The organism is Chryseobacterium sp. 7 (assembly GCF_003663845.1).
Lineage (GTDB): Bacteria > Bacteroidota > Bacteroidia > Flavobacteriales > Weeksellaceae > Chryseobacterium.
Window position 1 is genome coordinate 4,383,026 of sequence record NZ_RCCA01000001.1, and the last position, 115,343, is coordinate 4,498,368.

Annotated in this window: 99 protein-coding genes, 1 tRNA gene, 1 pseudogene and 1 riboswitch (2 of these 102 running past the window's edge); of the genes and pseudogenes, 38 read left to right on the forward strand and 63 right to left on the reverse strand. The window is 36.4% G+C overall.

Annotated features, from left to right (window positions below):
* The 9 genes and pseudogenes from CLU97_RS20090 to CLU97_RS20130 form a co-directional block, all read right to left on the reverse strand.
* A protein-coding gene (locus CLU97_RS20090) for a glycosyltransferase (RefSeq protein WP_121489498.1) crosses the window boundary here: on the reverse strand, positions 1–1,045 show its 5' portion. 89 nt of this gene lie to the left of the window's left edge; the window shows 1,045 of its 1,134 coding nt (coding positions 1–1,045); it begins with the start codon at positions 1,043–1,045; its stop codon lies beyond the left edge, outside the window.
* A 100-nt stretch (positions 1,046–1,145) separates the two neighbouring features.
* Entirely contained in the window at positions 1,146–1,634 is a 489-nt protein-coding gene (locus CLU97_RS20095) for a hypothetical protein (protein WP_121489499.1), read from the reverse strand.
* 110 nt (positions 1,635–1,744) lie between these two features.
* A complete protein-coding gene (locus CLU97_RS20100) occupies positions 1,745–2,881 on the reverse strand; it encodes a hypothetical protein (RefSeq protein ID WP_121489500.1) in 1,137 nt (378 codons plus the stop codon).
* A gap of 20 nt (positions 2,882–2,901) precedes the next feature.
* Complete coding sequence (locus CLU97_RS20105; RefSeq protein WP_121489501.1) at positions 2,902–3,687, reverse strand: (Fe-S)-binding protein; 786 nt, start codon at positions 3,685–3,687, stop codon at positions 2,902–2,904.
* 2 nt (positions 3,688–3,689) lie between these two features.
* Positions 3,690–4,367: a DUF4276 family protein gene (locus CLU97_RS20110; RefSeq protein WP_121489502.1), complete on the reverse strand. Its 678-nt coding sequence runs from the start codon at positions 4,365–4,367 to the stop codon at positions 3,690–3,692.
* Positions 4,364–5,461, reverse strand: a complete 1,098-nt coding sequence (locus CLU97_RS20115) for an AAA family ATPase (RefSeq protein ID WP_121489503.1) — start codon at positions 5,459–5,461, stop codon at positions 4,364–4,366. Before CLU97_RS20115 ends, CLU97_RS20110 begins: the two co-directional genes overlap by 4 nt.
* Positions 5,454–6,788 (reverse strand): (Fe-S)-binding protein, encoded by a 1,335-nt coding sequence (locus CLU97_RS20120; RefSeq protein ID WP_121489504.1) that lies wholly within the window; start codon positions 6,786–6,788, stop codon positions 5,454–5,456. The genes CLU97_RS20115 and CLU97_RS20120 overlap by 8 nt, the downstream gene beginning before the upstream one ends.
* Positions 6,789–6,796: 8 nt before the next feature.
* Positions 6,797–7,747, reverse strand: a complete 951-nt coding sequence (locus CLU97_RS20125; protein WP_121489505.1) for an MlaD family protein — start codon at positions 7,745–7,747, stop codon at positions 6,797–6,799.
* Positions 7,748–7,877: 130 nt separating this feature from the next.
* Positions 7,878–10,030 (reverse strand): annotated as a pseudogene (locus CLU97_RS20130) (SurA N-terminal domain-containing protein).
* Between the two features lie 260 nt (positions 10,031–10,290).
* Between CLU97_RS20130 and lon the strand changes: the two are divergent.
* Both lon and CLU97_RS20140 read left to right on the forward strand, forming a co-directional pair.
* Positions 10,291–12,696, forward strand: coding sequence for an endopeptidase La (gene lon / locus CLU97_RS20135; protein ID WP_121489506.1), 2,406 nt, complete (start codon positions 10,291–10,293; stop codon positions 12,694–12,696).
* Between the two features lie 204 nt (positions 12,697–12,900).
* Positions 12,901–14,013, forward strand: coding sequence for an AI-2E family transporter (locus CLU97_RS20140; RefSeq protein ID WP_121489507.1), 1,113 nt, complete (start codon positions 12,901–12,903; stop codon positions 14,011–14,013).
* 115 nt (positions 14,014–14,128) lie between these two features.
* On the opposite strand, the gene CLU97_RS20145 is transcribed toward CLU97_RS20140, so the two are convergent.
* Complete coding sequence (locus CLU97_RS20145) at positions 14,129–14,383, reverse strand: bacteriocin-like protein (RefSeq protein ID WP_121489508.1); 255 nt, start codon at positions 14,381–14,383, stop codon at positions 14,129–14,131.
* A 153-nt stretch (positions 14,384–14,536) separates the two neighbouring features.
* Between CLU97_RS20145 and CLU97_RS20150 the strand changes: the two genes are divergently transcribed.
* Positions 14,537–14,914, forward strand: a complete 378-nt coding sequence (locus tag CLU97_RS20150; RefSeq protein ID WP_121489509.1) for a DoxX family protein — start codon at positions 14,537–14,539, stop codon at positions 14,912–14,914.
* 112 nt (positions 14,915–15,026) lie between these two features.
* On the opposite strand, the gene CLU97_RS20155 is transcribed toward CLU97_RS20150, so the two are convergent.
* Complete coding sequence (locus tag CLU97_RS20155; protein WP_121489510.1) at positions 15,027–16,385, reverse strand: acyl-CoA dehydrogenase family protein; 1,359 nt, start codon at positions 16,383–16,385, stop codon at positions 15,027–15,029.
* Between the two features lie 208 nt (positions 16,386–16,593).
* On the opposite strand from CLU97_RS20155, the gene CLU97_RS20160 reads away from it, so the two are divergent.
* The 9 genes from CLU97_RS20160 (at position 16,594) to CLU97_RS20200 (ending at position 25,253) form a co-directional block, all read left to right on the forward strand.
* Positions 16,594–17,505: a DUF4349 domain-containing protein gene (locus CLU97_RS20160; protein WP_121489511.1), complete on the forward strand. Its 912-nt coding sequence runs from the start codon at positions 16,594–16,596 to the stop codon at positions 17,503–17,505.
* Between the two features lie 156 nt (positions 17,506–17,661).
* Positions 17,662–18,186: a hypothetical protein gene (locus CLU97_RS20165; RefSeq protein WP_121489512.1), complete on the forward strand. Its 525-nt coding sequence runs from the start codon at positions 17,662–17,664 to the stop codon at positions 18,184–18,186.
* A gap of 207 nt (positions 18,187–18,393) precedes the next feature.
* Positions 18,394–20,034 carry a glucose-6-phosphate isomerase gene (gene pgi / locus CLU97_RS20170; RefSeq protein WP_121489513.1) on the forward strand — a complete coding sequence of 547 codons (1,641 nt, stop codon included), beginning with the start codon at positions 18,394–18,396 and terminating at the stop codon, positions 20,032–20,034.
* A gap of 47 nt (positions 20,035–20,081) precedes the next feature.
* On the forward strand, positions 20,082–20,966 hold the full coding sequence (locus CLU97_RS20175; RefSeq protein ID WP_121489514.1) for a bifunctional 5,10-methylenetetrahydrofolate dehydrogenase/5,10-methenyltetrahydrofolate cyclohydrolase: 885 nt from the start codon (positions 20,082–20,084) through the stop codon (positions 20,964–20,966).
* Positions 20,967–20,973: 7 nt separating this feature from the next.
* On the forward strand, positions 20,974–21,603 hold the full coding sequence (locus tag CLU97_RS20180) for a 7-carboxy-7-deazaguanine synthase QueE (protein ID WP_105703506.1): 630 nt from the start codon (positions 20,974–20,976) through the stop codon (positions 21,601–21,603).
* A gap of 42 nt (positions 21,604–21,645) precedes the next feature.
* On the forward strand, positions 21,646–23,016 hold the full coding sequence (locus tag CLU97_RS20185; RefSeq protein WP_121489515.1) for an exopolysaccharide biosynthesis polyprenyl glycosylphosphotransferase: 1,371 nt from the start codon (positions 21,646–21,648) through the stop codon (positions 23,014–23,016).
* A gap of 74 nt (positions 23,017–23,090) precedes the next feature.
* Entirely contained in the window at positions 23,091–23,843 is a 753-nt protein-coding gene (locus tag CLU97_RS20190) for an MlaE family ABC transporter permease (RefSeq protein WP_121489516.1), read from the forward strand.
* Positions 23,843–24,658 (forward strand): ABC transporter ATP-binding protein, encoded by an 816-nt coding sequence (locus CLU97_RS20195; RefSeq protein ID WP_121489517.1) that lies wholly within the window; start codon positions 23,843–23,845, stop codon positions 24,656–24,658. Before CLU97_RS20190 ends, CLU97_RS20195 begins: the two co-directional genes overlap by 1 nt.
* Entirely contained in the window at positions 24,642–25,253 is a 612-nt protein-coding gene (locus CLU97_RS20200) for an outer membrane beta-barrel protein (protein ID WP_121489518.1), read from the forward strand. Before CLU97_RS20195 ends, CLU97_RS20200 begins: the two co-directional genes overlap by 17 nt.
* Positions 25,254–25,288: 35 nt before the next feature.
* Here the strand turns inward: CLU97_RS20200 and CLU97_RS20205 are convergent, their stop codons facing one another.
* Together CLU97_RS20205 and CLU97_RS20210 are read right to left on the reverse strand one after the other, a co-directional pair.
* On the reverse strand, positions 25,289–25,600 hold the full coding sequence (locus CLU97_RS20205; RefSeq protein ID WP_121489519.1) for a hypothetical protein: 312 nt from the start codon (positions 25,598–25,600) through the stop codon (positions 25,289–25,291).
* Positions 25,601–25,685: 85 nt separating this feature from the next.
* Positions 25,686–26,492, reverse strand: coding sequence for a M48 family metallopeptidase (locus CLU97_RS20210; protein ID WP_121489520.1), 807 nt, complete (start codon positions 26,490–26,492; stop codon positions 25,686–25,688).
* A gap of 105 nt (positions 26,493–26,597) precedes the next feature.
* Between CLU97_RS20210 and CLU97_RS20215 the strand changes: the two genes are divergently transcribed.
* Positions 26,598–27,146 (forward strand): DUF4251 domain-containing protein, encoded by a 549-nt coding sequence (locus CLU97_RS20215; protein ID WP_121489521.1) that lies wholly within the window; start codon positions 26,598–26,600, stop codon positions 27,144–27,146.
* Here CLU97_RS20215 and meaB read toward each other — a convergent pair.
* A complete protein-coding gene (gene meaB / locus CLU97_RS20220; RefSeq protein WP_121489801.1) occupies positions 27,143–28,135 on the reverse strand; it encodes a methylmalonyl Co-A mutase-associated GTPase MeaB in 993 nt (330 codons plus the stop codon). The two genes, CLU97_RS20215 and meaB, sit on opposite strands and share 4 nt — an antisense overlap.
* A gap of 199 nt (positions 28,136–28,334) precedes the next feature.
* On the opposite strand from meaB, the gene CLU97_RS20225 reads away from it, so the two are divergent.
* Positions 28,335–28,628, forward strand: coding sequence for a c-type cytochrome (locus CLU97_RS20225; protein ID WP_105703514.1), 294 nt, complete (start codon positions 28,335–28,337; stop codon positions 28,626–28,628).
* Between the two features lie 19 nt (positions 28,629–28,647).
* Complete coding sequence (locus CLU97_RS20230; protein WP_121489522.1) at positions 28,648–28,935, forward strand: c-type cytochrome; 288 nt, start codon at positions 28,648–28,650, stop codon at positions 28,933–28,935.
* 157 nt (positions 28,936–29,092) lie between these two features.
* Here CLU97_RS20230 and CLU97_RS20235 read toward each other — a convergent pair whose 3' ends face one another.
* The 16 genes from CLU97_RS20235 to CLU97_RS20310 form a co-directional block, all read right to left on the reverse strand.
* The gene (locus tag CLU97_RS20235) at positions 29,093–29,599 is read right to left on the reverse strand and encodes a tetratricopeptide repeat protein (RefSeq protein ID WP_121489802.1); all 507 of its coding nucleotides are present in this window, start codon (positions 29,597–29,599) and stop codon (positions 29,093–29,095) included.
* On the reverse strand, positions 29,586–30,284 hold the full coding sequence (gene prfH, locus CLU97_RS20240) for a peptide chain release factor H (RefSeq protein WP_121489523.1): 699 nt from the start codon (positions 30,282–30,284) through the stop codon (positions 29,586–29,588). The genes CLU97_RS20235 and prfH overlap by 14 nt, the downstream gene beginning before the upstream one ends.
* Before the next feature lie 3 nt (positions 30,285–30,287).
* Positions 30,288–30,833, reverse strand: a complete 546-nt coding sequence (locus CLU97_RS20245; protein WP_121489524.1) for a nucleotidyltransferase domain-containing protein — start codon at positions 30,831–30,833, stop codon at positions 30,288–30,290.
* Positions 30,834–30,908: 75 nt separating this feature from the next.
* Complete coding sequence (locus CLU97_RS20250; RefSeq protein WP_121489525.1) at positions 30,909–32,300, reverse strand: RtcB family protein; 1,392 nt, start codon at positions 32,298–32,300, stop codon at positions 30,909–30,911.
* A 27-nt stretch (positions 32,301–32,327) separates the two neighbouring features.
* Positions 32,328–33,065, reverse strand: a complete 738-nt coding sequence (locus tag CLU97_RS20255) for a hypothetical protein (RefSeq protein WP_121489526.1) — start codon at positions 33,063–33,065, stop codon at positions 32,328–32,330.
* A gap of 410 nt (positions 33,066–33,475) precedes the next feature.
* Entirely contained in the window at positions 33,476–34,462 is a 987-nt protein-coding gene (locus CLU97_RS20260; RefSeq protein ID WP_121489527.1) for a M28 family peptidase, read from the reverse strand.
* Between the two features lie 42 nt (positions 34,463–34,504).
* On the reverse strand, positions 34,505–36,625 hold the full coding sequence (gene scpA, locus CLU97_RS20265) for a methylmalonyl-CoA mutase (RefSeq protein WP_121489528.1): 2,121 nt from the start codon (positions 36,623–36,625) through the stop codon (positions 34,505–34,507).
* A 150-nt stretch (positions 36,626–36,775) separates the two neighbouring features.
* Positions 36,776–37,993 (reverse strand): IS4 family transposase, encoded by a 1,218-nt coding sequence (locus CLU97_RS20270; protein WP_121486166.1) that lies wholly within the window; start codon positions 37,991–37,993, stop codon positions 36,776–36,778.
* A gap of 179 nt (positions 37,994–38,172) precedes the next feature.
* Complete coding sequence (locus CLU97_RS20275) at positions 38,173–41,238, reverse strand: reprolysin-like metallopeptidase (protein WP_121489529.1); 3,066 nt, start codon at positions 41,236–41,238, stop codon at positions 38,173–38,175.
* A gap of 137 nt (positions 41,239–41,375) precedes the next feature.
* Positions 41,376–43,478: a prolyl oligopeptidase family serine peptidase gene (locus CLU97_RS20280; protein ID WP_121489530.1), complete on the reverse strand. Its 2,103-nt coding sequence runs from the start codon at positions 43,476–43,478 to the stop codon at positions 41,376–41,378.
* Between the two features lie 95 nt (positions 43,479–43,573).
* Positions 43,574–44,251, reverse strand: a complete 678-nt coding sequence (locus CLU97_RS20285; protein ID WP_121489531.1) for a hypothetical protein — start codon at positions 44,249–44,251, stop codon at positions 43,574–43,576.
* Positions 44,252–44,328: 77 nt separating this feature from the next.
* Positions 44,329–45,414, reverse strand: a complete 1,086-nt coding sequence (gene prfA / locus CLU97_RS20290; protein WP_047428803.1) for a peptide chain release factor 1 — start codon at positions 45,412–45,414, stop codon at positions 44,329–44,331.
* Between the two features lie 148 nt (positions 45,415–45,562).
* Positions 45,563–46,861: an APC family permease gene (locus CLU97_RS20295; RefSeq protein ID WP_121489532.1), complete on the reverse strand. Its 1,299-nt coding sequence runs from the start codon at positions 46,859–46,861 to the stop codon at positions 45,563–45,565.
* A gap of 7 nt (positions 46,862–46,868) precedes the next feature.
* On the reverse strand, positions 46,869–49,292 hold the full coding sequence (locus CLU97_RS20300; RefSeq protein WP_121489533.1) for a TonB-dependent receptor plug domain-containing protein: 2,424 nt from the start codon (positions 49,290–49,292) through the stop codon (positions 46,869–46,871).
* Between the two features lie 92 nt (positions 49,293–49,384).
* Positions 49,385–49,490, reverse strand: a riboswitch (SAM riboswitch).
* A gap of 253 nt (positions 49,491–49,743) precedes the next feature.
* Positions 49,744–52,581, reverse strand: coding sequence for an alpha-amylase family glycosyl hydrolase (locus CLU97_RS20305; protein WP_121489534.1), 2,838 nt, complete (start codon positions 52,579–52,581; stop codon positions 49,744–49,746).
* 175 nt (positions 52,582–52,756) lie between these two features.
* Positions 52,757–54,835 (reverse strand): T9SS type A sorting domain-containing protein, encoded by a 2,079-nt coding sequence (locus CLU97_RS20310; RefSeq protein WP_121489535.1) that lies wholly within the window; start codon positions 54,833–54,835, stop codon positions 52,757–52,759.
* Between the two features lie 154 nt (positions 54,836–54,989).
* Here CLU97_RS20310 and CLU97_RS20315 point away from each other — a divergent pair, with 154 nt between their 5' ends.
* Entirely contained in the window at positions 54,990–55,862 is an 873-nt protein-coding gene (locus CLU97_RS20315) for a helix-turn-helix transcriptional regulator (RefSeq protein WP_183084619.1), read from the forward strand.
* A 93-nt stretch (positions 55,863–55,955) separates the two neighbouring features.
* Here CLU97_RS20315 and CLU97_RS20320 read toward each other — a convergent pair whose 3' ends face one another.
* The gene (locus tag CLU97_RS20320) at positions 55,956–56,240 is read right to left on the reverse strand and encodes a hypothetical protein (protein WP_171006268.1); all 285 of its coding nucleotides are present in this window, start codon (positions 56,238–56,240) and stop codon (positions 55,956–55,958) included.
* A gap of 93 nt (positions 56,241–56,333) precedes the next feature.
* Positions 56,334–57,941: a fumarate hydratase gene (locus tag CLU97_RS20325; RefSeq protein ID WP_121489537.1), complete on the reverse strand. Its 1,608-nt coding sequence runs from the start codon at positions 57,939–57,941 to the stop codon at positions 56,334–56,336.
* A 164-nt stretch (positions 57,942–58,105) separates the two neighbouring features.
* Between CLU97_RS20325 and CLU97_RS20330 the strand changes: the two genes are divergently transcribed.
* The gene (locus CLU97_RS20330) at positions 58,106–58,555 is read left to right on the forward strand and encodes a hypothetical protein (RefSeq protein ID WP_121489538.1); all 450 of its coding nucleotides are present in this window, start codon (positions 58,106–58,108) and stop codon (positions 58,553–58,555) included.
* A 1-nt stretch (position 58,556) separates the two neighbouring features.
* Positions 58,557–59,951, forward strand: coding sequence for a class II fumarate hydratase (gene fumC, locus CLU97_RS20335; RefSeq protein ID WP_121489539.1), 1,395 nt, complete (start codon positions 58,557–58,559; stop codon positions 59,949–59,951).
* Positions 59,952–60,031: 80 nt separating this feature from the next.
* On the opposite strand, the gene CLU97_RS20340 is transcribed toward fumC, so the two are convergent.
* From CLU97_RS20340 to CLU97_RS20375, 8 genes are all read right to left on the reverse strand, one after another.
* Positions 60,032–61,075, reverse strand: coding sequence for a porin family protein (locus CLU97_RS20340; RefSeq protein ID WP_121489540.1), 1,044 nt, complete (start codon positions 61,073–61,075; stop codon positions 60,032–60,034).
* Between the two features lie 29 nt (positions 61,076–61,104).
* Positions 61,105–61,716 (reverse strand): hypothetical protein, encoded by a 612-nt coding sequence (locus CLU97_RS20345; RefSeq protein ID WP_121489541.1) that lies wholly within the window; start codon positions 61,714–61,716, stop codon positions 61,105–61,107.
* On the reverse strand, positions 61,697–62,263 hold the full coding sequence (locus tag CLU97_RS20350; RefSeq protein ID WP_121489542.1) for an RNA polymerase sigma factor: 567 nt from the start codon (positions 62,261–62,263) through the stop codon (positions 61,697–61,699). The genes CLU97_RS20345 and CLU97_RS20350 overlap by 20 nt, the downstream gene beginning before the upstream one ends.
* A gap of 116 nt (positions 62,264–62,379) precedes the next feature.
* Positions 62,380–63,318: a Dyp-type peroxidase gene (locus tag CLU97_RS20355; protein ID WP_121489543.1), complete on the reverse strand. Its 939-nt coding sequence runs from the start codon at positions 63,316–63,318 to the stop codon at positions 62,380–62,382.
* A 20-nt stretch (positions 63,319–63,338) separates the two neighbouring features.
* Complete coding sequence (locus CLU97_RS20360) at positions 63,339–64,055, reverse strand: ABC transporter ATP-binding protein (RefSeq protein ID WP_121489544.1); 717 nt, start codon at positions 64,053–64,055, stop codon at positions 63,339–63,341.
* A 3-nt stretch (positions 64,056–64,058) separates the two neighbouring features.
* On the reverse strand, positions 64,059–65,525 hold the full coding sequence (locus CLU97_RS20365; RefSeq protein WP_121489545.1) for a DUF5687 family protein: 1,467 nt from the start codon (positions 65,523–65,525) through the stop codon (positions 64,059–64,061).
* Between the two features lie 75 nt (positions 65,526–65,600).
* Positions 65,601–67,250: a DNA repair protein RecN gene (locus CLU97_RS20370; protein WP_121489546.1), complete on the reverse strand. Its 1,650-nt coding sequence runs from the start codon at positions 67,248–67,250 to the stop codon at positions 65,601–65,603.
* Between the two features lie 116 nt (positions 67,251–67,366).
* A complete protein-coding gene (locus tag CLU97_RS20375; protein ID WP_121489547.1) occupies positions 67,367–68,272 on the reverse strand; it encodes a DUF4835 family protein in 906 nt (301 codons plus the stop codon).
* Positions 68,273–68,529: 257 nt separating this feature from the next.
* Here CLU97_RS20375 and CLU97_RS20380 point away from each other — a divergent pair, with 257 nt between their 5' ends.
* Positions 68,530–71,298 carry a T9SS type A sorting domain-containing protein gene (locus CLU97_RS20380; protein WP_121489548.1) on the forward strand — a complete coding sequence of 923 codons (2,769 nt, stop codon included), beginning with the start codon at positions 68,530–68,532 and terminating at the stop codon, positions 71,296–71,298.
* Between the two features lie 96 nt (positions 71,299–71,394).
* Here CLU97_RS20380 and coaBC read toward each other — a convergent pair whose 3' ends face one another.
* The 4 genes from coaBC to CLU97_RS20400 all read right to left on the reverse strand — a co-directional run bounded on the left by coaBC (position 71,395) and on the right by CLU97_RS20400 (position 74,815).
* Positions 71,395–72,597 carry a bifunctional phosphopantothenoylcysteine decarboxylase/phosphopantothenate--cysteine ligase CoaBC gene (gene coaBC / locus CLU97_RS20385; protein WP_121489549.1) on the reverse strand — a complete coding sequence of 401 codons (1,203 nt, stop codon included), beginning with the start codon at positions 72,595–72,597 and terminating at the stop codon, positions 71,395–71,397.
* Between the two features lie 123 nt (positions 72,598–72,720).
* Positions 72,721–73,044 (reverse strand): DNA-directed RNA polymerase subunit omega, encoded by a 324-nt coding sequence (locus CLU97_RS20390; protein WP_034681463.1) that lies wholly within the window; start codon positions 73,042–73,044, stop codon positions 72,721–72,723.
* Positions 73,045–73,086: 42 nt separating this feature from the next.
* Complete coding sequence (locus CLU97_RS20395) at positions 73,087–74,082, reverse strand: outer membrane protein assembly factor BamD (RefSeq protein WP_121489550.1); 996 nt, start codon at positions 74,080–74,082, stop codon at positions 73,087–73,089.
* Between the two features lie 103 nt (positions 74,083–74,185).
* Positions 74,186–74,815 carry a TetR/AcrR family transcriptional regulator gene (locus tag CLU97_RS20400; RefSeq protein ID WP_053327537.1) on the reverse strand — a complete coding sequence of 210 codons (630 nt, stop codon included), beginning with the start codon at positions 74,813–74,815 and terminating at the stop codon, positions 74,186–74,188.
* A gap of 96 nt (positions 74,816–74,911) precedes the next feature.
* On the opposite strand from CLU97_RS20400, the gene CLU97_RS20405 reads away from it, so the two are divergent.
* The 4 genes from CLU97_RS20405 to CLU97_RS20420 all read left to right on the forward strand — a co-directional run bounded on the left by CLU97_RS20405 (position 74,912) and on the right by CLU97_RS20420 (position 77,590).
* The gene (locus CLU97_RS20405) at positions 74,912–75,535 is read left to right on the forward strand and encodes a TatD family hydrolase (protein WP_121489551.1); all 624 of its coding nucleotides are present in this window, start codon (positions 74,912–74,914) and stop codon (positions 75,533–75,535) included.
* Positions 75,528–76,253, forward strand: a complete 726-nt coding sequence (locus CLU97_RS20410; RefSeq protein ID WP_105703917.1) for a ThiF family adenylyltransferase — start codon at positions 75,528–75,530, stop codon at positions 76,251–76,253. The genes CLU97_RS20405 and CLU97_RS20410 overlap by 8 nt, the downstream gene beginning before the upstream one ends.
* 99 nt (positions 76,254–76,352) lie before the next feature.
* Entirely contained in the window at positions 76,353–76,724 is a 372-nt protein-coding gene (gene rnpA / locus CLU97_RS20415; RefSeq protein WP_121489552.1) for a ribonuclease P protein component, read from the forward strand.
* Between the two features lie 257 nt (positions 76,725–76,981).
* Positions 76,982–77,590 (forward strand): DUF4126 domain-containing protein, encoded by a 609-nt coding sequence (locus CLU97_RS20420; protein ID WP_121489553.1) that lies wholly within the window; start codon positions 76,982–76,984, stop codon positions 77,588–77,590.
* A gap of 39 nt (positions 77,591–77,629) precedes the next feature.
* Here CLU97_RS20420 and CLU97_RS20425 read toward each other — a convergent pair whose 3' ends face one another.
* The 13 genes from CLU97_RS20425 to CLU97_RS20485 form a co-directional block, all read right to left on the reverse strand.
* Positions 77,630–79,606 carry a hypothetical protein gene (locus tag CLU97_RS20425; RefSeq protein WP_121489554.1) on the reverse strand — a complete coding sequence of 659 codons (1,977 nt, stop codon included), beginning with the start codon at positions 79,604–79,606 and terminating at the stop codon, positions 77,630–77,632.
* Between the two features lies 1 nt (position 79,607).
* Complete coding sequence (locus CLU97_RS20430; RefSeq protein WP_121489803.1) at positions 79,608–80,159, reverse strand: LptE family protein; 552 nt, start codon at positions 80,157–80,159, stop codon at positions 79,608–79,610.
* Positions 80,149–80,853, reverse strand: coding sequence for a hypothetical protein (locus CLU97_RS20435; protein WP_147436526.1), 705 nt, complete (start codon positions 80,851–80,853; stop codon positions 80,149–80,151). The genes CLU97_RS20430 and CLU97_RS20435 overlap by 11 nt, the downstream gene beginning before the upstream one ends.
* A 7-nt stretch (positions 80,854–80,860) precedes the next feature.
* Positions 80,861–82,150, reverse strand: a complete 1,290-nt coding sequence (locus tag CLU97_RS20440; RefSeq protein ID WP_121489556.1) for a sigma-54 interaction domain-containing protein — start codon at positions 82,148–82,150, stop codon at positions 80,861–80,863.
* A 36-nt stretch (positions 82,151–82,186) separates the two neighbouring features.
* Positions 82,187–82,984 carry a tetratricopeptide repeat protein gene (locus CLU97_RS20445; RefSeq protein ID WP_121489557.1) on the reverse strand — a complete coding sequence of 266 codons (798 nt, stop codon included), beginning with the start codon at positions 82,982–82,984 and terminating at the stop codon, positions 82,187–82,189.
* Positions 82,956–83,474, reverse strand: coding sequence for a hypothetical protein (locus tag CLU97_RS20450; protein ID WP_147436527.1), 519 nt, complete (start codon positions 83,472–83,474; stop codon positions 82,956–82,958). Before CLU97_RS20450 ends, CLU97_RS20445 begins: the two co-directional genes overlap by 29 nt.
* Positions 83,475–83,480: 6 nt before the next feature.
* Positions 83,481–84,917, reverse strand: coding sequence for a tRNA (N6-isopentenyl adenosine(37)-C2)-methylthiotransferase MiaB (gene miaB, locus CLU97_RS20455; protein ID WP_121489559.1), 1,437 nt, complete (start codon positions 84,915–84,917; stop codon positions 83,481–83,483).
* A gap of 131 nt (positions 84,918–85,048) precedes the next feature.
* On the reverse strand, positions 85,049–85,471 hold the full coding sequence (locus CLU97_RS20460) for an energy transducer TonB (protein ID WP_121489560.1): 423 nt from the start codon (positions 85,469–85,471) through the stop codon (positions 85,049–85,051).
* 4 nt (positions 85,472–85,475) lie between these two features.
* Positions 85,476–85,958, reverse strand: a complete 483-nt coding sequence (locus CLU97_RS20465; protein WP_228437823.1) for a hypothetical protein — start codon at positions 85,956–85,958, stop codon at positions 85,476–85,478.
* Positions 85,959–86,094: 136 nt separating this feature from the next.
* Positions 86,095–87,828, reverse strand: coding sequence for a thiamine pyrophosphate-dependent enzyme (locus tag CLU97_RS20470; RefSeq protein ID WP_121489562.1), 1,734 nt, complete (start codon positions 87,826–87,828; stop codon positions 86,095–86,097).
* Between the two features lie 259 nt (positions 87,829–88,087).
* Complete coding sequence (gene lysA / locus CLU97_RS20475) at positions 88,088–89,290, reverse strand: diaminopimelate decarboxylase (RefSeq protein WP_183084620.1); 1,203 nt, start codon at positions 89,288–89,290, stop codon at positions 88,088–88,090.
* 260 nt (positions 89,291–89,550) lie between these two features.
* On the reverse strand, positions 89,551–90,774 hold the full coding sequence (locus CLU97_RS20480; RefSeq protein WP_121489564.1) for a PolC-type DNA polymerase III: 1,224 nt from the start codon (positions 90,772–90,774) through the stop codon (positions 89,551–89,553).
* 151 nt (positions 90,775–90,925) lie between these two features.
* Positions 90,926–92,452 (reverse strand): helicase HerA-like domain-containing protein, encoded by a 1,527-nt coding sequence (locus tag CLU97_RS20485; RefSeq protein ID WP_121489565.1) that lies wholly within the window; start codon positions 92,450–92,452, stop codon positions 90,926–90,928.
* Between the two features lie 333 nt (positions 92,453–92,785).
* Here CLU97_RS20485 and CLU97_RS20490 point away from each other — a divergent pair, with 333 nt between their 5' ends.
* Positions 92,786–94,195, forward strand: a complete 1,410-nt coding sequence (locus CLU97_RS20490; RefSeq protein WP_121489566.1) for an MBL fold metallo-hydrolase — start codon at positions 92,786–92,788, stop codon at positions 94,193–94,195.
* 19 nt (positions 94,196–94,214) lie between these two features.
* The gene (locus CLU97_RS20495; protein WP_121489567.1) at positions 94,215–94,514 is read left to right on the forward strand and encodes a thioredoxin family protein; all 300 of its coding nucleotides are present in this window, start codon (positions 94,215–94,217) and stop codon (positions 94,512–94,514) included.
* Between the two features lie 130 nt (positions 94,515–94,644).
* On the opposite strand, the gene CLU97_RS20500 is transcribed toward CLU97_RS20495, so the two are convergent.
* Positions 94,645–95,397: a nitrilase-related carbon-nitrogen hydrolase gene (locus tag CLU97_RS20500; RefSeq protein ID WP_121489568.1), complete on the reverse strand. Its 753-nt coding sequence runs from the start codon at positions 95,395–95,397 to the stop codon at positions 94,645–94,647.
* A 222-nt stretch (positions 95,398–95,619) separates the two neighbouring features.
* Here CLU97_RS20500 and CLU97_RS20505 point away from each other — a divergent pair, with 222 nt between their 5' ends.
* The 3 genes from CLU97_RS20505 (at position 95,620) to CLU97_RS20515 (ending at position 97,814) form a co-directional block, all read left to right on the forward strand.
* Positions 95,620–96,060: a DUF6646 family protein gene (locus CLU97_RS20505; RefSeq protein WP_121489569.1), complete on the forward strand. Its 441-nt coding sequence runs from the start codon at positions 95,620–95,622 to the stop codon at positions 96,058–96,060.
* A 106-nt stretch (positions 96,061–96,166) separates the two neighbouring features.
* Positions 96,167–97,657 carry an RIP metalloprotease RseP gene (rseP, locus tag CLU97_RS20510; protein WP_121489570.1) on the forward strand — a complete coding sequence of 497 codons (1,491 nt, stop codon included), beginning with the start codon at positions 96,167–96,169 and terminating at the stop codon, positions 97,655–97,657.
* An 80-nt stretch (positions 97,658–97,737) separates the two neighbouring features.
* A tRNA-Asn gene (locus CLU97_RS20515) sits at positions 97,738–97,814 on the forward strand.
* A gap of 92 nt (positions 97,815–97,906) precedes the next feature.
* On the opposite strand, the gene CLU97_RS20520 is transcribed toward CLU97_RS20515, so the two are convergent.
* A complete protein-coding gene (locus tag CLU97_RS20520; RefSeq protein ID WP_121489571.1) occupies positions 97,907–98,431 on the reverse strand; it encodes an antirestriction protein ArdA in 525 nt (174 codons plus the stop codon).
* A 2,531-nt stretch (positions 98,432–100,962) separates the two neighbouring features.
* Here CLU97_RS20520 and CLU97_RS20530 point away from each other — a divergent pair.
* From CLU97_RS20530 to CLU97_RS20570, 10 genes are all read left to right on the forward strand, one after another.
* Entirely contained in the window at positions 100,963–101,952 is a 990-nt protein-coding gene (locus tag CLU97_RS20530) for a hypothetical protein (RefSeq protein ID WP_121489573.1), read from the forward strand.
* Positions 101,953–102,333: 381 nt separating this feature from the next.
* Positions 102,334–102,735 (forward strand): hypothetical protein, encoded by a 402-nt coding sequence (locus CLU97_RS20535; RefSeq protein WP_121489574.1) that lies wholly within the window; start codon positions 102,334–102,336, stop codon positions 102,733–102,735.
* A 258-nt stretch (positions 102,736–102,993) separates the two neighbouring features.
* Positions 102,994–103,800 (forward strand): hypothetical protein, encoded by an 807-nt coding sequence (locus CLU97_RS20540; protein WP_228437825.1) that lies wholly within the window; start codon positions 102,994–102,996, stop codon positions 103,798–103,800.
* A 10-nt stretch (positions 103,801–103,810) separates the two neighbouring features.
* Positions 103,811–103,975, forward strand: a complete 165-nt coding sequence (locus tag CLU97_RS23815) for a hypothetical protein (protein WP_183084621.1) — start codon at positions 103,811–103,813, stop codon at positions 103,973–103,975.
* Positions 103,976–104,055: 80 nt separating this feature from the next.
* Positions 104,056–104,247: a hypothetical protein gene (locus CLU97_RS20545; protein ID WP_121489575.1), complete on the forward strand. Its 192-nt coding sequence runs from the start codon at positions 104,056–104,058 to the stop codon at positions 104,245–104,247.
* 274 nt (positions 104,248–104,521) lie between these two features.
* The gene (locus CLU97_RS20550; RefSeq protein WP_121489576.1) at positions 104,522–106,057 is read left to right on the forward strand and encodes a T9SS type A sorting domain-containing protein; all 1,536 of its coding nucleotides are present in this window, start codon (positions 104,522–104,524) and stop codon (positions 106,055–106,057) included.
* A 5-nt stretch (positions 106,058–106,062) separates the two neighbouring features.
* A complete protein-coding gene (locus CLU97_RS20555; RefSeq protein WP_121489577.1) occupies positions 106,063–108,861 on the forward strand; it encodes a hypothetical protein in 2,799 nt (932 codons plus the stop codon).
* Between the two features lie 5 nt (positions 108,862–108,866).
* Entirely contained in the window at positions 108,867–109,730 is an 864-nt protein-coding gene (locus tag CLU97_RS20560; RefSeq protein WP_147436528.1) for a DUF6443 domain-containing protein, read from the forward strand.
* Complete coding sequence (locus CLU97_RS20565; RefSeq protein ID WP_121489579.1) at positions 109,727–112,417, forward strand: RHS repeat-associated core domain-containing protein; 2,691 nt, start codon at positions 109,727–109,729, stop codon at positions 112,415–112,417. Before CLU97_RS20560 ends, CLU97_RS20565 begins: the two co-directional genes overlap by 4 nt.
* A gap of 1 nt (position 112,418) precedes the next feature.
* On the forward strand, positions 112,419–112,835 hold the full coding sequence (locus CLU97_RS20570) for a hypothetical protein (protein WP_147436529.1): 417 nt from the start codon (positions 112,419–112,421) through the stop codon (positions 112,833–112,835).
* 431 nt (positions 112,836–113,266) lie between these two features.
* Here the strand turns inward: CLU97_RS20570 and CLU97_RS20575 are convergent, their stop codons facing one another.
* The 4 genes from CLU97_RS20575 to CLU97_RS20590 form a co-directional block, all read right to left on the reverse strand.
* On the reverse strand, positions 113,267–113,608 hold the full coding sequence (locus CLU97_RS20575; protein WP_121489581.1) for a hypothetical protein: 342 nt from the start codon (positions 113,606–113,608) through the stop codon (positions 113,267–113,269).
* 55 nt (positions 113,609–113,663) lie between these two features.
* On the reverse strand, positions 113,664–114,020 hold the full coding sequence (locus CLU97_RS24425) for a primase-like DNA-binding domain-containing protein (RefSeq protein ID WP_121489582.1): 357 nt from the start codon (positions 114,018–114,020) through the stop codon (positions 113,664–113,666).
* Positions 113,987–115,060, reverse strand: a complete 1,074-nt coding sequence (locus CLU97_RS20585; protein WP_121489583.1) for a phage/plasmid primase, P4 family — start codon at positions 115,058–115,060, stop codon at positions 113,987–113,989. Before CLU97_RS20585 ends, CLU97_RS24425 begins: the two co-directional genes overlap by 34 nt.
* 255 nt (positions 115,061–115,315) lie before the next feature.
* Positions 115,316–115,343: the 3' end of a hypothetical protein gene (locus tag CLU97_RS20590; protein WP_147436530.1), read on the reverse strand. Its footprint extends 311 nt past the window's final position; 28 of the gene's 339 nt are visible here — the last part of the coding sequence; the start codon falls outside the window, past its right edge; its stop codon occupies positions 115,316–115,318.

A 115,343-nucleotide genomic window follows, 5' to 3' on the forward strand; every position in this document is an offset into this window, starting at 1 on the left:
TAAGAGCATGAGAATGGTATAAATCCGGATTCCGGATATAATTAATAATCAATTCTGAAATATCTTCAGCATTACGAGGATCTACAAGATTTCCAAACGAGAGTTTCCCCATATGTTTCCGTATACCTTTCAAATTTGAATAAATCATCGGTTTCCCTGCTCCCATAAAATAAAACAGCTTTATCGGCAGAGAATGATTGTTTTCAAAATTAATTTCCCGAAGATCAAAACATAAATCTGCCTCTGCAAAAGCTTCCGTGAACTGCTCAAAAATAGTTGATTTCCTGATCTCAATATCATCAAAAAGATATTCCTTCAATAACGATGAAAAATAGAGTTCATCACTTTCGTCAACAGCAGATCCGATAATGAGGATTTTAAAATGTAATTCAGGAAGTTTCTGACGAACCTTATCTACTGCATTGAAAAAGTTTCCAATTCCTTTATCTTTAGAAATCTGTCCTGTATAGCAAAGGGTTATTGTATTGGGATCGAGTTCCTTAATGCTTTCCTTGATATAAACAGGATCAGGATAATAAGGAAGAATCATCTGTTTCTTTAATCCGAAAAAATAGGCTAACGGAAATTTTTTGGTCGTTTCTCCAAAAATAAAATGAGTACTCAAAAAGCCGGCATACAACTGAATTAAAGAAAATTTAGCTGCCTGAAAAATTTTAGCAGGAAAACGATAATGCTGAAGCATCGACATGGAAGGATACCATTCAGTAACATCATAGATACAGCTTATTTTGTTATTCTTTACAAATTCCTTTACTGCCACTACAGCCAGAGGTTCTGAGCATATAATAACCAGAGGGTTAAAGTTGTCGCAGACTTTTCGGAAAGCCTCCATTTTCTTTTCAATGCTTTCTTCAAGAATAGCATAAGATTCTATTTCAATTTCATCAATAATACCTTTATAATCAGCATACAAACTGCATATTTTCACTTCATACCCATTATCTCCAAGAGCTTTTGCCTGATGATAAAAAATCCGGTCATCATTATAGCTGTGGGATGTGGTTAAAAATAGTACTTTAGGCATTAATTTTTACTCGAATCTATGCAAAGATACATTAAAACAAAAAAGTGAGAAACACGTTCTCACTTTATGATTATTTGGCTCTGTATAAGCTACACAGCAATTATTTTACTGAAGCGGCCCAACTCTTCTCCAAAGGAAGAAGGAAGTGGCTTAAAAAGTCCAGATAAGTATTTTTTGAAAAGTCAAAAACCTGGATGTCGTTTGAAAGTTCTCCGCTTCTTAATTTTGTTTTAAAATCAATTAACTTTAGAGTTTTCACTTCACCGTTTTCCACAAAACTTGCTTTCATTCTGTCAAAAAGCCCTAATTGATATTCCTCATCAATTTCTCTCATCACTTTTCCCAGAGCATCAATACTGCATCCTGAAGCCATTTCTTTTTCTTCATCTACACACACTACGATGAACTGATTCTTTTCAATTTTAAATGAAGAAGAAAGTGGTTTTCCGTGAGCAGCCCATGTAGCAAGGAAATCAAAAAGTTTTTCGGTAATGGCTTTTGCTTCTTTTGTTTCAAAAGGCCTTGAAGCCGGATATATAATGACTCTGTAGTCGTTGGTTTCTACAATATTAGATTCTTCGATTTTCATAATGTAAATATTTATTTTTCAGGAATTTAAGCAACATTATTCAAATCCTGCTATTGAAAAGAATAGAAGTTGAATAATGATTTTAAACTCTTATCATCTTAAATACAAAATTACGCAATTTTCCCGAGTTTAAGATCATTGTATTTTTTGCTCAAAACAAAGATCATCATAACGAAAAGCGGAAAAATAAACGGGAAGAAAAATCTTAAAGCTGCCGACTGCGGGAAGAAAAAGAATTTGATATAAACATTCACCAGAAAAAGAACCGAAATCATTCTTATCCATGCATCTTTAGAACGCCAGAAAATAACGCCAATTATGATGGCTACAGATAAAGTTACTTTTTTAAAGTAAATAATTTTGATGTAAATAATACTCAGATACTGCTTTAAACTAACGTCTATAGAATGATTGGAAATAAAAGGTCTCCTGTCAATGAAGGTATCATAAAAGACATCTTTCCATCCGGGATAATGATAATATTTAATGATAGCCAGGTACATGATCAAAAGTACTGATCCCTGTGCGATATAGGAAAAATCAATTTTCTTTTCCTGAAAGTAACGGAAAAAGAAAACAGCAACAATATAGGTAAGGGTAAATGTAATATAATCCGGCCGTATAAAAGTAATAGCGAACAGAAGTACAAACATTGCCCATTTATCCCAATTTTTTATTAACCCGATAATAAAGATCAGCATAAACTGAAAAATAAACATATCCGGTGTAGAAACCCTTGACATGTAGGTCATTGGCGGAAAGACCATGGCGGCAACCGTAAGTGCTATTGCAAGCCAATAATTTTTCGGAAACAGGAGCTTTAGAATATAAAATAATAACAGCCCTGTAAAGAAGTAAGATATAAGACTGGTGAATAGTACCGCCATGGGTGCTGTAAATCCGAGCTTATAAAAAAGCGTTATCACAAGAATATACCCTACTTTGATTTGAAAATAGGGTAATTGTTCTGTAAAAGACTGTGTATTTTTTACGAAATACTGCCTTGGAATATCCCATTGCTTTATTCCGATAATGTCTGTATAGTGTGCTGCAGGAGCTTCTTTTTTTATTTCCTCATAGGTAAGGGTCCGGACTTTATCCGGTGAGTCCGGAAACTCGGAAGTATACATGCTTCCCATATAGCCCGGCATATCCCAATCATATACTCTGTTTTGATAATTCCAGAATGTAAGAAGTGCAAGTATCGAAATTATCAACAAAAAGGAGAGTCTCCATTTCAGCTTCATAAACCTGTATAAGATTACAATTATAAATCTTCTGCTTCAGCAAGAAGTTCAACGATATCTTTTACGGCTACTTCTGTATTTTTGTTAAAGTGTTTCACACCATCCGTCATCATGGTATTACAGAAAGGACATCCTGTGGCAATTACCTTAGGCTCGAAGGATAAAGCTTCTTCTGTTCTTTCGATATTGATGTCTTTCTTTCCTTTTTCCGGCTCTTTAAACATCTGTGCACCTCCTGCTCCACAGCAAAGTCCGTTGGTTTTGCAACGCTTCATTTCTACAAGCTCTGCATCCAGCTTCTCCAATAATAGTCTTGGAGCTTCATATTCATCATTGGCACGTCCCAGATAACAAGGATCATGGAAGGTAATTTTTTTCCCTTTGAAAGCTCCTCCTTCTATTTTCAGTCTTCCTTCTTCCATTAAGGTTTTAAGGAACTGAGTGTGGTGTACAACGTCAAAGTGCCCTCCTAAGCTTGGATATTCATTTTTCAGGGTATTGAAACAGTGTGGACAGGCGGTTACGATTTTCTTTACTTCGTAAGCGTTCAGCACTTCAATATTGGTAAGCGCCATCATCTGGAATACGAATTCGTTTCCTGCTCTTTTTGCAGGATCTCCGGTACAGCTTTCTTCCTGTCCTAAAACTGCAAATTCAACGCCTATTTTATTTAATATTTTGCAAAATGCTTTTGTAATTTTTTTAGCACGGTCATCAAAACTTCCCGCACATCCAACCCAAAATAAAACTTCCGGGGCTTTTCCTTCGGCAGCATATTCTGCCATTGTTTTTATATTGAAATCCATTTTTAATCTTGATTATTATTTACTTTTTCAATTAAAATAGCAATCCAACTGCTGAATCTCGGGCATTTTTCTAATATTTTGTCAATTCCTATTTCTTCTGCAATTAAATTTCCTTCTGCTATTTTATCATATTTTTGTCTATGTTTTTCTAAAATATTAATAATTCTTTTTGAAGGAGCAGTTTCACTTCCGGTATTAATTTCTTCCGGATTATTATAATTTTTAATTATTTCACACAATTCATCAGCCATTCTTTGATTATCAAACCAATTTTCAAATCCTTCCGAGCTGCTGAATAATAAAGCTTCAAATTCATGTTTCTGAATATATGGAACAAATCTTTCATCATCTATATCAGAAACAATACCTTTATAAAGCAAATCAATCTTAAGGTCAACATGTCCGCCTTTTTTCGCTTCACTAAAGTTTGGAAAATTTGTTGGAATTTTAAAAAAATCAACAAATGTTGAAACAATAACATCTGATTCAGAATTTAAAATTCTTTTAATATCATTTTTTAAATGTTCATAATTTACAAAACCTCCTTTATGTCCTTTACTAGTTTGAATCATTATAGCTCTTACATCGAAAACACCATGCAAAAGAAAATATTTTTTTAAAGACTTTTCAACAAATTCTTTTTCTGTCTGACCTTCGACAATAATATACAATCTTCTCATGGCTGCCCTTTAATAACATTTTTCTGCCATAGATCACCAATGGTATAATCAGAAAGCCATCCTTTCAATTCAGAAGAATCAAGTCTCATAAAAACAGATTCATTTTCAACTCTATCTACAGTTATTATTTCCTCGGGTTCAAAATTGTCAACAAAATTTACTGATTGTGTTGAAATTATTATCTGGGAAGTAGAGGAAGCTTTTCTTATTAGGGATGCTAATTTATTTATTGCAAAAGGATGTAATCCTAATTCAGGTTCATCAATAATGATAACTTCAGGTAACTCTGGTTGCATGAGCAGGGTAGCCAATGCAATGAACCTTAATGTTCCATCTGAAAAATGAGAAGCATTAAAGTAAGTCTCTGGTTGATTTACCTCTTTCCACTCTAACTTAATACTATTCTCATTTAATCTATCAGGATGTAAATCAAACCTTTCAAAATAAGGAGCAATAGAGTGTATTGTCTTTTGTATTCTGTTAAAACTTTTAGGATGCTTCTGTAGCAAATAATATAGAAAAGCAGCCAAGTTATTACCGTCTTCTCTTAAATATTTATTATCATCAATCTGTGCAGGAGTTCTTAAAGGCGAACTTTCAGCAGTATCATGAAAATGAAAAATTTTCATAGAATCAAGATAATTACTAATAAATTTATTCCTAAATGTTGACGATTTTTTTATTATACTCTCTCTAATATCGGTAACAAAGAAATAATTTTGTTTATCATCACTCCAGTCAATGACATTAAACCCGCTTCCCTCAGTATCAATAACAAAACTATTAAAAATATCAGGAACTAAATCAAAATAATAAACATTGTTAGAATTTGCAGTTACATCTTTAATAAAAGAGATTTTACCATAAATATTACTGGTAATCTTTCTTCCAAAATATAATAAATTGTCAGCTCCACCCTGCTTTGCTACATAATTCTGCAGCCTTTGTTCATAAATATTATTGACTAGTTTAAAAAAAGAAAGAAAGTTAGATTTTCCAACACCATTAGAGCCAATCAGTACATTGATTGGCTTCAACTCTAAATCTAAATTCTTAATAGATTTATATCCTTGTATTTTTATTCTATTAATCATTAGCCCAGTTCAGACGGTCAGCCTGGTTATACTGCCAAGGAGCTGCGTTGTTTTCCACATTAGTCATCATCAGATTCAGTTCCTGAGGCGCAGCAGACTGTTCCATTACCAGGAATCTTCTCATTTCAAAAATAATGGAAAGCGGGTCAAGCAATACCGGACAGGCATCTGTACATGCATTACATGTAGTACAAGCCCAAAGTTCTTCTTTCGTAATATAGTCGTTCAGCAGTTTTTTGCCGTCATCAACAAATTTTCCGTTTTGATCAATATTTCTTCCTACTTCTTCTAATCGGTCTCTCGTTTTCATCAAAATCAATCTCGGAGAAAGTTTTTTACCGGTAATATTGGCTGGACAAACGGAAGTACAACGTCCGCATTCTGTACATGAATAGGCATTTAGCAACTGTACCTGGTTCAGATCAAAGATATCTTCGGCACCGAATTTAGAAGGGACATCCGCTTCAGCACCTTCCGCCGGAGCTGCATAAGGATCTGCGTTAGGATCCATCATCAATTTGATTTCCTTCGTTACAGATTCAAGATTATTGAATTTTCCTTTTTTATCAAGATTTGCATACCATGTACTTGGAAACGCAAGAATAATATGCAGGTGTTTTGAATAATAAAGATAGTTCATGAAGAAAAGAATGCCTACAAAGTGAAACCACCAGGCAGCTTTCTCTGTGAACATCAAAAATCCGTTATCAAAACTGAAAATTTCCAAGAACGGAACCAATGTCATTTCACTGATCGGGAAGCTTCCGTGTATCGGTAAAACTCCTCTCGACTGTAAAATAAAATCTGAGGCATTCATTTTAAAGAAAGCCATCATCAGGGCAAATTCAATAATAAGGATCCAGTTGGCATCTTCTTTTGGCCAACCGAAAAGCTCTTTCATTGTTAATCTTTTAACCCCATAAAAGTTTCTTCTGATGAAAAATATAACCACTCCTATTACTACAAGAAGCGCCAGAACTTCCAATGTTGCTGTAAAAAAGCTGTAGAATCCGTGTCCGAAAACCGAAGCCAGGAAACGGTGTGTACCAAACAGTCCATCAACAATTATTTCGATGAGTTCTATATTAATGATGACAAAACCAACATAAACAAAAATGTGCAAAATTCCTGCTACAGGACGCGCAGTCATTTTACTCTGTCCCATAGCAACTCGTGCCATGGTGCTCCAGCGCTCAGATTTTCTGTCGTTTCTGTTGATTTCGCGGCCTAATCTGATATTTCTATAGATCTTCTGCAGGCTTTTTGCAAAGAGCCCAAATCCTGCCACCAATAAAATCAGGAAAATAATGTTATCAATGTACTGCATAAGGTGTATTAGTCTTTGTTATTTTTACCGAAAACCGAGAAGTTGATATATCTCTTCGGGTTCGCTTTCATATCTTCGATTAATGAATTCAAGTTAGTAGAAGCCGAATTCAGGTTGTTATACAGCTGATCGTCTTTCATAATTTTACCTAAACTTCCTTCTCCTCTGTCAATACCTCCGATTACCTGATTTAATTTGCCTACGGTAGCATCTAAATTGGCAATGGTAGAATTCAATTGCTTCGTATCAATGCTCTGAGCTAAATTTCCATATTTATCCAAAGTTACTTTTCCGCTCTGCATTGTAAGACTTGCATCATCTAATACTTTCTGTAGTTTAGGGTCATTGTGTCCTACAAGATTGTTTACACTTCCTGCTGTAGTTTGCAATGCTCCTACTGTTTTATTAAGATTGGATAACAAAGCTTTTATTTCAGCTCTGTTTTGAGCATCTACAAGGAGATTGGCATTCGCCATTAAAGAGTCTACTCTGTGTAAAACTACCTGCAGCTGATCTTTTACCGGACCTACCTGAGAAGAAAGACTTCCCAGAGTTCCCAGTTTGAAAGCTCCTTTCAGGGTATCACCGTCTTTTGCAGTGGGACCTCCATACATAAGGTTTACTCTCATTTCTTTACCAGACATTAATCCCGGTTCAAAAATTTCTAATGATGAATTTTTTGAGAATTCGAATTTGTTATCAACTGTAATTTTTACGACAAAACTAATTTTCCCGTCTTTTGCGGTCAGAGGAATGATTTTGTCCACCTGTCCTACTTTCAAACCGTTAATAGAAACAGCCGAAGACTGCGCAAGGCCTTCCACGTTGTCATATTTTGCGTAAAATATATTATCGGTAGTAAAAAGGCTTTTCCCTTTCATAAACTGAAACAACACCACAAAGCCTACAATAGCTAGAAGTGTGATCACACCAGCTTTTAATTCTTTACTGAACTTCACTTGCTAATTTTTTTCTAATAAGCAAATATAGTACATTTTAAATAAATCTTTTCCTTTATTGTTCTGCGTTAAATACAAAAAAAAGCGACAAAAAATTTTGCCGCTTTTTATATCATATGAAATGAATTTCTTATTGTTGCTGATGTCCCAGCTTGTTCCAGATCTCGATTCTGTAATCTTCGATATCTGCATTGTCCTGAAGACTCTTCATCCAAGCCTGTCCGAACATTCCTGAACTTCTCTGAGTAAGAGATTCTGTAAACTGCTTAAGATCTCCAGGCTGTTTGTTTACGGTTTCTGATTTTTTGATCAAAACATAAACTCCCGTTCCTCCTTCAACAGGGTTAGAAAGCTTACCTTTTGCAACACCAAATGCAGCACCGGCCACTTTAGGTTCCATTGCACCAGCTACCGAAGGATTCAGTAGATTTACCTGAGCAGACTGTTTTTGAGCTGCAAATAGTTTAGCTACCTGATCTAAGTTTGAAGCTTTTGCGGCAGTAATTTTATCAGAGATTTGTTTTGCAGCCAATTTATTTTTAACTACAACTTCTATCTGATCTCTTACAGATTCAGGATCTGCAAGACCTGCTTCCTGTTTTCCGTTTAGATATACTACAATTTTATCACCTGTTCCTTCTACAGTAAATAATTCAGTATCTCCTTTTGTTCTTTTCTTATCAAAAGCCCAAGTAAGGATTTCCGGATCTTTTTCAGTACCTAAGCCCTGAAGCTGACCTTCAAATCTTTTGGCTGCTTTCGGATTAGTGAACTGGTAATTTCCTTTCTTAGCAATATTCACGAAATCGTTGAAAGATTTCCCCTGAACCTGCTGAATGAATTTTCTTGATTTTTTATCTGTTTCAGCCTCAGTAGCATCTGAAGGTTTGATTGCTTTCACAAGGTTAGCAACTTTATACCCCATAGATCCTGATTTCTTATCTTCAATATTGATGATATGATAACCGAACTGTGTTTCTACTACTCCTGTAGCTCCTTTTGGATTATTTGCAAGGTAAGTAAGGAACTCAGGAACAAAAGGTGTTTCCGGAGTTGTCCATCCTAAGCTACCTCCTTGTGCTGCAGAATTCGGATCGCTGGAAAGCTTAAGGAATTCTGTGAATTTAGCAGGAGTTGCTTTTACAATAGCTCCAATAGAGTCTGCTAATTTCTTAGCCTGCTCTTTAGTTCTTGTTACACCTTGACCAGCAGGACTTCCTTTGAATGCAATAAGAATATGTCTAGACAATGTAGAATCTGAAGCTCTTTTACCTACCAATTTAGATACTACATAAAGGTCTTGCTCTTTGTAAGGACCAAAAGTTTGACCTACTGCCGCAGCTGTGATTTGATCTTTGATCGTTGGAGGCAATTGTGTAGGATTCACATATTGTGGGTTGAATGGCGCATCAGAGTTTGCCGTTACAAACATAGAATCGTTTTTCGTATTCTGGAAGTTTTCTGTACCTCCGCTCGCATCTGTACCTCCCGAATATAATTTTGTAATTTCTTTCAGAGCGGCTGCATCATCTGCTGCACTAGGTTTTGACGGAAAATATACGATACCGATATTTCTGCTTGGCTCAGCTTTGAACATTACAGGGTGCTGCTTGATGTAGTCAGCAAGATCTTGTGTAGTCACATTGATCTTTGTTTTCTGAAGATACGCTGCATAATCTACTTTCACAAAGTCGATATCTGCAAGCTGATCTCTCTGCTTCATCAATTCTTCGGCTTCTTTCTTACCGGTAGTGATACCCGCTGAAATATTGGTAAACACCTGTCTTGCCATAAGTCTGTACTCAATAGTCTTTTTAGTTTTCAACCATTGGTTATATCCTTCAGGATTGGTGTTTTTTAATGTTTCAATTTCTTTTTTAAGCTCTTGAGTTTTAAAATTACCTTTCTCATCAAAGAACTGTTGATTCTGAGCAAACATCTGATCATACTGGATCTGATTCCAGAAATAATCATCATTCATTTCAAAGCCCAGTTTCTCAAACTGTTGTTTGATAAGTTTAGATTGTACAAGTAACTGCCAAGCCTGCTCTTCAAGACCGTTTTTCGGACGCCCTTGCTGATCAGCCTGTTGCTGCAACACGAAAAGCTGATCATTGAACTCTTCGCGGGTGATTTTCTCACCATTTACTTTTCCTAAAACGTCAGGATTCTTACCAAAAACCTTGTCGATACTATCTGGGTTCACCAGGAACGCCAAAAGCGCTAAGGCTATTACTCCATTAAAAGCCAAGGCTTACTCCTAATCTGTCCTAAAATTGCCATTTTATAAATTATAGTTTTTTATCAGTTTGCGAAAATACACATTTTTAAGAAATTACAGAAACAGAACTGCTTTATTTTGATTTTTAATGCAAAGATTATCTAAAAAAGGAAATTTTGACCGTATTTTTAAGTAAAAAACAAATGGCATAAGTATTGTGCATTTTTAGAATATTATAATATGCCACACGTTTTCAGCGCATATTATAAAAAATCCTTTTAACGATAAAAAACGAAAATGACAATTTGTCATTCGATTGACTATGACAGAATTTGAAGATATTAGTTTAGAAGAAATGATCAGCGATGGATTTGATATCGTAGCTGAAGAAATCAATCTTTCCGACTTCGCAGAGACTGATAAAAATTCCGAACAGAAAATATTCCCGATACTTCCCGTAAGAAATATGGTTATGTTCCCGAATGTGGTAATTCCTATTACTGCAGGAAGAAAAACCTCTATACAGCTTCTTGAGGAAGCGCAGAAAAACGGTGATTTTATTGGAATTGTAAGCCAGAAAAATTCGGATCTGGAACAACCTTCCGAAAAAGACATTTATTCTACCGGAACCCTGGCAAAGATCATTAAGATCATTAAGCTTCCGGAAGGCAATATTACGGCTATCACTAAAGGTTTTCACCGATTTAAGATCAAAAAAATCGTTGATAAACAACCTTATTTCAAAGCAGAAATTTCAAAATTAAAAGATACACGTCCTAAAAATCAGGATGAGTATGAAGCTTTGCTGGAAAACATCAAGGATCTTGCTTTAAAAATTATTGAACTGGATCCTAATATTCCTAATGCCGCAAATTTTGCGATCAAAAATATTAACAATAATGATGATCTCCTGAATTTCATCTGTACAAATGCTAATTTTTCTTCTATTGCAAAGCAAAAGCTTCTTGAAGAGAAAAGTCTGATGATAAGAGCCAATCAATGCTATGAAATGATGCATGAGGATTTCAGAAAACTGGAACTGAGAAATCAGATTCATCAGAAAACTTCCAAAGATCTTGACAAACAACAGAGAGAGTATTTTCTGAATCAGCAGATCAGAACCATTCAGGAAGAACTGGGAGGCGGACCTGAGAGTGATGTTGAAGATCTGATAGCAAAAGCTAAGGCTAAAAAATGGAGTAAGGAAGTAGAAGAACATTTCCAGAAGGAAATTGGCAGACTTCAACGCCAGAATCCTAATTCTCCGGATTATAATGTACAGAGAAATTATCTGGATTTCTTTACGGATCTTCCTTGGGAAACGTATACAAAAGATATTTTTGATATCGCTAAGGCGGAAAAAGTGCTTGATAAGGCTCACTTCGGATTGGAAGATATCAAAAAAAGAATTCTGGAGCACATGGCTGTTTTAAAATTAAAAAACAACATGAAATCTCCTATTCTGTTATTGGTAGGACCTCCGGGAGTTGGTAAAACATCTTTAGGAAAGTCTATTGCAGATGCTTTAGGAAGAAAATATGTAAGATTATCATTGGGTGGTCTTCATGATGAGAGCGAAATCCGCGGACATAGAAAAACGTATATCGGAGCTATGGCAGGGCGAATTTTGCAGTCGATTAAAAAATCAGGCACTTCAAATCCGGTAATCGTTCTTGATGAGATTGATAAAATAGGACAAGGTCTACATGGGGATCCAAGCTCAGCATTATTAGAAGTTCTTGACCCTGAACAAAATAAGTCTTTTTATGACAACTTCCTTGAGATGGGTTACGACCTTTCAAAAGTAATGTTCATTGCTACGGCTAACTCTCTTTCAACAATACAGACTCCTCTTTTAGATAGAACGGAGATTATTCAGATTGCGGGTTATACTTTGGAGGAAAAAATTGAGATTGCCAAAAGACATTTAATCAAGAAGCAACAGGAAGAAAATGGCTTAGATGCCAAATCATTCAAACTTGGAAATGCAGAACTTAAGCATATTGTAGAAGCACACACTTCAGAAAGCGGTGTAAGAACACTGGAGAAAAGAATTGCTGCCGTTGCAAGATGGGTAGCGCTTCAAACTGCTTTGGTAAAAGAATATGATCCAAAAATCTCTGTGGAAAAAGTTGATGAAATTCTTGGAGTTCCAAGACCGAAAAGCTTATCTGAAATCACCGGAGTTCCGGGTGTGGTAACAGGTCTTGCGTGGACAAGTGTAGGTGGAGATATTCTTTATATTGAAAGTATCCTAAGCAATGGAAAAGGTTCTTTAACCATGACCGGAAACCTTGGAACGGTAATGAAAGAATCCGCTACTATTGCTCTTGAATATATTAAAGCCAAGCATGATGAGCTGGGAATTCCTCAGGAAGAACTTGACAAGAAAAATATTCACGTTCACGTTCCTGAAGGGGCAACTCCTAAAGACGGCCCATCTGCGGGTATTGCAATGCTTACATCTATGGTTTCTTCTTTCAAAAACAAGAAGATAAAACCTCACCTTGCGATGACGGGAGAAATTACTTTAAGAGGAAAAGTACTTCCTGTAGGGGGGATTAAAGAAAAACTTCTTGCGGCAACAAGAGCAGGAATTAAAGATGTAATCCTTTGTGAAGCTAACAGAAAAGACGTAGAGGAAATAAAAAAAGATTATTTAAAAGATCTTAAAGTACACTACGTAAACAGAATGGAAGAGGTAATTGATATAGCCATTGAAAAATAAAAAACTTACAACATATTAACTTCTCAATAAGGAAACACGTTCTGATATTCAGGGCGTGTTTCTGTTTTATTACAAAAAGCTTAGCTTTTCTTATCAGGTGGAATAAAATTTGCTGAATACAAGATAATTCCGAAGGATTGAATAAAAATTTTTCAATTCAGAAGGGTTTTCTTATTTTTATTCCACACCGCATATTTTTAGATTATGAATTTTCTTAGACTTCCTTTCCTTGTCAAGCTTACGCTTGTGGTGATTTCCATTATTGGTCTTGGCTATCTTTTGGCATTAGGACAGACTATTTTAGCTCCGTTTTTTCTTGCTTTCCTGATGGCTATGCTGTTTTTGCCGGCTGCCACTTTTATGGAACGAAGATTAAGATTCCCAAGATCCATGTCTACAATGACTTCCGTATTTATTATGCTGATTATTTTAGGGGGTATTATTTATTTCTTTACCCATCAGCTCTCTGATTTCAGTAAGGATCTTCCTCACCTTAAGGAACAGTTTACAACGGTTTTCAATGGTTTGCAGCATTGGGTTTCTAAAACCTTTAATGTAAAAGTGGATGAACAGGTAGATTATATCAACCAGGGACTGAATAAACTTTTGTCTTCTTCAGGAATGATTTTAGGTTTTACGTTCGGGATTTTTTCAACAGGATTTGGATTTATTGTGTTTTTCATCCTGTTTTTTATCTTTATTTTAAATTACAGAAGGCTTTTAAATAATTTCATCGTTACCGTTTTCAACGAAAGACATAAAGCCAGTGTACAGGAAGCAGTAAATGAGATCAGAATGATGACCAAGAAATATATCTTCGGTCTGTTTCTTCAGGTGGTTATCGTATCTATCCTTACTTCAACTCTTCTTACCATTTTAGGGGTAAAATATGCTATTCTTTTAGGAGTTTTAACGGGATTATTAAACGTTATTCCGTATCTGGGAATTTTTATTTCTCTTTTAATTTCCTGTTTTATAGCATTTGCTACTTCTACTCCGTCCACTTGTATTTATGTTGCGTTGGGATATATTGCCATTCATGCTGTAGATGGTAATATTGTATTGCCATTTGTGGTAGGCTCAAAAGTGAAGATCAATGCTTTATTTTCCTTTATCGGGATTCTTTTAGGGGAACATCTATGGGGAATTGCAGGAATGTTCCTGTGTATTCCGGCCATTGCGATTATAAAAATTATTTGTGAAAGAGTGGAAGATCTGAAACCTTGGGGAAGATTGCTCGGGGAAGAGCAGAAACCTAACAAGAAGAAGAAAAGCTATAAGATTTCCAAGAATATTACGCTGAAGGAAATGGACTAAAATATGAGTAATAGGTAATGAGTAATAATTGACTTACTCCTAATCTTGAATGTTTAAATCTTAAACTTTAAATAAAAAAGACTGCCTTTTTAAAGACAGTCTTTTTTTATTTTATTTATGGAAGAGCGCACAAAGGACTCATTCCATTCGGACAGGTTTCTGTGCACAGGATATAAGTTTGACTATCCGGGCAGTATCCATAATCCGGCGTTGGTGTGGTTCCTCCACCGCCACCTCCTCCTAAGCAAGGATCATCTGGTGGAATTTTACATGGACAGCCAATGGGTCCAATATCACATTTCCCAACACCTCCGCCTCCTTGAATTTCTCTTAGATCTGTACGGTTTAATTTTTTAAGATTTTTCAACATAATATTATTAGTTTAATTTGCAAATCAAATATAAAGAATAAAATTATCCAAAAACTAACATTAACCGATCATTAACACTAATTGTTTATTTTCTATAAAAACTTCGCACATAAATCCCAATTTTATTTTACATTTGATATAAAATCATCAATCATGAAAGTAATAAAATTCATTGTATGTCTACTTTTCGGACTTATGTTTATTAACGCCGGATTAAACAAGTTCTTCAACTATATGCCTATGGAAAAACCGACTCCTGAGCAGATGAAACTTTTCGCAGCTTTCGGAGAAATCAGCTGGCTGATGCCTTTAGTAGGGATTGTAGAAGTCATTGGCGGATTATTATTCATCTTTCCAAAAACAAGAGCGTTGGGAGCCATTGTTATTTTACCTGTGATGGTAGGAATTGTGACACACGTATTCACTATGGACAAATCTCCAATGGGAATGGGCATTGCCGGAGTGATGTTCCTGATTAATCTTTGGATGATTATTGACAACAAGGAAAAATACAAACATTTAGTGTCGTAAGGCTATTTTAGTTTATAGATGATAGGTTGCAGGTTTTATAGTGTTCCATTAAAATTTATGGTTGTTAATACACTATGACCTATAACCTATCATCTACTACCTTCTACCTCTTCTATACAAAAGCGCTGAAACCTGTAATCGATCTTCCTACGATGAGCGAGTTTATTTCTTTTGTTCCTTCGTAAGAATAAATAGCTTCTGCATCAGCAACAAATCTGGCTACATCGTACTCCAGCAGAATTCCGTTTCCTCCCAGTACTTCTCTTGCTCTGGAAACAATATCTCTTGTTCTGAGAGTACAGAAAACCTTAGCTAAAGAAGCATGCTCATCTTTTAAAATTCCTTCATCCTGCATTTCAGACAATCTGAAAACCATTGTTTGCATGGCAGTAAGGTTGGACAGCATTTCTACCAAATGCCCCTGAATCATCTGGAATGAAGCAATAGGCCTTCCAAACTGTTCTCTTTTTCGGGTATAATCCAGAGCACTTTCGTAAGCTCCACGTGCGCAGCCTGTAGCCATCCATGCTACTCCTGCTCTGGTCATTCTCAGTACTTTTCCTGTATCTTTAAAGGAGTTGGCATTCTGCAAACGGTTTTCTTCAGTTACAAGACAGTCTTTCAAGGTAATTAATCCATTCTGGACAATTCTTAAAGCCATTTTTCCTTTGATCTTTTCTACAGAATATCCAGGATTATCTTTTTCTACAATAAATCCTTTCACTTCTCCACTATCCAGATCTCTTGCCCAGATAATTATTAAATCAGCAAATGTTGCATTCCCAATCCATTTTTTCTGACCGTTAAGAACCCAGCCTTCCTGTGTTTTTTTACAGGTAACGGTAAGTCCGCCTGCAGCTCCTGAGCCTACTTCCGGCTCGGTAAGACCAAAAGCCCCTATTTTTTCAAATTTCTGCATTTGTGGAAGCCATTTCTGCTTCTGCTCTTCTGATCCACAGATATAAATAGAACCCATTGCAAGTCCGGATTGCACTCCAAAGAAAGTAGCAATGGAAGCATCTATTCTTGCCATTTCCATCGCAATAACCCCTTCCATCAGGAAAGGCATTCCAGGACAGCCATACCCTTCATAAGTAACACCGCAAATATCCAGTTTCTGGAATTTCGGGATCAGTTCAAAAGGGAATTCGTCCCTGAGCCAGTAGTGATTGACCAGAGGCTTTACTTCTTTTTCCATGAATGCTCTTACTTTAAGCTGAATTTCCCGTTGTTCAGGGGTCAGAGTATGGTAGATATCATAGAAGTCTCCGTCAATAGGGGGAAGTTCCTTTTTTTTCTTTTCGGGATCAAGCATTTTCATAAGCCCGGTAAGCTGTTTATCATCCAGTTTTGAAAAATTATGCATCAGTTTGGGCAGGTCTACTTTTTGAGAAATAGCACTTAACTGATCGAAATTTATGGATGTGAATAATCCTATTGCGTTTCTGATTTTGGAAAAAGTATTTGACATAGTGATAGATTGTAGTTTTGGTTTGTAAAAGATATGCAAAAATTGCTCCGAAAGCAAAGCTCACAGGTCAAACCCGTTTTACAAAATACTCAATTTCAACAAATTAAAAGATCATATTTTATTTACAAGCTTTTTACTTTTGATTTTCAAGCGTTACAAAAGATCCTGACTGAACTTTGACTTCAGGAAAACAACAAAAATAAACGCTATGAAAACTACTTACATTACATTATCTCTATCTGCTGTTCTTTTATTAGGAATTTATTCATGTAAAAAGGGAGAAGTCTCCTCTAAAGAACTTGAAGCTTATGCTGCAACAGACTCTGCAGCAGTGATTCTATCAGATAGCATCTCCTCCGTTGCAGATATGAAAGTAAAAGACAAACAGTTCATCAAAACTGCGGATGTGAATATGGAAGTAAAAGATGTATATAATGCAACTATTGCCATTGAAAAATCTGTACAGGATCTTGGAGGATTTGTGACCAACAGCAATCTTCAAAGCAACGTGGTTTCTGAAAACACTTATAACACTTCTAATGAAGAAGCAATGCTGGTAAAAAAATATCAGACAGAGAACAGAATGCAGGTACGTATTCCTACGGAAAAGCTTGGGGAATTATTAACAGCTATCAATACGAACAAATTATTTCTTAATTCAAGATCTATCAATGCGGAAGATGTAACAGCTAACATCAAATATTCTGAACTGGAAGGAAAAAGAAATCAAAAAACTTCTGATAATATCAATAAACTGAAAACAAATAAAGATAAAGTAAAGCTGGACGATGAGAACATGTCTGAAGGAAATCTTCAAAAACTTTCCAGCATAAACATGACAGATAACCTGAAATACAGCACCATAGATATCTACATCAAAGAACCTCAATTGCGTATTGCAGAAATTGCTGTTACCAATACAACAAGCATTGACAATAAATATAAATACAATTTCATCTATGATGCTAAAGATGGATTTGTGTACGGCTTCTATCTGATTCAGAGAATTATAGTAGCTCTCATCAATGTATGGCCCCTTGTATTAATTGCTGCAATAATCATCTATTTTTTAAGAAAAAGAAAAATTTTAAAACCTGAACATTCAAAAATCCAGGAATAAAAAGCTATCCTAACCAATTGGTTATCATCATAATTTTAGATTTTACAGCCTCCCGTTTTTCGGGAGGTTTTTATTTTTTGAAAAAAAACTGTAACGATTGCAACTCCTACTTTACCTACTGTTTAAAAGGATAGAAAATCAAAAAAAAGTAATACTATGAAAAATTTAATACAACTTGGATTCGCAGTGTTATTATCACTGAATTCTCTAACAGCAAATGCTCAAAGCAAAAACATAAAAGATAACAGCCTGCTTTGGGAAGTTTCACCTTCACAGCATACCATTTATTATATATCTTATGCTTTATTGGTAGTAGTATCATCTTATTACCTGTTCGGATTCTATAAATTTTACAAGCAGACGGAACTTTATACAGGAAACACCAAAAACAGCCTTTGGAAGATCTACCATGAACTGCGCCTGAATATGGAGCGATATCAGTCTTTTGGGTTCTTATTACTTCCTCACTTTTTAGTAACAATAGGACTGGCGATTTATAATATGATGGAAAAACATGGAAAATCATTAACAGAACTAACATTTCCTCAACAACTGGGATTAATCATCACTGTGCTTATTGGAACTCTGGGTGTGATAATAAGTATTGTTCTCTGGACAAAATACATCTATGGAAAAAGTGCCAAACAACTGGAAAATATTCTGAATGAAATGGACGAATAAGCTCTCAAATTCTCATCACAAAACACTTTTTATACAACCTCAGATGAACTCTGGGGTTTTGTTTTTTAAAAAAATGTTATTTATCGTCTTCAAATTTATCTGAGGTTTTATTTTTCCGTAAATTTGCAAATCAGAAATAAATGATTATGGATTGTCAGTTATTTTTAATCCGATCCATCATTTTCTGAAAGATAAAAATTCTGTAATATGCTATCAAAAATAAATCCAACACAAACTAACAGCTGGAAAGCACTTGACGAACACTTCGGGGGAAACGATTTTGATCTTAGAACCCTTTTTCAATATAATCCGAACCGTTTTAAAGAGTTTTCCATTCAAAAGGACAACTACCTTTTTGATTATTCTAAAAACTTAATTGATTCCAGAACAAAGGATCTTTTACTACAATTGGCTGAGGAAAGCCAGCTAAAAGATGCTATTTCTAAAATGTTTTCCGGAGATAAAATCAATGAAACAGAAGGAAGAGCTGTGCTACACACTGCATTAAGAGATTTTTCTGACCGTGAGATCCTTGTGGACGGAGAAAACATCAAGCCACAGATCAAAAGAGTTCTTGAGCATATGAAGTCCTTTTCTGAAAAAGTGATTTCAGGAGTGCACAAAGGTTTCAGTGGAAAAGAAATTACGGATGTAGTGAACATCGGAATTGGAGGATCAGATTTGGGTCCTGTAATGGTTTGTTCTGCTTTAAAGCATTTTAAAACAAGATTAAACGCTCACTTTGTGTCCAATGTGGACGGAAATCATATCGCAGAAGTAGTGAAGAATTTAAATCCCGAAACTACTTTATTCATCATTGCTTCCAAGACATTTACCACTCAGGAAACAATGACGAATGCCAATTCAGCTAAAGACTGGTTCCTGAAAGCAGGAAAACAGGAAGATGTAGCAAAACATTTTGTTGCCTTATCTACTAATATTGAAGAAGTTAAGAAGTTTGGAATTGCAGAAGAAAATATTTTCGAGTTCTGGGACTGGGTAGGCGGAAGATACTCTCTTTGGAGTGCTATCGGACTAAGTATTGTTCTTTCTGTAGGATATGAAAACTTTGAACAGCTTCTAAAAGGAGCTTTTGATACAGATCAGCATTTCCAGACCGCAGATTTTTCGGAAAATATTCCTGTATTAATGGGACTTTTGGGAATCTGGTACCGTAATTTCTATGCGGCTACTACTTACGCAATCTTGCCTTATTCTCAATATCTGGACAGATTTGCAGCTTATCTTCAGCAGGGAGATATGGAAAGTAACGGAAAATGCGTAGACAGAAACGGAGAATTTGTAGAATATGAAACAGGACCTATTATTTGGGGAGAGCCCGGGACAAATGGTCAGCACGCATTCTATCAATTGATCCACCAGGGAACAGAATTGATCCCGGCAGACTTTATTGCCTATACAAAGAGTCCAAACAAAGTTTCGGATCACCAGGATAAATTATTAGCGAACTTTTTTGCTCAGACTGAAGCGCTTGCCTTCGGAAAGCTGGAAGAAGAAGTGGAAGAGGAACTTAGAAATTCCGGTAAATCTGATGAGGAAATTGACCGATTACTTAACTTCAAAGTCTTCCACGGAAACACACCAACTAACTCAATATTATTCAAAGAATTAACTCCTTTTTCATTAGGTCAGCTAATTGCTTTATATGAACACAAAATTTTTGTTCAGGGAGTAATCTGGAATATTTTCAGCTTTGACCAGTTTGGAGTGGAATTAGGAAAAGTATTAGCCAATAAAATCCTTCCTGAATTGGAGAACAGTGAGGCAATAAGCTCTCATGACAGTTCTACTAATGGATTGATTAATTACTATAAAGAAAATAAATAGTAAGTAAAAAGAAAGTAAAAGTAAATCTATAAAGTAAAAAAGTAAAAATGGCAGAAATTCTTGACGGACTTAAAGTATCCAAGGAAATTAAAGCAGAGATCAAGGTTGAAGTAGAAAAGATTCTCGCAAGCAAAAGAAGAGCTCCGCATTTGGTAGCTATTCTTGTAGGAAACAATGGAGCTAGCAAGGCTTATGTAAATGCTAAAGTGAAAGACTGTGAGGAAGTAGGATTTCAATCAAGCTTGATCAAATTCCCAAGCACGGTTTCAGAATCTGAATTATTGGAAAAAATTGATGAGCTTAATAAGTCTAAAGCAGTAGATGGATTTATCGTTCAGCTGCCTTTACCAGACCAGATTGATCAGGAAAAAATCATCAATGCTATTGATCCAAGAAAAGATGTGGATGGTTTCCACCCTGAAAACTTCGGAAAAATGGCTCTTGAGATGGATACTTTCTTACCGGCAACTCCTTTCGGTATTTTAACATTATTAGAAAGATATAATATTGAAACCAAAGGAAAAGACTGTGTAATCATCGGAAGAAGTAAAATTGTAGGAAGACCAATGAGCATCCTGATGGGAAGAAAAGATTTCCCTGGAAACTCTACCGTTACCCTTACGCACTCATACACGAAAGACATCGAAGAATATACGAGAAAAGCAGATATTGTAATTACTGCTTTAGGAGATCCTCATTTCTTAAAAGGAGATATGATTAAAGCAGGAGCAGTAATCGTAGACGTGGGTATTACAAGAGTAGATAATGACTCTCCAAAAGGATATTACCTTGCAGGTGACGTAGATTTTGACAGCTGTGCAGAAAAAGCAAGCTGGATTACCCCCGTACCTGGAGGAGTAGGACCAATGACAAGAGCAATGTTGATGAAAAACACCATCATTGCTTACAAAACTTCGGTCTATAACGACTAATTTTAAAATGAATAAAGAAGAAGATATTTTATTAAAAGAAGGTAAAATGCTCCCTGTAATGGAGCATTTTTACACTTTACAGGGAGAAGGAGCACACACCGGAAAAGCCGCTTATTTTATCAGGCTGGGAGGGTGTGATGTAGGCTGTCACTGGTGTGATGTAAAAGAAAGCTGGGATCCCGAACTCCATCCTCTAATGAATACAGTAGAAATTGCAGAAATGGCTGCAAAACATTGTAAAACAATCGTTCTAACAGGAGGTGAACCTTTGATGTGGAACCTAGACATCCTGACTTCAAGACTGAAGGAGCTTGGATGTACCGTACATATTGAAACTTCAGGAGCCTATCCTATGAGCGGACAATTAGACTGGATCACCCTTTCACCAAAGAAAACAGGACTGCCTAAAGAAGAAATTTATCAAAAAGCCCATGAGCTTAAAGTGATTATCTTCAATCAGCATGACTTTACTTTTGCACAGGAACAGGCAGCAAAAGTTTCTGAAAACTGCAAGCTTTATCTTCAAAGCGAATGGAGCAAGAGGGATAATATGTATCCTCAGATCACAGATTTCATTCTTGCACATCCGGAATGGCAGGCTTCCGTTCAGACTCATAAATATCTGAATATCCCGTAAAAAAACGTAAATTAGCTGGTCTTACCGTTAGAACACTGATAGATGCAGAGAATTCGATACTCTAGATACCTGAAATCGATCATTATGTTGCTTGACCTCATGGTTATTGCATCTATCTTCATATTCTTTTTTATAAGCAGAAACGAAGGTTTAAAATATGATAAAGAAACCTGGTATCAGAATATTTTTTCTCTGATTCTGTTGTTTTTGTTCTGGGTGCTTCTAAGCGGTAGGACAAAAATCTACAATATTCCGAGGAACCTTACTTATACGCTGTTTCTTGAACGCCTTTTAATCCATTTCCTCTTTTTTATACTTGGCGTACTGCTTATAGGAAAGGTAAGTAACAATGTTTTTTTCAATTCGGATATCTATTGGCTTTCGCTGTATCTGTTTATTTTTATTTTTCTGGAAAAATCACTGATCTATTTCGCAATCAAATATTTACGATCACTTGGAGCCAATTACAGAAATGTAATGTTTTTAGGAGACCAACAGTCTACTGAGATTCTGAAGAATATATTCTTAGATCGTAAAGATTATGGATACAGGATATTTGAATACGATAGCTCTTTCATTAACATTAATGAACTTGTTGCCTTCTGGAAGAAAAACGGGATTCATACTTTATTCCTATCCATGGAAAATTCATATGATGAGAGGCTTGAAAATGAGATTTTCAAATTGGCAGAAGACAATAAGATCCATATTTCACTGATTCCAAGTATCACACAAAGCGATTTTTTCCTGTATGATCTTGGCTATATACAAACCCAGCCGGTACTTAACCAGGCAAGATATTCGTTAGATTATTATTCTAATTTCCTGATGAAAAGGACGTTTGATATTTTCTTTTCTGTTATTATATTGGTTTTTATCTGCTCATGGGTATTCCCGATTATTGCCATTTTAATCAAGACCACCTCCAAAGGGCCTGTATTTTTCCTTCAGAAAAGATATGGCTTCCATGAAGAAGTGTTCCATTGTTTAAAATTCAGAACAATGGTTGTGAATGATGAGTCTACCACGAAAACCACATCAGTAAATGATTCCAGAATTACCAAAGTAGGCAAATTCTTAAGAAAAACCAGCCTTGATGAGCTTCCGCAATTCATTAACGTATTGAAAGGAGAAATGTCTGTAGTAGGGCCACGTCCTCATATGCTTTCCGTAGATAATTATTATAAACCAAAAATCGGAAGATATAGCTTAAGAAGTATGGCAAGCCCTGGCATCACAGGATTAGCACAGGTAAACGGATTGCGTGGTGACTTCGGTGATGTGGAAGTAGAAATGAAAAAAAGAGTTCTGGCAGATGCATTCTATGTAAGAAACTGGAGCTTTGTACTGGATCTGGTTATTATTTTGAAAACCGTTTTGCTTGTTATAGGCGGAGACAAAAATGCCAAATAATTTTAACACAAAACCAGGCTTTAGTCTTCTACCTGACTCTAGCCCAATTCAATAAAAAAGTCTAATTTAGCAGTATGTTAAAAAAGTTTTTCACAGCCATAGGGGAATATATGATCCTCTTAGGGAAATCCCTGCAGAAACCTCAGAAAATGAGAGTGTTCTGGAAGCTGTTTATGAGAGAAATTAATGATTTGGGAGTAAATTCTTTCGGACTTGTAGTCTTCACTTCTATCTTTGTGGGGGCTGTAGTCGCCATTCAGATGTTCAATAACTTTGATGCTTCTTCCTTTCCCATTCCCCCTTCATTTGTAGGATATGCTACGAAAGCGGTTCTTGTATTGGAATTTGCCCCCACCATTATCAGTTTGATTCTGGCAGGTAAGGTAGGTTCCTATATTGCATCCAGTATTGGAACAATGAGGGTTTCGGAACAGATCGATGCATTGGATATCATGGGAGTCAACTCACCCAATTTCCTGATATTTCCAAAAATTATCGCCTGTATGCTTTTTAATCCTCTTCTTATTGCCATCAGTATTGTATTTGGTATTGGCGGAGGGTATATTGCCGGGATTTTAACAGGAAACTGGACAGAAAACGACTATATTGTGGGGATTCAAATGTATATGCCTAATTTATTTATTTACTATGCATTTACCAAAACAATCGTCTTTGCTTTTATCATTGCTACTGTACCGTCTTATTTCGGATACAATGTAAAAGGAGGATCGCTGGAAGTAGGTAGAGCCAGTACACAGGCCGTAGTATGGACCATGGTGTTCATTATTATCTCTGAATTAATTTTAACCCAATTAATATTAAGCTAATGATTGAGGTAAAAGATCTTAAGAAAAGTTTTGGAGATGTTGAAGTACTTAAGGGAATTTCAACTTCATTTGATAAAGGAAAAGTAAACTTAATCATTGGGCAGAGTGGTTCCGGAAAAACAGTTTTTTTAAAAAGTTTATTGAATGTTTATATGCCTTCATCAGGAGAAATCCTGTTTGATGGAAGAGATGTAAATACGATGAACCGGGAAGAAAAACAACATCTTCGTTCAGAAATCGGAACGGTATTCCAGGGAAGTGCACTATTTGATTCCTTAACTGTGGAAGAAAATATCATGTTCCCTCTCGACATGTTTACCAATCTTACTTACAGAGAAAAAAAGAAAAGAGTTTTTGAAGTAATAGGTAGAGTACATCTTGATAAAGCTGAAAGAAAATATCCTTCAGAAATTTCAGGAGGTATGCAGAAAAGGGTTGCCATTGCGAGGGCTATTGTAAACAATCCTAAGTATCTGTTCTGTGACGAGCCGAATTCCGGGCTGGATCCTTACACCTCTAAGATTATTGATGATCTTCTTTACGAAATCACAAAAGAATATAATACAACTACCATCATCAACACACACGATATGAACTCTGTAATGACGATTGGTGAGAAAATTGTATACCTGCGACTGGGAATTAAAGAATGGGAAGGTAACAAAGACATTCTGATTACTGCAGGCAATAAAAATCTGATTGATTTCGTTTATTCTTCAGAACTGTTTAAAGAGCTGAGAGAATATTTACTTGAGAATAATAAAACGATTGAAACTACAAATACAAAAATAGACGATAATGAAAAAGGCACTTAGTATAGCGTTATTAGGATTTTCAATGTGGGCTTCTGCACAGATTTCACTGGCAGGTAAAGCCAATTTAATTTTCCCGACAGGCTCACCTTCATGGTCCAATATTAAAGGAACAGTAAATGATGCTATTGATGGAAAGGGTAAAAATAATGTAGGTTTCAACGTGGGACTTTCATTAAAAGTGGGGCTTCCTACTTCATTGTTTGTGATGCCGGAGATCTATTATACTCATTTCAAAAACGAGTTCACTACAGAGAATACGACTTTTGATGTTAAAAGCAACCGTATAGATGTTCCTGTTCTTTTAGGATATAACCTTTTAGGAAATATGCTGGGAGTTTTTGTAGGACCTGTAGGAAGTTTCAACCTAAACAAAGACAATACTTACAACGATTTCAAGGAAAATGCTAAGAATAATTTTACAGTAGGATATCAGTTTGGTGCTCAGCTGGAAATCAAAAAGTTTCTTGTCAATGCAAGATATGAAGGCGCTTTCAGTAAAGACGAAAGAAATTTCATCAACAAAGTTTCTGGTTCGGAAATCAGATATGATAACAGACCTAATCTGTTTATGGTAGGTTTAGGATATAAATTCTAATGAATTATTGAAAATAACAACTTAAACCCTCAAATTTAAATTTGAGGGTTTTTATTTTGTTCTTCAAGCTCAGCCTGTCGTTTTGCAATTTCTGCAGCCTGTTTTTCAAGCTCTTCTTTATCTTTCTGCAGCTGTTTGAATTCTTTTTTCTTCTGGTCTGCCTTCATTGCGCTTCCTTTGCTTACATATCCTACCATTCCTCCAATGATAAGTCCTATCCCGACACCTGCCATCATACCCATAATATGAGACATTGTAATTTTCTCAACGGTAAAATCAGTTGTAAGATAGAATAGTAATGCAGAAACAGCTAAAAGTATAAGTCCGGTAATTGATAAACTCTTCATAATATTGTGTTAGGTGGTTATATAAAAAAGCCTTATCAAATTTACTAAAAATTTAATAAGGCTTTAGTTGAGATTAAAATTCTAATTATATTTTTCCTCCCGCAGCCTTATAATATTCTAAAGCTTTCGGTAAATCTTTGTTGATATCTGAGATTCTTGTTTCCGGATTCGGGTGGGTAGATAAGAATTCAGGTTGTCTTGCTCCTGAAGATGCTGCTTCCATTCTGTTCCAGAAAGGAATTGCCGCTCTCGGATCATATCCTGCCATAGACATCAGGTAAAGCCCCATTTCATCAGCTTCGGATTCCTGACCTCTTCCGTATTTCAATAAAGCAACCTGCGAACCAATAGGATATACCTTCTGGAAAACACTTGCCCATTGTGAATTTGAAATTGTTCCTCCAAGGATAGCACCTCCATACTGAGCTACCATTGCCTGAGAAATTCTTTCGTTACCGTGGCCTGCCAATGCGTGGGAAACTTCATGCCCCAATACTACAGCAAGTCCGTTATCGTCCTTTGTTATCGGCAATATTCCTGTATAAACGGCTACTTTACCGCCAGGCATACACCATGCATTCAGTTCAGTACTTTGCAGAAGATTAAATTCCCAGTTGTAGCTGGCTAGATCTGCTGATCTTCCTATACTCTGATAATATCTTTCTGCTGCACTTTTAATTCTGTTTCCTACATTTACCACTCTCTTTGCATCTGCTGTACCGGTAATCACCTTACCTTTGGACAATGTCGTCTTGTATTCCTGCGAAGACATTGTTAAAATTTCCGAATTATTGGCCAGCTGTAAAGAAGACCTCCCAGTAATGGGGTTTGTAGTACAGGCTGCAGCCAACAGAGCAATAGCTCCCATTCCAAATAGATGTGTAACTTTCATAGTTTGAGTGTTAATAATTCAACCTTAACAATTTTTATTCCAAAATATTTCAGAAAGAATATATTTGCATACATTTTGCTGTTTAAATTTAATAATTATATCATTATGAAAAAGTATATTTCTTTACTGATGATTTTTGGATTCCTGTTCTTTTTCCAAAGCTGTGCTTCGCAGGGTTCTTCAGATCCGAAAACGGTAGATGCTTTGGTGAATTCTCAGGAGTTTACTTTCCATGCAGAAAGAGCCAATCCTACGAATTATGACGTTATAAATGTCTTAAATTCAATGCCTAATGCCACTGCTACCAGAATACTGAACCTGAATGGGGATTATACCATTGACGTAACTAAAAATACGTTGGATGTAGTGCTTCCTTACTTCGGAAGGCTGTTTAATCCTACTTATGGAAATACCAGTGACAATAGCTATAGATTTACTTCTAAAGATTTTACCGTAAGTAAAACTCAGAATAAAAAAGGAAACTGGACTTTAAAGTTCAAACCTAAAGATGTAAGAACCGTGGATGAAATGAACATCGAGATCTTTAAAAATGGAAAGGCTTTCGTTTCTATGAGAAGTAACGACAGACAGCCAATTACTTATGACGGATATGTTTCAAAAACGGAGGTAAAGCAGGAAAAAGAGAAACCTTAATCCCTGTTTTCATTAGATAAGAATTTCTCAACAAATAATTTTGCTTCAGTACTTGGATTGGAAACCATAGCTGAAGCATTTTTTTTATGCATGTGATAAGCTTCTTCTACCGCATCACTCTTTTTCATCAGAGACAGAATATATTCCTGAACCCAATATTCAAAACGTTTCTCAGCCTGCTGGATGCGTACTTCTTCAAAACGTCCGGATTTCTTTTTCAGATCAATAAATTCAAAGATGGTATCATAAACTTCCTGTAATCCCTCGTTAAAAAGGGCTGAACCTAATAAAACAGGAATTTTCCAGCCTTTTTCTTTGGGTGGAATAAAGTCTAAGGCTCTTTTTAATTCCAGCCTTGTATTTTTTGCTTTCTGGAGATTGTCCTGATCTACTTTATTAATGAAAATAAGGTCTACCATTTCCATGATTCCTCGTTTTATTCCCTGAAGTTCATCTCCGCCTCCTATGATTTTAAGAAAAAGGAAAATATCAGTAATATCGGCTACTAAAACCTCTGATTGTCCTACACCAACGGTTTCTATTAAAATATAATCGTAGCCTGCAGCTTCACAGATCATCATGGTTTCAAAGGTCGTATTGGCTACTCCGCCCAAAAATCCTGAACTTGGGGAAGGACGTATGAATGCATTTTCTTCTTTGGCGAGTTCTTCCATTCTGGTTTTATCTCCCAAAATACTTCCTTTATTGATTGCAGAACTCGGATCTATAGCTAAAACTGCTACTTTCTTTCCCTGAGCTATAACCAACCGTCCGAAATTTTCTATGAAAGTGGATTTTCCGGCTCCGGGAACTCCCGTTACACCTACCCTCACAGAATTTCCGGTAAGAGGCATGATCTTCTTCAGAAGTTCTTCTGCCTGTATTCTGTGCTCTGCTTTTTTACTTTCAACCAATGTAATAGCTTTTGCAATCAGGCGTTTGTTTCCTGACTGTATTCCGTCTATTAGCTCTTCTGTGGAAAATTTCATTAATTCAAAATTAATAATTAAAATGGGAATGGTCAATACTTCGATCATAATGATGATACAAAACACTTAAATTATCTTTGTTTTTGATTATCAATTTTTCTCGGATTTAATTTTTATTTCTTCTAAATTAAAACTAGAATACCCTGTATCAACGGGTTAAGGAATTTATTACATTTGTTATATATCAAAAAGAAGAAACATGAAAAAACTCATTGCTGCGGCTTCGTTTACTGCTATTTTGCTGGTTTCCTGTACGCCGAAAGCTTCTACATCCGCTGCTACTGCCGGAACATCTACATCTACTGCAGAGCAGATTGCTCAGGGGAAGACGATTTTTGAAAACTCTTGTGGAAGATGTCATAAACTTCCGGATCCTACGTCACACAATCCTGTACAATGGGTAGGAATCATGAATTCTATGGCTCCAAAGGCAAAACTGACGGATGAACAGCACCAATGGGTTTATGATTACATTGTTTCTGTGAAGAAATAATCATCAAATAAAATAGGGTATGAAAAAACTTATCTTAACCGGTATCGCAGCATCAACATTTCTGGTATCATGCGGACCAAAAAGTGTGGCTGTAACAGGGCCAAAGTATACCTCATCTGAGCAACTGGCACAAGGAAAAACCATTTTCGAAAATTCCTGTACAAAATGCCATAAGCTTCCAGAGCCTACCAAGCATGACGATAAGGGATGGATCAACACTTTAAGCAGAATGGCTCCAAAGGCTAAGCTTACTGATGAACAGCATCAAATGGTGTATGATTATCTGATCTCTGTGAATAAAAAATAAGACTGCCTCAAAATTGTCATTCTGAACGAAATGGAATGAAGTGAAGAATCTCACGCTTATAGTTATCAATGAGATTCTTCCTTCTTCATAATTACAAAAGTCAAATCATGTGACTTTTGAGTCAGTCTTATTATTTTTATTATAACTCAAAAACAGATTATTCTGTCTTTTTTACGGTTCTTGTTCTGGTTACTTTTCCTTTAACCAGATTTTCTCTTTCTTCAATAACTTCAAGGGCAGGGCGGTTATAAGCAAATTTTTTAGCTTCTTTAAGAGTTGCCAAAGCTTGTTTGTATTCAAATTTTCTTTCCTGCAAAAGAGACAGACAATTCAGGATTTCCGACTTATCAATTCCCTTTAGTTTCAAAGAAAACTCAATTAATTTTTCTGCTTCTTTATAATCTTCGTTACTCAAAAGACACTCAATGTAATATTTAGGAGTATTGATATTTCCGATATTACTCTGCATGGCTTCATCAAAGTATTTCTTTGCAGTTTCATAATCTTTCAATTCTTCCGAATACACTCTTCCCATCAGACAAAGGCTGTCTGCATCTTCTGGTTCGTAGGATAAGGCATAGTTCAGTGCATCCATGCACTCCGCAAGGTTGAAAGGAAAGTAGTCCAGCGCTTCAAAATAATATTTGCTTTTAGTTAAGGTCATTTCTGTAGTTTTTAAGGTCATTTTTCAAGGCATTTCTTTGTTTTTTGAATGTCTTGTCTTCATAATTCTTTTTAAAATCTGTTCCTGAAAATGTACGAACCGGATTTCCGCGTTCTACCTGCATTTGAAGAAACCAGGTATCTTTCAGTTTTCTTTCCAATTGCTGAATATAAACTGCCATTACCTTTTCTTTGAGTCTGGTAACGGATAGTTTTTTATTCTCCAGCTGGGAACGGGAGTCCTGTACAAAAACAGTTGTATTGGTAGGAATATGAGTTGCACGTACAGCAGTATTCACCTTGTTTACGTTTTGTCCTCCGCTTCCCTGACTTCTCGCTGTCTGAAACCGGATATCTTTTTCATTGAAATCAATCATTTTTATATTTTCCAATTCAAAAATTCCGATAAACCAATTGCTTCTTTTATGCAGTTTCCTGAATGTACTTTTCCCAATCCAGCAGACGCTTCCCAACCAGCTTTTTAAAAACGAGGTCAGCTCTTTTCCTTTTAAAAGCAGGGTTACTGATTTTAATGTCAGATTTTCATCGCCGTTTTCACGATGAATGATTTCGTATTCTATTGTATTATGTTTTGCCTCTTCAAGAAAGGTCTTCAGAACTTTGGCTACCACCCATTGGCATTCTAAAGGTCCTCTTCCTGAAGTGATCTGTATTAATTTTTCCATTTTTTATGTTGGCATTTTGCTTAATAAAGGGTGTCCTATTGGATCTTTCCCCTTTTGTAATAACTCTTTTGCAGCCATCACTGCCCAGCATTTATCGCTGGAATGAATATTTCTGTAAAAAGAAAGTAAAACCTCAGGATTCACAACAGTAAAACCATTAACTTCAATAGTATCAAGATCATCTTCTTCAAAGAAGTCAATAGTAATTCTGTGAAATTTATCGTTTTCAAGTTCTACCGTTTTTTCATACCTCCGAAAGTTTTCTTCACTCGGCAGATGGTCATATCGGGTCCAGACTTTCTGGAATCCCTCCTTCTGAAGAATAATAACAACTTCTGCTACATTTTCTTTTTTTACAAAAACATCAATATCCTTGTGGTCATGCGCATGCTTGTATTCCGTATGTCCTTTTTCCGACATAAAATGCCATGCCCATCCTCCTGATATAATGATTTTATTTTTTAATTTATCTAAAATTTCGAGTCCTGACTGAATTCTGAATTCCGGCCAGATTTCACCGTATCTTTTTATATTATGTGGTGCTCCCATTTTTTTATTTTTTTAATTGAACATTTCAAACCTTATAGGTTTTAGAAACCTATAAGGTTGTAAAGTATTAATTGTTTATCTGTCCATTCTCACAATTCTCGGCTGGAATGTTCCCAGGATATCTACCAGTTCGCTCTGTGCATTCATCACTTCATTAATGTCTTTGTAGGCCATAGGCGCTTCTTCTGCATTCCCGCCCATCAGTGTGACATTTTTAAGTTTCAATTCTTTTTTGATATCATGCTGAGTGAATAAAGTTCTGCATTCTCCTCTTGAATGAGCCCTTCCGGCACCATGAGATGCAGAGTTCAGGGATTCAGGATTTCCTTTTCCGCGAACAATGAATCCTTTTGCCGTCATCGATCCCGGGATTATTCCCAATTCATTTTCATTGGCAGGGGTAGCTCCTTTTCTGTGAACAATCACTTCTTTGCCGTTATGAATTTCTTTCCATGCAAAGTTGTGATGGTTTTCTATTCTGGCTTTGACTCTTCCACCGACTGCTTTTACCAGTCTTCTGTGAATATCATCATGACAGGCCGAAGCGTAATCTCCGGCAAGATTCATGGCCGTCCAGTATTCCAGTCCAAGATGGGTACTAAGGTCCAGCCAGGCGAAGTTTTGGGCTTCTTTCGGTAACGGACACTGTTCTGTTGCCATTCTTGAATAATACTGTGCAATCTCTGCTCCAAGCCCTCTCGAGCCGCTATGAGAAAGTATTCCCAGATATTTTCCTTTTGGGAGACCAATTTGTTTGTCTTCTTCGGTGATTTCAACTTCTCCGAATTCCACAAAGTGATTTCCACCGCCTGAGGATCCCATCTGCTTGATAGCTTTTCCCTTTAATCTCCTTAAAATCGGGATCATATCGAATGTATCTCTGTCGAAAATCTCATGGTCTATGTGAGATTTATGTGTTTCATACATCCCGAATTTGGTATGTTCGGCAAGCGCTTTTTCATATTTATCTCTTGCTCCTTCAAGATATGAAATGGGTGTATCCAAAATACTGAGGCTCATTCTACAGCCAATATCCATCCCTACTCCGTAAGGAATTACCGCATTTTCAACAGCCAGAACTCCTCCTATTGGAAGTCCGTATCCGCTGTGGGCATCCGGCATTAATGCTCCCTGAATAGAAATAGGCAGTTTCAAAGCTGTGTACAGCTGATTTTTTGCCTCTTCTGAAATATTGTTTCCAAAAATCTGAAAGGAAGCACGCTGTGAATTCAGCATTCTTTTTTCTGTTTTTTTGGATGAAAGCAAGGTTTCCGCAATTTGCCCGAAAGTAAGATCTTTTTCAAATTCTTCCGGATTCAGCAGGATTTCCTTTAAAAGAGATTTTACGTGGTGAATATTCTTCGTTGCAAAATTTCTTTTCATAACTTCCAATGCTACGTTTACGCTTTGGTTATTTGGATAACCCAGTTTTAATATATCTTTTCCTTTTAGTTTTAAATTTCCCATTGTTTTTGTTTTAAATAACAGTTGGACTTATTCGTCCAGTAAGCTTTCTGCAATTTCTGTTGCAGACATTGTGCAGGTTGCATATTTCCTGCTTTTGATAAGTGAAATATCTTCTCTTTTTCTTTTCCACGGATATGACCTGCCATAAATTGTTTTGTGGATAATTCCTACAATTTTATGCTGCCCTAAATAATCATTCAATTCTGCGCATTCCTTTTCTAATTCAAAATCTACAGGCTTATAATGGGTAATCATATTAGGTCTTGTACGCAGGGTAAATCTCCAGGATTCCGTGAATTCGTAGTAAGGCACATATATCTTTCTGGCTGAACAATATTCTTCCTGTTTCAAAAAATACTGTCTTTCCCTTGGTGTAAGACCAAACTTTGGATCATTCCAGGAATATGAAGAGATCTGCTTGAGTTTCTGTTCTCTGGCTACGTATATTCTTCGTCCGAATTTTCTTTTCTTTTTCAAAAACCGGCGGCTTTCCGAATACATATAAGTATTGATCTTCTTCAAAATTTCTTCAAAGAAATCTCCGTCTTTAGATCTCATTACATCTTCCCTTACCGCAAAGAATCTTACAAATCCTCTCTGATAAGGTTTATCCAAAGGAATCCATGGGATATTTCGTCTGATATCCCAAAGCTCATCACTACGTTGATATTTTTTTCTTATCTGCTTTTCTACATCTTTTCTAATTGCTCTTTTTCTGCTTCTAACGCTTCTGAGGCGAGAATGCAGGAGGTTATCATTTTCCATTGTTTATAGAAGTCTGATGTGAGATATTGGAAACCTGATTGTTTTTTATCTCACATAACTTTTAATCAACTAAAACATTAGTTGAATGGATTAATAATAGACTATAACAGTTCTGAGAAATATACCTCATCCTGATTTGTCTTCAATGACACTAAAAAAGATTTCGGGGAAACTTGAAGTTTGAAATATTGCGCAATAAAAAACCCGAAATCTCTACGACTTCGGGTTCTGATATTTCATTGTACTGTTATTCTAAGAATGTACCAAACCGCGAAGCCTTACCACCATAAGTGGCAATCCAACTGTAGAATTCTGTTTTGTTTTGAACATTGCTTCGTCGTTTTTTAATTGGTTAAACTTGATTTTCAGTTGCAAATATATACATTTTTATGACAATCAAAATATTTTTTTCACTTAAGGTGAATAATGCTGAGAAAAATGGCATCAATTACCTTCGTCATCCGTTTTGTGTCCAGCGTTTCCAAAGTATCTGTGGGTTCGTGGTAATTTTTATTTCTGAAGAAAGAAGTATCTGTGATCATGAGAGCGGGAATATTGAAGTTCCAATAATTAAGATGGTCAGAATAGTCTATTCCTGCAACAAATTTGGGTGCTGAGAATGTTTCCGTTTTGAGCTGCCCTGAATCTTTGAAATTTCCTATAAAGTTTCTTACAAAAGATCCTGCTCCACTGAGTTTTTTCACCAACATGATAAAATCTCCCTGATCACCATATACCCATGAAAGAATACCTACAGGAAAGCTCTGAGAGCCTTTTTCGTCACGGAAATAGCCTATCATTTCTACACTTGCCATTCCATAGACATCAATTTTATTATCTTTTAAATATTTTGCGTGAATATAGCTCCCCATATTTTCTGTTCTGAAATAAGGCGGTTCTTCCAATGTATAAGCAACAAGATCTACTCTATATTTGAGCTTCTGTCCTTTCAACATTCTTGCCAGTTCCAGAAGTGCTGTAACTCCGGTTGCATTGTCGTCTGCTCCCTGCTGGTCTCCACAAACATCATAATGGGCTCCAATAATAATCCGCTTGGTATTTTCTGCTCCGAAGGAAGTAATTACATTTTTGTAAATTTTTCCGTCTACTTCATATTCCTGAAAAATGGTACTGTCGCCATAGGCAGCAAAGTTTTGATGAATGTAGTCTGCAACCGCATTAAGCTGGTCAATATTTTTATGATTTCTGAATTTTGGAGTTTGGGTAAGTGCTGTTAAATGTTTTTTGACCAACGCTGTGTCTGCTATAGCCGGGGAACTTTGTGCTGATAGATTATTCTTCCCCGAACCAATCAGGAAAAAGCATATAACAATAAATAAGCCTACGAGAAGAAGTATTTTGCTCCTCGTAAGCTTTATAATTTTTTTCAGATTCATAGTTATGTTTTAATTTCAGCGCTGAAATTAAAGCTTTTCTGTTCATTTCTCTAAAAATCTTTCCAGAATTTCCACTGCGCATTTCGGAAGATTGGTTCCTGGTCCGAAAATAAAATCGGCACCGTTGGCATACAGGAATTCGTAATCCTGTTGTGGAATTACTCCACCTACCACGATAGTAATATCATCTGCTCCTAGTTTGGACAGTTCTTCCACTACCTGCGGAACTAGTGTTTTGTGTCCGGCTGCTAATGAAGAAACTCCTAAAATATGAATATCGTTTTCTACAGCCTGTTTAGCAACTTCTTCCGGCGTTTGGAACAATGGAGCGACATCTACGTCAAATCCCATATCGGCAAATGCGGTTGCTACTACTTTTGCTCCTCTGTCGTGTCCGTCCTGTCCCATTTTAGCGACCATTAGTCTTGGGCGGCGTCCTTCTTCTTCTTCAAATTTCTGAGTCAGATGAAGGGCTTTTTCAAAGTATTCGTTTTTACCGGCATTCATTGCGTATACACCAGAGATTGTTTTAATATTTGCTTTATATCTTCCAAAGGTTTCTTCCATGGCATCACTCATTTCGCCAAGGGTAACTCTTCTTCTTGCGGCTTCAATGCATAATGCCAGAAGATTTCCTTTTCCTGTTTTGGCACTTTCGCGAATGTCATTCAGAATCTGTTCAACGGCTTCAGTATTTCTTTCTGCTTTGATTGTATTGAGTCTTTCGATCTGTTTTCTTCGAACTTCTGTATTATCAATGTCTAAGATTTCTATCTGATCCTGCTTTAGTGAGGATTTGAATGAATTAACTCCAATAATGAATTCTTCGCCACTATCGATCTTAGCCTGTTTTTTAGCAGCAGCTTCTTCAATTCTCATTTTCGGAATTCCAGCTTCGATCGCTTTGGTCATTCCTCCTTCCTGCTCTACCTCATCAATATACCTTATTGCTTCTTCAATCATTTGCTGGGTAAGGCTTTCTACAAGGTTACTTCCTCCCATTGGATCTACCACATCACATATTCCGCTTTCCTGCTGAAGAATGATCTGTGTATTTCTTGCGATTTTTGCTGAATAATCTGTAGGAAGGGCAATAGCTTCATCCAGTGCATTAGTATGGAGAGACTGCGTTCCTCCTAATGCTGAAGATAGAGCTTCTATTGCTGTTCTTGTGATATTATTGAAGGGTTCCTGCTCTGTTAAAGACCACCCGGAAGTTTGTGAATGGGTTCTTAACGCCAGGGATTTTGGATTCTGAGGATTAAACTGTTTTAAAAGGGTTGCCCAAATGTATCTTGCGGCTCGCATTTTAGCAACTTCCATGAAATGATTCATTCCGATTGCCCAGAAAAAGGATAGTCTTGGAGCGAAATCATCTACGTTCATACCTGCCTTTATTCCTGTTCTTACATATTCCAGACCGTCTGCCAGGGTGTAAGCCATTTCAAGAACCGGTGTAGCCCCTGCTTCCTGCATATGGTATCCGGAAATGGAAATGGAATTGAATTTTGGAATGTTTTGCGAAGTATATTCAAAAATATCTGCAATGATCTTCATAGAAGGTGCCGGCGGATAGATGTAGGTATTTCTTACCATGAATTCTTTCAAAATATCATTCTGAATGGTACCTGAAAGCAATTCCTGCTTTACTCCCTGTTCTTCTGCCGCTACAATATAGAAAGACAAAATAGGAAGTACGGCTCCGTTCATGGTCATGGATACTGAGATCTGATCTAACGGAATTTCATTGAAAAGGATTTTCATGTCTTCCACAGAATCTATGGCAACACCTGCTTTTCCTACGTCTCCTACCACTCTTGTATGGTCAGAATCATATCCTCTGTGTGTTGCTAGGTCAAATGCTACGGAAAGTCCTTTCTGACCCGCGGCGAGGTTTCTTCTATAAAAGGCGTTAGATTCTTCAGCAGTAGAAAATCCTGCATACTGACGGATTGTCCAGGGTTTTTGAACATACATAGTGGAATACGGTCCTCTGAGATAGGGAGCAATTCCTGGAGAAGTCTGCGTTAATGATTCATCTTTTACATCTTTTTTGTCATAGGATGATTTGAGTTCAAGCCCGTCTTTTTCAAAATTGTAAATCTCTCTTTCCTGAGGTGATATACTAAAATCCGGTTTTTTCACAGAAATTGTCTTTCGCATTCCAATTATTTTTGTCCCCGTAAAGTTAATTTTTTTGAGCGAAACATGAAACTTATGTTAACGTTCTGTTTTTCTCTATTTTAACGAAATAAAAAAGCCGGGCATTTGCCTAGTCATGGTCGGAAGAAATTTCCGACCATTTTTTATGTTTTAAGTTTTGAAGACTTTTGCAGGATCCCCCCCCGCAAATATTATTAAAATTGCGGTAATCATATCCCGAAGTTCCATAGCGATGCGTCTTTTAGCTGTTTTATATCCTAAATTGTTTACTTTTTTGTAAATCAAGAGCAGCATAGAAGCAATCATTGTCATGTAGAGCATTACTTCAATTCCGTTTTTATTGAGCGAAACAAGATGGCTTAAATTCAACTCTTGTTTCATAAATCTGAAGAATACCTCAATATCCCACCTTTTACGGTAATAATCCGATATTTCTTTGGCAGAAAGTTCAAATTCGTTGGTTATGAACCAAAGTTCTTTAGCTGTTTTTTCATTTTTGATAACGATCAACCGAAAATATGTTTCTACTTTTTCTTCACGATGATGAATATTTCCCCGTTTGTTTTGGATGGGTTTTCCGGTGTAAAGCTTCACTTTGCTGTCTTTAATAACTCCCCAATCATCCCATTTTATTGGGGTTTCTGTTTTAATAAAAGATTCAATCTCTTCATATTTCCTGTTTTCTTTGGAACGGATAATAAATTTCAGAAGCTTTTCTTCAAAATCTTTCATCGTCCTTGTAGACTGGATCCCTCTGTCTATGATATAAATATTATCATGATGATCTTCTTTTTTCACCTGGTTCAGAACAGCCTGGGCAAGAGCATTATCTTCTGTTGAGTATTTTTGCCCCGTAAAAACATCTACCGCTGATGGCAAAATTCCGTCAAATGAAAAACTGAATTTCACTAATTTTTTTCCACTTTTCTGATCAATTCCTTCTTTAAGCTTGTTACATGTATCAGCTACAATGGTACTGTCAACTCTGATTAAGTTGTATTTTTCGATTTCTGTCTTGGAATAAAGTTCCGAAAATCTTTCGTACATCTGTTCGTAGATTTCTAGGAAATAATTGGAATCAATTTTTGAAAGCCTCTCAGAAATTGAACTCCTTCGAATCTTTTCCTCTTCCCCTAAGCCAAATAACGCTTTGAATCCACTGCTATTAAAAGTATCTTCGAGTGTTCTTTGACTTAATTTTTCATTATCAAATATGCAATACAAAAGCAGGTAGAATATTTTTCTTCCATGCAAAACTTTACTATAATAATCCACTTTTGTACTTGCGGAAAGGTGACTTAAAAGTGCTTCGGGAATAAATTCTAAAACATCTTTAAGTGATATTTTGTGATCTTTAAAAACTGACATAAACAATTGATTATCAGCAATAAAGATACAAAAAATGAAACAATAAAACAAATTAAATAGTTGATAATCAATTAATTACAATAATAATATTGAATATCTAAAAACAAAAAGTCGGAAGAAAAAATCTTCCGACCATGACTAGGCATTTGCCCGGCCTTTCTTATTGATAAATAGTCTCCTTATTTTTTGATAAGCTTCGTATTGTACATATTTTTGTCATCTTTTATTGTGATCACATACATCCCTTTGATTAATGAAGCAACATTAATTCTTTGTCCATCAATCTGTCCTTCCTGAGCTAATCTTCCGTCAGCAGTATAGATTTTATAGTCTGCTTTTCCTTTTAGATTTTTCACTTCTACGAAAGTATCTGCAGGGTTAGGATAAATTGAAATTTCAGATGATTTTACTCCGTTTGTTTCGTTTACGGCAAGCGTTTCAGAAATTTTTACAGGAAGATCCATTACACCTCCGGCACCTGAAGGAATTTGACCACATGTATCTACTAAATCTGAATTTGCATATTTAGTAACAACTCTCATTCTTAAGGTTTTATCTCCTGCATAAGCAGTGGCTGGCACTGTAAAGTTTGATGCTGCTCCCACAGCGCTATTTACAGAAACATTACTACTTCCTAATCCATAAATTCTTTCAGAAGTTTCAAAAACACCATTTCTGTTATAGTCTATCCAAGCATTGATTCTTACCGGTTTTGATGGTAATTGTCCATAAGCACTTGAAATTACTGTTCTAAGATCTAAACTATATTGAGTTCCCTTAACTAAATTAAGGGTCTTAGCTGGATTTTCACTAAGATCTTTATAAGATCTGTAAGAACCATCTGTATGAATTACAGTACCATTAAGTGATACTTGATATACTGTTGCATAGTCTGAAAGTCCGCTATTTAATATACAGTAATCAACACCTGTTTTTAAACCATTGGTTTTAAATGTATAATTATTAGAGAATGCTCCAGGTACAGTATTTACAACGGCCGCAACCTGTACTTCATAATTTGTTTCGTCTTCAAGACCTGTTAATACCACTGAATTCGTTGGGCTTGTTACATTTGACCAAGTTGAAGCGCCTTGTTTTCTATAGTTAACAGAATACGTTGCTCCAGGTACGTTGTTCCAAGATGCTCTGGCAGTTGTTTTAAAGACTTCTGTGCTTATTGTTGTAAGCCCTGTTGGAGCCGCTGTTGGAGAAGTAGGAGCATCTGCAACAGTAACTTGAGGAGAAACAGCATAGAAAACGTTACCAATAGCTGATACTCTCAATTTGATTGGTGTTGTAATTGTAGCTGGCATCTGTACCGTATAGCTACCTGTATTAGGTGTAGAAGCTACAAGATCTGTCCATGTTGTGCCATTATCAGAAGTATAATCTATTTTTACATTAGGTGAATTATAAGGAGCTGTATTGGTATTAGCTACTTCCCACTGAATAATGTTATTAGCATTTTTATATAATACTGATGATGTAGTAAGTCCGTTAAATTTGAAAGGACCATCATTTCCAATTACGGTATTCACTTCTGAAGAAGACAACATTGGTCTTTGTGCGTTTTGATCCCTTACAGTGATAGCATAACGTACAGTTCTAGGAATATAAGATACAGTCTCCCAGTTTGGGTTTGGATTATTTGCTGCATCAGTTTTATTGGTAAGAATACCATTCATTACCAAAGGAAAACTTGGGAAATATCTTCGTCCACTAGCTGTTCCAAAACGGGATCTTGTCAAAGCACCTTGTGAATTATATCCCCAGCCGCTATCTCCGGAGATTGTAGCATAATCATCTACGCTATCATTTTGCTCCCATGTATAATTAAGCGCATCACCTTCTGCATCTGTTGCAGTTGCATCAAGATAATAAGCTGTTCCTTTCGGCACTGTATATGCAGTAAGTGCACCTATTACTGGTGGTGTATTATTGGTTATATTCTCTGAAGTTCCACATGTTACCCTACTTTCCAAATTTGTTAAAATCTGATCTATAGATTTATAATGGAAATAAGCATCTGAGGACATTTGAACATTATCACTTGTAATTCCAGCGTATCCCATAATGGTAGTTCCTCCTCCAGGCTCTACATTGGCTCCATACCCTTCTGATTTATTTGAGAACGTGTGATTACCTCCCAATTGATGTCCCATTTCATGAGCAACATAGTCTATATCAAAAGAGTCTCCACTTGGAATACTATTGGCTGGTGAAGTAAACCCAGAACCTTTTCCCAGAGGTTCACTAGTTGTTGGGTCGTCACATACACAACCTACACAGCCAGCGTTACCTCCTCCCCCGGATGCACCAAATAAATGTCCTATATCATAGTTTGCATTGGTTACCTGAGCAGTTATAGCATTTTGAAGTTCGAGATTCCAAGCTCCGGCAGATCCAGTAGCTGCTGCGGAATAGGGATCTGTAGCAGGGTTTGTATAGATAATACTTGGAAAATCCTGAATAAGTAATTTTATTCCAAAGTCTTTTTGAAATACTCCGTTTACACGGCTCATCGTGTTGTTAATTGCAACTAATGCAGGAGCTCTCTTTTGATCATCAGTAGCTGTAGCGGGTACACCTGCCAAATTCATAAAATATTGAGTATACTCCCCTGTAACAGAAATTGCTAATCTGTAAGTTCTGAATTTTGTACTGGATGGCCTACTGGTGATTCCTACATTAGAAAGATTTTTTTTTCCATTAGCTTCTAATGACTTTAGATCTTTAAAGTTCTTTTCGTCTGTAGAACATTCAAACCCATGTTCGCTCTCTGTTCTGTTTGTTTTATAAAAAACACCATAAACCTGCTTATCTGTACTAATAGGCTCTATAAACTGGAACTTTCCATCTTTGATAATCATAGACTGCATTTCAGTAGGTGCAGTACTGAATCTCACATATTTACCAGGATCATCAACTCCTACTCCTACGTAAGATCCCAGCTGATATCTGTCTGCCATAGATTTTTCCATAACAGGATCACTGTAAACAGCAAATTTTTCAATTTTCCCTTCTGCTGTAGGTAGAGAAACAATAACAGCCTTAGCTCCTTTTCCTGTTTCTACAGCATCTTTTAAAATATTTCTAAGAGATTGCAAATCAAATCTGTAAGAGTACTGAACTTCTACTTCTTTCCTGATTTGCGATGTCTTTTGCGAGGCAGGTTCCCACCTCTGTGCATTGAAACTGGAAAGCCCAGCTGCCAGTGCACAAACTAGTAAAATTCTTTTTTTCATAATTACCTAAATAGTTTAGAATTAGTAAACTTTTAATATCCGTCATAAAAATAATAATTATAAACAATAACTCCACAAAAAAACCAGCTAATTTTTAATAAAAAGCCGGTTTTATAGATACTGTATTTTTTTTAGAGTTATTTTTTTATTCCCATCTCAAATAAAGCAAATGAAATAAGATCCGCATTTTCACTGATCACCTGATCCGTAGCTCTTCCGGCACCATGACCTGCATTTTTTTCAATTCTTAAAATAATAGGATTTTTACATGCCTGCTTTTCCTGAAGTTCTGCTCCGAATTTGAATGAATGTGCCGGAACTACTCTGTCATCATGATCACTGGTGATAATCATTGTTGATGGATAGCAAGTCCCTGCTTTTACATTATGTACAGGAGAATAGGATTTAAGATATTCAAACATTTCTTTACTGTCTTCTGCTGTACCATAGTCATAAGACCATCCTGCTCCAGCTGTAAATTTGTTATATCTCAACATATCCAATACTCCTACCCCAGGAAAGGCTACTCTTGCCAGATCCGGTCTCATCGTCATTGTTGCTCCTACCAATAATCCTCCATTTGATCTTCCTGAAAGCGCCATGTATTCTTTTGAAGTATAGCCTTTATTTTGAAGGTATTCTCCTGCAGCGATAAAGTCTTCAAAAACGTTTTTCTTCTGCTGTTTTGTACCTGCATCATGCCATTTTTTACCATATTCACCTCCACCACGGATATTGGGAACGGCATAGATACCACCATTTTCCATCCAGATAGCATTGACTACAGAGAATGACGGTTGTAAGCTGATGTTGAAACCTCCGTAAGAGTAAAGAATAGTTGGGTTTTTACCGTCTAGTTTAGTTCCTTTCTTATAGTTGATCATCATAGGAACTTTTGTACCGTCTTTTGAAGTATAGAATACCTGTTCTGAAACATAATCATCCGGATTAAACTTCACTTTCGGTTTTTGATATACTTCAGATTTCCCTGAGTCTACATTGAATTTATATGTTGTTCCCGGTGTAATATAATTGCTGAAAGAAAAGTAAACATCTTTCTCTTTTTCTTTTCCTCCGAATCCTGAGATATTTCCTTTTCCTGGAAGTGTAATTTCTCTAACCAGTTTACCTGTTTTATCAAACTGCTTCACCTGATCTATAGCATCAATCATATAGGTTGCAAAGAAATATCCTCCACCTGAAGAGATCCCCAATACGTTTTCTGTCTGTGGAATTACGTCTTTCCATGTTGAAGGAGCCGGATTAGCAATGGTAGTTTTTACAAGACGCATATTCGGGGCGTCTTTATCTGTAAAAATGAAAAGATCATCACCTTGTGTATCTACGATGCTGGCATTGATGTCAAATCCACTCATAATTTGGACAAAGTCTCCTCCTTTTTGAAGGTCTTTTATGTACAGTTCATTCCCATTGGTAGCATTAGCTGCAGAAATGATAAGGTATCTCTGATCTTCAGAAACCCCTGCACCTAAGTATCTTCTTGGCGTTTTATCCCCCCCGAAAATCAATTTATCCTGAGATTGTTTTGTTCCCAGCTTGTGAAAGTATACTTTATGCTTATCCGTCATTCCGGAAAGTACGGTTCCTTCTTTTGGTTTATCGTAGCTTGAATAATAGAATCCTTCGTCTCCCTGCCAAGAAATTCCGCTGAATTTTACATCCAGTAACGTTTCATCAATCTGTTTTTTGGTAACAGCGTCTATGATGATAATTTTATTCCAATCGCTTCCTCCTTCAGAAATAGAATAAGCGGCAAGATTCCCTTTTTTGTTGAAAGAAAGATTGGAAAGTGAAGTAGTTCCTTTTTCCGAAAATTTATTAGGATCTAAAAATACTTCTGTAGCATTGGTCTTGTTGTTTGTTCTGTACAAAACAGACTGTGCCTGCAAGCCATCATTTTTATAATAATAGGTATAATCTCCTTCTTTGAAAGGGGCTGAAATTTTTTCATAGTTCCAGATATCTTTCAGCTGGCTTTTTATTTTATCCCTGAACGGAATTTTAGAAAGGTAATTCTGACTGTAAGTTACTTCTTCATCTACCCATTTTTTTGTAGGCTCAGAATCATTTTCAAGATCTCTGAAAGGATCAGAAACAGCAGTTCCAAAATAGGTATCTGTCTGATTTCCTTTTAATGCTTTAGGGTAATTCATTTTCTGAGAATAAAAAGATGCTGAAAATAAGACTCCAGCTGTTAACAATATAGGCTTAAAATTCATACTGATCGGTTTTTCTCAAAAATACGCAAAGTATGTGAAATAAAAAAAGCCCCGTTATATTGAGACTTTTTATTCTTTGTAATGAAATTTTTCTACTATTCACCGGCACCGAAGCTTTCAAAATAGAAATCAGTAAGATTGGTAACAATCTCATCCGGGCTCCCGTTCCAGTAGTATATTTTATCTCCTTCTTTCAGTTCGTATAGACTAAAGTTCTGGTCTGTAGTTACGGTTTTATCTGCATTTTTAAAATCCTGAGCTGCCTGAACTAAATATTTTTTCAGGTCTTCCGGTTTTATTTTATTCAGATCTCCTTTGGGTCCGGAAATCAGTTTTGAGGGAACCAGGAAGTTTACAGAATAGCTTACTTCTGCAATTTTTTGTCCTTCCACGTATTCATTCGGAACCACTTTTACGTCTTTTACGGTAAGTTTTCCTTTTTTAAAATTATCAAACATTCCTCTGAAATAATCTTCCGCTTCTTTTTTACATGCTTCAGCCGTAGCTTTGGGAAAAGCAGAAAGGAAACTATCCACACTGCCATTCATCATTTCCTGCGATGTTTCTTTAAAATTCACCTGATACGCAATCTGCCCGTCTACTGTTGGTTTTAAATAGTCATTAAGCTTACCCAATGCAACCTCATCATTGTTGACGAAGGTTCCAAAGAATAGTTCAAAGGCTTCTTTAGGTTTCTTTACTTCAGTTTGAGCCATAAGCTGCTGTCCCATCATGGTAAGCATCAGCAGTAAAATAATTTTGCAGGTTTTCATAGTTTATATTTTGTTTCGTTATTGGGAAAAACAAAGCCCCTGAAGAATCAGAGGCTTTATTTTTATTGGTTCTAATCTTAATAATTTTCTTCTTCCCCCTTCATTTTCTCTGCATTTTCTGCCATGATTACGGCATCAATCATTTCAGAAATATCTCCGTTCATGTAAGCATCAAGGTTGTACATGGACTTATTGATTCTGTGGTCTGTAACTCTACCTTGCGGGTAATTATAAGTTTTAATTTTTGCAGAACGGTCTCCGGTAGATACCATAGACTTACGTTGTGCGGCAATATCTCCCTGTACTTTCTGCAATTCGATATCGTATAATTTCGTTCTTAGCATTTCCATTGCCAACTCACGGTTAGCCAACTGAGAACGAGCCTGTTGACATACCACAACAAGTCCTGAAGGTTTGTGGGTAAGCTGAACTTTAGTTTCAACCTTGTTTACGTTCTGACCTCCGGCACCTCCTGAACGGGATGTCTGCATTTCGATATCTGCAGGATTCAATTCAAAATCCACTTCTTCAGCTTCCGGAAGAACAGCAATTGTAATGGCAGAAGTGTGAACTCTTCCCTGAGATTCTGTTTCAGGTACACGCTGTACACGGTGAACTCCGGATTCGAACTTCATGATTCCGTAAACGCCTTCTCCCTCCACCTTCATGATCAGTTCTTTGTATCCTTTTGCGGCTTCATTAGAATCTGTTACTTCATGTCTCCAACCTTTTGTTTTGAAATACATGGTATACATTCTGTAAACATCTTCTACGAAAATAGCGGCTTCATCCCCACCTGTACCGGCACGTAATTCCACGATAACGTTTTTGTCATCGGCAGGATCTTTAGGAATAAGCAATACTTTCAGTTCTTCTTCCAGTCCAGGAAGTTTAGCCTGAGCTTCTAACTTTTCTTCTTTAGCAAGATCTACCAAATCTCTGTCTGAACCGTCTGCAATAATCTCTTCAGATTCTGCAATACTGTCCAGGGCACCTTTGTACTGATCGTAAACTCTTACAATTTTTCCCAAATCACTATATTCTTTGTTCAAAGAAGAATATCTTTTTTGGTCTGAAATGACATCAGGCTGTATAATAAGGTCTGCAACCTCATTATATCTTTGTTTTATAGCTTCTAATTTTGGAATTAATGATTTAGACATTGTAGAAATTTTGTGGGTGCAAAGATAAGGATTATTAATTCAAAATTAAAATTCCGAATCATCATAAATTTTTGAGCATTAGGGATAAAGGGAGCGAAAGTGTAAAAAGGCAGGATTGTCTATTTGTTTATTCAATTGAAATCAGGCTCTAAGATATTTTGGAAAGCTTTCTGTCTATTAAATATAAAGCAATTCCCACTGCGATAATTCCCAGTCCTATCAAGCTTTCTTTAGGGTTATGAATGAATGTAAAGTAGAGAATATAAAAACTGAACAGTAAAAAAACAGCCGGAAAAATGTGGAAAGCATTCGACTTAAAAATTTTCCTGTCTTTTTTCTTCAGGAAGAATACGGTTGAAATAGCGAGACTTGCAAAAAGCTGTAAAATAAAAGCCGTATAGACAAATATTTCTTTGAAGCTCCCTGTCAGAATAATAATGGCAGCAATTACTGCATGAGCGAAAATAGCTCTTACCGGAATTCCTTTTTCGTTACCCACTGCTAAAGGTTTCCAAATGGAGGTATGTTTTGCAAAAGCCTGTGTTAATCTTGATCCTACCCACAGATACCCGCTAATTGTTGCAACCAGCTGTAGAGCAATAAAAATATTGACAATCTTTCCAAAAGCGGGACCAAGCATATTGACGGCTGCTTCTCCCATTACATCTTCTTTTCCTGCCAACTGGCTTACCGGAGCATGCTTCAGCATAATATAATTTACCAGAATATAGCTTACCGTTACGAAAACAGTCCCTATAATCAGTGATTTAGGAAGGTTTTTCTGAACATCTTTTATTTCTCCCGCGATATAAGAAGCTGAATTCCATCCCGTGTAGGAGTAGGTTACAAATACCAAGGATGTAGCAAAAGCCGGGAGTATGATTTCGTTCTTCCAACTATCACCGAAGTTCAGGCTATTTCCAATCTGTGGTGAATCTGAAAGTACAACACCCAAAATAACCAGTACAATAATGAAAGCTATTTTAATGAAAGTAAAAAAGTTATGAAATCTGCTGGATGTTTTTAAGCTAAAGGATAAGGCAATTGCAACCAGGAAAATAGCAGCAATTGCAAAACCATTTCCAAAAGAATAATCAAATACAGAAAGGTATTTTGACATAGCTAAGGCTGCCAGAGCCACAGGAGAGGAAAACCCAATAATCAGAGAAACCCAACTTATCAGGTATCCGAACAGCGGATGATAGGTTTCTTTAAGATAAATAAAATCACCCCCGTTTCCTTTAAAATGCGAACCTAATTCAGCATAGCAAAAAGCCCCGAACAGCGCTAGAATTCCTCCGATTGCCCATAGCAGGAATATGCTGTAGGTATTGGTAATATCGGATAACTGAAAGCCCAGGGTTGTAAAAATCCCCGTTCCTATCATATTGGAAACCACGATGGCTGCGGCTGTTTTCCAGCCAATCTGATGTGAGGTAGTACTCATTTAATGATTAAAAATTAAAATTAAGCCTTCCAAAGAAATAATTCCCCAGTGTTCCCATCTGAACCGGCGCATATTTGAATACTCCATAGTATGAATTTTCATAAATCTGGCGATCCGGGAAGACATCAAACACATTGTTGGCTCCTACCGTAAAGTTGATACTTTTTGTAATATCATACCCAACACTGATGTCGGTTACTACTTTCGGGGAGAACTCCTGCACACCTCCAAAAGGATAGCCATCTCTTATTACTTTACCAAAATAGGTATTTCTTACGAGAAAATTAAATTTGCCGATTCCATAATTTAATCCTAATGAGGCTTTTGTTTTGGGAGACAATGTTTCAATGATATTAATCTGATCCGGACCAAAGAATTCATTTTGTGGAGTTCCCAGATTTTCCGGAAAATGGAAATCTGTGATTTTTGTTTCTGTATAATTTCCGGCAAGATTTATATTTAATTTTCCATTCCCAAGGATCCAGTCATAGGAAACCACTACATCTACTCCTTTGGTTTCTGTGTCTATGGCATTGGCAAAGAATCTTCCGCTTTCTACCTTAAACTGTTCTAACCTTGGATCAGTAATATTGCTGGTAATCACAATCCTGTTTTTCACCTTGATCCAATATCCGTCTACTGTAATAAATAATCCTTTTGCAGGTTTTAAAGTGAATCCTGCACTTGCATTGACAGACGTTTCCTGTTTGAGTTTATCAAATCCAAGAATTCTCGCAGCATCACTGTCATTTCTGAAAATCCCTTTGGTGACAATTCCGGAACCGGAAGTGGAGATATCGGCATAAGAGTTATTAAAATACTGCTGTTGAAGAGAAGGCGCTCTGAATCCCGTTCCCACTGCCGCTCTTATTGCATAATTTTTCACAAACTCATATCGTACCGCCAGTTTTCCATTCAGAGTATTTCCAAAATCTGAATAATTTTCAAATCTTGCAGCCGCATCAATATTCAGTTTTTTATCTAAATCATAGGAAACATCTGCATACACTGCTGTTGAATGTCTGTCTTTCTTCAATGCATTATTGGGAGAAAACCCGATAAAGGATTGAGATCCGCCTGCACCTAACACTGTTGATCCTTCTGTGGCAACATTTCCGTTGATGTCATACTGGGTATAAGATGCTTCATCTCCTGCTTTGATCTGGTATTGTTCAAATCTGAATTCTCCTCCGAACGCGATATTGAAACGGTTTATATTTTTGGAAACGTCAAGGTTAATGGTATTTTGAAGGAAGCTGTGTGCTCCGGCATAAAAACTCGTAGGTGATTTTGCTCCCAGTGAAGCATTATTGGTATTGTTTACATTGTAGTTAAAAGTATTGCTTCCGAAAGTATTGCTTAAGTCAAATAACCAGTCATTCAAATTATATTTTGCTCCTACAGCGTAAGAAACATCGTACACCTGTGATCCAAGAGTCGCCTGAAAACCGTTCGGATAAATGGATGAAACCACATTGGATGTTTCGCTCGGAAGTCTTCTGAAGCCAAAACCTTTTCCTTCTTTGATACTGAATCCTCCAAAAGAATACATTTTAAAATGATCATTAAAAGGATATTCTGCATTGAAAAACAGCTGTCCCTGCCTAATTTGGGCATCTCCAATCTGAAAATTAAAATCGTCACGGGTTAATCCTCGTTCTTTAATTTTTGCATCATCTGCTGCCCTTGCCGCTTCCGGATCATCAGCAAATGCATAGGCAAAATTATTCCCAAAAATATCCAGGTCATGATTTTGAGTTCGTGTTGTTTTTCCTCTGTGGCTTAATTGTAGTGAAAGGTTGATATATCCGTCTTTCTTTCCTAATGAAGTTCCATAATTGGCTCCTGCCTGGTAAGTATCACCATCATTTCTTCCGGTTAATCCATAGGTAAGACTTGCTGAAGCTCCTATATTTTTCTTCAGAATAATATTGATGACTCCTGCAATGGCATCAGAACCGTATTGCGCTGCGGCTCCATCTCTTAATACTTCTATCCTATCAATAGCAATAACAGGAATTGTACTTAAATCTGTTCCAACAGAGCCATTTCCAACAGTATTCTGATAATTAACTAAAGAGGTGGAATGTCTTCTTTTTCCGTTAAGCAATACCAGAACCTGATCAGGTCCCATTCCTCTTAAAGTTACAGGATCAATGTGCTCTGTACCATCTGAAGCAGACTGTCTCACTGCATTAAACGATGGAATAACGTAGTTCAGGAGATCCTGAGCAGTCATTTGTGGGGAGCTTCTCTGAATTTTATCGATATTAATTACATCTACAGGAACGGGTGTCTCCAGCTTTGTTCTTTTGACATTACGGTTTCCGACGATGACAATATCTTCGATCTGATTTCCTTTTTCCTCACTTTCCTGAGCAGCGACCAGAATTGCTCCGAGCAATAATACAGCTGTGCTTAATTTTTTCATTTTGTTCTTGACAATTAATAATACAGGTCTGGCGGATATTTCCGCAGATACACAAGACTTCAAGAAATGGAATTCATATAGAATATTGACTTCACTTATCTCCCCCTAAGGGTTGGAATTAGCACCTTTACACTTCTGAAACCGTGTAGGTTGCTAAGGTTTCACGGGGCCAAATCCCTCCACCTTTCTTGATAAATCTACTGCAAAAGTAGACTATTTTTTTAAATGTACAAAAAAAGGCAAATCTGCTACAATGCAAATTTGCCTTTTATTATTTTATATAAATTGTTTACACCTTTATTTTTGAACCATTAAGATGTAATAAGAGTTTAAGAGTATTAAGAGAAACTTCGCTATACGCTTAAGAATCAGAATGATTCATCTTAACTCTACTTTATTGCTTAAATCCTTCTTAATGGTTTTAATACATTTTTTATAAGTCTAAACATTTTTATTTAATGATCATCTTTTGAATGGCTATTCCTGTGTCTGATTTCAGCTGTACCAGATAAGTTCCTGCCGGATAACTGATTTTCGCTTCATAAATCCCGTTTTCTTTATCCAGTTTGAATGAATCAAGCTTTTTACCAGTCATATCAAAAATTAAAATCTCTCCGTTTTTAGCTTTACTGAAAACTAATTGGGCAACTCCATTTTTTACCGGATTATCTGCAATCTGAAGGGATAATTTGTTGGCTGCATTGGTATCTGCTGCTGACAAAGCACCTGCATAATTTCCAAAGATTCTGAATTCTCCAGGCTGTAGAGTAATCGGAGCTGTTGTGGAGACTACATTTGAGATACTGTCGTCCATCAGATTCTGCCATTGGCCTGTGTAAGGGAAATAAGGTACTACATTTTGCACAGAAGTGGTGTAATTGGCTAATACTACTACATTCTTAGTTCCTGTTGCAATAGACGTATCATACACGTAAATTCTTGTGATCAGACCATTAGGATCATTCGTAAGGTTATTGGATTCTATACTGTACGTTTTAGATTTAAAAACCGGATGACTGTTTCTGATATTGATGATTTTAGCCCAGGTATCGTAAACAGCTTTTCTGTTCGCATTCGTATCATATCCTAAAGTAAACGCGATAGGTTTCTCATCTGTTCTACAACCGCTGTCGATAGTACCATTCGCACATCTGTTGATGCTGAATTCATATCCTAATTCACCAAACTGCCAGATCATTTTCGGACCGGGAATGGTAAAGAAAGTTGCACCGAAAGTTTTCATTCTTTCAAGAGCAGTATTCAGGTCTTTCACATTATAGCTTCCATTAGTAGCTCCATATGTAAGATTTTTAAACATCAGTCTTTCTTCATCATGGCTTTCTCCATAGCCTACAGCACTCATATTGGTAAAGCCGTGAAGGCTGTGGCTCATGCGGTCATAATTGCTATTTTCCTGATAGCCCATTGTATTCTGATTGTAAGGATCTGTCTGTTTATTCCAAAGCATAACACCTTTTCCTTCTGCAATTCTGTAGTTCGCCCATTGCTGCTCTTCTGCATCTGTTCCAAGGTGCTCGAAGATCATGTATGAGTTCGGATCCAGAGCCCACTGTCTGTCTGCGTAGTGTTTCATGATATCCACTCTGTCCTGCTGATAGGCATTGGTACATGTTTCGTCGTTTTCGGAACAGCTTTGAGTGAATCCTTTTGTTAAATCCCAACGGAATCCGTCTATGTGATATTCAGTCAGCCATTGCTGAAGACATCTTTCAACGTAATACTGCGTTGAAGGACTTGTATGGTTAAAATCATTGAATACATTGTAGGAATGTTTCGGAACCTGATTGAAGTAAGGGTTATTCGCAGCCACATCTCCATAACCGTCTCCATCCGGATCTATATTCCAAAGTCTTACCAAAGGAGAACGCCCGGTAGCATGATTAAACGCGACATCCAGAATCACCGCAATCCCGTTTTGGTGGCACAGATCTACAAATTCTTTGAATTTTTCCGGAGTTCCATACGCTTTATCCAATGCATAATGGAAGGAAGTATTGTATCCCCAGGAAAGATTTCCTTCAAATTCCATGATCGGCATTAATTCTATGGCATTGATTTTTAAATTTTTTAAATAAGTAATTTTATCAATCAGTGACTGCCAGTTCTTTTCCTGTGTAAAGTCTCTCAATAATACTTCATAGACTAACAGATCTTCTTTTGCTGGTCTCTGAAAATTGGTGACCTGCCAGTTGTAAGCAGCCTGACCTGTTTTAAATGTTGAAACTTCAAAACCCTGCCCGGCAGGAAATGCAGGTAAATTTGGATAAGTAGTTGCCGAAATCCATTGATCGTCATAAGATGATAAAATCTGTGGTGAATAAGGATCTGCTACTTTTCTCAAATCATTGGTTCTATATTGGAAAGTATATAACTGCTGAGGAGTAATTCCATTAAGTTCTATCCAATACAAATCGGGATTTGTAGTATCTCTTTTCATTAAATAAGTATCATTCACCGCCCAGTTGTTAAAACTGCCGATGACATGTACAAAGCTTTTCCCCGGAGCATATAGTGCGAGTCCCACTTTGGTCTGATCTGTCGGGTGATAATTGATTCCCTGTCTCATCCAGTTGGGTATTGCTTCAGAAACCACATTTCTCGGAACCTGTAAAATAAATGTTGCATTTTTAGAATTGGTTCCCTGTGTTGCAACAAGCTCCATACTGGCATCCTGAGTGACTGTGTAACTGTAAGAATAGGATTGTGAAGGAGTTGCAGTAGAATTTACAACCGTTCCATTGGCTTTTAACTGAAATGTTGCATTGACATTGGTTGTAGCCGTAATATTAATGGAATTCCCCACAGGAACTGTGGTAAGGCTATTCGCCAGTGGATTGGTAAGATTTAAGCTTAAAGTCCCTACGTTTACAAAAATATCAGGTGAGGTCTGATGAGATCCTGTTTTATCTTTCAATAAAAACCCGAACCTTCCGATCCCTGTTCTTCCGAAGAAAGAAGTTGGTGTAAAAGTAAGTGAATAGCTGTCTGTTCCGGCGTTATAAACCAGCTTATTCAAATCATTGGAGTTGTTCCAGCTGCCATTCGTAGGACAATCCTGGCTGTTCTGATAATTGGTATCAAAAGACCAGCTCCAGATATAAATGGCATTATTGGAAACTCCCCATGCAGATTCGTCAATCTGATCTCCCGGAACGGTAAGCGTTACAGCATCTGTTTCATTGAATGGATTAGGGGTAATGGTGTAATTGATCTGCCCAAAAACAACAATTGTAATCAGCAGAAAAACAACGGAATAAAATTTTTTCATGTCTTATTTTTTATCGAATATAATATTAATTTTTATTCATACTCATTATTTTGATGAGATATTTCATTTTCAGAAGAAAAAATACATAAAAAAGGCTCATGAAAATTTCATGAGCCTCCCAATAAAAGTAATTGTAATGAACTATTTTTTATATGACGAATATTTTTGAAACAGCTTAATCTTTTATAATCTTTTTAGAAACAATCTGCCCGTTCTTTAATTTCAATTCTACGATGTATAATCCTGAGGGAAGTTCAGTCATGTTGATCTGATTATCCGAGAACTGTACATTCATTCTTTGCCCTACTGCATTGGTAACGTTTACTTTTTCAATCGCTGCGTCAGATTTTACCATCAGAATTCCTTTTGTAGGATTAGGGTACATTCCTACAACAGCTTTATTTAATTTAATATCAGATGTGCTTAAAGAAGATGTAGGCTTGATGCATCTTACGGATGCTCCCTGCCCTCTCATAGCACCAGCTGATGGATTGGCAATAGTAGTCCCGATATACAGATATTTTCCTCCTGAGCTTGAGGTATCAGAACTCCAAAAATATCCTCTTTGTCCTACATACGTAAAGTTACCATCACTTGAGCTTCTGAATCCTCCTGCCGGTAATTTAAGATGGCTGTTATAAGCCGTTGTTGGGCTGGCAATACTTTCAGCTCCTACTAAAGTGGTCCAGTCTGCCTGAGATGGCATTTTCCAGTCTGGTCCAATGGCTTTACAAGGATCTACTCCTACGGATGCATTTACATCTGCAACGGATGCTCCGTTCCATGTATCTCCACCAGAAAAACCTGCCCACCATGCCGGAGAGCCTGCAATATAACCACCTGCAGTTATGCTTGTTCCTTCCGGTGTGTTAGGTGATGGCGCCTGTACTACCTGAGAATTTCTAAGCTGGTGCCCGTCATCCCATCTTCCCCATTGGAAAAGATCTCCGTATGAGTTGGCATCAGCCATTGATGAAGCTACCTGTGCACTTCCCAGATTCTGCTGAAGCCATATTTTTCCGTCTGATCCTCTTACCGTAGTATAAGCAACCTGCTGACCACGATACATAAAGCTTATACATCCAATATCACCTGCATTGGCTCCGGGATCTGTATTGCTGCAAGTCTGAGGATTTAAGTTCAGAGAAATTCTTTTAACTTTTGTTGTAGTGTCAGAATAAGCCAAAACAAGGTAATTCTGTGCTTTATCTACTGCAAGATCATTGTATTTTGCCTCACCATCCGAAACAAAATCTCCTCCAAAAGGAACCCAGTTTTGTGAATCGTCTAATTTATAAACAGTATTTCTCAGGAAATTATCATTTTCAAAACGGCTGGCTACCACATAAGGTGTCCCGGATCCGGTTACCGCTAAAGCAACGTGCTGTACTCTTCCATCAGAAAAGTTGGCATTTCCAACCTGTACCCATGAGTTTCCGTCAAATTTTTTAACATTCACTTTTCTTCCTCCTCCTGAGTTGGATACATAGGCTACATAAATTCTATTGGATCCATCTAATGCAATATCAGCGTTGTACTGCTCTCCTGATGATGAAGCATCTGCAGCAGCTCCGCCTACTAAAGTCCAGTTTTGTGTAGAATTGGCATCTGTACTGTTTTGATACACTTTCAGCCCTCCGGAAACATTACAGGTATAGACCATATTATTGGTTCCGATAACCATTTCAGCAAATTCAGCGCCTCCTGAGAAGCCTGCATTTCCTACTTGCTCCCATGCTCCTCCAAAATATCTTTTTACTGTTCCCGAACCATAAGATCCATAAGTGAATATAATATTATCAGAGGATACCGCAGAAGCCTGGTAATTTACAGAACTTTCTGTAGCATTAGGAAGTTGAGACCACAATGATCCTGTATATAAACGTACTTCCATCCCTGAACCCGGATAACCAAGCTGGTTTGTATAATAAATACTGTTCCCATTAGGGCTTACAGATAATGAGTTGTAAGTGGCTGTTCCCGTAGTAACTCCGGCCGTTCCGCCTAAGTAAGACCATGAGCTTCCGTTGAATTTCTGAACAGAACCTTTTGCTACTGAAACATCATAATATGACAGATAGTAATTTCCTGAGTTATCAATAACAAGATTATTAAAACTGCTTCCTGCTGCAGATACATCCTGAACGCCTCCTACATTTTCCCATTGCTGTGCATACATACAGCTTCCAGCAAGGGTTAGCAGTGCTAATCCCGTTCTTATTTTCTGTATTGCAAAATGTAAATCTTTAAACATATGAAATATTATTTTTAATTATTCTAAATTTAATTTAATTTTGCGCAAAAGTACCTCACATTATCAACCCCGAGTTATCATTTCCGAACTTTTGGTTATCCTGCGAAGAACTTTTCCTTTAAGAAGTTGTACCATGGCCGTAAAAATGTGTTGTATGAGGAATCAATATAAAAGTGGACTTTTGTTCAGATCCGAAGACATCAAAATCATCATGCAGGAAGACCTGTGCCCTGACCAATCCTTCAAATCTCATATGCTGGAAGGGAGGTCCAGTTTTAATCTTATTTTCATGTTGAGTGATAGCATTAATTTAGAGGCTCATGACTGCGGTACTAAATTTCAATTCAAGAAAAATCAATACATCCTCCATTATTCACCAAAAGAAAGTGTTGCGGAATTATGGACAGAAAATCAGGAAATTTTGAGGTATCTTCAGATTCAGATTAATTACCAATATATTTTTAACCTCATCAATCCTGAGCTAAATCATGAGAATGCTGAAATTCTGGAAAATATGATTCATAATAATTTCATTTTCCTTCATAAAGAAACGCCGCCGGACATGACGGTTGAAATGCATATGATTGTAAAGGAGATTCTGGGTTATACCAAAAAAGGGATCATGCAGAAATTATTTATAGAAGCAAAGATCATCAAACTTCTTATTTTAATTTTTGAGCAGTTCAATGAGAAAAACACATTGGAATCTACTCCAAAGATACCGGAAATCATCAGAAAATTTATTGATGAAAATTACCACAGAAATATAAAAGCAGAAGAGATTGGAAAGTATATAGGTTTGAATCAAAATATCATCAGAAAGGAATTCAAGGCTCAGTATCATACAACGATAGCTCATTATATATCAGAGCTCAGAATGCTGAAAGCAAAAAAGCTGATTACCGATAAAGAAATTATGATCAAAGAAATTGCTATTGAGTGTGGTTATGAATACCTGCAGAATTTTACACGGGCTTTTAAAAAGAAATTTGGAGTGTCTCCGGAAAGTCTGAGGAATAATAAATAGAAAAACCGCTTAATTGCTTAAGCGGTTTTGTATATGTTGTTTTGCTTTGATATTACTTTTTCAGAATTAAGGTGAAAAAGCAATGACAATCAATTAATGATGATGTCCGTGATCGTGAAGGAAAGGTCCGTTTCCTTTAGGCTCGTTATAGATAACTTCTACACCTTCCTGCTCAGTAATAAGCTTTCTTCTGATATCTTCAGGATCGAAAGGTTTTACTTTTCCGAAATACTCTTTCAAACCTTCAGTTAGCCACATTGGGATTACTAATCCGAAGAACATAAAAATACACCAGAATCCTACTAGGAACATAGTAATGAAGAATATAGTCCAAAGGAACTGGTAAAACGGCCAAAATGCTGATAATATCGTTATCATTCTCTTAAAGATTTTAGGCAAAAATAGAACTTTTTTCCTTTTTACACAAAAGATCAGGGTTCTATTTTGTTATTTATTTTAATTTTAAACTAATTAGTGGGCAAGATTTGCGAAGAAATCATTCCCTTTATCATCGGAAATAATGAATGCAGGAAAGTCTTTTACTTCAATTTTTCTTACTGCTTCCATTCCTAATTCCGGGAAGTCTACTACATCTACAGACACAATATTGTCTTTGGCAAGAATAGCAGCCGGCCCTCCGATAGATCCAAGATAGAAACCTCCGTATTTGTGACAAGCATTGGTAACATCTTTACTTCTGTTTCCTTTTGCCAGCATAATCATGCTTCCGCCATGACTTTGGAACTCGTCTACATAAACGTCCATTCTTCCGGCAGTAGTAGGCCCGAAACTTCCTGAAGCCATTCCTTCCGGAGTTTTTGCAGGTCCTGCATAATAGATCGGGTGATTTTTGAAATATTCAGGCATTGGTTTCCCACTGTCGATAATTTCTTTGATTTTTGCGTGTGCGATGTCTCTTGCTACGATTAGTGTTCCGTTCAGTTTTAATCGGGTTTTGATCGGGTATTTTGAAAGCTCGGCAAGAATTTCCGGCATCGGTTTATTTAGGTTAACCTCAACGGCTTCTTCCAAGTGTGGAGGAGTATCAGGCAAGAATCTTTTCGGATCTTGTTCTAATTGCTCAAGGAAGATTCCTTCTTTGGTAATTTTTCCTTTGATATTTCTATCTGCAGAACAAGAAACTCCCATTCCTACCGGACAAGATGCAGCATGTCTCGGAAGTCTGATTACTCTTACATCATGCGTAAGGTATTTACCTCCAAACTGAGCTCCGATGGCACTTTCCTGGCAGATTTTCTGAACTTTAGCTTCCCATTCAAGGTCTCTGAATGCCTGTCCGGCTTCATTTCCTTCTGTAGGAAGATTGTCATAATATTTTGCGGATGCTTTTTTAACGGTTGCAAGGTTGGCTTCTGCTGAAGTTCCCCCGATTACCAATGCTAAGTGGTAGGGCGGGCAGGCAGCTGTTCCAAGATCTGAGATTCTTTCTTTAACGAATTCTTCAAGAGATTTTTCGTTCAATAAAGATTTTGTCTTTTGGTATAAGAATGTTTTGTTGGCAGAACCACCTCCTTTTGTTAAGAATAAAAACTCGTAAGAATCTCCTTTTTTAGCATAGATATCAATCTGCGCAGGAAGGTTAGATCCAGAATTCTTTTCATCAAACATCGTTAAAGGAACAACCTGAGAATATCTTAAGTTTCTTTTCTGATACGTATTGAAGATTCCTTTGCTCAGGTATTCACCATCTTCTACTCCAGTGTACACATTTTCTCCTTTCTTCCCCATTACAATTGCTGTACCTGTATCCTGGCAAGAAGGAAGAGCTCCTTCAACTGCTACTGCAGCATTTTGCAGAAGATTATAAGCAACGAATCTGTCGTTATCTGTAGCTTCAGGATCGTCAATAATTCTTCTAAGACTTTCTAAGTGTGAAGAACGAAGCATGAAAGAAACATCTGCCATCGCTTCTTCGGCTAACAATTCTAATCCTTTCGGATCTACTGTTAAAATTTCTCTGTCCCCCAGTTTTTCAACCTTTACATAGTCTGATGTAAGCTTCTTATACACCGTATCATCTTTCTGAATAGGATACGGATCCTGATATCTAAAATCCATTCAATTTTTGTTTGTGCAAAAATACGTCTCCTGTAAAAAAATATGAGTAAAATCAGTCATTTAAATTGATATTTATAATGATTATAAATTGGCGGTTTCTGAGTTTATAAGTACCTTTATAGAAAGTTATTGCAATAGATTTCAAATTTGCATAATTCAATTTAATGAAAAATACATTAGTCATTTTTTTCTGTTTTATAATGTACAGTAGCTATTTCGGTCAATATGAAAATACGATACAACTTTCAGGAACTTGGACCGGAAAAGTTGAGGGGCATCCAATTAAATTTGAGATTTTGGAAAAAACACCCAATTCTATTACTTTTTCGTTTATCAATTTTCAAAATGAAAGGTTTACAATTTTAAAATCTGATATAACAACTAATGAAAAAAATGAGTTTGTTATTTCTATTAAAGAGGCTAAATTTTCTTCACAACGCTACGAAGATTGCATATTTTCCACAGGAACTTTAACTCTATCTAATGTCTTGCAGGACAGCATGAGACTAAATTTAAAATCAGTTGGCCCAATATGTTTTATAAGCTATGATGTGGGGAGGAATATGCCCGATATAAAGGATCTCATTTTAACAAAAGAAAAATCAAATAAATAATATGAATTACAGAATTGAAAAAGACACCATGGGAGAAGTGCAGGTACCTGCAGATAAACTTTGGGGTGCACAGACGGAACGTTCCAGAAACAATTTCAAAATAGGACCTGAGAGTTCAATGCCGCACGAAATCATTGAAGCTTTTGCTTATCTGAAAAAAGCAGCCGCTTATACCAACACTGATCTGGGAGTACTTTCCGCAGAAAAAAGAGATATGATCGCTAAAGTATGTGATGAAATTCTGGAGGGAAAACTTAATGACCAGTTTCCATTGGTAATCTGGCAGACGGGTTCCGGCACGCAGTCTAACATGAATGTTAATGAAGTAGTTTCAAATAGAGCTCACGTCAATAACGGAGGAACTTTAGGCGAAAAATCTGAAATCCATCCTAATGATGATGTGAATAAATCCCAGTCATCCAATGACACTTACCCTACTGCCATGCACATTGCTGCTTACACAAAAGTGGTGGAAGTAACGATTCCCGCAGTTGAAAAACTAAAAAATACACTGGCTGAAAAGTCGAAAGCCTTCAAAGATGTGGTAAAAATCGGTAGAACCCATTTGATGGATGCTACTCCACTTACTCTTGGACAGGAATTTTCCGGATATGTGGCTCAATTGGAATTCGGATTGAGAGCTTTAAAAAATACATTACCTCACCTTTCTGAACTGGCTTTGGGAGGAACGGCTGTAGGTACAGGATTGAATACGCCTAACGGTTATGATGTAAAAGTAGCGGAATATATTGCTCAGTTTACCAATCATCCTTTCATTACCGCAGAAAATAAATTTGAAGCCCTTGCTGCTCATGATGCGATTGTAGAGTCTCACGGAGCTTTAAAACAGCTGGCTGTTTCTTTATATAAAATTGCTCAGGATGTACGATTACTGGCATCGGGCCCACGTTCCGGAATTGGAGAAATTCATATTCCTGAGAATGAGCCGGGGTCTTCTATCATGCCTGGGAAGGTAAATCCTACTCAGAATGAAGCCATGACTATGGTTTGTGCACAGGTTTTAGGAAATGATACTACGATTTCGTTTGCAGGAACTCAGGGAAATTATGAACTGAACGTTTTCAAACCTGTAATGGCGTATAATTTCTTACAGTCTGCCCAATTGATTGCCGATGCATGTATTTCCTTCAATGATCACTGTGCGGTAGGTATTGAACCGAATCATGAGAGAATTAAAGAGCTCGTAGACAAATCTTTAATGCTTGTTACGGCTTTAAATACTCATATCGGATATGAAAATGCTGCTAAGATTGCGAAGACAGCCCATAAAAACGGAACAACGTTGAAAGAAGAAGCCATCAATCTTGGTTTGTTAACTGCTGAGCAGTTTGACGAATGGGTAAAACCGGAAGATATGGTAGGAAGTTTAAAATAATGATTCTATAACTGATACAATGCAAAAACTCCGGGAGCTTTTCCCGGAGTTTTTCGTTTTGCAATCAAAATATATTCAATTTAATCTAATCCGATGGCCAAGCCGAATATCAGTGCTTTATCATCTTTGAAATAACTGTCTTTAAAGAAATTACTGAAATCCTTCTTCACAAAGACACTGAAACTGTTGTATGAAAAAGTAAGCTGTGCTCCATACACAAAAGGATTCACCTGATAATTTCCGCGGTCTCTGGTTTCGCCATCAATTCCTTTTACAATATTGTTGGTAGACATTTTTACGCCTCCATATACATTCGCTCCAATTTTAAATCCTGTGTAATAGCTTCTGTACTGAATATCCATTCCGGCATTTTTAAGCCTGGAAAAGTTATACTGCACCCCAAGAGGAACCATAATATATCCTGTTCTCAACTTGCTTTTCTCCAGATTTTCGCTGTATTGAGCCAGAGCAACTCCCTGGTTGGCATTTCTTATAAACATCATATTGTTATCTGCTCTTACGGTTCTCCATGAGAATCCTAATCCTGAAGTAATGGCCCATGGACTTGTTCTGCTAAGCTGGTAGTTCAGTTTCAGACCAAATTCCAGGTTGTTGGCATATCCTATGTTTTTATCCAGCTCATTATCTGGAGCACTGTTTGTCAAGGTCATAATTCCGTAAGAGAAATACCCTGTAAAGCTTCTGCTGGGACGGAATTTTTTCAATAATTTTTCTTTAAGTTCTTCTTTGGAAGTAACATCTGTGTTCAAAAGGGAATATCTTACCTGCTTCTGAATAACATCATCCAGGTCAAATCCAAGTTCCTCAATTCTTTTGTCCATTTTCTCAGAATAACGGTCTGCAATCTGAGCTTTTTCTCTGTCAAAATCCGCTTTATCAAGGTTTCTGGCCTGCAAAACCACCAGTTCCTCTTCCATCAGCTTTTTTTCTTCCTGGATGATGGTATTGATCTTCGTGGCATATTCTTCTACTTTCTCTTTTACAATCGGGCTTACTTCGGTGTCTTTCTTAGAAGACAGATTAATATTCAGTCCCTTTTTCTGTGCATGGAATGACGCTGAAACAGAGCATAGCAATCCCATTACGATTAATTTCTTGATCATATTATTAATTTTTATTTTTTTCGGGTAAATTATCTGGCATTCAAATCAATAGTAGCCACGTTGCTTCCATCCTTTGTTTTTTCAATCACATCTTTATGTTCTACTGAGAAAAGCAGTGTGGAAGGATCTACATATTTCTTCTTTTTGACCGGAATTTTTAAAGAATCGGCTTTTGCCATCAGCTTAGGATTAGAAAGCTGTGGAAGATCCAGTTTTTTCAGAGGAAGAGTTTCTTTGGGAATCAGTTTATTCTGACCTATCGCTACAGGGGAAATTACTTCTTCTTTGTTCTGGGAAAGTGTTTTCCTTACTTCCTTTTTATCAATATTATCAACTGCCAGCGGAACTGTATTCTGTACTGGATCTTTTACAATTTCTTCTTCTGTAGCTTTTTTTCCTGTTTGTTTTACCATTTTCGGTTGAGCTTCCGAAGGTTGGTTAAGAAAGTACAGAACACTTCCCAAACTGAATAATGCCATTAAACTTGCTGCTACCAAAAACCAGTTTACTTTTGATTTGAGGCGAGTATTATTGCTGTTATGAAGTTCAATTTCAGACCACAGATCACGGGATGGAGCAATCTCTCTTTCCTCAATCTGCTTTTTGATCTGCTGTTCAATATTATCTGTAAACGTTTTCATTTTTCATCTTTTTTTGTTGTTGAAAGTAGATCTTTCTTAATTTTTCTTTTGCTCTGAACAGCTGCGTCTTGCTGACAGCTACTGAAATCTGCAAAGTATCAGCAATCTCCTGATGAGAATATCCTTCCAGCACATACAGGTTAAAAACCATTCTGTACGCATCCGGAAGCTGATCCAAAAGCTCCTGCGCATTAAAATCACAATCTATTTCAAGCTCATGGATATCTTCGTGAAAAGATTGGTTAATCTCGTCCAGATAGAAAACTGTTTTATGACTTTTAATAAAGTTCAGGCACTCATTCACCACAATTCTTCTCGCCCAGCTATCCAGATTAGACTCTCCCCTGAAGCTTTCTATGTGCTTAAAAATCTTACAAAATGCTTTAATGAGACAATCTTCCGCCTGGTACAAATCACTTACATAGCTTTTGCTTACACTCAGGAATCTCTTGACATTCTGTTCATAGAAAAGTTTCTGTGCAGCCGGATCCTGTTTCTTCAGGAGGCTCAACAAATCATTCTTTTTATTTCCGAACAAAAGTTTCATGCTTATACTGTTTCTATACTAAAGACAATCAAAACAACAAAAGGTTACAACATTTAAAAAAAAGTTCTATTATTTAATAAAATAAGAAGGCTGTCTCATTCTAGGCAGCCTTGCATTTATCCTGAGAATTCATCAAGCATATTTCTGGTAGGAACAAAGAAAAGCGTTCCTGTAACCGCTGTACTGAAATCTAAAATTCTGTCATAATTTCCCGGCGGATCACCTATAAACATATTAGTCAACATCTTATTTGTCGTCGTAAATGTACTTGCATAAGCAATAAAATAAGTTCCAAATTCATTAGAAGAAGGGCTTCCAAAGGGCATATTATCTCTTACGATTTTCAATTCCTCTCCATTCTCACCTTCGATGTTGGCTAATGCGATATGAGAGTTTGAAGGTTTTACATCATCAGACATTTCAATATCATTTTCCTTAGATCTTCCAATGACTTTTTCCTGATCTTCTGTGGAAAGGCTTCTCCAAGCAGCCATATTGTGAAGGTATTTCTGAACAAAAAGGTAACTTCCGCCTTTGTACTGAAGATCTTCATCACCAATTTTAGCAAAATAATCGCGGTCTTCACCATGAGGATTTTCCGTTCCGTCTACAAACCCGAGAATAGAACGTGCGTCCCAATATTTAAATCCGTGAATCTCCAGAATACTTTCGGCAACAGTATTTAAGAGATTGGATATTTCCATTCCCATATCAAAAATAAGGCTTTTATTGTCTGCTCTTAAGTGAAAATGAAGATCTCCCGGCGTAGATACAGCAGTATGCTTCACTCCTTTTATCTCTTGAAAAGTGACTAATTCCTTTGGAGCAGGTGTAGGAAGTTCCAGCTTTTTCCATGCTTCAGCACCTATTCCCATTACACAGCTTACTCTGCTGTCCGGAAAACGGTTAAAAGCTGAGTTATTAAGATTTAATACCAGGGCACACAATTTTTGAAAAACATCTTTTAGCTGCGGGCTGTCATGAAGTTTCCAAACCATGAAAATGGTATTGCTGTTCGGATAGTCTGTTACATTCTGCGATTCTATCGTATTCATTTACGTTTTATTTTAACGTATTAAATATCTGAAATTGAAACCTGATCTGCAAAATATTGCTCCAATTCTTTCAATGTTTCCGGATTGGTTTGGATGTCTTTTACCAAAAGACCTTTATTTACCACCACAATTCTGTTACAGACTTCTGTGGTGTGGGAAAGATCATGACTGGATATCAGAAAGGTAACACCATCCTGCTTTGACAATTCTTTGATTAAGTTTTTGAGTTTAATCTGTGTAGACGGATCCAGATTGGCAAAAGGTTCATCCAAAATAATAATCTCAGGGTTTCCGATGATGGCACCTACAATTCCTACTTTTTTCTGATTTCCTTTCGAAAGATCGCGGATATACTTTCCTGATTTTAGGATCTCTCCGTTAAAAAGATCATGAAAAGGTTTCAGGAATTCGTCTACAGAAGCTTTATTCTGACCTCTCAACTCTCCGATAAAGTAAAAATATTCTTCCGGAGTGAGATAGCCAATGAGAAAAGTATCGTCAACAAAAGCAGAAACCTTGTTTTTCCAGGCTTCAGATTCATTGACTTTAATTCCGTCTATGCTTACAGATCCTGTAGTGGCCTGAATCAAATCCAGCATCAGGCTGAAAAGAGTTGTTTTTCCGGCTCCGTTGTTCCCAACAAGCCCGAATGTTTCTCCGTTTGGAATTTCAAGATGTTCAATATTAAGAACGATTGCTGTTCCGTATGTTTTGGATAAATTTTGTATGTTGATCATGGCTTAATCTTTATTTTTAAAGGCATCCAGTGTGCTGTATTTTTCTTTTTTATAGTGTTTCACAATGATATCGAAGATCTTTTCTCTCATAAAAAACCCGATAATCCCAATAATAGCAATACTTATCACTCCTCCGGTAATTCCTGTGAAATATTTTGCCAAAGCAAATACGCCCATTGGAAGAAGCATTTTTGGAATTAATAGAAGCATTGCGATCATATTAAAGCTTCCTTTCTGTCCCAGTCTTTTCTCTTTTGAATTCAGATCAATCTGGGTTTTGTTGAAGGCTCCTGACCACAAGGTAAATTGAGAATTCACCCCAATATTGTACAACCCCGCTGCAAAAAACGTGATATAAACCTCCCAGCCAAAATACATATAGCAAAGCGCTGCAATGATGGACACACCGGTTACGATGTTCATCAGCCACCATTTTGCTTTTAAATATTCTTTGTAGGGAACATTCAGAGTCATCATTAGAGGATAATAGGAGCTGTCAAACGCCGGTACTCTTTGGCCAAAAAGAAACTGAAAACCTCCTGTTACAAATAATCCCATAAACATCATCATTGCCGGAGTTTTGTAAATTGAAGAAGTAAACATCAGCAGTCCATAGAAAAGAAACATAAAACTGCCAAGCAAAATACCTTTGGTCACTTTATTACGCCTCAGCAGCTTAACATCGTTATTGATGAATGTTCCAACGACACCGTATTTATTCAGGAAGGCAATATTTTCTGTTTTTCCGATAGTTTTCTTCGCTTCAAGACCTTGATCCAGGTAAAATTCTTTACGCAGATAACGGAAGCAAATCCACCATAATACCACAAACAGGGCAACAGGAATCAACGCAAAGTAGGGTTTTTCATAGAAGCTGAAGAAAACTGACTCTGAATAAGACAGAACCGGAATAATCTTATAATATCCTAAACTTCCTATGATTACAAAAAAGATTCCTATGATAATGGCTAAAGTCTCTTTTCCGTTGAAGAAAATATTGATGAAATTATTCAGATACAATAATGCAATGACTCCAATAAGCCATACCAATATTCCTGCAACGCTATAACCATTGAATAAGGCAATCAGTGAAAATGTAATAAAAAATAAGGAACTCAGCCAGCTGAATGCAGAAAGAAAGGTTTTGCCCAGCATATAATTAACCAATGTATTCTTCCGGATATTCATAGTAAGAAATGGCTTAATATTCTGTGTAGGAACATCCTGCCATAGATATTTAATCACCAGATCTATAATCCAGGCCACAATCATGAATTTTGAAACCATCTTTAAAGGATTCTGATGCATTTCTTCCTGTACGTAGAAAAAAGCAATAAAAGCTCCGCCTACGAGACATCCAATGAAATAAAGAATCCCAATAAACCTGAGGATTTTCATGGTGAGATTAATCCCTAAAGATGTACCACGAAAAAAGCTTTTGATTTCAAGCCTAAGGAACTTTAGAAACATATTTTAGTTTTTATACATTAGTAAATATAATGTAAAATATGTTACAAGTTTTTAAGGAAAAATGTATTTAAGTAATTATCCGATAAGCTCTTTTGCCTGTGCTAAAGCCGCTTCAGTAATTTTGCTTCCGGAAAGCAGCTGGGCAATTTCGTTTAGCTTTTCTTCATTGTTTAAAGGAATAATGGTAGATTGTGTTCTTCCGGCAATATCCTGCTTCACTACTTTGTAATTGTCATTTCCTTTGGCAGCTACCTGTGCAAGGTGGGAGATAACAATCAGCTGCATGTCTTCCGACATTTCTCTCATCAGATTACCGATCTCTTCGGCTACTTTTCCTGAAACTCCGGTATCAATTTCATCCAGAATAAGAGTTGGGAGTTCATCACTTTCTGCAATAATTTTCTTTACAGCAAGCATTACTCTAGATCTTTCACCTCCCGAAATAGCAGTCTGGATCGGCTTCAAAGGAAAACCGGAATTCGCCTGAAACAACAACTGAATATTTTCTTTTCCAAACTGATTGAATTCTTCAGCATCCTGCAATTCGATATCTACTTTTGCTTTTTCCAGCCCCAGTTTTTTAAGAAGACTTTCTGCTTTTTTAATGAAAACAGAAATGTTTTTGTGCCTGTTTTTGGAAAGCTTTCCGGCAAGGCTCTGAAGTGTTTTTTCTTTTTGAGAAATATTTTCTTCTGTTTCTTCAATCTGTCCTTCTAAGTCAGAAGCTCCTTTCTGATCTCCTGCCAGCTGATTTCTGATCTCAATCAGTTCATTAAGATCTGAAACGTTATGCTTAAGGAATAAGGCGTTAATTTTATTATTAAGATCGGTAAGATAGACCAGATTTTCCGGATTAATTTCAACTCTTTCTGCTTCATGTTCCAGCTCGGAAATGATGTCTTTAAGTTCTACAAAAGAGGTTTCAAGCCTTTCATCAAGCTCTGCGAAACTAGTGGATACCTCAGAAATTTTTGAAAGCTTGTTGGTGGCTTCATGAAAGAAAGACAAAATTCCTATTTCTTCCTGATGGAATCTGGATAAGATCTGCCCTACATTTTCAGAAATCATTCCTGCATTTTCCTGAATGGAAAGCTGATTCTGTACATCTTCATAATCTACATCATCCAGCTTAAGCTCTTCCAGTTCGTTAAGCAGAAATTCTTTGTAATCGCTTTCTTTATTTGATTCTGAAAGCTGAGTTTTGAGTTTTTTCAATAGCAATTTAAGATTCTGAAAATCAGAAAACTCATGCTGATACTCTTCAATGATCTTTTTATTTTCAGAAAGCCCGTCTATGATTTTAAACTGGTATTCTGAGGTAAAAAGATTGGATGTTTCAAATTGGGAATGAATATCAATTAATTGTGAGGAAAGCTCCTTAAGAATATCCAGCGTTACCGGAACATCATTGATGAAGGCACGGGATTTTCCTGATGGAAGGATTTCTCTTCTGATAATGGTCTGATGCTCATAGTCCAGATCATTTTCGATAAAGAATTTTTTAAATTGATTATTAAGTGAAAACTCGGTTTCCACTACACTTTTCTCTTCCGTTTTGGCAATAGATTTTACATCAGCTCTTTCCCCTAAAATAAGACGAAGAGCACCCAAGATAATAGATTTACCTGCTCCTGTTTCACCGGTAATCACCTGTAAACCATTTTTCAGTGATACTTCAAGGGTATCAATCAGGGCAAAGTTTTTAATGTAAATTCTCGAAAGCATTGATAATCTGGGTTATGATCCAATTTGAATTTGAACTGTAAAAATAAGTTTTTTTTAATTGAAGTAAGAAAATGTTTTTTGAATACTTTTTAATATTCAGACTCATTCACGGATTTTTATACTTTCCATTTATTCCACTTATTATCAATATTTTTCGGCGAAAGAATGATCATTGTCTGTTTAAGATCATTAAGGATCAAACCTCCGTTATTTCCGGAATTGAAAATATTGAAGATCTCATCACTTTTGGTATCCATAAACAGGTTAAAGAAAAATGCCTGCTGAAAACTGTTTTCGTACATTTTCAATTGCATCAGGGCATCAAAAATTACTTTTTTCCCTGCAGTCTGATCCTGGTTGAAAAGATTATCCAATCCTGCTCTGTGGTAAGTATAAATGGTAGAACGTAACTGGTTCCAGTTGGGGTTCATGATCTCGTTAATCAAAATAGAACGGCTTCTTGGCTCATTGATGGTATTCCAGCCTTCGTAGTTTCTGTTTTGGGAGTTTTGTGCAATCTGCTGTGCTTTTGCAAACCATTGTGAACCGCCCATAGACTGAAAGCTGTCTCCATCCAATCCTAAAATAACATAAATGTAAAAGCTGACTACATCTGTTAAATTTTTGCCTGAAAACTGTCTTTCATTGAATATAAGACTTTCATTTTCAACATATTCAAAAGCAAATCTCTGATCCTGAAGATTCAGTAAAGGGGATTCATACGTTGTATTATAAACAGGACGCATTGCCTGAACAACAATAGATCCTTTAAATTTATTGCCATCTCTTTCTGAAATAACAACGGAAAAACCACATTTTATTTTTTCAAAGTTCTGAAGTTTTTTCCCCGTCCAACTGGTATTGTTGATAAAGTCCCTAAGACTCTTTTCTAATGACTTATATGCCTGCTGGTTACTCCCGCCAAGCTGCTGGGCATTTACCTGAACTGTTGCCAACAGCTCCTGAGAAAAACTTTGGGTATATATAAAAAGCAGAAAAAATAAGCTTATAATTCTTTTCATTGTCTACTAAAAATTGAGAACGGAAATTTATTAAAATTATTCTTAGTATCCGCTACAAATCACAGGAATTAGTACAAACTCAAATAAATAAGTATCAATTAAAAACAAACCGGAGATGAAAACAGCAATTGTTATGTTTAAAGACAGCATAAAATTCATTATCAATAGACCTTAAGTAGTTTTGTAGGAATATTAATTTTTCTGAAATTTTCATTAATATATTTCTCAATTTCATATTTTTTCCTCAGTTTCGCTGCATGAAAAAACTAATACCCACTTTATCCTTTTTTTTAATTGGTATATTGGCAATAAGGGCTCAAACGCCTATAAATGCGACCTTAAAAGAAACCAACTTTTTCCCAGGCTCTGAACCCAGCGGGTTATTACAGGTAGGGAATAATCTGATATTTGCAGCCAATACCGGTTCCGGAATTGAACCACATAAGTATAATTTACAAACACAAACTGCCGAAATAGTTCAGAATATCAATGGAAGCTTTACAGACAGTATGCTCAAAAATGAATTCTACCAGATAGGTAATAAAGTTTGTTATTTTGCGTCTGATAATTCTAATCTTCAACTATGGTCTACAGATCTGGCTACAAATTCGACTTCAAAAGTTAAAGATTTTAATACGTATTATCCATCCTCAAACACTATTGTTGCTAAAGTTTTAAATGGAAAGTTATATTTTATTTTCCAACAAAATCTTTACATCAGTGATGGCACTGCAGCCGGAACATTTCAGGTAAGCAATATCTATAATGTAGGAACTTCTTTACAGGAAAATAACGGATATGTATTTTTCTTCGGAACCAACAGTATATTTGGCAGAGAATTATGGAAAACAGACGGAACATTAGCCGGAACCACAATTGTGAAAGATATTATTCCTGGTCCTTATTCTTCCATTACGTTTAGTGAGAAGCTGTATAGTTTTAATAATAAAATTGTATTTGCTGCCAGAGACAGTAATTTTAATGTAGGATTATGGAGTACGGATGGTACTGATATCAATACTGAAAATTTTTCTTCTCTGAGCCCCAATGCTACGCTTTATGATTTTGATTTTAAAAATTATGACAATCTGCTTTTCAAAGTAAATGGAGATTTATGGAAAACGGATGGTACAGCATCAGGAACCACCGTAATATATAACAATATTCCCAACATTAATAAACTTACTTATTTTAAAAATAACACTTACATTGATACCGATACGGGCATCTATTTTGTTGACCAGATCGATCAGGTCAATACTTTAGGTAATCCTTCCGGAGCTATTCTTCAAACGATTTCTCCCAGTAATAATGGAAACTATTTAGCATTAAAAGAATATAACAATACTGCTTCAAAAGTATACTTCTATGATGGAAGCAACCTATCACAATCCAATATTAAATTTAACGGTGACAATAAGTTTATTGAATATCAGAATAAATTGGTGCTTTCCGGATATGTTGATTCTTATGTAGATTATTATACTACTTATAAAAACACTGAATTATTTTCCTATGATCCTTCCAGTCACATTTCAAAAGTTGAAAAAGATTTGATCTATTCCGGCCACGGTGCTCCTCGTTTTTATACGGAATTAAACGGAGAAGTTTATTTTCTGGCTCGCGATGGGTATTATTATCAGGTTTATAAGGTAGATTCCAATAACAACTTGATCAAGCTGAGTGATGATTTGCGTGAACCTTTTCCTGATAACTATGCAGACTATAATCCTGTAGCGGTTTCCGGAAATTATATTTATTTTCACAGTAATAAATTAGTACAAACCAATACTAACACAAATGCTATACAACAGATAACGCCTCCGTTAAATGAAAAAATCTATGGCACGTATTCTTTAAACAATGATAAAATTCTTGTCAAAACGTTTAATTTATCGGATAATTATATGAGGATGTGGAGCCTGGATAACAATACGGCAAATTTTACTTTATTAGTAGAAAAAACTGTCAGCAATTTCCCCTCCTCTATCAACAATGTCGATATTGATTTTGCGAAAACCGATTCCGGCATCTATTTTAAAATGCTCAATAATACCACATCAGAAATCTGGAAATCAGATGGAACAGCAGCGGGTACCGTCAAAATTACAGATTTATACAATATATATGCCCTCAACAACTTTTTAAGCCCGGTTAATCATAAAGTATTCTTTTCCGACAGCCAAAATTTCGGTAATAATACGACACTGTATTATATTGACGATACGACCAATCAGGTAAATCTTGTAAAGGACTCCTATTCTTATATAGACGGGAAATCATTTGTAAAAAACAATAAACTATATTTCTTTTCCGCCACAAATAACGGATTTATTACAGCCTTGAATGTTACAGACGGAGCACTACAAAACACTCAGCTGGTTACACAGATTAATTCTGAAGGAGCATATGTCATGAAAAAATGTGGAAACTACGATTATTTTGTTGATTATCACCGACAAAAACTATTCAGAACGGATGGAACAGCTACAGGTTCTATTCTTGTGGCAACAGGAACTCAGGGATATTCAAACTTCAATTGCATCAATAATGAATTATATGGCATATCTTCTTTACAAAAGGTTTTCAAAACAGATGGAAGTTCCAATGGTTACCAGGAACTGAGCTTTGCAGCCAACAATCAGGTATTGCAGCAACCCAATTATCTTTGGATAAGAACCCTGTTTACCTATAATTCTAAAATGTATTTTAGCGCCGATCTGTATAATACTTATGGTGAAGAGCTTTTCACTACGGGCCAGATAAGTACTTTAAACACTCACGAGGAAAATATTGCAGGCAATGATAAAATAATAATATATCCAAACCCTGCAAGTACTGAGGTCAATATTAAATTAAGCAATCAGGAAAAGATTATAAAAGTGATGATATACGATGTAAATGGCAGACAAATTTCAGCTCACAATACATCACTTATCAATGTTCAGAATATCCCTTCCGGCATCTACATCTTAGATATAGTGACCAATTTGAGAAAACATACCACTAAATTGATAAAGAGATAATTTTTAGTATGCTATATAAAGAATTCGGGCGGTTTAACAAAGTTAAACCGCCCGAATCTTATCTTATCGTTAATATTTATAGTAAATCTATAATGACTAATTCATTTGAGATTCAACGAAATTAAGAATATCCTTCGCTACATCGTCTTTAGATTTCAGATTGAATTCTTTCTTTTCCGTCTTGGTAAATATTTTAATTTTGTTGGTATCATTTTTAAAACCTGCTCCTTCATCACGAAGAGAGTTTAATACAATCATATCCAGGTTTTTCTTTTCCAGCTTTCCTTTTGCATTTTCCTCTTCATTCTGGGTTTCCAAAGCAAATCCTACCAAAAACTGATGCGTTTTCTTTTCTCCCATGGTTTTAAGGATATCCGGATTTTTTACCAGCTCGATCGTAAGATTTTCATCATTTTTTTTGATTTTCTCCTTCGCAACTTCTTTGGGAGCATAGTCTGCCACTGCTGCACTGGCAATACCGATGTCTATTTTATCATAAAACTCAAAAACTTTTGCCAGCATTTCTTTGGCCGAAGTCACTTTATGAAGCTGTACATTTGGATCATTGATGGTTTGAACACTTGGTCCGGAAATAAGAATCACTTTTGCTCCTCTCTTGGAAGCCTCTTCTGCCAGGGAAAACCCCATTTTTCCTGAAGAGTGATTTCCAATGAACCTTACGGGATCAAGAGCTTCATAAGTAGGTCCTGCGGTAATTAAAACGGTTTTGCCTTCAAGACTTTTAGATAGATTGCTGCTTGCAAAATAATTTTCAACGGTATTAAAAATAGTTGCCGGTTCTGCCATTCTTCCCTGCCCGATCAGTCCGCTCGCAAGTTCTCCGTTTTCAGCAGGAATAATGATATGACCAAAGCTTTCAGCAAGTTCCAGATTTTTCTTTGTAGAAGGATGTACATACATATCAAGATCCATTGCAGGAGCAATGAATATTGGGCATTTTGCAGACATATAAGTAGCAATAACCAGATTATCACACATCCCGTGAACCATTTTAGAAAGAGTATTGGCTGTGCATGGTGCTACAATCATAACATCTGCCCAAAGTGCCATTTCCACATGGCTGTTCCATGTTCCGTTATTGCTGTAAAATTCTGAATATACTGGCTTTTTAGATAGTGTAGACAGACTTAGCTTTGTTACAAAATGTTCTGCATCAGGCGTCATAATAACCTGTACTTCTGCCCCTTTTTTCACAAAATCTCTTATCAGAAAGTGAATTTTGTAGGCTGCAATTCCTCCAGAGACAGCGATAAGTATCTTTTTACCGGAAACATTCATTTAGTCCTAATTTTTGAAATACTAAAATACTTATTTTTTACCACACCATCAGGCTTTCAAACAACAAAGGTCATAAAAGAAAAAATTTCCTTTATGACCTTCATCTATAAAAACACAGAAGATTTATTTTCTTTCTTCTGTTTTTCTGAAATAAACATCTTCGTTTAACCACTCTTCAATAGCAATTGAAGTGGGTTTTGGAAGCTTTTCGTAATGTTTAGAGATCTCAATTTGTTCTCTGTTTTCGAAAACCTCTTCTAATGTAGAATTGTGAACGGCAAATTCATCCAATTTGTTGTGAAGTTCCGTACGGATCTCCGCATTGATCTGCTCTGCTCTCTTTCCCATGATAACAATAGCTTCATAGATTGAACCTACTTTATCTTCAATCTTATCTTTGTCGTAAGTAATAGTATTGACTTCTGCTTTTGTATCTTTTACACTCATTTTGAGAAAATTATTTTTATTTTAAGATGACAAATTTACGAATTATCTTTGAATTTTGAAAGTCGCTGCCGGAGGAGGGGTCTTAAGTGCTGCACTATCCCTCTGTAACTGCATTGCTTTCTTTTCATTGGTGATCTGATCTTTAATTTGCTGCTCGGTTTTATCTTTAGCGACAAGTTTATCAGCTTCTTTTTTCTGTCTTGCAGTTAAAGCAGCCATTCTTGCTTCTGTTTGTTTTTTAACGACAACAAAGTTTTCTTTTTCCTTTTCCAGTTTGGCTCTCAGATCTGCTGCTGTTTTAGCATATTCCGTATTTGGAAGTTCTTTTTCTACCAGCTTTGTATATGTTAATGCACTTTCAATACGCTCATCTTTAAGACTATATACAGACTTCGTTGCCAGTTCATAACGGGACTTCATGATATAGTCATAAATCTTTGAACGAAGTTTTGTACTTGGAAAATCTTCCAAAACGTTTTCCAAAGCTACATTTGCTGCTTTATACTCACCCATTTGGTAGTATTGCTTTCCATTTTCATAAGCTTTAAATTCCAGCTTATAAGAAAGCTCATCAATCAATTGACTGATATTTTTAGACCTTTCAGAGTTGGGATAATTGTTCAGGAATTCCTGAAGCTCATTAATGGCCAATTCTGTACTGGACTGATCTAAGTTATAGTCCATAGATCCTTCATAGTAGCATAATGCAGACATATATGCCGCTTCTTCAGCTCTTGGATCTTTTGGAAAACTTACGGCAAAGTTTTTAAACTGGTGACCTGCCAACTTATAACTCTTGTCATAATAGTTAGCATAAGCAGTATTGAAACCTACATTAGGAAAATCATCAGTTCCTGCCACAAGATTCGCCAGTCTGTCATAAAGAGCCAATGCATTTTTCCACTTTTTCTTAGCGAAATTTTCATTAGCTGCTTTTAAGATAAACTCTTTATCAGCACTCCTCATTGCTCTTTCCTGTTGGCTTACACAAGATGAAATTACCGCTACAGCAAAAAGACCTAAAATATATTTTTTCATATAAAAAATTCAACAGTTTTCGGATTATACAGCCGATTTACTAATTTGCAAAAATATAACTTTTTTGTCAATAGATTTTTTTTTATGAATATTTAACGTAATTTTAGTCTGCTGCGTATCCCAAAATAGCAAAAACACTTAATAAAAGATTCATTCTCACCTTTTTCTCTGCTTCTTTGGCATAAGTTTCTTCATTCTTGCTCGGAACATAGAGCTCATAGAAGTTTTTATTCCTGATCACAAATAAAGTGGATCCGATAATCATAGTAAGAATATCTTCAGGCTTTGGAGTAAAGGTAAATACTCCGGAAGCGACTCCCTTTTTGATGACCTCGTCCAGCTTTTTTACGAATAACTGGTAGAAATCAAGCAGCTCATCTTTCAGGTTTTCTGTATGGCGAAGTTCCTGGGTAACGAAACCATGGAAATAATTGTACTTGAAGAGCTGGGAAACGATATATTTAATCATTTCACGCATCTGCATTTCCGGCTTCCCTTCTTTGATGGTATCTGCAAATTCTGAAAAATTTTCTCTGGTCTTCAGCACCCTGTACTGATAGAGATAAGACATCATTTTCTCTTTAGAACCGAAGTAATAAGAGATCATAGCGACATTGATATTGGCTTTGGAACAAATATCTCTTACAGACGTTCCCTCATACCCTTTTTTGGCGATGAGCTCTTCTGCAATATCCAGTATATGAATCTGTTTTTCTGTAAATTTTTTTTTCATGAAGTGCACTTTGAGTAAAGTTAAGAAATTTTTAACACATTTATAAACGATCGTTTAATAATTTTAAATTAAATCTGAAAAATGCTATTTTTGAATATGGAATTTTTTGATTTTCACCATCATAAAAAATATATCAGAAACGGAATTTATAACCTTGCGAAAGAAATTCCGCCTGATTTCCCTTATTCTATCGGAATTCATCCACACGATATTGACGTAAACAACCTTGAACAGCAGTTTTCCTGGATGAGGAGCATGATATTTCAAAACTGTTTTGCTATTGGAGAATGCGGCCTGGATTCTTTGGTTTCTGTAGATCAGAAAACTCAGGAAGATGTTTTTTTAAGACAAATTCTGGTAGCCAATGAAGTAAAAAAACCTGTCATTATCCATTGCGTAAGAAAATTTCACGAAGTTATTTCTTTCAGAAAAAGATCCGAACAGCCCATGATTATTCATGGTTTCAACAAAAAAAGACAGATTGCAGAAGATCTACTGGCTCATAATTTTTATCTGAGTTTTGGAAAAGCTGTTTTGTATAATTTATCTTTGCAGAATATTTTAAAAAACACTCCATTAGATAAATTCTTTTTAGAAACGGACAATGATGATTTTAACATCGAAGAATTGTATGAGAAAGTTTCGGAAATAAAAGGTATTTCTTTGGAACAGCTGAACGAACAAATTTTAGAAAATTTAGAGACAATAAAAAATGGATAAATACTGGTTGGAAAGAACGGAACTTCTGGTAAAAGAAGAAGGTTTGGAAAAATTGAACAAAGCCACTGTTCTGGTGGTTGGTTTAGGCGGAGTAGGTTCTTTTGCTGCTGAATTTCTGGCCAGAGCCGGAGTAGGAAATATGACGATTGTAGATGGTGACACTGTGGATATTACCAATATCAACAGACAGTTACCTGCTTTGCGTTCTACTGTGGGAAAGCATAAGGTAGAAGTTGTTGCCGAAAGACTTTTAGATATTAATCCTGATCTTAATTTAACCAAAATTAATGAATTTCTAAATCCTGAAAGAATGGATGAAGTTCTGGATTCTGCAAAATTTGATTATGTGTTGGACTGTATTGACAGCGTTACTCCAAAACTTTGTCTGATTATCGCAGCCAAAAGAAGAAGGATAAAAATCGTAAGTTCAATGGGAGCTGGCGGAAAAACTGATCCAAGCAAGGTAATGGTAAGAGACATCAGCAAAACTGAGCATTGCCATCTTGCAAGACAGGTAAGAAAAAGGCTGAAAAAAGTAAAAATTGACAAAGGAGTCCGTTGTGTTTTTGCCAATGATATTCAGGATGAAGAAAGTTTGAAAATGACTGACGGAACTAATTATAAAAGATCTTTTTACGGAACAATAAGCTATATGCCCGCTATCTTTGGGTTGTATACGGCTTCGGAAGTGATTAATTATTTATTAAATCAGGATTAAAATATTCTTCTGTACATTTCACAGATCTGAACGTAATTTTTGCGTATTATTTTATGAAATTTGCAGAAGAAAAATAAAAAATATATTTACACTCCGTAAATGACAAATTCCAAATATCCCAGAGCGGAAAAGCTCAAAAAAAACACGGAAATCAGTTTGCTTTTTGAGAAAGGCAAATGGAGAACCAGTGGAAATCTGAGAATCATTATTCTGAAAGACAAGCCCCATCTTCCTGTAGATTCGGTAAAACTGGGAGTTTCTGTTTCTAAAAGATATTTTAAAAGAGCTGTACACAGAAATCGTATTAAAAGGTTATTGAGAGAATGTTACCGCCTGAATAAGGATGTATTTAAACAAGCTTTTGGAGAGAAAACAATGGCGATGCTATTTTGGGTTTCTCCTGAGATGCCTTCCAAATTCCAGGATGTGGAAGCACAGTTTATCAAGCTTTGTGAAGCGCAAAAAAAGTAATCGTCTTTTCTAATAGAATAATAGTACAATATTAAAGATCTGTGAGACATTTTCTTGCAGATTTTTTTATTTCTCACAGTTCGCACAGATTTTCACAGATAAGTATATATAAAATATTTTTTACTCAACAGTAAATCACGAGTAGCAAAGCTCGAAACACGAATCCCGAATCACGCAACCAAAATCAGAAATCAACATCACTCCAAATATCATATAGTTTTTGTAATTTAGGGAAAACATTAAATCTGAAAATTAATATGTTAGACAACATTCCCTATTTTTCTTATGTCATCAGTGCATTTATCGGCATTGGATTAGCTGCGGCTACGGGATTCCGGGTATTTCTCCCCATGTTTGTTGTAAGTCTTGCTTCCTATTTCAACTGGATTCCCATGAATGAACATTTTGAGTGGCTTGCAGGGCTTCCGACACTTATAACAACGGGAATTGCCACCGTGGCTGAGATCCTGGCTTATTATATCCCTTTTATTGATCATTTGCTGGATACGGTCTCTATTCCTATGGCAACGGTTGCGGGCTCTATATTATTTGCCAGCCAGTTTGCTGAACTGGGAACTTTCCCGCAATGGGCATTGGCATTAATTGCTGGCGGTGGCACAGCAGCTACTATAAGCTCCGGATTTGCAGGAATACGGGCTGCTTCTACAGCTACAACCGGTGGATTAGGAAATTCTGTGGTAGGAACAACGGAAACAGCAGGTGCTGGCATTATGTCTGTTCTTGCAATGGCAGCTCCGGTGATTGCAGCAATCTTTGCTGTAATTATTTTAATTCTTGTAATTGTTTTTGGACGGAAGGCCTGGAAAAAATTAAGAGGCAGTAAAAGTAATCCACAGGATGTATAAATAAAAAAAGGTACTGTTTAGAGCAGTACCTTTTTCTTTTTAATTTTTACTTCTGAAGTCCTTAATATCCTGAATTTTAGATTCAAAATATTTTTTCTTTCCGGGACTCTTTTTGATTAATATTTCAAACGCTTTGATGGCCTTTGTATATAATTTCTGTTCAAAATAAAGATTCGCCAATGTCTCTGTCATCAAATGCGAGATATCGTCGTTCTTTTCTTTTACAACATAAGTACTTTCTTCTTTTAACTGGCTGATTCTAGGATTATTCTCGATAAAGGCCTCAATAGCTTTTTCTTTAATTTCTATTTTTTCCTTTACAACTTCTTCCGTTCTGCCTATCTTAAGCCAGCTCTGCCAGGTATTGATAAAACCGGGAACATTACTGTCTGCTATTGCCTGAGTTGTATTCTTCATGCTAACCTCCTTTACATTTTCTACAGCTTCTTCTTTGCTTTCCTGCTGGTTTTCTTCTACCTTAAGGGTAGAAATATCGGTTCCGAAGAAAGATACATTCATCACAGGAGCATCTTCTTTTACCACTTCTGCAGTTGTTTTTTCTTCTTCAGATGATTCAACATCTTCTATTTTTTCTGAAGGTAAAACTTTTTCCTTAACAGCTTCAACCGTTTCCTCCGGTTTTGATTCTTCAATTAGAATTTCCGGTTCCGGAATGACTTCTGCGGCCGGAGCTTTTATTTCAGGAGCCGAAACTTCTGTTGATTTACTGATTAAAGAATCCGGCATATTGGATTCCACACTCATAGGTTTCCATGCAGACTGAACTTCAGGAGCTTCTTCTTGCTCTTGTTCTTCTTGTTTCTCAACAACTTCAGCCTTAACTTCTTCTACAGGCAATTTATCTTCAACAACTTCTTTCTGTACCGGTTCTTCTTTGATTTCTTCCGGTTTATCTTCACTTGTAGACCAGAAATGAAAGTTTTGGGTTTCCGCAAAGCTAATTTCATGGTCTTCAACAACTTCAGGCTCTGGCTTTTCTTCCTGAGAAGCGGGTTTTGCTTCTTTCATTTTTTTCTCCACTTCTTCAATCAGCCTTCTCATCTCATCCTCATGTTTATTGACATTGGATTGAGATACTTCAGCTGTTTCGGAAATTTCTTCGTTATTGGCCTGGATTTTCACATCCGGCATAAATGAGTCTGTACCATGGAAGCTTACTTCCGCATCTGATAATTCTTCTGCAGGCAGTTCTTCTTCAGATGCTTCTGCTTTTACTTCAGTATTTACAGGCTCTTCAGCTATTGTTTTTTCAATATTTTCTTCCGGTAATACAGGAACTTCTTCATGGAAACTGATATTTTCCTCGTCATCTATCTTTTCTTCTTCTGATGAAAGCTGATCCTCATCAATGATGGTTTCCGGCGTAAAGTTTTCTCCTGCTTTCTCTTCTATTTCAGTTTGCACTTCCTCCTGCGATTCCAGAACAGGCTGTTCTGCTGCAGGTTCGGGCTTTTGGGTGACCAAAGTACCGGATTCCAGAGTAGATTCTAGATCTATGGTTTCAGAATTTTGCTCATCCAGGAAGTTTTCTTCTCCTTCGAATAAAATTCTGTTTCGCTCACCATTTACATAAATATGTTTAATTTCATGGGAAGGGGGTAATGCACATGCATTTTCCGGCTCTTCTCCCTGCTGTTTTTCCGAAGAACCTTCATCTTCTCTCTTAATGGGAAAAGATTTACTTTTTGGCACATATGGAGCAGGTTTATCAACCGATTGGGAAGGTTTCTTCTCTTCTACAGTTTCGGATTTGATTTCCTGTAGGATCTTTCCATTGATCAGCTGATATAAAATCTTCTTATCTGTAGTATATGCAGCCGTAGTAGAAAGCTCTTTCTGATAGTTTTCTTTTTCATACAGGTGTACCCCATACAGATGGAGTGCCCTGATATTTTGAATATAAGGAAATGCGTGAATCTCTTCCTTCAAAAGACCAAGGTCTTCTGACTGAATCTTCTTTGGATTTTTTATTAATTCTAAAACTCTGGGATTCATCTTACCAATTCGCTACAATGTCGTTAAATATCTTGTTAATAATTCTATCTGTTACCAGCTTTACCTGCTGGTCTTCGATCTGACTTAGTGATACATCACTGTTGAAAGCTGCTTCATCAGAGTATGTTCTGTCAAAACTTGCATCCGGATGAATTTTATTTTCATAATGTACTTTCACTGTAATCGTAAGTTTATTCTGCCCCTGTTGAATCACTCCTCCAGAAGGGGTTGGTTGTGTGTTGGAGCTGATGGTAGTAGGAGTAATGGAATAATCTGTAATTTCTCCTTCTATCAGGATATCAGGATTTTCTTTTGTTCCTTTCAAAGTTGTTCTCTGGAGGAATCTATTTTGTATTGCTGTAGAAAACTGTTGGGATAATGCAGGATTTACAAGCGGGGCATTATTCGGAAATTCATTGATCTGAACAGTTTTTTCATCTGTAAGGGATGATCCTGTAAAACTGTAACATGAGTTCAAAACACCCAGCAATGCAAAAAGCATTACTGTAAGTATTGACTGTTTCAAACTGATATTTTTAATTTTAAAATTCATTTTTAATTCCAATTTCAGTAATTTCATCATACTCAATTTGCTGCATAGCATCTTCATAAGCAAAATATTTTGCGGTATATAAAAATGGTATTGTAAGGAAAAGTCCTATTCCGCAAGCCACAATACCAATCTGAGCCAAGATACTCACTACTAAAGAGAAAAGGAAAATTGACAATAGATTTCCTTTGCTCATTATTTTTGAAATATTCCAGGCATCTTTTATTTCTGTAATTCCTTTAAGGCTAATTAAAGGAATGATATAAAAACCTTTCAATACGAAGTAATAGATCGCAATGAACATCAGAAAAATGTAAGGAAATATTAAAAACATCATCATTGGGTTAGGCTGATTACCTTCAGACATGGCACCTGATACTGTCATAATAATAATCATTGGAATATAAAGTAATATAACCCCTCCAAAAATAATTAACTGCAACATAAAATAAGGCATGAAGTCTTTAAAATCAAAGATATCTCCCGGACTTGCCGGCTGGTTTCTGTTCAGTCTTTGAAGGTATTTGAACAAATTACCCATTGCAAGCACTCCACAAAACGGAATAATAGACATGATTAAGCATACTAAACATGCTATAAATATATTCCCGAAATCTTTCTTTAAAAGTTCGAAACCTTTATTAATGTATTCTCCGAGCTTAAAATTAATCGGTTTAGGCGTTAAATTTACTTTCATTCTTGTGTTAATCTTCCAGGTTATATTGTTTTATTTTTCTGTATAAAGTTCTTTGTGAGATTCCCAGTTCATCTGCAGCTCTGTTCCTGCGTCCTTTATGTTTCTCCAACGCTTTGATAATCAAATCTTTTTCGTTATTCTGAAGAGAAAGTGATTCCGGTCTGTTTTCTTCCACTTCGATGTCTTCAATATCTTCATAACTGTCATCAGGAGTGGAGATAATGGTAGGTGTCTGCACTACGGGTGCATCGTTATTATTTTCAAAATAGACTAAAGATCCAGTATTTACCTGCGGCTGAGCTTCAGGGGTATAAATCCTGTTGATCAGGTTTTTCTCATGGTTGCTCAGATCTGCTGTTCCCCTGTTTTTAATCAATTCCGAAGTTAACGATTTTAAATCATTAATATCATTCCTCATATCGAACAGAATTTTATACATGATCTCTCTTTCGCTTCCGAAATCGTTCTGCTTAGGAGCACTTTGGTTATTGACAACCATTGGCAGGTGAGTTTCCATAGGAATATACTCGGCAAGTTTCTCTGCAGTGATATTTCTGTTTCTTTCCACCACGGTCATCTGCTCTACCAGGTTTCTTAATTGGCGGATGTTACCCGGGAAAGAATAACTTTCTATGTAATGAACTGCACTCTGCTCAAGCTCAAGCTCAGGCATTCTGTACTTTTCTGCGAAGTCTATGGCAAACTTTCTGAACAGCAAATGGATGTCTCCTTTTCTTTCTCTCAAAGGCGGCATATCTATCTGAACGGTATTCAGACGATAATATAAATCCTCACGGAACCTTCCGTCATGGATGGCCTTCATCATATTAACGTTTGTAGCGGCTACAATTCTCACGTTGGTTTTCTGTACCTGCGAAGAACCCACTTTCATGAATTCACCGCTTTCCAGCACCCTTAAAAGACGAACCTGCGTCTGTAGTGGCAGTTCTCCCACCTCATCCAAAAATATAGTTCCACCGTCAGCTACTTCAAAATATCCTTTTCTTGTTGCTGTAGCTCCTGTAAAGGCTCCTTTTTCGTGTCCGAATAACTCAGAATCTATGGTTCCTTCCGGAATAGCTCCACAGTTTACTACGATGTATGGCTGGTGTTTTCTTTTGGATTCTGAATGGATGATTTTCGGAATAAATTCTTTTCCTACCCCACTCTCTCCTATCACCAATACCGAAATATCTGTAGGTGCTACCTGAATAGATTTTTCCAGGGCCCGGTTGAGTGCCGGAAAGTTTCCGATAATTCCGAAACGGTTTTTTATGTTTTGTAACTCGTTGCTCATAAGTAAATTTTTGATTATTGATTTAATGTTACTCTTCTACAGTGCTTCAATCTCTTTTCTGTAGACTTTGTTGAAGTGATGAGTGTAGACATCTTTCATGGTCTTTCCTTCATCATACGTTTGCAGGGCTAACATTTTTAAATCTAAATAATCTTTGTTTCTGATCTTAGAAACTTTACTTTTAAAGTATATATTCTCAGCAAAATTGTACTCTTTGCTTTGTTTTTCAAAATTTTCCAGGGCTTTGTCATATCTTCCCAGCTCGAAATAGGTCACCCCAAGCTGGTAATGATCAAACATTCCCTTCACATAACCTCTGGTATTCAGAAGGCTTTCTATAATCCCAGCGGCTTTTTCTTTCTGTCCTAAAGCGCTGTAGGACATAGCTCTTACTACGTCCAGATTATAGTCCCCGTTCTGAGACCTTCCTAAGTCTCCGGGCTCATATTTTTTTAAACTTTCTAAATCCTGAATAGCCCCTTTATAGTCTCTTAAAAACTGAAACTTCGTCCAGCCTCTGTAGCCAAGATGCATTTGGGGATTTAAAGCAACTGCTTTATCAATTAAAATTTTCCAGGTTACAAAATCTCCGTTTTTAAGATATGGAACGGCTTTTTCCATATACGCATGGGAGAAATCAGGACATAGTTCAATGGCTTTATCAAAGCCTTCCTGAGATTCTGCATAGCCTTGTAAATCTGAAGCCCAGTTGTATAACTCACACGCTTTTTTGCAGTTCTCACCCTCTACTGCATTACAGTTAACCTGTGCAATAGTATTGGTGTAAACGATAAGTAACAAAAAGCTAAGGTAATACCTCTGAAACTTTTCCATTTTCAATTTTATAGGTTAAATACTGGTAGTAATCTACTTGTAAACCTTTTATCTCTTTCGGCATCCAGCCATCGAGTGATTTTGTAAACTTCAGTATCTTATTTTCTAATTCTTCACCCAGTACAGTATCTTTCAGATCCGGGCTCATATGCTGTAATCTGAAGAGGCCTGTCTTTCCTTCACAATTTACTAAAAATCTTACGGTAATATAACCGTTGATCTTCTTTTCAGAATATATATTTTCTTTTTTAAGTTTTTCAGTGATCGCAATCTTTTCGCCTTTGTAGCTAAATTCCTTTGCACCCTGATAATACTGAAAGCTGAAATGTCCCCATTGTTTTGAGCCACATCTTTTAAAATCAGCATCATCCAGTGTTTTATCAAATTCGATATCTCCTACTGTGGCAGGGTATTTTTTTACATTCTTTTCTGTCTGACAGGATACCAGAGCAAATGAAAGCATTGCAAAAAGATAAACCGCTTTAATCACTTTATTTTATTCTGCTGTTCTCCCTAAAAGTGTGCCTTGTGTATTGTCATGTACAAAAACGTTCACAATGTCACCTATGTTCTGCCCTTCCAGTTTATCAAAGACACATACGGCATTCTGTGAGTTTCTTCCTTTCCATTGGTTTTTGTTCTTCTTGGAAATTCCTTCAATCAGAACCTCGTGTACTCTTCCGACATAAGATTTCATTCTTTGGTTTGAAAGTTCTCCTTGAAGCGCAATCACCTCAGCAAGACGTCTCTGTTTCACATCAGCCGGAATATTGTCTTCCATTTTCTTGTGAGCCGGAGTTCCAGGTCTCTCTGAGTAAGCAAACATATATCCGTAGTCATATTCCACTTCTCTCATCAAGCTTAGGGTATCCTGGTGATCTTCTTCAGATTCATTACAGAATCCTACAATCATATCCTGAGAAAAGGCAACTTCCGGAACAATTTCCTTCGCTTTTTTAATCAGATCAAGATATTCTTCTCGGGTATGTTGTCTGTTCATCGCTTCAAGCATATTATTGCTTCCGCTTTGTATAGGAAGGTGTACATATTTACAGATGTTGTGATGTTTTGCCATCATTCTGAATACATCCAGACTCATATCCTGCGGATTTGAGGTAGAGAATCTGATTCTTAGCTCCGGAACGGCTTTAGCCACTAAATCAAGAAGCTGAGCAAAGTTTACTGCTGTTGCTTTCTGCATTTCAGAAGCTTTGGCAAAATCTTTTTTAGGACCTCCTCCATACCAAAGGTAAGAATCTACGTTTTGTCCTAAAAGAGTAATTTCTTTATATCCGTTATTGGCAAGGTCTTTACATTCGTCTATAATAGAATGTGGATCACGGCTTCTTTCTCTTCCTCTTGTAAAAGGAACTACACAGAATGTACACATGTTATCACAACCCCTGGTAATGGTAACAAAAGCTGTAACTCCGTTTCCTCCCAGACGAACAGGATTAATATCTGCATAGGTTTCTTCTTTGGAAAGAATTACGTTGATAGCATCTCTTCCATCATCGGTTTCTTTTAAAAGATTCGGCAGGTCTCTATAAGCATCCGGACCTACAACAAGATCCACCAGTTGTTCTTCTTCTAAGAATTTGGTTTTCAATCTTTCCGCCATACATCCCAGAACTCCTACCGTCATATTCGGTTTCTCTTTTTTGAGATTTTTGAACTGAGAAAGACGCATTCTTACGGTCTGTTCAGCTTTTTCACGGATGGAACATGTATTTAAAAGAATAAGGTCTGCTTCTTCTACTTTCATGGTTGTATTATATCCCTGTTCATTAAGGATAGATGCAACAATCTCAGAGTCAGAGAAATTCATCTGACAACCATAGCTTTCTAAAAACAGTTTTTTAGAATTCTCCGGTCTTTCTGCAATAGCAAAAGCTTCGCCCTGTTTTGTTTCGTCTATATATTTTTCCTGCACGATAATCAATTTAAGGTCCGCAATTTTAAATTACGAATAAATAAGTCTGCAAAGATACAAAATATTGTGACAGAATGTCAGCGCTATTATTTTAACAAAATCATAAATTAAAAAAGTAATGGAACTATTTTTTAATCATGATCATAGGTATTGTTATCAAACCTGATTTTCATGATGGTTTTATAATCAACAGGTACTCCATTTTTAGTGGCAGGTGTCCATTTTCCTTTCACCTTTTTAGCAGCATACTTCATATCATCAATAAAAGTTTCGCTGTTTTTGAATTTAGGGAGCACATCTACTTTATCTATTTTACCTTTCTGATCAATATTAAATATAAAAGTTACTTCTCCTTTGATGGCATATAACGCGACATCAACATAGGCATACACCATTTTCAGGAATTCTTTTCTAAAGGCATCTTCACCTCCCGGAAATTCTGCTTTTTTAAAATCTGCATCATTCTGATATTGATATTGAATAGCAGCTGTCTGTTGTGAGAAACCTTTGAAACTGATCAACAGTAAAGGTAAAATTAAAAGATATTTTTTCATGGTATTAGTCGATATCTACGGATACTGAAGAGAAGTTCATTTTAACTTTGATTTGTGAAGCCACAGGTTGTCCGTTACAGGAAGCGGGAGTCCAGTTTTTCTTTATTCTTCTCACCACATATTGCATATCATCAAAAAAGACTTCACTGTTTTGTACTTTAGGCATTCCTTTCACATCTATCACTTTTCCTTTAGCATCAAGCACTAAGGTAAATGTAAAATCACCTGTAAGGGCATAGAAATCTGAATTCAGATAAGCATACATATACTTGTTCAGGATGGTTTTATAAGCAGCAACCCCACCTTCATAAGATGCTGGTTTAAAATCATTACATTTTAAGGCAACCTGCATAAAGGGTTCTTTGATGTCTATTTTCAGAACATTTTTATTGCTTTCTCTTATAAAAGAGTCATCACGGTCCTCCTGATCCTGCGCGAATGAAAAATTCATTACACATAAGGCTAAAAATAAGAATATCGTTCTCATAGCTTTGTTTACTAATAATGAACAAAGGTAAATATTTAGCCCATTTATAGAAAAGAAAAACTTCACACAAAGCATGAAGTTTTTAAATATTGATTCTGTATTTCAGATATACACTGAAAATTGTTCACTTTTTGTCTTATAACAAGCCCTTAATATGCTTGTAATTTGTCTTTACAGTTTCAAAAACCTCATCCATTTTGCCACCGAGCATCAGCTGCGTCATAGACTTTGTCATTCCCATAATCTGATCAAATTCAATTTTGGGAGGAAGAGCCAGTGCATTAGGATTGGTAAAGATATTCAGAAGATAAGGGCCGTTGTGATCTAAACATTCTTTGATAGCAGCTTCCACATCTTCCGGCAGATGTACATTCTTTCCTGGATATCCCATCGCGTGTGCTACCATTGCAAAATCCGGATTAATCATATCTGTTTCGTTGTCGGGCATTCCGCCTACTTCCATTTCCAGTTTTACCATTCCCAGCGTTCTGTTGTTGAATACAATTAGTTTTATTGGTAATTTATACTGAAAAATAGTAGCCATATCACCTAACAACATAGATAAACCTCCGTCTCCGCACAAAGCAATCACCTGTTTTTCCGGATGAGCCAGAGCAGCCCCGATAGCCATTGGCATTGCATTCGCCATTGATCCGTGGTTAAATGATCCCAGCATTTTTCTTTCTCCTGTTCCTGTAATAAAACGAGCTCCCCAAACACAGCACATTCCGGTATCTACCGTAAAAATAGCGTCATGTTTAGCAAGTTTGTCTAAAGTATGGGCAACATATTCCGGCTGGATAGCGTTCTCTTTTCCAAAATCCTTTACGTACTCCAGCTGACCTTCTTTTACTTTATCATAAAACGCAAGCTGTTCATTCAGAAAGTGGACATCAGTTTTTTCTTCCAATAAAGGCAGCAATGCTTTAATGGTTTCTTTGACATCTCCTGCAAGCCCCAGTTCCAGTTTTGCTCTTCTTCCCAATCTTTCAGGACTTTCATCAATCTGAACTATTTTATTTTTTACAGGCATGAATTTTTGATAAGGAAAATCTGTCCCCAAAAGAATCACAAGATCTGCTTCGTGCATAGCGTGATAAGCGGAAGGAAACCCTAGTAGCCCAGTAAGCCCCACTTCATTGGGATTATTAGGCTGAATAGCCATTTTCCCACGGAATGAATATCCTACAGGTGCTTTCAAGAGATTGGATAAGGTTATTACCTCATCACGGGCTTCAGCAGCACCTATTCCGCAATATAAAGTTACCTTTTTACTTGTATTAATTAATTCGGATAAATTTTTCAGCTCGTTATCTGAAGGTCTTATAACAGGGTTTGTTTTAAAGATTTGAGTGGAAGTAGAACCTTCTTCTGCATCCAGTTCTGAAACATCTCCCGGAAGGCCTATGACAGCAACTCCTTTTTTGGAAATAGCATGTTGAATAGCCGTCTGAACAGTTCTCTGCACCTGTTCCGGCCTTGTAATCATCTGGTTATAGTAACTGCAGTCATCAAAAAGCTTTATTGTATTGGTTTCCTGAAAGTAATCCATTCCCATTTCATCACTGGGAATGGTGGAAGCAATTACCAACATGGGAACATGGGAGCGGTGAGCCTCGTAAACTCCATTGATCAAATGAACATGTCCAGGACCGCAACTTCCGGCACATACTGCCAAACCATCAAGCTCCGCTTCGGCTGCCGCTGCATACGCTCCTACTTCTTCGTGCCTTACATGAATCCACTGGATGCTGCTTTTTTTAACCGCTATATTCAGATGATTGAGACTGTCGCCTGTTACTGCATAAATTCTTTTCACATTGGCATTTTCGAGCATTTCAACAATCTGCTCTGCTATGTTTTTGGCCATAATTACTTTGTTTTGGTTGATTTTAAGTGAAAATAGGATTAAAAAAGGATAATAATTTTCCTATTTCTATCAAATTTAGCTAATAAAATTGGAACCTCCATCCGGATTCAATGTTAAAAACTGGTAATTTAATTTTAAGTTTTTTCCTATTTAAACCTCACAGGTTTTGTAAACCTGTGAGGTTTAGCACATGAATAAACTAACTCAAGAACAAAACAGCCACCCAAAAAGGTGGCTGTTATTATAATATGCTCAAGATTTACATAACTACTTCGATCTGATTTCTCAACAGATCTTCAAATTCGTCTCTCTTACGGATCAAATGTGCTTTTCCGTCTAAGAATAATACTTCAGCCGGTTTTAATCTTGAATTAAAGTTGGAACTCATTTCAAAACCATAAGCTCCTGCATTGTGGAAAGCAAGAATGTCTCCTTCTCTTACTTCATTCAGTTTTCTATCCCAAGCGAAGGTATCTGTTTCACAGATATTTCCTACTACTGTATAAATTCTTTCCGCTCCTTTTGGATTGGATAAGTTCTCAATCATATGATAAGAATCGTAGAACATTGGACGGATCAAATGATTAAATCCGGAATTCACTCCAACAAAAACAGTAGCCGTTGTTTGCTTAATTACGTTAGCTTTCACCAATAGATATCCGCTTTTCCCTACTAAGAATTTCCCCGGTTCAAACCATAATTCAAATTTTTTTCCTGTAGATTTTGAAAACTCAGAAATTACTTTTTCTACCTTTTTACCTAATGTTCTCACATCAGTTTCCTCTTCGCTATCCTGATAAGGAATTTTGAAACCACTTCCCATATCCAGATATTTCAGGTTCGGGAAATGTTCAGAAAGGTCCAGCATGATTTCCAAAGCCTGAAGAAATACATCCGGATCTTTGATCTCACTACCTGTATGCATGTGAAGTCCTTCCACATTCAGGTTTGTACTTTTCATTACTCTTTCGATGTGACGAACCTGGTGAATGGAAATACCGAATTTGCTATCGATATGTCCTGTTGAAATTTTATAGTTCCCTCCGGCAAAAATATGCGGGTTAATTCTTACTAAAATCGGATAGGTATCTCCGTATTTATTCCCGAACTGCTCAAGAATAGAAATGTTATCAATGTTTATATGAACTCCGAAAGTCATTGCTTCCTCTATTTCAGCAAGATCAACACAGTTGGGAGTAAACAATATCTTTTCCTTTGGAAACCCTGCCTTTAGTCCCAGTTTCACTTCATTAATGGATACACAATCCAGAGAAGCGCCCAGATTCTTGACATACTTAAGGATATTGATGTTGGTCAACGCCTTCGCTGCATAGAAGAACTTTGTATGTTTTAAAAAAGAAGATGTAAGTTTTTCGTATTGAACTTTGATGGATTCTGCATCATAAACATACACCGGGGTGCCAAACTCATTGGCAATCTTTAATAATTCTTTTGAATTCATAATTTCATTTTAACATAAAAAAAGGCAGATTCTTATAAAAAGAGCCTGCCGCATTGATTATTTTTTATGCAAGACAACTCTTTTAAATATTCCAAACCTTAGAGAACCTTACAGCTCCCTTTTTTCCAGTTTTAATTTGTTTAAAATTTTGCATTGCTTCTATTTATTTTTTACAAAAATACTATTTATTTTTTATTTTTCGAAAATTGATTTGAAAAGCACCTTCTTTCCGGTTCACTTATAAAGTGCTAATTCCTATATCATTTCGGCAGCGGCAGTGTTTCAAAATCGCTGCGAAGGAGTGCCAATTGCAATTCATTATTCAGATCTGTGGAAGATAAGGGAAGGTCTATTTTTAATTTAGCAAGCTTACTCATCGTCTGGATCTGCGTAAATAATTCGTAGAAACCGAAGGAAACTACTTTTCCGTTTTCGATGATTAAAAATAATTTTTCACCTAATTTTCTTCCCTGCCCCAGCCATAATTCATTTCTTTTTCTGAATTCAATTTTCTGTTTCAGTACGGAAAAATCTTTAAATTCTTCCTGGGAGCCAATAAACTGAACCGCTTTTGTTCCCTGCGTAAATGATCTGAATTTTAAAACTGGTTTTTCGGTTTTATTAAGCGTATTTTTCTCAACCACATATTTATTATTCCTGAAATATAAGCCGAAAGGTAAAACTTCTTTCTTTTTGACATTCTTAGAATTAAGAATCAGTTTGGCAATAATATCTGTTCCGGTAAGCTCAAAATTAATCTGCTCAACATCTTTCTGAATCTTTTCCCATTTTTTTGATTTGGAATTGAATACTTTTTTGGAAAATTTATTGATATCCTGAACATAATCCGAGAACATGATACGTCCTGCTTCATCCTGAAAATAGACAAATCCCTTATCATTTGGAAGATCCTGCGTAAGTTCTTTGATCTTGTTGATGTAGGTTTTTGCATTGGATTCATCATGCTGCTTCTGAATGATTTCATTTTCAATATCTTTTGAGATCAAAAGCTTGAAAAGCTCTAATGTAGCTCTTGCATCACCCTCAGCCCTGTGATGATTGGTTAAAGGAATTCCTAACGACCTCACCAATTTTCCCAAAGAATAACTTACCTCATCAGGAATCAGTTTTTTCGCCAACGGAATTGTATCTAAAGTATTGATTTTGAATTCATAACCAAGCCTTTTAAATGATTGGCGAAGCATTCTGTAATCAAAGTCAATATTATGACCTACCAATGTTGTATTTTGAGTTATTTCGATAACTCTTTTGGCAATTTCGTGAAATTTCGGAGCAGTTTTGACCATTTTTGGGGTAATACTGGTCAGTTTCTGCACAAAAGGAGTAATATCACCTTCGGGATTTACAAGGGATATAAACTGATCCGTAATTTTCTGACCGTCATATCTGTAGATGGCGATATCTATAATGCATTCATTTCTATAACCTGCACCATTACTTTCTATATCTATAATTGAATACATTGAATCTGTGTTAACTGCTGTTTTGTCATTTGTATGTAAAACCGATGTCTTATTCCCCAATAAAATCCGGTTTTATTTTTTACTGCTATGTAAAGATAACCTGCTAAAATAACAAAAAATATGTCAGAATATAGCAGATTATCCTTCAAAATTATCTTCTTCTGCCTCCCAGACCAAACATTCCCAGGATTGCTTTTGCTCCCTCTCTCATCAATGTATTGGTAAAAGTACGGCCTGCTTTACTCTGTAACACCTGTTCAAACATTCCCGGCTCTTCTTTTACCGGTTTTGTTTTTTGAGTTGGGGCTGGATTTTGTGCGGCCTGTTCCATTCTGTTGGTCAGCATCTCATAGGCAGATTCTCTGTCAATTGCCTGCTCATATTTTGCAACAAGTGCTGATCTTGAAGTAAGATCTGAGATTTCTGCTTCACTTAACACATCCATTCTTGATTCCGGAGAGATCAGATAAGTGTGTACCAGAGGGGTAGGAATTCCTTTTTCATCCAGAGCTGTCACAAATGCTTCTCCAATTCCCAAATTCTGGATCAGGCTGGAAGCATTGTAATATTCTGTAGTAGGATAGTTTTCAACGGCTTTGGTAATTTCTTTTTTATCTTTTGCCGTGAAACCTCTTAACGCATGCTGTATTTTTAATCCTAACTGGGAAAGCACATTTTCTGGAACATCACCAGGGATCTGGGTAATAAAATAGATTCCCACTCCTTTGGAACGGATTAGTTTTACCATGGTTTCGATCTGTGAAAGAAGAGCTTTGGATGCTTCATCAAAAATCAAATGGGCTTCATCTATAAACAGCACCAACTTTGGTTTCCCACTATCTCCTTCTTCCGGAAACGTCATATAAATTTCAGCAAAAAGCGAAAGCATGAAGGTTGAGAAGAGCTGTGGCTTATTCTGAATATCTGCTACTCTTAAAATATTTACAACGCCTTTTCCGTCTCTTGTTTCCAGTAAATCCTGAACGTCAAAACTTAATTCTCCGAAGAAACCCGCTGCCCCCTGCTGTTCCAGAGCAACAATAGATCTTAAAATTGTTCCAAGAGATGCTGATGCAATAGATCCGTAATTAGCAGCCAGTTCTGCTTTTCCTTGTGCATTATCCGTAACGTACTGCAGTACTTTCTTCAAATCATTAAGGTCAATCAATGGAAGCCCTTTATCATCACAGTATTTGAAGACAATAGACATGATGCTTTGCTGAGTATCATTCAATTCAAGGATCTTGCTTAATAAAACAGGTCCGAATTCCGTAACGGTAGCTCTCAATTTCACTCCCTCCCCTCCGGAAATACTCATCAATTCCACCGGAAAACCCTGCGGGTTATAAGGGAGCTGTGTCTTCGCGTATCTTTCTTCAATAATGGGATTCATCTCCCCTGCTTCGGCAATTCCGGAGAAATCTCCTTTAATATCCAGGACCAGAGAGGGAATTCCGGCATGTGAAAGCTGTTCTGCAAAAACCTGTAATGTTTTTGTTTTACCTGTTCCTGTAGCTCCGGCAATAAGACCGTGACGGTTAATTGTTTTCAGGGGAATGGTTACGTTTACCTCTGTTACCACTTCACCATCCAACATTCCTTTTCCCAGTATAATATGTTCTCCTTTTGGAGTGTATCTCGTGTTTAGTTCTTCAATAAATTGTGTTTTGTCTGCCATTTGATCGCTTTTTTAAACTTATAAATATAAAATTTTTTGTAAAACATTTAAATATATTTTCTGATGAACATCTCTTTACTACCTCGGAAAATAAAATTCTTACCTGCCTAAGCAAATTTTAAACCACGACCATTAACAAACTTCTTCCATTATAAACATGATATAAAACAGCATTTCCTTATTGTCTCTATATAAGGCATTCTTTTTGCTGAAAAGAAACCGATACTAAACGTTCGTTTAACAAAGTATTGAAAGAAACTATCAATGGAATTTAACATTTCATTTAGAATCTATCTAATACTTCGTATCTTTAACTCATTAAAAAAAGACCCAATGAAAATTGAACAAATATATACGGGCTGTCTGGCTCAGGGTGCCTATTATATTGTATCAGAGAATGAAGCAGTGATTATAGATCCTTTAAGAGAAGTAAAACCTTACCTGGATCGTCTGGAAAAAGACAATGTCACTTTAAAATATATTTTTGAAACTCATTTCCATGCCGATTTCGTATCAGGGCATTTGGATTTAAGTAAGAAAACAGGTGCTCCAATTGTTTACGGACCTACTGCCGCTCCTGAATTTGATGCTATCATTGCTGAAGATAATCAGATTTTTGAGATTGGAAAAGTAAAAATAAAGGTAATGCACACTCCCGGACACACTATGGAAAGCAGCACTTACCTTTTAATAGATGAAAATGGTGTTGAAACTGCCATTTTTACAGGTGACACACTATTTTTAGGAGATGTAGGAAGGCCGGATCTTGCACAGAAAGCTACAAATCTTACTCAGGAAGACCTTGCGGGAATTCTGTATGACAGCCTTCAAAACAAAATCATGCCATTGGATGACAGCATTACAGTTTATCCAGCCCATGGTGCCGGATCTGCTTGCGGAAAAAACATGCAGAAAGAAACTGTTGATATTTTAGGAAACCAAAAGAAGACAAACTACGCTCTTAATCAGCCAGATAAAGCATCTTTTATCAGAGAGGTTCTGGATGGTTTAACTGCTCCGCCGAAATATTTCGGAATGAATGTCGCACTTAATAAAGGTGGCTATGAAAGTCTGGATGTAGTAATGAACAAGGGGTTACAACCTGTTGCACCGGAAGATTTCGAGGCTTTGGCAGAAGAAACAGGAGCATTAATTTTAGATACAAGAGGTGCAGCCGACTTCCATAAAGGATTTGTCCCAAATGCTATCAATATAGGACTGAAAGGAGATTTCGCCCCTTGGGTAGGAACACTTATCGTAGATGTAAAACATCCTTTATTACTGGTAACTGACGAAGGTACCGAAGAGGAAGTTATCACCAGGCTAAGCAGAGTCGGTTTTGATAATGTGATAGGATATCTGAAAGGAAGTTTTGAAGCATGGAAAAATGCCGGTATGGAAACTGACGAGGTTAAAAGAATTACTCCGGCTGAATTTGCAGAGCAGTTTACAGAAGAAGCAAAGGTAATTGATGTAAGAAAACTGACAGAATATTCCGCGGAACACATTGATAATGCTTATAACAAGCCATTGGACACGATCAGTGACTGGGTCCGTACGATTGATGATTCTGAGCACTTCTTTTTACACTGTGCAGGCGGATACAGAAGTATGATTGCCGCAAGCGTCCTTAATTCACACGGAATCAGGAATTTTACTGAAATAGAAGGCGGGTTTAATGGAATTAAAAAAACAGAAAAATTCCCCACTACAGATTTTGTATGTCAATCTAAAACATCTTAAGATCATAAAAAGCTAAACTATGTCACAAAAATTTCAGGAAATCATTGATTCCGAAAGACCTGTACTGATTGCCTTTTTCGCTACATGGTGCCAGCCCTGTAAAGTACAGTCATCAGTATTAAATACGGTAAAGGAAAATATTGGTGAAGGAGCCAGAATCATCAAGGTAGATGTAGACCAATATCCCGCACTGGCAGCTCAATACGGAGTGCGCGGAGTTCCTACGCTGGCAATTTTCAAAAAAGGAGAAATGCTATGGAAAGAAAGTGGTGTTCATGATGTGAATACCCTCACACAACTTTTACAACAATATGCTTAAAACTGTGATTTTTCACAGTTTTTTTTTATAATTCCCACATATCGCACAGATTTTCACAGATGATTATGCTTATTTTTCTTTGTATAGAACTTAAAAATCTGTGAAGATCTGCGAAATCTGTGGGAAAATTCTAAAATTCAATAGAAAAAGAATCTCTGTCATTTAAAAACTGGAAATGGCTTCTAAAATCTTTCAATTCTTCCATATATAGTTCTGCAGATACAAGATTTCCTTGTTTTTGAGAAATTTCTTTTCCATCCGCAAAAAAACAGTGTGAGCTTTCCTGATAAAACAGATCATTTCCATCGGTCCCAATTCTGTTTAAACCAAATACAAAAGATAAATTTTCAATGGCTCTGGCTTTCAACAGATGTTCCCAGGCTCCTACCCTTTTCTCAGGCCAGTTGGCAACATACAAAACAGCATCATAGTCATCATTATTTCTTGCGAAAACAGGAAAACGAAGATCATAGCACACCTGAAGGAGGAAGCGTATTCCTTTATATTCAACAATTATTCTGTCTTTTCCAGGCGTATACACTTTATCTTCTCCTGAAAAGGAAAACAAGTGTCTTTTGTCATAAAAAGAGGTTGCACCATCCAGCTGCACAAAATACATTCTGTTATAAAAATTTCCATTCTGCTCTACAGGAGCACTTCCACAGAATGCTGCATTTTTCTCTTTTGAAATCTTTTTTAAAAATTCCAGAGACTCATTATTTCTGTCTGAGACTTCAGAAGCATCCATACAGAAACCCGTTGAAAACATTTCGGGAAGAAGAAATATGTCTGCCTCTACATTTTGCAGTTCGTTTTCTATGAGTTTAAAATTCTCATTCTTATTTTTCCAGATGATATCTAAATTAAGCCCTACCACTTTCATCTTTTATTCTTTTTAAATTATTTCAAATGTGAAGTATAAAAATACAGCTTTTATGATTACAAAAAGAGAATTAAGCAGCTTAAAAATAGGTATCACCCGCAAAAATCAGCCTTTATTTCTTAATAATTTATTAAAGTCAGGCATTTTTACAGCCCGTGTATTCTTTCGGTTTCATTTTTGATAGAGATATCTTTTATTAATATCCTTAAAAATTAGAAATTTATGAAGAAATTGTTTTTTATGGTGATGATCTGCTTTTTTGGTGCTATGGCGAATGCTCAGGCCTGGACAGGAAAAGGAGATCAGAAAATACAACTGGGGCTGAGTGCCTGGGGATATGGAACCGGAATAACGGGAACTTATGACTATGGACTCAATCAACTTATTTCCGTAGGAGCCGGGATTAATGGCTACTTTGACAATTATAAAAACAACGATAAGGATAATCGTGTTTTTGTTTTCGGGAGACTGAACTTTCACTTACAGGAAGCTTTAAATTTACCTGCCAAATGGGACATTTACCCTGGAGTAGACCTTGGAGTGCTTGGAAAAGACTTCGGAGTGGGCGCTCACATAGGAGCTCGGTATTTCTTCACAGAGAAAATAGGCGTATTCGCAGAAGTTGGTAATAATGGCAGCCTTGGAGTTTCTTTCAATTTATAATCAAATCGTCTTTAAATATGACAAAGCTTCTCGTTTCGGGGAGCTTTTTTATTTGGCATAGTTTTGATAATTGTTACCTTTGCAAATTAAAATCTAAAATTTATTAATGGAAATAGCAATCAAACTTTTTCAGTTCATTCTGAGCATCTCTATACTTGTGCTTCTTCATGAGCTTGGGCATTTTTTACCGGCAATATGGTTCAAGACCAGAGCAGAGAAGTTTTTCCTGTTTTTTGATCCTTATTTCTCCATATTCTCTATGAAGAAAATTAACGGAAAATGGCAGTACAAGTTTTTATCCAAGAATCTGCCGGATTCTGAAGTAATAGAGGTAAACGGAAAGAAAGAAGAAGTTCCTATCGATATATCAAAACTTCCGGACAACGACTGGAGAAAACATCCTGAACAAACGAAATATGGTATCGGATGGCTTCCTTTCGGAGGGTATGTGAAAATTGCAGGAATGGTGGATGAAAGCATGGATACTGCCCAAATGAAAAAACCGGCAGAACCATGGGAATTCAGATCAAAACCGGCTTGGCAGAGACTTATTATTATGTTAGGAGGGGTTACAGTTAACTTTTTCCTTGCATGGTTAATCTACAGCTGCCTGTCTTTCTTTAACGGAGAAACGTATACGGATATTACGAAATTCAAAAATGGTATTGAAGCTACTTCTGCCGGCAAGAAAATGGGATTCCAGAATGGTGACAAAATCATCAGTGTAGACGGAAAACCTGCAGAAAGACTTGAAAATACTTCAATCAATATTCTTTTAGGAGACAACGTTACTGTAAACAGAAACGGGCAGGAAGTTACTTTCCCTGTAAATGCAGATGGTGTAGCAGATGTTCTTAAACAGAGAGAAGCAAAACTGTATATCACACCAAGAGTTTCTATGGTTATTGATTCATTGGCAACTCCTTCTTCTCAGGCATCTGGTCTTGCGAAAGGAGATAAAATTGTAGGAATCAATGGTAAGAAAGCAGCGTTCTTTGATGAAGTAAGTGCTCTTTTAAGTGAAAATAAAGGAAAAACAATTTCTGTAGACGTTGAAAGAAACGAGGCTGTCCAGACATTGCCAGCGGTTTCTGTTGATAAAAACGGTAAATTAGGTATTGCAATTGATACAAAGAGCATCGCTAAAGATATTGTAACGAATAAGAAATATTCTTTCGGTGAAGCTATTCCAAGAGGGTTTACAAGAACGATTGAAGCTTTAACAACACAGGTTAAGCAGTTCAAAATCATGTTCAACTCTAAAGTTCAAGGATATAAAAATGTAGGAGGTCCTATTGCCATTGTAAAGAATATGCCTGTAGATAAAGATGCGGATGGAAGCGTTAAGATCAATTGGGTTGCTTTCTGGAGCTTTACAGCAATGTTTTCCGTATGGCTGGCATTCCTGAACCTTATTCCGATTCCGGGACTTGATGGTGGGCACGTTTTATTTACTTTATATGAAATGATTGTAGGAAAACCAGTTCCGCAAAAAGTTTTGGAAAACGCACAGATGATTGGAGTTATCTTCCTGTTAGGATTGATGTTACTGATCTTTGGAAGCGACATCTTTAAAGTATTTATGGGTAAATTATAATTTTTCCGAAATTTTTCTTAAAAATATTTGTAGGGTATAAATATTCGTCCTATATTTGCACCACTTAAAACAAAGGACATTCCTCCTTAGCTCAGTTGGTTAGAGCATCTGACTGTTAATCAGAGGGTCGCTGGTTCGAGCCCAGCAGGAGGAGCCACTGAATATCAAGCACTTGCAGTAATGTAGGTGCTTTTGTTTTTTACATGGGTCACGGTACAGGTCAAGTTTCAAAGTAAATAAAAGTCAATTTTACGCTCGGAAATAATGTCCGTTACTCTCAAAATAGTCAAACATTATGCTTCTTGCCGTAGCTTCCCAATCGATTATAACCCAATTAGGAATATTAAACGTATCATCTTCATATAAATACTGTACAAAATCTTCATCGCTTCCAAACTCACCGTAGTAAAAATTGTTTACGTATTCATATAGGCTCTGGAAGTCTAGTTTGCCTAAGTTATCCAAACACGCTTCGTAAACTTCAACATCATTTCCAGAATCATTGATCTGTTCAAGTACATCGTAAATATCTTTTGATATATGGCATTCACTCAATAATCCCAGCTTTTCCAGAATCGGACAGTCATAATCTTGGAATATAAATTCAGGATCATCTTCATCACTATGAAGCTCCCGCATTGCTTTTAAAAGATCTTCATAATCAGAATAGTCTGAAAGATTTAGCCATTTGCCGTAAAGGCTTCCGTTATTATACTTGGCATACGTGCCACAATAGATACTAGCAGTATCAAGACAATTTGTTAACTTTGTCATGTTGATAAGTTTTAAGTCAGATTTAAAATTTATTGATGTCGCCTTGTCGTGCTCCAACACTTCAAGGCATTTTTGTTTTATATCGAACCTTGTACACAAACACACAAGGCTGTTTTAGTAGTAAAGAACAAAGTAAAGATACGTAAAAAACACGATAACCACCAGTTTTTCAAGTGCTTTTTACTCAAAATATCAATGCTTTTTGGATGGCTTAAAAACTTTTTAATCACTCCAAGCACAGACTCCATACAAACAACTGTCAAAAAACCTAAACTCTTTGATAGGGGGCAGGCAAAAAAAGTCCGACAACCCTCGCCAAAATTCTATCAGTACCCTTTGTCCCGATGCCTATATAAAATTTTTGAGATTGGGTATAGGGGGGGTGCATTTTTACATGAAAATTTGACGGGTGGTGTAAATAGTAGACCAAGTATTATACATTTTCCCGAAACTCCGCAGACAAAACCACCACTCCACGCAAAACACCACAAACCGTTTACCACAGTTTCCCGAAATATTGGTTTAGGATTGTTAGAAGTGTGTTAGAGAGAGATTAATTAAGAGATAAAGTATAGTATATATTGGTACTATGTAGCAGAAACTCTGAAAAAACCTCTGTTTATAGCAGTTTGCAGAGATTATGAGTAAGATTTTGCAGTTTGGTTTTGGGGTAAATAGCTAGATATATATTGACAAAATTACGTCCAGAAAGCTTTAACAGTGTGAAAAAAAAAAAAATGTTTAAATCAGGCTTCAGAAATTCAGTTCTTCATAATCCTCCGAAAAACTGAAAAACTGAAAAACTGAATCTTAAAAACAAATCTTTTTTATAATCCTAGGTCTTATCCGTAAGTCTGCATACAAACAATTACCAATTGAGAACATAGTAGTGTGACATATGCAGAAACTCTCAAAAACACATATGTTTATGGCAGTTTACAGAGATTATATATACCGTAAAAACCAAAAATAAGAAGTTAGTACTGGAGGAGTCTCTCGTTTTTTTTGGGGTAAATTGAGCGGTATATATTAGCAAAATTCATAAACTAAAAATCTTTTTCTTTAATCCCCGCCACAAAACCGTCCACACCGTCTACTATACCTTTGAAGATATCTCAGATATCAAAAGCATTTATTAAATATAACCAAGTACACATTGGGAAAACATAATATACTTGACAATTTAAAATATTTTTATTTACGGAAAACATAATAAACCGTATATTTGAGCAGAAATAATTTTTTTTCAAAACCAGTGCGTTTTAGGTCTCTCGATACTTATTGAGGGGCTTTTTTATTCCGCCACAGTATATCCCTTTACAGAAAAACTACTTCACCGCCCACACACAATACCGCTGCCTATCATAAAAAATATTCTGCGCTCCACTCGCTCACACTCGTCACGTCAGCCACCCGAATAACTACTGCTTCCATATTTCAGCTACCTACTACTAACTGTCTACCACCTGCATACAGAGACCGCATACCAGCATACCGTATTACTATATACCATTATATGATAGTGAAAACCCCGCAAACACCCTCTGTCAGGCTGATAGCGGATTTCGCAGGTTCCTGCTTTAAACAGAACATACAACCAAGACGAACAGAGATGTTGTATAAAGATCTTGTCAGCATTACCCCACACAACCACAAAATAGAGATAGTCAAAATTTGATACCTTCACGGAGCTACACAGGCATATTTGCCCCAGCAACCTTACAAATCACAAATAAAGACGTTTTAAGATATTTTAATAGTTTTTGAGAGTGTTCAGCACAAAACAGAGATGGCGTACGGGAAAATTAAGTAACATTAACCACCCGCTTACATTTAAAAACGAAAATAAGAGCGTTTTAAAGTACTTTTATAACTTTCGAGGGTATTGTGCTACAAAATGGAGATAATCGAAATTTGACACCTTTATGAGGTTATAGAAGGACATCAAGCAGCATTCACTGTTCCTTAAACTCACAAAACGTAAATAAAAACATTTTTAAGACTTTTATAGCAGTTTGACAGCAATACACTACAGAGCAAAGATAATGGAAATTTAACGCCTTTACATACTTGTATGAGGACGTTCGCTCATAGCACGTAATACATTTCTAAATTAAAGCATCATTGAAAAAAAATGTTTAAATCAGGGTTCAGAAATTCATTTTTTCGGATTCGTGCTATGAAAAACTGAAAAACTGAATCGTAAAAACAAATCTTTTTTTGAACCCAATATAATCATACCCTATAAGTAAGTAGCTTTATAATAGTATTATAATGGGTACTTTTTACTACTGCCCTACTGTGGTACAGAATTTACATAAAATCTTCTTAAAAGCATCCATATTGATTCTAAAAAACTGTCAAACAGAACAATAATACGTTCCTGCATTCACCATTATATTTCCACGTAAAAACAAACTGTCACATAATTACAAAAATTCTTATATTAGCACCTCAAGTTTACTCAGCAACGACTACTCAGTTCAATTAAGACGTATAGACGAGTTAGAAGCAAGCTAAAACACCAGAAAATGTCATTAATAATCGCTAGAAATACTCAATCTGACTTCATTATCTCATCGGACACTAAAATTTCTGTAGCAGCTAATTCTCCCAATAACGAAAAACAAACCACATATTTTAATAAAAATTCACAAAGACTAGAGATGAGGATACCTCCTATTGAAGGTTGTCTAAAATCAGTACTTGTTTCCCCTATTGTATGTATATGTTACGCAGGAGATGTTGAAAATGCTAGAATTTTAATTAAAAATTTTGTCGCTATTACTAAGATTCAATACTTAGATGCCATTACAGAGGAACAATTAAAGTGCATAGAATCTTTTTTTGAAACAAATACGCCAGAAAATGTTGATATAATTTTAGCAATTTCATTCAATAAATTGCCAGTTTTACATGAGATAAAATCAGGAAAGCTTAACAAACAAATTCAAGTTTCACACATTGGAGATGAGAGTGTTTTCTCAGATTTTCAATATTTTTTTAATGAGACACATAAAAGTCAAGAAAATTTACTTTTAAGACACTCTTTTTCATTTGACGACATGATAGCACAACAAAGTTCTATAAACTCTTCTGTTGGAGATTTTGTTGTTGAAGTGCTATTCAATTCTGAACATTCAATGTTTTATTATAATCAAAAATTTAAGGGATATGATTTATTTAATCCAATTGTAGGCTTTATAGCTAATGAGGCACAAACGACTAGCGAAGAAACAACAATCAATGGTAAACATATTGAGTCTTACTTAATCTCTGATACTTTTGAACCAGCTTTTGGGATATACTTTGGAACAACATTTGGATTATTTTATCATCCAATTAAAATGTTGGAAAGAAACGATTCATTGCAAGGAATAAAAATCAACTGTTCAAACATTGACGATTTTATTCAAAAAGTTTTTGATGAATATGATATTTGGCTTTATGGGTTGGGATTTGAAAATGGTATGTTAGTAGAGAAATTAACTAGGGGACAAATTTCGCGAAACAAAAAATAGTCAGCTGCTAACAGAGATTGAATAAGATTTCAGCAGACAGGACAATCACACACTCCTACACTCACCATTATATTTCCACGTAAAAAAACATAAACTGTCACATAATTACAAAAATTCTTATATTAGCACCTCAAATTTTATCGAAAACGAAAAAGCGTTAATAATTATTCTGCTAATAGGAATCTGGTAAATTCAAAAGTAGTGCAGAATGGTGAGTTGAACGCTCACGTCCTTATTATACGGGACGTGGGTTTCTCTTGCTTGCACTACAAGGCTTACCAGAGCCTCTATTAGTAAGTAAGAATTACGAGCCTGCGTCCTTTTTCTATTATACACCCTCAATAAATTACACTTTTAGGCTCGGAGTGATACAACATCACAATGAAAAAACTTTTATTATCAGCAGTACTGGTACTACTAAGCACATTATGCTTTTCCCAAAACTACTATTTCTCACACAGAAAAGAAAGTATTAAGTACACGGACAGTTACGGACAAACTCAATACAAAGCCATTGCAGACCAAACCTCTAACTATAAGTTTTATTTTGAACTGTCAGCTGACGGAAGAGGAACACAGCTTTTTACAGTTTATAACAATGGCCAGGAAGCCTATTGGGCAGCTGAAATAAAAAAATCAGGATATAAAGAGGTTTCAGGAAAGATTTTTAAACAATCCCTGTACTACAACACCAGTTCTAAAGAGAATGTCTATGTGTTCGTTTCTCAGGATTACAAAAAAATCATTGTGATGTCAAATGATGGAATAGCAGAATATTACTAGTATGGAAAAGAAAACTATTCAGGTTTACCGCAACATCCCTAAATCGATAATGATAGGTTTTGCATTAGCTTTTGTAACAGTATTTGCAGTCCAACATTTCAGTACATTCTCATATATCCCAAATACCAGTAATCTACCTGATTATACTTCCGATGGGAAATAATTGTAAGCCAGGAATATGACACCCGCACAACGCCTGTTGGTGTATTATACCAGACGACACCATTTGGAACAAAGATAGATTTACCCACAAACGGAATGATGTGCAGTGAGTTATTGTATGATTCTGAGTTTAAGAGATACTCTAATAAAGTTGTGTTGTATGCAAAAGCTGTATTTGCCGACTACAAATACCTCCTGCTATTTTGGTTAGCATACATGCTTATCGTCCTGTTTTTCAAAAGATACCGATTAAAAGTTTTGATACTCACCCTCCCAATCACTTTGATAAATTGCGAAAACAAGATTGTACAGGAAAAAACTCCAACAACAACAGCAATACAAGCCGATACATCCATTCAGTATACCCCACCGACTGTAAGCCTGCCTGACCCACAAACAATTCAAAAAAGATACTCTTTTGTGGTTTTTGAAGGGGACGCTTTCTTTTCGCACGAAGGGCAAAAGATAGTAGTTACAGGAATATTTGAAACGGATGCATTTATCAGCAAAGACAAAGAATACCAGCTCATAGACCAAGCACAACAAAAAGCTATGATAAATCTAGAACTAAAAAACGTTGAAAAAAGATATATTCTCAGTTTTGACAGTTACGCAGAAGCCAGTCAAAAAAGAGAAGCCTTACTGGGTATCAATCAAAACAACCGAAGTGAAACAACAGCTAATGAGGGAGAGCAGCCATATCAGGAATATATTGTAATTCAACCCAGAGCATATTTTCACCAAAAACCAAATCAGAACAGCAGAAAAGATACGTATTTACCGTATGGAGCAAAAGTATTTGTATCAAATGAAACCCAATATTTTGCATACACCACCTTCACAAATACTGATGGGGTAATAAGTAAAGGCTGGATTCTTAAAACAGACATTGAAATATATTAAACTCTATATTATGAAAAAACATTTATTACAAGCATTATCGCTAATAGCTACATTATTAATTACAAGTTGCTCGGGCAACAATGATGATGATAACAACACCACGACCAATCAACAGCCACCTGCAACAACCCAATATTTCCATCCCCAACATGGATTCAGGGAACTTGGGGCGTAACAAATGGGACAACCTCAAACAAACTGTATAAGTTTACATCAAATGATGTTATTACAATTACAGGTACATCAGAACTAAGTTTGACAGGAACAATCAAAGCACATCCTTATGGTGGAAGTGTAGATGAAAGTATTAACAGCACTACGCAGTATAACTTTACGTTAAAATATAACATGTCACCAACAACACAGAATTTTGAGTTCAGGAAAATATCAGCAACTCAGATTCAGTGGAAAAGCTATGGAACTTGGTTTGATTTGGTAAAGATGTAACACCTACCAACAGCCTTGTGTCTTTGTATACAAGGCTTCTGTAAACACCGATGAAAAGAGGGGCTGACAAAAAACCTCGAAGATAATACCATAGTACTATAAATATCTATACTTATTATTACACTACTCCCAAATCCATCCAAACCCACTAATCGGGAAAATTCAGAGATAACACGTCAAGTTTTGACGCTTTGACTGTATATCTTTGAAAACAAATAAAGATCAATAATAATATCTTTATATTTGCGCAATTTTTAACATAAAACAACAAAGGATGACAAAACTGTACCTTAGTGCATGTATAATATGCACCTCCCTCACAATGTCCGCCCAGCAGACACTCTGGCAACGGGACATCAAATCCAGTTCGCAGGATTTTTTAAGCCAGATTACAACAACAATTGACGGCCAGTACCTGATCACAGGAAGCTCCATACAGCCACCAAGAGCAGGAAGTAAGCAGAACAACGGCTACGATTTTCACTTGATCAAATTGAATCAGCAGGGAAACCAAATCTGGGAAAAGTACTTCTCTGGAAACAATCACGACTACCTATCTTCAACTGTCACGACCCAGGATGGTGGTTTTTTGATTTCAGGCACGTCATATTCAAACAAGGGACTGGATAAAAAGGACGATTCTAAAGGCAGTTCAGACGTTTGGCTCATTAGAATTAATGAATTTGGAGACGAGCTATGGCAAAAAACTATTGGAACTTTAGCAGATGAAGAAGCAAGAGCTGTAATTCAGACTACAGATCAGGGATTCTTTGTAGCTGGCAACGTGCAAAACTCTCCTAAAGGCTACGGTTCGAAAGATGTACTTGTCATTAGATTAGATAAAGACGGAAAAGAACTCTCCCAATTTATTTTTGGATCGAAAGGATTAGACCAGGTCGAGAAGATGATCCCTACACGGGATGGAGGAGCATTACTCGGAATATACTCCAGAAGCGGTATCGGTGGCACAAAGAAAACAGAAAACTACGGGGAAGGAGATTACTGGATTGTCAAGCTCTCAAAAGATGGAAAAGTAGAATGGGAGAAGAACTTTGGAGGAAAAGGTGATGATCATATAAGAACACTTGCGTTAACAGCAACGGGTTACATTATCGGTGGAGAATCCAGATCAGAAAGATCAGGCAATAAAACCGAAGGAATAGAAGAAGGAACTGATTTATGGGTTATTGCTTTAGATCAAAACGGGAATGAAGGGTTCCAGAAGTCTTACAGCTTTGGAAACAGGGATATTCTGATGGGAATGAGTGTGATTCAGTCTTCGGATGATAAGTCTATAAAAGGCGTATTATTAGGTGGCTATACGCAGGCTGAAGGCAGGATAAAAGCCGATGACGAGACGTTTTGGCTATTGTACATTGATCAGCTAGGGAACGAATCATGGAAAAAACATGTCAAAGGTGAATCCAGACAAAAAGAAGAAAGGTTATCTGACCTGAAGCTTAACCGTGACGGATCAATCGTAATTGCAGGAACGAGCGCAGAAGAGCTGGGAAAAGAAAACTGGAAGATTGTAAAGCTTGGAGATAAGCAGGTAGGTGATCTGATTGAAAAGTATGATATCAAGATCTATCCGAACCCAGTCTCTGATTATGCTTACGTAGAAATAGGCTTTGATTTTAAGGATGCTGATATTCTATTATATGATATGTCCGGAAGACAGCTTCAAAATCTTACAACCAAAAACAGAGTCACCAAGTTAAACACCCAGGCACTCATTCAGGGTGCCTATCTGGTGACTATCAAAACTGATACTAATAAAACGGCTAGTGCCAAACTCATAAAGAAATAAACAAGATGAAAAAAACAATCATTTCACTGGCAATTCTTATTGCTGGTATGGGGCAGCTTTATGCCCAGCAAGAAGTGAATTTCGGAGATTTTCCCAAACCAGTACCTTCCGTTTCTTCCCTTGCTACCTATGCCAATACTCCTGTTTCCAATGCCACAGGGCTTTCTGATGTTTCATTTTCTTTGTTGGGATTACCCACTTATAATAGCGGAGTGAGCTTAAATGTGGGATTATCTTACAACCCTATGAATGCTTCTGAAAATGAACCAGCGAGTCAGGTTGGTAATGGTTGGTCGTTATTTGCAGGAGGTGTTATTTCCAGAAGTATTGTTGGAGATGTTGACGAAATGTATGATAATGCCAGTGTAAGCGGTTATGAAAAAAATAATTTTGATGATATTTACTACTATAGTTTACCTGGAGCTTCAGGAAAATTAAGATTTAAAAGAAATATACAAAACAATACTTTTGAACTCGTTAATTTATCTTCAAATAAGGTTAGAATCAATTATGTGCCGGAAAGCAATAATGCAACGCTTATTATAAAATCATTTACAATAACAGACACGAAGGGAATACAATATATCTTTAATGATTACAGCAGAAGTAATCAGAATCCTGATTCTAATGCACGTGGAGGGAGAATTTATAAATCAGCCTTCTTTTTAACACAAATAAAAGATGCTAATAATATTGAACTGGCTAATTTTTCTTATCAGAAAGATATAAAATATAAGACCAATGGAACTACCCTTTTATATGAAACCTGCAAGCTAAAAACGATTACTTCTCCGGGATATGGAAAGATAGAGTTTGATAACGTGTATGAGCCTTCAATGGAAGGTACAATGAATGACCCTTATAAAGTAGATAAAATCATTTTAAAAGATAATTATAACCATGTTATTTCGGGATATGCCTTTGAATATATTAATGCTTATAAAAGAACATTAAACAAACTGAAAAAGCTGAATAGAAATTCGATAGGAACAGAGACTACAGAATTTACATATAGTAATGTTTCTTATGGTGAGCCTTCATATCCTGGAATCAATTTAGCAGTTCTATGTCCAAGCTATGGTAATGCATTACCTGGTAATATCGAAGTTTTAAAAAAGGTGATCAATCCTTCTGGAGGAGTCGTTGAATATAATTTCGAGCCACATCAGATGTATTTTAACAGAGCGGATCCAAATTATCTTAACACTATTATGGATGGTGATAATTATGCAGATCCTGCAGTTCAGTATCTGGAACCAACAAAGGATATAATATATAATACCAATCAGGCAACTGACTATTCGTTTACAGTGTCAGGAACCAAACCAAGAAAAATATTTATAGCATTTGGTTATGACGAATTATTTACACCCCCTTTATATTGGGATACCAATACTCCTCCATATGTCGACTATTATGTTACTAATAATAATGGCGAACAGTTTTTTGGAACAACATGTGGGGCTAATACAATTACAAGAGAGTTTAGTTTAGCCCCGGGAAATTATAAACTAAGAGTAACAGGTTCTGGTGGAAGAGGCTTAGCTCATATATTTCAAATTGCTCACCTTCCGCTTCCACTTAAAAATTCTACTCAAATTGGGGGAGTAAGAATTGCGAGTATAAAATACTACAACAGTAAAACAGATGCTACTCCTACAAAAACCACCAAGTTCGAGTATAATAGTTTTTCAGACAGCAATGCTTCTTCTGGATATGCTTATTTTCCTGAAATAGATCAAAATGCCAATACTTATTTACTTTATAAAAATGTTAAAGTCACCAATGACAATGACAGTAACGGATATATAAAATACTATTATAAGACACCTGATGATTATCCCCAGGAACCATATACAGTGAATGGAGCCAGTAAAATGTATTGGCCATATTATGCTTTTACAAGTGGAGGGCTATTAGACAAAAAAGAAGTCTATAATTCCCAGAATAAACTACTGGTTTTAGAGAAAAGTGAATATACATTTGCTGATATTCCGGGAGCTTCGGACTATAATCCTTTTGAGGATGTGTATTCTAAATTAGGATGGCTGAAGAAAACGGTGAATACATCGATTTCTTATTTTGATAACGGACAAAGTATAGAAGAGAAATTGGAAACCAATTTCAATGCATTCAATTTTGGCGTAGCATCTACTAAAAATATAGTAGACGGGAATACCGTAGAACAATTCTATACCTATCCTGAAACGGGATATGCCAACCTTTCTAACGCTCATATTTTAGACGCTCCTGTTCTAGCGGAAGAAAAAAATGACGGAAAAACAGTGTCCAAAGCGGAGACAAAATATGATAATGCAGGCAGTACGTTACCTACTTCGGTGCTGGCTACTAACCTAAGTGACGGAACGACAAAAACAACAATGAAATTTGATCTCTATGACGAAAAAGGAAACCTCCTGCAATTAACGTCTTCCGTAGGCATCCCTACAGCTATTGTGTATGGATATGACAAAACACAGCCTATTGCCAGGATAGAAGGAGCAACATATGCACAGGTAACTCCTTATATTCAGGCTATTGTAGATGCTTCCAATGCAGATGCTCAAAACCCGGCTAATGAGCAGGCACTACTTACAGCACTGGATAATTTCAGAAAAACAGCAGCATTGAAGGACTTCCAGATCACCACCACCACCTATGATCCTCTCATAGGAACCACCACCACTACTCCACCTAATGGAATCAGGGTAATCTATAAGTATGACGCTAATAACAGGTTACAGAAAATAGTGGATATGAATGGGGTAACGCTGAAAGAATACCAATACAACTACAAAAACTAAACACAATGAAAAAAATAACGCTACTCCTAAATTTGTTTGTGGTTGGCTTTACTTATGCACAGACCAACCTTACACAGACAGAAAATTATATTTATGAGAAAACCTGTTTAACAGAAGACTGTTCCAAAAAAACAGAAACCGTACAATATCTTGACGGGCTGGGAAGAGTGAAGCAGAATATCGCTGTAAAAGCAACACCCTCAGGAAAAGATATTGCTGTTCCTGTGGAATATGACACCTATGGAAGACAGGTAAAAAGCTACCTTCCTGTTCCGCAGTCAGGGACACAGAATGGAGCTTTATATGCAGACCCGCTTTCTAATGCTTCTTCTCTTTACGGAAATGAAAAAATCTATGCTGAAAAAGTACTGGAATCGTCTCCTTTGGGAAGATCATTACAGCAAAAACAGGTCGGGAACGACTGGTCTGGACATCCCGTACAGTTTTCATATGATGCCAATACCTCAGCAGATGCGGTAAAAAAATATAGTGTAGTTACAAGCTGGATAGAGGGACGAACCAACAGCGAGTTGAGTCTTTCAGGAACCTACGCTGAAAACACGTTATATAAATCTACGGTTACAGATGAAGACGGTAATATAACCACCCAATTTAAAAATAAGAAAGGACAGACCATCTTAACCAGAAAAAAAGACGGAGTCCAGAATGCAGATACGTACTATATTTACAACGAATATGGCGGACTGGCTTATACCCTTCCTCCATTAGCTTCAGCTTCTGCATTAACCCTAGATATGGTAGATAATTTATGCTACCAGTACCGGTATGATGGCTGGAACAGACTCGTGGAAAAGAAAATTCCAGGAAAAGGCTGGGAGTTTATGGTGTATGACAAGCGGACAGAATGATTCTATCCCAGGATGCGAATCTAAGGAAAACTTTCGACTGGATCATCTATAAATACGATGTGTTGGGAAGACCTATTTATACAGGAATCGTAAAGTCTAATAATAGTAGGATCGGGATGCAGAATCAGATCCTTGGGGGAGCTGTCCTTGAAGGAAGGGATAATACCCCTCTGACAGCAAATGGAATGCCTTATTATTATACCAATATGAATTGGGGGCTCAATACGCTTTTGTCTGTTACGTATTATGATTCTTATCCTCAGCAGTATGGCTTTAATCCCCCTGTACCTTCAAGTATTATGGGGCAAACTGTACTGACAGACACCCCTACCACAGATGGAAAGAGTACAAAAGGACTTCCTGTACTCAGCCTTGTAAAGAATATTGAAGATGATGGCTGGACAAAAACCTATACCTATTATGACAGAAAAGGAAGAGTGATTGGAGCTCATTCTATTAATCATTTAGGCGGATATTCCAAAACAGAATTATTACTTGACTTTGCTGGTATGATACAACAAAGTAAAGTGCTGCACAAAAGACTGGCAACAGATCCAGAAAAAGTAATCACACAGACTTTTACCTATGATCACCAGAACAGATTGTTGGTGCATAAACACCAAATTGATTCTAATCCAGAAGAAATTTTGGTACAGAATGAATACAATGAGCTTTCACAGCTGAAAAACAAAAAACTTGGGGGAACCAATCCTTCCCAGCCATTACAGAGCATTGACTATACTTATAATATCAGGGGATGGAATACTAAGATCAATGATCCTTCCAATCTGAACGGTAAACTGTTTGGATATGAAATGAAATATTCCAGTCCGGTAAACTCCAATGTAGCTCCTGGAAAATTCTCAGGAATAATCACAGAAGTAGACTGGAAAAATGCTTCCGAAGATATACTGAAAAGGTATAATTACAGTTATGACGGGCTAAGCAGGCTAAAGGATGCTGTCTATTCTGAACCTAATGCTACGGTTCCCTTTAACAATTATTACAATGAGCACCTTACTTATGATCTGGGAGGAAACATCAAGACCCTAAAAAGAAATGCCTTCCCTGTGAACGGAAGTACAGCCACACAGGCAGATGACTTGGTATATGATTATACTGGAAATCAATTGACTAAAGTAACCGAAAATGCATTGAATGATTCAGGGTATGAAGGCGGAAATAATCTTATTACCTATGATCAGAACGGGAACATGAAAGATATGCTGGATAAAGGAATCAAATCCATCCAATACAATTATCTGAACCTTTCCACTGAGTACACTGTTCAGCAGTCAGACGGATTTGGGCTGACGCTGAACAGCAGGATGAACTATCTTTACCGTGCAGACGGAACCAAACTGCGTAAAACCTATTCCAGTGCACCCCCAAGAGGATCTACCACCACCCGTATTACAGACTATCTGGATGGCTTCCAGTACACCTACAACGAAGGAGGCGGAATATGTCTTGAATGCAGAACGGAAAGTGCCTTTGAACAGCAGGCTTATAGAAATGCATCATTTGTATTTCCTGGAAATCCAACCCCAGAATGGAAGCTGGATTTTGTTTCCACAGCAGCAGGATATTACAGTTTCACAGAAAACCGCTATATTTACCAGTACATAGACCACCTTGGAAATGCCAGGGTAAGTTTTGCAAAAAACAGCGAAGGTGCTCCTGAAATTATAGATACCAACAATTATTATCCTTTTGGACTGAACCATATTTCAAATTCGTTCAGCAATTCAGGTTTTGGAAGCTTCTACAGTTATAAATATAATGGCAAAGAACTTCAGGAAACAGGATTGTTTGACTACGGATGGAGACAGTATATGCCTGATCTTGGAAGATGGAACGGAATAGACCAGTTGGCAGAAGCCTATACCTCGACCAGTCCTTTTGCGTATGTTGCTAACAACCCTGTTTTAATGAGAGATCCTGATGGAAGATGGATGGATGATTCAGGGCATATTACCGATACATCAGGCCAGACCTATGGTTTTCTTGGTGCATCATTTAAACCTAAATATGCTACCAATTTTCTTGGAATAAATCCTGGAGACGGTGGCGGTGGAAGTGGAAAAGTAGATTACTCTTTATTAGATGGACTTCGAAGTGAATGGGAAAAAAGAGGAATTTATTCAACTATTTCAAAGAACGGATATCTAACTTATTGGATGGCAGGAGAAGAAGGAGATGCTAATACATCAGAAGAAATGGTAGCTAATATGTTTAAAATTGCCGATGGTTTGCAAAATAGTCTTATCGATAATTCGTTCAACTGGATTCAAGGTAATCCAATTAAAGTATCACAATTTGCAGGAATGATACAGGCAGGTTCCACAGTAGCAGAAAAAGGACTATCAAACTGGAATGGTGCTTCAAATATTACAAAAAGTCGTATTTTTGCAGAAATCATAAGTACAAAACTACCTTTTTCTGCTAAAGCATTGGGAACTGCTTCAACAGTTTTAAAAGGGTTAGGAACAACTGTTGGTATTGTTGGTTTAACAAATACAGCTTATCAATATAGCCAGGGTAAAATCTCAGGTACTAGAGCTGTTGTTGATGGATTGATGGGAGTTGCAGGCTTTTTTCCTGCTACAGCTTGGGTATCGGTAGGCTATTTTGCCATAACGGCACTTTATGAAACATATGGTAACGATGGTAAACCCCTATTTTAAAATGATTAGATTTATAAGATTGCTTTTTTATCATATTTATACTTTTTATTATAGAAAAGAAGGAAAGTCATATTCAAAATATACAACTTTTGGAGTCTTTTTAGTTTTAATTTCTGTTTTAGCAACAACAATCTATGATTTGGTTTACCAATATTATGATATTAACTACACTACACTTTCCGGAAAGGCATACGTGATTGCTTGTGTTGTTATCGGTATCATTAGCGCTTCCTATCTTTATAAAGAAGGCTTTGAGGATTTTAATGAAAATTATGACTATAATAAAAAGTACTATTATTATTTTTTTATTATAGTACTCTTTACTCTTGGTTTATTTATTTATAAGGCTAATATCAGTAGAGAAAGAATTTTCAAGCAAAGAGAAATGCATAAAACATCTGTTGAAATGAAAAAATAAAATGACTTGATATTAAGGTTATTATTGTGGAGACAGGTAATGTTCCAAACAATTTGGTAATAAATTAGGGCATTGGATTTCATGCTCTAACTTTGATCACTCCACGAAAATGGTTTGAGATATTTGATAATTAAGAAACAGGCAATCTATTATGGTTGCCTGTTTTATTTTTACTGCTGAATATAAGTTATTTTTGCCCATTAGATAGTACTATGTAGTTTAATTCAAATAAACATATCGGTTAGAGTAAGATCTGTAAAATGTGAGATGTGAGATGTGATTATTCCATAACAGCAAAAACATTAATATGTGTTGAGGTTGTTTGAAAAAAAATATGTTTAAAATGAGCTTCAGAAATTCAGTTTTTCATAACACACTGAAAAACTGAAAAACTGAATCGTAAAAACAAATCTTTTTTTTCATACTTACAACTAATTCAAATAAACATACCCAATTCTATCTTTCCATTTTGACAGTGCTTTATCTACAATGTGAATATCCGAAAGATCTTTTTTACAGAGATTCCATACAGGATCATTTTCACGATCTAAAAACTGTAGTAAGAATATTTCTACCTGTAAAGGCTGTATCTCATACTCCGGGTTAATATCTACTTCAAGCCAGCCGTCAAACTTACTATAGATCTCTCCTAGTACTGAACCATCTGTTTTGTCGTATAATACAATAACATAATCAGATTCAATCTCAAAGCCGATCTCATTTTCAAAATCCTGTACCGTCTTTCTGTTGATGATATATTTTTCTCTAATCATATTTATATCTGTTTGAAAAAAAAATGTTTAAATCAGGGTTCAGAAATTCAGTTTTTCATAACACCCCGAAAAACTGAAAAACTGAATCGTAAAAACAAATCTTTTTTTTAGAAAGGCAAAAAATCATCAATATTATCTGATTGAGCGGAAGCCATACCAAAACAAATAGAGCCATTACTCGCTCTGGATTTTTCAAATTTTTTGTTTTCCAGTTTTTTGAAAATTTATTTTTTCCCAACGGCTTATAACCGTCATCCTGACAAAACTGCTTATAGTCTTTATACAGGTCGGATAAATGAACTTTGTTTGTATCCGATGCCGTATAGTTAAATTCATCTATAAACAAATTAACCTTATCAGACTGCCATTTAAACTCACCTATTGCATTATTGACTTTTTCGCTATGGTAAATCTTCTGTTTTTAACAATTCTATCAAGCCCCTGTAAAAGCCAGTTGAAAACTCCTGCTAATTCATTTGCAATTATTTTTTTAGACAAATCAATATCTTTTTCTTCTTCGCTGATTTGAACTTCAAAAGGAATAATAATCCATCTTCTGAAAAAGGCATCTGTAAGCTCAATTTCACTAGGAAGTTCATTGGCGTTGATGATAAATCTGACGGTATTATGCAAAGTAAAGCTTCTGCCATACGGCTCTCTTGCCTGTAACGGCTCACCACTAACTAACGCTTTAAAAGTATCGGGGTTTACATCAGTTCCTTTTTCACTGCTGTAATTAAGCAATACATCCGTCAATTTCGCTCTGTTGTACTCGCTTGAAAATGCCCCTAGCGTATATTGTAAGACATTCTCTCTGCCAAGCAAAGCGCATATTATATCAAAAAATACACTTTTCCCGTTTTGCCCCGAACCCGTAAGCATCAACATTTTTTCAAGATTCAGTTTGGTAAAAATATACCCGGCAAATTCCTGTAATATCATCTGACTTTCTTTATCAGGTAAAACTTTGTCCAGATAACCGTTAAACATCGGACAAGTGGCTGTCTCATCATAGCAAAACGGGAGCTGATAGGTCATAAAATCCGCTGAATCGAAGTCACGAAGCGTCCACGAGTCATTTTCAAATTCAAAAGTCCCATTCTGTAGATTGATTATCATTTTATTTTCATCAGGGACTGGCTGTGATAAATGGCAGTCGGTCAAAAACTGCTTTAATAGTTTGTCTTTGAACTCATAATGAGCAGCATCATAATCAGGGCAACCCATTTTAGCGGCACATTTACCTAAAAAGTCTTTTAAATCGTCTTTATCCAGCTGTTTACAGTACTGTCCATTATAGATATAAGTATAATCAAAGCTTTTGCATAAGCTCCATTGATTAGCCTTTGCAACCTCGCTCAGGTTTTTATTATACCTACAAAAGATGTTTTTGTTTATGTTCTCGTTTTCGGGTAAGTTCAAAAACGTCTGAAATCTACGACATGATTTCATTCAATAATTTTTCTAAAATCTCATGTTGAGATTGTACTGGTTTTTCTTTGTTCATTTTTTTCTTTGTTTTCTTAAAAAAAGACATAGCAAGGGCTATACACGGCTGTTTTTGCAATGTCTTTGGTTTATTTCTTTAAATTTTTAGTTGATTCTTCAGGTGTCTATAAGGCTTTTACAGTATGCGCACGGCATGGTGTGTGGTGTAGTAGCAAAGATTCTGCTTTCCCAGCCTTGTACACCAGTGCATAAGGTTTATTATGCTGCTTTTTTACCTTTTTTTGAG

Excerpts from the sequence above, each read along its gene's own strand:
- CLU97_RS20095 (WP_121489499.1), bottom strand. The coding sequence starts at position 1,634 with ATGAAAATCGAAGAATCTAATATTGTAGAAACCAACGACTACAGAGTC.
- CLU97_RS20100 (WP_121489500.1), bottom strand. The coding sequence starts at position 2,881 with ATGAAGCTGAAATGGAGACTCTCCTTTTTGTTGATAATTTCGATACTT.
- CLU97_RS20105 (WP_121489501.1), bottom strand. The coding sequence starts at position 3,687 with ATGGATTTCAATATAAAAACAATGGCAGAATATGCTGCCGAAGGAAAA.
- CLU97_RS20110 (WP_121489502.1), bottom strand. The coding sequence starts at position 4,367 with ATGAGAAGATTGTATATTATTGTCGAAGGTCAGACAGAAAAAGAATTT.
- CLU97_RS20115 (WP_121489503.1), bottom strand. The coding sequence starts at position 5,461 with ATGATTAATAGAATAAAAATACAAGGATATAAATCTATTAAGAATTTA.
- CLU97_RS20120 (WP_121489504.1), bottom strand. The coding sequence starts at position 6,788 with ATGCAGTACATTGATAACATTATTTTCCTGATTTTATTGGTGGCAGGA.
- lon (WP_121489506.1), top strand. The coding sequence starts at position 10,291 with ATGACAGAATTTGAAGATATTAGTTTAGAAGAAATGATCAGCGATGGA.
- CLU97_RS20140 (WP_121489507.1), top strand. The coding sequence starts at position 12,901 with ATGAATTTTCTTAGACTTCCTTTCCTTGTCAAGCTTACGCTTGTGGTG.
- CLU97_RS20145 (WP_121489508.1), bottom strand. The coding sequence starts at position 14,383 with ATGTTGAAAAATCTTAAAAAATTAAACCGTACAGATCTAAGAGAAATT.
- CLU97_RS20150 (WP_121489509.1), top strand. The coding sequence starts at position 14,537 with ATGAAAGTAATAAAATTCATTGTATGTCTACTTTTCGGACTTATGTTT.
- CLU97_RS20155 (WP_121489510.1), bottom strand. The coding sequence starts at position 16,385 with ATGTCAAATACTTTTTCCAAAATCAGAAACGCAATAGGATTATTCACA.
- CLU97_RS20160 (WP_121489511.1), top strand. The coding sequence starts at position 16,594 with ATGAAAACTACTTACATTACATTATCTCTATCTGCTGTTCTTTTATTA.
- CLU97_RS20165 (WP_121489512.1), top strand. The coding sequence starts at position 17,662 with ATGAAAAATTTAATACAACTTGGATTCGCAGTGTTATTATCACTGAAT.
- pgi (WP_121489513.1), top strand. The coding sequence starts at position 18,394 with ATGCTATCAAAAATAAATCCAACACAAACTAACAGCTGGAAAGCACTT.
- CLU97_RS20175 (WP_121489514.1), top strand. The coding sequence starts at position 20,082 with ATGGCAGAAATTCTTGACGGACTTAAAGTATCCAAGGAAATTAAAGCA.
- CLU97_RS20180 (WP_105703506.1), top strand. The coding sequence starts at position 20,974 with ATGAATAAAGAAGAAGATATTTTATTAAAAGAAGGTAAAATGCTCCCT.
- CLU97_RS20185 (WP_121489515.1), top strand. The coding sequence starts at position 21,646 with ATGCAGAGAATTCGATACTCTAGATACCTGAAATCGATCATTATGTTG.
- CLU97_RS20190 (WP_121489516.1), top strand. The coding sequence starts at position 23,091 with ATGTTAAAAAAGTTTTTCACAGCCATAGGGGAATATATGATCCTCTTA.
- CLU97_RS20195 (WP_121489517.1), top strand. The coding sequence starts at position 23,843 with ATGATTGAGGTAAAAGATCTTAAGAAAAGTTTTGGAGATGTTGAAGTA.
- CLU97_RS20200 (WP_121489518.1), top strand. The coding sequence starts at position 24,642 with ATGAAAAAGGCACTTAGTATAGCGTTATTAGGATTTTCAATGTGGGCT.
- CLU97_RS20205 (WP_121489519.1), bottom strand. The coding sequence starts at position 25,600 with ATGAAGAGTTTATCAATTACCGGACTTATACTTTTAGCTGTTTCTGCA.
- CLU97_RS20210 (WP_121489520.1), bottom strand. The coding sequence starts at position 26,492 with ATGAAAGTTACACATCTATTTGGAATGGGAGCTATTGCTCTGTTGGCT.
- CLU97_RS20215 (WP_121489521.1), top strand. The coding sequence starts at position 26,598 with ATGAAAAAGTATATTTCTTTACTGATGATTTTTGGATTCCTGTTCTTT.
- meaB (WP_121489801.1), bottom strand. The coding sequence starts at position 28,135 with ATGAAATTTTCCACAGAAGAGCTAATAGACGGAATACAGTCAGGAAAC.
- CLU97_RS20225 (WP_105703514.1), top strand. The coding sequence starts at position 28,335 with ATGAAAAAACTCATTGCTGCGGCTTCGTTTACTGCTATTTTGCTGGTT.
- CLU97_RS20230 (WP_121489522.1), top strand. The coding sequence starts at position 28,648 with ATGAAAAAACTTATCTTAACCGGTATCGCAGCATCAACATTTCTGGTA.
- CLU97_RS20235 (WP_121489802.1), bottom strand. The coding sequence starts at position 29,599 with ATGACCTTAACTAAAAGCAAATATTATTTTGAAGCGCTGGACTACTTT.
- prfH (WP_121489523.1), bottom strand. The coding sequence starts at position 30,284 with ATGGAAAAATTAATACAGATCACTTCAGGAAGAGGACCTTTAGAATGC.
- CLU97_RS20245 (WP_121489524.1), bottom strand. The coding sequence starts at position 30,833 with ATGGGAGCACCACATAATATAAAAAGATACGGTGAAATCTGGCCGGAA.
- CLU97_RS20250 (WP_121489525.1), bottom strand. The coding sequence starts at position 32,300 with ATGGGAAATTTAAAACTAAAAGGAAAAGATATATTAAAACTGGGTTAT.
- CLU97_RS20255 (WP_121489526.1), bottom strand. The coding sequence starts at position 33,065 with ATGGAAAATGATAACCTCCTGCATTCTCGCCTCAGAAGCGTTAGAAGC.
- CLU97_RS20260 (WP_121489527.1), bottom strand. The coding sequence starts at position 34,462 with ATGAATCTGAAAAAAATTATAAAGCTTACGAGGAGCAAAATACTTCTT.
- scpA (WP_121489528.1), bottom strand. The coding sequence starts at position 36,625 with ATGCGAAAGACAATTTCTGTGAAAAAACCGGATTTTAGTATATCACCT.
- CLU97_RS20270 (WP_121486166.1), bottom strand. The coding sequence starts at position 37,993 with ATGTCAGTTTTTAAAGATCACAAAATATCACTTAAAGATGTTTTAGAA.
- CLU97_RS20275 (WP_121489529.1), bottom strand. The coding sequence starts at position 41,238 with ATGAAAAAAAGAATTTTACTAGTTTGTGCACTGGCAGCTGGGCTTTCC.
- CLU97_RS20280 (WP_121489530.1), bottom strand. The coding sequence starts at position 43,478 with ATGAATTTTAAGCCTATATTGTTAACAGCTGGAGTCTTATTTTCAGCA.
- CLU97_RS20285 (WP_121489531.1), bottom strand. The coding sequence starts at position 44,251 with ATGAAAACCTGCAAAATTATTTTACTGCTGATGCTTACCATGATGGGA.
- prfA (WP_047428803.1), bottom strand. The coding sequence starts at position 45,414 with ATGTCTAAATCATTAATTCCAAAATTAGAAGCTATAAAACAAAGATAT.
- CLU97_RS20295 (WP_121489532.1), bottom strand. The coding sequence starts at position 46,861 with ATGAGTACTACCTCACATCAGATTGGCTGGAAAACAGCCGCAGCCATC.
- CLU97_RS20300 (WP_121489533.1), bottom strand. The coding sequence starts at position 49,292 with ATGAAAAAATTAAGCACAGCTGTATTATTGCTCGGAGCAATTCTGGTC.
- CLU97_RS20305 (WP_121489534.1), bottom strand. The coding sequence starts at position 52,581 with ATGAAAAAATTTTATTCCGTTGTTTTTCTGCTGATTACAATTGTTGTT.
- CLU97_RS20310 (WP_121489535.1), bottom strand. The coding sequence starts at position 54,835 with ATGTTTAAAGATTTACATTTTGCAATACAGAAAATAAGAACGGGATTA.
- CLU97_RS20315 (WP_183084619.1), top strand. The coding sequence starts at position 54,990 with ATGAGGAATCAATATAAAAGTGGACTTTTGTTCAGATCCGAAGACATC.
- CLU97_RS20320 (WP_171006268.1), bottom strand. The coding sequence starts at position 56,240 with ATGATAACGATATTATCAGCATTTTGGCCGTTTTACCAGTTCCTTTGG.
- CLU97_RS20325 (WP_121489537.1), bottom strand. The coding sequence starts at position 57,941 with ATGGATTTTAGATATCAGGATCCGTATCCTATTCAGAAAGATGATACG.
- CLU97_RS20330 (WP_121489538.1), top strand. The coding sequence starts at position 58,106 with ATGAAAAATACATTAGTCATTTTTTTCTGTTTTATAATGTACAGTAGC.
- fumC (WP_121489539.1), top strand. The coding sequence starts at position 58,557 with ATGAATTACAGAATTGAAAAAGACACCATGGGAGAAGTGCAGGTACCT.
- CLU97_RS20340 (WP_121489540.1), bottom strand. The coding sequence starts at position 61,075 with ATGATCAAGAAATTAATCGTAATGGGATTGCTATGCTCTGTTTCAGCG.
- CLU97_RS20345 (WP_121489541.1), bottom strand. The coding sequence starts at position 61,716 with ATGAAAACGTTTACAGATAATATTGAACAGCAGATCAAAAAGCAGATT.
- CLU97_RS20350 (WP_121489542.1), bottom strand. The coding sequence starts at position 62,263 with ATGAAACTTTTGTTCGGAAATAAAAAGAATGATTTGTTGAGCCTCCTG.
- CLU97_RS20355 (WP_121489543.1), bottom strand. The coding sequence starts at position 63,318 with ATGAATACGATAGAATCGCAGAATGTAACAGACTATCCGAACAGCAAT.
- CLU97_RS20360 (WP_121489544.1), bottom strand. The coding sequence starts at position 64,055 with ATGATCAACATACAAAATTTATCCAAAACATACGGAACAGCAATCGTT.
- CLU97_RS20365 (WP_121489545.1), bottom strand. The coding sequence starts at position 65,525 with ATGTTTCTAAAGTTCCTTAGGCTTGAAATCAAAAGCTTTTTTCGTGGT.
- CLU97_RS20370 (WP_121489546.1), bottom strand. The coding sequence starts at position 67,250 with ATGCTTTCGAGAATTTACATTAAAAACTTTGCCCTGATTGATACCCTT.
- CLU97_RS20375 (WP_121489547.1), bottom strand. The coding sequence starts at position 68,272 with ATGAAAAGAATTATAAGCTTATTTTTTCTGCTTTTTATATATACCCAA.
- CLU97_RS20380 (WP_121489548.1), top strand. The coding sequence starts at position 68,530 with ATGAAAAAACTAATACCCACTTTATCCTTTTTTTTAATTGGTATATTG.
- coaBC (WP_121489549.1), bottom strand. The coding sequence starts at position 72,597 with ATGAATGTTTCCGGTAAAAAGATACTTATCGCTGTCTCTGGAGGAATT.
- CLU97_RS20390 (WP_034681463.1), bottom strand. The coding sequence starts at position 73,044 with ATGAGTGTAAAAGATACAAAAGCAGAAGTCAATACTATTACTTACGAC.
- CLU97_RS20395 (WP_121489550.1), bottom strand. The coding sequence starts at position 74,082 with ATGAAAAAATATATTTTAGGTCTTTTTGCTGTAGCGGTAATTTCATCT.
- CLU97_RS20400 (WP_053327537.1), bottom strand. The coding sequence starts at position 74,815 with ATGAAAAAAAAATTTACAGAAAAACAGATTCATATACTGGATATTGCA.
- CLU97_RS20405 (WP_121489551.1), top strand. The coding sequence starts at position 74,912 with ATGGAATTTTTTGATTTTCACCATCATAAAAAATATATCAGAAACGGA.
- CLU97_RS20410 (WP_105703917.1), top strand. The coding sequence starts at position 75,528 with ATGGATAAATACTGGTTGGAAAGAACGGAACTTCTGGTAAAAGAAGAA.
- rnpA (WP_121489552.1), top strand. The coding sequence starts at position 76,353 with ATGACAAATTCCAAATATCCCAGAGCGGAAAAGCTCAAAAAAAACACG.
- CLU97_RS20420 (WP_121489553.1), top strand. The coding sequence starts at position 76,982 with ATGTTAGACAACATTCCCTATTTTTCTTATGTCATCAGTGCATTTATC.
- CLU97_RS20425 (WP_121489554.1), bottom strand. The coding sequence starts at position 79,606 with ATGAATCCCAGAGTTTTAGAATTAATAAAAAATCCAAAGAAGATTCAG.
- CLU97_RS20430 (WP_121489803.1), bottom strand. The coding sequence starts at position 80,159 with ATGAATTTTAAAATTAAAAATATCAGTTTGAAACAGTCAATACTTACA.
- CLU97_RS20435 (WP_147436526.1), bottom strand. The coding sequence starts at position 80,853 with ATGAAAGTAAATTTAACGCCTAAACCGATTAATTTTAAGCTCGGAGAA.
- CLU97_RS20440 (WP_121489556.1), bottom strand. The coding sequence starts at position 82,150 with ATGAGCAACGAGTTACAAAACATAAAAAACCGTTTCGGAATTATCGGA.
- CLU97_RS20445 (WP_121489557.1), bottom strand. The coding sequence starts at position 82,984 with ATGGAAAAGTTTCAGAGGTATTACCTTAGCTTTTTGTTACTTATCGTT.
- CLU97_RS20460 (WP_121489560.1), bottom strand. The coding sequence starts at position 85,471 with ATGAAAAAATATCTTTTAATTTTACCTTTACTGTTGATCAGTTTCAAA.
- CLU97_RS20465 (WP_228437823.1), bottom strand. The coding sequence starts at position 85,958 with ATGAGAACGATATTCTTATTTTTAGCCTTATGTGTAATGAATTTTTCA.
- CLU97_RS20470 (WP_121489562.1), bottom strand. The coding sequence starts at position 87,828 with ATGGCCAAAAACATAGCAGAGCAGATTGTTGAAATGCTCGAAAATGCC.
- lysA (WP_183084620.1), bottom strand. The coding sequence starts at position 89,290 with ATGAATTCAAAAGAATTATTAAAGATTGCCAATGAGTTTGGCACCCCG.
- CLU97_RS20480 (WP_121489564.1), bottom strand. The coding sequence starts at position 90,774 with ATGTATTCAATTATAGATATAGAAAGTAATGGTGCAGGTTATAGAAAT.
- CLU97_RS20485 (WP_121489565.1), bottom strand. The coding sequence starts at position 92,452 with ATGGCAGACAAAACACAATTTATTGAAGAACTAAACACGAGATACACT.
- CLU97_RS20490 (WP_121489566.1), top strand. The coding sequence starts at position 92,786 with ATGAAAATTGAACAAATATATACGGGCTGTCTGGCTCAGGGTGCCTAT.
- CLU97_RS20495 (WP_121489567.1), top strand. The coding sequence starts at position 94,215 with ATGTCACAAAAATTTCAGGAAATCATTGATTCCGAAAGACCTGTACTG.
- CLU97_RS20500 (WP_121489568.1), bottom strand. The coding sequence starts at position 95,397 with ATGAAAGTGGTAGGGCTTAATTTAGATATCATCTGGAAAAATAAGAAT.
- CLU97_RS20505 (WP_121489569.1), top strand. The coding sequence starts at position 95,620 with ATGAAGAAATTGTTTTTTATGGTGATGATCTGCTTTTTTGGTGCTATG.
- rseP (WP_121489570.1), top strand. The coding sequence starts at position 96,167 with ATGGAAATAGCAATCAAACTTTTTCAGTTCATTCTGAGCATCTCTATA.
- CLU97_RS20520 (WP_121489571.1), bottom strand. The coding sequence starts at position 98,431 with ATGACAAAGTTAACAAATTGTCTTGATACTGCTAGTATCTATTGTGGC.
- CLU97_RS20530 (WP_121489573.1), top strand. The coding sequence starts at position 100,963 with ATGTCATTAATAATCGCTAGAAATACTCAATCTGACTTCATTATCTCA.
- CLU97_RS20535 (WP_121489574.1), top strand. The coding sequence starts at position 102,334 with ATGAAAAAACTTTTATTATCAGCAGTACTGGTACTACTAAGCACATTA.
- CLU97_RS20540 (WP_228437825.1), top strand. The coding sequence starts at position 102,994 with ATGATGTGCAGTGAGTTATTGTATGATTCTGAGTTTAAGAGATACTCT.
- CLU97_RS23815 (WP_183084621.1), top strand. The coding sequence starts at position 103,811 with ATGAAAAAACATTTATTACAAGCATTATCGCTAATAGCTACATTATTA.
- CLU97_RS20550 (WP_121489576.1), top strand. The coding sequence starts at position 104,522 with ATGACAAAACTGTACCTTAGTGCATGTATAATATGCACCTCCCTCACA.
- CLU97_RS20555 (WP_121489577.1), top strand. The coding sequence starts at position 106,063 with ATGAAAAAAACAATCATTTCACTGGCAATTCTTATTGCTGGTATGGGG.
- CLU97_RS20560 (WP_147436528.1), top strand. The coding sequence starts at position 108,867 with ATGAAAAAAATAACGCTACTCCTAAATTTGTTTGTGGTTGGCTTTACT.
- CLU97_RS20565 (WP_121489579.1), top strand. The coding sequence starts at position 109,727 with ATGATTCTATCCCAGGATGCGAATCTAAGGAAAACTTTCGACTGGATC.
- CLU97_RS20570 (WP_147436529.1), top strand. The coding sequence starts at position 112,419 with ATGATTAGATTTATAAGATTGCTTTTTTATCATATTTATACTTTTTAT.
- CLU97_RS20575 (WP_121489581.1), bottom strand. The coding sequence starts at position 113,608 with ATGATTAGAGAAAAATATATCATCAACAGAAAGACGGTACAGGATTTT.
- CLU97_RS20585 (WP_121489583.1), bottom strand. The coding sequence starts at position 115,060 with ATGAAATCATGTCGTAGATTTCAGACGTTTTTGAACTTACCCGAAAAC.